The sequence below is a fragment of the Streptosporangium sp. H13245 genome, from assembly GCF_055690525.1.
Genome location: NZ_JBSZKT010000023.1, coordinates 1 through 111,787, shown reverse-complemented (window position 1 = coordinate 111,787; position 111,787 = coordinate 1). Strand labels below are relative to the sequence as shown.

Below are 111,787 nucleotides of genomic sequence, written 5' to 3'. Positions count from 1 at the left end.
TACCCCCTCGGTGGCCGCGCTGCGCGACGCCCTCACGGACCTGCGCCTGGAGGGGGGCGGCCCGGCCCGCCGGTCCCGCGCCCCACGCCCCGTCACCCCTCCCCCGATACCGGCATCAGCACCGGCGTACGCGGCGGAGGTCTCGCACGCGCCGCCGTACGGCACACCTCCGGGACCGGGCGGGGAGGCGGTGCGGTCGCATCTGACGTCGCCGGGTGCGAAGGCGCTCTCCGGCACCCAGCCGCCCTCGGCGGTCCCGGCGCATCCCGCCTCGTCGAACGTGCGGGTCTTCGTCGCGGTGGCCGTGGCCTTCGTGATCCTGCTGATGGCCGGAGTCGGGCTCATGTACATCGAGAACCGCGACCAGACCCCGTCCACCGGGCAGCGGGCCCTCCAAGGCGAGGACGGCGGAGGCACGGCAACGGCGTCCAAGGTCCCGGAGGTCGCCACGGTCACGACCGCCTGCCCCGCCACGGGGGTGGCGGGCGCGGGGGCCGCGTGCGTGGCGGAGGCCGAGTGCTGGGGCGGCCTCGTCTCGATCGCGGGCGACACCACGGCCAAGCGGATCGGCTGCGAGGAGTCCCACTCGTGGGAGACGTTCGCGATCGCCCCGCTGCCTCAGGACTCGCTCACCTACGACCTGGCGGCTCTGGAGAAGCATCCGACGGTGAAGAAGGTCTGCTCGGCGCAGATCATGCTCTCCTCCCGGTACGGCGACGCCCGCGGGGTCGCCAGGACCAGGTGGCGGAGCACGGTCATGCCGCCCTCGAAGGAGCAGTTCCAGGGGGGCGCGCGGACCTACCGCTGCCTGGGCGGGGTCCTGGGCTCCGAGGCTCCCGGGACCCTGTTCCGCCGCTGATCTCCCGGGGCTCCCTCGTGCGCGGGAACCCCGTGGGGACCGGCGGTTCGCGGAACCGTACGGCTCCGGGGCCCTTTCGCCGGTGCCCTCTTCGTACCTTTGATCGGCGGTGGGTGCAGACTGGCATTCTTGGACACGACAAAGGAGTGTCAGAGATGACTCAGGCTCAGATCGGTGTGACAGGACTGGCCGTGATGGGGGCGAACCTCGCCCGCAACCTGGCCAGGCATGGGCACTCGGTAGCGGTACACAACAGGTCCCAGCACAGGACCAAGGCATTGATCGAGGAACACGGGGACGAGGGAACCTTTGTCCCCTGTGAGACCGCCGAGGAGTTCGTCGCGGCGCTGGAGCGCCCCCGGCGCATTCTGATCATGGTCAAGGCGGGTGCGCCGACCGACGCGGTGATCGAGGAGTTCGCCCCCCTGCTGGAGCCGGGCGACATGCTCGTGGACGGCGGGAACGCGCACTTCCTCGACACGCGCAGGCGTGAGGCCGCGCTGCGCGAGCGCGGCCTCCACTTCGTCGGCGCGGGGGTCTCCGGCGGCGAGGAGGGCGCGCTGCTCGGGCCGAGCATCATGCCCGGCGGCTCGAAGGAGTCGTACGAGGCGCTGGGCCCGCTGCTGGAGGACATCGCGGCGAAGGTGGACGGCGTGCCCTGCTGCACGCACATCGGCCCCGACGGCGCCGGGCACTACGTGAAGATGGTGCACAACGGCATCGAGTACGCCGACATGCAGCTCATCGCCGAGGCCTACGACCTGATCAGGCAGGGACTCGGCAAGACCCCGGCGGAGCTCGCGGACATCTTCGCGGAGTGGAACGAGGGTGAGCTGTCCTCGTACCTGATCGAGATCACCGCCGAGGTGCTGCGCCAGGTCGACGCGGCCACGGGCAAGCCGCTCGTCGACGTGATCGCCGACCGGGCGGAGCAGAAGGGCACCGGCCGCTGGACGGTGCAGATCGCGCTGGACCTGGGCGTTCCGGTGAGCGGCATCGCCGAGGCGGTGTTCGCCCGCTCCCTGTCCGGCCACGCGGACCTGCGCGAGGCCGCGCGCGGCCTGCCGGGCCCGTCGGGCGTGCCCGCCGGGGCCGTCGGCGAGGAGTTCGCCGAGGACGTGCGGCGGGCGCTGTACGCCTCGAAGATCGTCGCCTACGCCCAGGGGTTCGACCAGCTCAGGGTCGGCAGCACGGAGTACGGCTGGGATCTCGACCTCGGCGCGCTGGCCACGATCTGGCGGGGCGGCTGCATCATCCGCGCCGTCTTCCTCGACCGCATCCGCGAGGCGTACGCGGCGGAGGACAAGCCGGTCACCCTGCTCGCCGCGCCCTACTTCGCCGAGGCGCTGACCCTGGCCCAGGACTCGTGGCGGCGGGTGGTGGCGAAGGCCGCCGAGCTGGGCATCCCGGCGCCCGGCTTCTCGACCGCGCTGGCCTACTACGACGGGCTGCGCGCCGAGCGCCTGCCCGCGGCCCTGATCCAGGGCCAGCGTGACTTCTTCGGCGCGCACACCTACGAGCGGGTGGACCGCGAGGGCTCCTTCCACACGCTGTGGTCGGCCGACCGCACGGAGGTCGAGGGCTAGTTTTCCCGGGGGCGGCGCCGCCCGCCCCCACCCCGTACCCGGAGAAGCCCGGGAAGGCTCAGGGCAGGTCGGGGAGCAGCGCGAACGCGCGGTCGGCGGCGGCGACGGCCGAGGGGTGGATCTCCTCGGCCGTCGCTCCCTCGACGAGGGCCAGCCAGTTGCGCCGGGCCAGCACCCGCTGCGCGGCGAGGACCTGACCGGCGACGAGCAGCGCGGTGAGCTCGTCGGTGACCTCGGCGAGCGCGCCGGCGAGGGCCTCCTCGTCGAGGGCTATGTAGTGGAGCACCCGGGCCGCGAGGCCGGGTGTGGAGAAGACCATCCGGTGGTAGCGGAGCACCTGGGGATGGTCGTTGAGCCCCGTCACGGGATCGCGCCGCCCAAGCCCGTCCAGGAAGTGCCGGTGCAGCGCCGCCAGCGGCGCCTCGCCCGCCCCGCGCTCGCGGACGACCCTGGCCGCCTCTCCCTGGTGGTCGGAGATGCGGTGCAGGACGAGGTCCTCCTTCGTCGGGAAGTACTTGAAAAGGGTCGGCTTGGAGACCCCGGCCGCCGCCGCCACCTCCGCGACCGGCACCTCGTCGAATCCGCGCTCCAGGAAGAGCGCGATCGCCGCCGCCGAGATCGCCTCGTGGACCTGCTGTCTCTTGCGTTCACGCAGTCCTGTCACGCGTTCCAACCTAACAGAGTCGCAACTCGGTTAATATCTTAACCGAGTTAAGCTTTTTTAGGGGTGAGGTGCGATGACCGACACGGGACTCGACGACGAGCGGGCCTATCTGGCGGAGTGCGAGGCGGCGATGCGCCGGATGATCGAGGGCGCGCGGCTGAACGTCGTCATCGGCGAGCGGGTGGCGGGCGACCGCTACAGCGCGGAGAGGCTGGGCTACCACCTGAAGAGCCTCGCCAAGGAGCTGGAGGAGCAGCCGGAGGGGCCGCCGTTCTTCGGCCGCCTCGACTTCGGCACCGACGCCGGTTCCGACGCCGACACCGACGCCAGCTCAGGCTCAGGCTCCGGTTCGGGCCCGAGCGAGCATCGGGGGCAGCGGTACTACATCGGGCGGCGCCACATCTCCGGCGGCACCGGCCGTCCGCCGATGGTGATCGACTGGCGCGCTCCCGTCTCCATGGCGTTCTACCGGTCGAGCGCCCGCGACCCGCGCGGGGTGTCCGTACGGCGCCGCTTCGGCTGGTCGCGGAAACCGGTCGCGCTGACCGGCTTCGAGGACGAGCGCCTCGACCTCGGCCAGGACCTGGGCACGGCGAGCCGGATCGTGGCCGCCGAGATCGAGCGTCCCCGCGTCGGGCCGATGCGCGACATCGTCGCCACCATCCAGCCCGAGCAGGACGAGCTGGTCCGCGCCGGGCTCGACGAGTCGATCTGCGTCCAGGGGGCGCCCGGTACGGGCAAGACCGCCGTGGGACTGCACCGGGCCGCCTACCTGCTCTACACCCACCGGCAGCGGCTCACCCGCGGGGGCGTGCTGATCCTCGGCCCCAACCGGGCGTTCCTGGGCTACATCTCGGCCGTGCTCCCGGCGCTGGGCGAGGTCGACGTCGAGCAGACGACCGTGGAGGGGCTGCTGGAGCGCGGGCCGCTCCGGGGCGCCGACGGCGAGGAGGCCGCGGCCGTCAAGCACGACGTCCGCATGGCGGAAGTGCTGCGCCGGGCGCTGTACGGGCGGGTGACGGCCCCCGGGGAGCCGGTCGCCGTTCCCGACGGCACCTACCGCTGGCGGGTGGGCCTGGAGGAGTTCCGCGACATCGTGGACGGCGCCCTGCGGGAGGCGACCCCGTACGGTGTGGGCCGTGAGCGGGTGCTGTCGCGTACCGTGGCCGTCCTGCTGCGGCAGGCGGAGGCGCGCGGCCAGGTCACGAACGTCGCCTGGACGCGCCGGATGGCCAGGGCCGTCATCGGGTACGTCGACGCGGTGTGGCCAGCCGTCCGTCCCGAGGAGGTGGTGGCCGAGCTGCTCGGCGACCCCGCGGCGCTGGCCGTGGCCGCGGACGGGATCCTCACCCCCGCCGAGCGGTCGGCGATCCTGTGGGCGAGGCCGCCGCGCTCGTTCAAGAGCGCCCGGTGGTCGGCGGCCGACCTCGTGCTCCTCGACGAGGTCTCGGGGCTGGTGGAGCGTCCGAGGGGGTACGGCCACGTCATCGTCGACGAGGCGCAGGACCTCTCGCCGATGCAGTGCCGCGCCGTCGCCCGCAGGAGCGAGCACGGCTCGATCACCGTGCTCGGCGACCTGGCGCAGGGCACCACGCCGTGGGCGGCCCGGGGCTGGCGGGACCACCTGGCCCACCTGGGCAAGCCGGACGCGGAGCTGATCGCCCTGACCACGGGGTTCCGGGTGCCGGCCGCCGTCGTCGCGATCGCCAACCGCCTGCTGGAGGAGCTGGCCGTGGACGTGCCCAGGACCCGCTCGTTCCGTACGGACGGCCGCCTGCGGGTCCACCGGGCGCCCGACCTCGCCGCCGCCACGGTCACCGCGGTACGCGACGCGCTCGGTCACGACGGCTCGATCGCGGTGATCGCCGCCGACGCGTCCCTCGGCGCGCTGGTGACGGCGCTGAGGGCGGCGGGGATCGAGATCGCCGCCCTGGACGAGGGCGGGGCGGGCGGGGTCCGGGTCACCGCCGTTCCCGCGTCGACGGCCAAGGGCCTGGAGTACGACCACGTGGTGGTGGCCGAACCGGCGGGGATCGCGGGAACGGGAGAGCGGGGCCCCAACGTGCTCTATGTCGCCCTGACCCGGGCGGTGTCGCGGCTGGACGTGCTGCACGCCCTCCCGCTGCCCGCCTGGTTCCCGTCCGGGGCGGGGACCGGCCACGACGGCTGATCCGCGTCCCGCCCGATAGTTTTCGCATTAAATGCGCTTTTCATCCTGTTATTACCATTACACGATCCGGGCTTAATACTGGAATTCGCTGGAATTCAAGGGAGGCTGGTGGAACTCCTGTTACGCTCCGAGCCGTGAGTGATCCACTGGACGCGCTGGAACGGCGAATAGCCGACCTCCGCGCCGAGGTGCGGCGGGCGGTCAAGGCGAGGGAGAACTCGCTCGCCCGGTCGCTGCGCGGGGAGTTACGCAGGGCGGAGCAGGCGTGGGACGCGGCGATAACCTCCGAGGCCCCGGCGCCGCCGCACGAACCGGAGACCTCGCTGCTGCCCATCAGGGAGCAGGTCCACCAGGCGCTGGCCATGCTGGGCGTGCCGACGTCGGCCAAGCTGATCGTCGCGGTGAACGACGCCTTCTTCTCCCGCGAGCTGCGCGGCTCCCAGCTGACCAGCCTGCGGCGCGACGAGGAGCGCTCGTTTCGCGGCGACCCCTACGCCAGGCCGTACTACCTGTGCGCCGCGCTGACCGACCGCCTCTCCCCCGCCCGGGGGCTGCTCGCCGACAGCACGTGGCCGCCCGAGCTGCGGGTGCTGGGGCCGCTGAGCCCGCGCGTCGACTTCCTCACCTCGGCGATGCGCGTCGCCGAGCACCTGACGCGGCTGACGGAGCCGCCTTCGGGAGCGGTGCGGCTGCTGTCGCGGATGGCGCAGAACATCCCGGGCGCCGTCGAGGGCTTCGCCCCGGCCGACCCGGCGACCGCGATCCGCGCCGCACGGGCCGAGCTGGAGGTGCACCTGGCCGCCGACTCGGCGCAGCGGGCCGAGGTGGCGGCGCGGGCGACGAGGCAACTACCGGACGCGGAGCGCCTGTTCGGCGCCACCGCGATGAACACCTTGAGGGGGGCCTGTTGAAGACCAGGCTGGCCGGGGAGACCGGCTCATGAACAAGCTCGGGGAGAGGGCCTTCCTGAACCGGCTCGACGCGCTGCGCGGGCCGATGCCGTCCCACCCGCACGACGCGCGGGCCATCGCGGCGCTGGCCGCCAATCCCGGCTGCACGCGCCGGGCGGTGATGGACGCCGCGGGTGTCGACAAGGACCTCACGGCCCGGCACGTCGGCTTCCCCGCGCCGTTCGGCCAGTCCCAGTTCGCGATCACCCGTGGCAACCTGTTCGAGTCGCTGGTGAAGGAGAACGGCTGCGCCGAGCTGCTGCGGCTCCTGCGCGAGCTGCTCGGCCTGGAGGTCGCCCAGGTCGGCTACCAGGACGTGGAGAGCGTCGGCTCCCACCTGCGCCACTCGCACACCCGGGCGCTGATCGACCGCGCGGCGCGCGAGGACGACGGGACCGCGGTGTTCTACGACCACCCGCTGTTCAGCCTGGAGATCGCCGGGCACACCTCCTACCTGGAGCCCGACGTGGTGGCCTTCCAGATCGGGGGGCGCTTCCACATCGTCGAGATCAAGTCGTTCAGCATGATCGACGGCCAGGCCGAGCCGGACAAGGTCGCGGCGGCGGCGCGGCAAGCGGCGGTCTACGTCATGGCGCTGCGCACGCTCATGGCCGACCTCGGCCACGACCCTGGGCGCGTCTCCCACGACGTGGTCCTCGTCTGCCCGGAGAACTTCGCCAACCGCCCGACGGCGGCACTGGTCGACGTGCGCAAGCACCTCTCGGTCCTCAACCGCCAGCTCACCCGGATGACCAGGGTCGAGCACCTGCTGGAGGGCCTGCCCGGCGACCTCACCTTCGACCTCGCCCCCGGCGAGGACGGCGTGCCGACCCGCTCGGCGGAGGAGCTGGCCCAGGCGCTGCTGCGGGTGCCCGCCCGCTACGCGCCCGACTGCCTGTCGACCTGCGACATGTGCATGTTCTGCCGTGACGAGGCCCGCGCCTGCGGGTCCACCGACCTGCTCGGACGCCAGGTACGCGACCAGCTGGGCGGCGTCTCCGGCATGGACGAGGCGCTCGGCCTGGCCGAGGGCACCCGCGAACCGGCCGAGGGCCAGGAGGAGATCGCCCGCCTGCTCCGGCTGGCGAACCGGCTGCGCGAGGAGTCGCTGCGGTGAGGACGGGAGAACCGGCCGCGCGAGGAGCCGTCGCGGCGGGGGTCGGCGGACCGGCCGCACGGGAGACCACCTCGGCCGGGACCGGCGTACGCGGAACCGCTTCGGCGGCGGGCGGACTCGGCGTGCGCGAGACCGCTTCGGCGGCGGGCGGGCCCGGCGTACGAGGAACCGCTTCAGCGAGGACAGGCGGATCCGGCGTACGAGGAATCGCTTCGGTGACGGCGGGCGGATCCGGCGCACGCGGGACCGCTTCGGTGGTGGCGGGCGGATCCGGTCCGGCCGGGGCCGCGAGGCGGACGGGGGGCGGCGGGTGAGCGCGCTGACGGCGCTGGCGCAGCTGCGGGCCGTCAGGGACGGCGTCGCGCAGCGGATCACCACGGTCCGGCACTGCCACATCTCCGCCCAGCCGCTGGTGCTCATCCCGCTCAAGCTCGCGGGCGAGGCCGCCGCGCCGCTGGCCGCCATGGTCGGCACCGACCCGGGTCACCCCCGGCTGCTCGTCGTTCCCCAGCCCCGCAACCGGGACCTGCGGTTCGCCTTCGCCGCCGAGCTGGCCGAGGTGCTGCTGCCGTACATCGAGGGGTTCGAGAAGAGCACCGAGACGGTCGAGCGCAGGGGCGGCGAACCGTACGAACGGTGTCTGGACGCGCCGCAGATCCTGGTGCCGAACCGGCCTGCGGCCTCGTTCGCCGCGCTGCTGGGCCGGTCCACCCGGTTCCGCCGGGCCGAGGGCCCCTACCCGGTACACCCGTCGGTGCCGCTGCTCGGCCGGTGGCTGACCTACCTCACCGACCGGTCGCGGCAGCCGGGCTCGTCGGTGCTGCTCACGGCCACCGAGGCGCTGAGCCTGCACTGGGCGACCGGGCAGAGCGGCCTGGAGAACGCCAACCTGGCGGCGCTGCTGGGCTGGATCGACCCGCCGCCGGGAATGTCCGGGCGCCGGGCGGCCGAGGAGGCCGAGGACCCGCTGCTCTGGCCCCCTGCGGGTCCCGCCACCGATCCCGGCTTCGACAACGAGGTGCTCGGCCCCGCGATACGCGCCTACGAGGAGGCGCCGACCGATCGCGCCGTCGACCGGATCAGCCAGGCGCTGCGCACCCAGCTCGACCCCACCTGGCGGCTGATGTGGCGGAGCGTGGACCTGCTGCGCTCCCTGCCCGAGGGGTCGCGGGTGAAGGACCGCTGGGAGATCGACCGTGGCTCGTTCACCCGGTTCGTCGAGCGGATCGCCGAGGGCGGGCCGCCCCAGGCGCGCAGGGACGGGGCGGTCGGTGCCGCCGCGCGGCTGGCGGGGATGGAACGGGCTCGGGCGAGCTACGACGTGCAGCGGGCCCACGACGACCCGCTGCTCATGGCCGAGTACCGGCTGAGCGGCGAGGCCTTCGCCGGGACGGTGACGGCCGCCGACCCCGAGCACAGCGAGGGAGAGGGCCGCTCGCGCAAGCTCCGGCCCCTGATCACGGTACGGACCGACGACCCGGTGCGGCTCTCCCCGGGGAGCACGGTCGGCAGCCCCGACCGGCGCGGCCACGCCGCCGAGATCGTCGAGATCGCGGACGGGGAGATCACCCTTAAGATCACCAAGGGGATGGGACGGGGCAGGACACCGGCCCCCGGTTCGGTGCCCGAGCCGGGCGAGCGGGTCTCGTACACCTCGCTGACCGACGACTTCCAGTCGTCGGCGGCGCTGCCCGACCCGGAGCAGACGCCGTGGACCCACGGAGGGCCCCCGCAGGAGTACGAACCCGGCGACGACGACGCGCAGGAGGAATGGCTGTGACAGCCTCGCCCCACTCGCCCTACTCGCCCCATTCGCCTCGAAGGGCGGAGCGTCCGCGCCGTGGGCACCCGGTGAGCGTGCACCGGACCTCGCTCCGCCGTGCGGCGTCCCGTCCCGGCGCGTACGCCTCCCGCGACGGGAACACAACGCGCGCTTTCCACGCAGCGGGCACCGCATGCGCCTCCCGCGCGGCGAGCCGCGACGGAAACGCCGCGCACGCCCCCCACACGACGGACCGCGACAGGAACACCGCGCGCGCTTTCCGCTTCCGCGAAGCGGACACGGCATGCGCTTCCCGCGCGGCGAACCGCGACGGGAACACGACACGCGCCGACCGTGACGGGGACACGGCGCGCGCTTTCCACGAAGCGGATCGCGAAGCGGGCACGGCGCGCGCCGACCGCGCGGCGGATCGCAACGGGGGTGCGGCGTGACCCCGCAGCAGGAGGCGGCGGCCGTGGTGAAGGCCGTGCTGGCCGACCTGCCCCGCCACCGGGGCGTGGTGGTGGACTCGCCGCCGGGCGCGGGCAAGTCCACACTGGTGGTGAGGGCGGCCGGGCACATCGCGGAGACCGGCGAACCACTGATGATCGTCGCCCAGACCAACGAGCAGGTCGACGACCTGGTGGAGCGGCTCGCGGCCGAGCATCCCGACCTGCCGATCGGCCGCCTGTCGGCGAGCGGCTACATCACGCCCGGCCGTATCCTCGCCCACCCCAACGTCTCGGTCGCGGGCAAGCTGCCCGACCTGGGGGACCCGGCCGTGGTGGTCGCCACCGCCGACAAGTGGGCCTGGATCGGCGACCGCACCTGGCCCTGGGCCATCGTCGACGAGGCGTACCAGATGCGCTCGGACAAGCTGCTGCGCATCGCCTCGCTGTTCGAGCGGTCGCTGTTCGTGGGCGACCCCGGCCAGCTCGACCCGTTCTCCATCGTGGACGGCGACCGCTGGGCGGGCCTGTCGTGGGATCCGGTGCAGAGCGCGGTCTCGGTGCTGCTGCGGCACAACCCCGACCTGCCGGTGCACCGGCTGCCGGTCTCCTGGCGGCTGCCCGCCTCGGCGGCGCCGGTGGTCTCCGAGGCGTTCTACCCGTTCACCGGGTTCCGCGCGGGGACGGGCCCCGACGACCGGTCGCTGGAGTTCACCGTGAACGGCATGCGCACCTCCCACGACCGGGCGCTGGAGGAGGCGGCCGTGTCGGGCTGGGCGCTGTACGAGCTGCCGAGCCGCCACACGGTACGCACCGACGCGGAGGCCGTGGCGGCGACCGCGATCCTGGCGACGCGGCTGCTCCAGCGGGGCCCGGTCGCGCACTCCGAACGCGGCAGCCACCCCGTCACGGCCGACCGGATCGCCATCGGCGCCGCGCACCGCGACCAGGTCGCCGCGATCAGGGCCGCCGGGGTGCCGCCGGAGATCACGGTGGACACCGCCAACCGGCTGCAGGGCCGGGAGTACGACGTGACGATCGTGCTCCACCCGCTCTCCGGGCGCCGCGACGCCACCGCGTTCCACCTGGAGTCGGGGCGGCTGTGCGTGCTCACCTCCCGGCACCGCCACGCCTGCGTCGTGGTGGCCAGGGCGGGCATTCCCGAGCTCCTGGACGCCCACCCGTCGTCCGAACCGGTCCAGCTCGGCGTGCCGGTGAAGTTCCCCGACGGCTGGGAGGCCAACCAGGCGGTGCTGGCCCACCTCTCCAAACACCGGGTGACCCCGGACGGATGACCGGCGGCTTTACCGGGTGGGTACGAGGGCACGCGCTGATCCATCGGGTGCCCCGGCCTGCGAGCTCACCGGACGGGCACGGAGACCCTGAGGGTGCGTCCCGATCCATCGGGTGACCCCGGACAGGTGACCCGGCCCGCGGACGCTTCACCGGGCGGGTACGGGGACCCGAGGGCGCGCTGATCCATTGGGCGCCCTCGGACGGGTGATCCCGCCCGCAGGCGCTTCACTGAACGCGTACCGATCCACGGGCACTCATCCCGTGGTGGTCACCGGGTGGGTGTGGGCGACCGCCGGGGCCTCGGGGTGCGCTCTGATCCAGGCGATGCGCTCCCCGCTCTCCTCGTCCACGGGCATGTAGACGACCATCCGCGTCTCCGGCGGCGACGACAGCGCCATGCTGGTCGAGGTGGTACGGATCTGCCCGACGGCGGAGTGGTGGAAGAGCTTCAGCCTGCTTCCGGGCCTGGCCACGTCGTGGGTTGCCCACATGCGCGCGAACTCGGGGCTGGCGGCCGACAGGTCGCGGACGAACTCGGTCCAGGCGGGCTCCCCCAGGTGCCGCCCGAATCCGGCGCGCAGGGTGGCGACCATCTGGGGCAGCTCCTCGGCCCGGTCGACGACCATGCTGCAGCACTCCCGGGTGACGAAGATCTGCCAGAGGGCGTTGCGGGTCGCGACCGGCTGGGTGGCGACGTTGGGGAACAGGGAGGCGTACGCCTCGTTCCAGGCCAGCAGGTCGTAGCGGCCGTTGTAGATTCCTGCGGGAAGCGGGTCGAGCCGGTCGAGGATGACCTGGACCTCGGGTTCGAGGGAGCCGCAGGCGTCGGACTCGGGCACGGCGGGCACGTCGGCGAGCCGGTAGAGGTGCTCGCGTTCGGCCCGGTCCAGCCCGAGGGTGCGGGAGACGGCGTCGAGCACCTGCACGCTGGCGTTGATCGGCCGCCCCTGCTCCAGCCAGGTGTACCAGGTCACGCCGACCCCGGCGAGCAGGGCGACCTCCTCGCGGCGCAGGCCGGGGGTGCGGCGGCGCAGCCCAGGCGGCAGGCCCACGGCCTCGGGGGTGATGCGCTCGCGGCGGCTGCGCAGGAACGCCCCCAGCTCGGCGCGGCGGGTCCCCGGCCCGGTCCTCCGCGTGGCGTCCGGCGCGCTCCACCGCCCGCCGTCCGATGTGCCCGCCGGAACCGCCGAAGGCGCCGGGGTCATGGGAGTCGCCGGGGGCGTCGAGGGCGTCGGAGTCACCGAGGTCATGGGGGTCACCGGGACCGCCGGGACCGCCGGAGGCGTCGAGTTCACCAGGGTCGTTGGAGTCACCGGGGTCATCGGGGTCGCCGTCACCCCTCCATGCTGGCCGACGGGCGCCCGGGCTGCCAGGTGCTGTGGGTACCAGGATCAGCAGGCTCTCGTTACTCGTATCCGCCCGGTCCCACAGTCTTCCCCATGACCGTTACCTCGGCTCCGGCCGTCCGTACCTCCACTCCCTGGTTGCTGGCGGTGATCCTGGCCGGGCAGTTCATGGCCATCCTGGACGTCTCCATCGTCAACGTCGCCTCCCCCGTGATCCGCGCCGACCTCGGCACGTCGGGCTCCGGCCTGCAAATGATCGTTTCCGGGTACACCATCGCCTACGCCATGCTGCTGATCACCGGTGCCCGGCTGGGTGGCCGCCACGGCGGGCGCCGTCTGTTCCTGTACGGCCTGGCGGGCTTCACCGCCGCGTCCCTCGCCTGCGGGCTGGCCGTCTCGGCCGGGCAGCTGATCGCCTTCAGGTTCCTCCAGGGCGCGGGAGCCGCCCTGATGGTGCCTCAGGTGCTCAGCATGATCCAGGCGAACTTCGAGGGGGCCTCCAGGGCCCGCGCGCTCAGCCTGTACGCCACGGTGATCTCGGGGGCCGCCGTGGTGGGGCAGGTGCTGGGCGGCCTGCTGGTCTCCGCGGACCTGTTCGGCACCTCGTGGCGGCCGGTGTTCCTGGTGAACGTGCCGATCGGGCTCGGCCTGCTCGTGCTGGGCGCGCGGCTGCTGCCGCCCGACGGCCCGTCGCGCCACCGCCCCCTGGACCTGCCCGGCCTGGTCACGCTCTCGCTGGCGGTCAGCCTCCTGGTGGTACCGCTGGTGCTGGGACACGAGCAGGACTGGCCGCTGTGGGGATGGGCCGCCATGGCGGCGAGCGCGGCACTGGCGGGGGTCTTCGTACTGGTCGAGCGGAGGGCCGCCGCGCCGCTGGTGCCCGCGCGGGTGCTGCGGGCACCGGGGGTGGTCCCGTCGGCGCTGGCGATCTTCGGGGCGATGGCGACCTACGGCGGGTTCCTGCTCACCGTCGCCCTGCACCTGCAAGGTCGGCTGGGAGACAGCCCGCTCGCGGCGGGCCTGGCGTTCGTCCCCGGCGCGGCGGGTTTCGCCGTCGCCAGCCTCAACTGGCGCCGCGTCCCCGAGCGCCTGCACCGCCGCATGATCGTCGCCTCCTTCGGCATGGCCGGGCTCGGCTACCTGCTCCTGGCGGCGGCGCTGGGCGGCGGAGGACACGGCCAGCCGCTCCTGACGGTGGCGTTCGCGGTGATCGGGCTGGGTCTCGGCGGGGCGTTCAGCCCGGTGCTCGCGGTGGGGCTGGCCCAGGCCGCCCCCGAGGACGCGCCCGACGTCAGCGGGCTGTTCGTGATGGTGACCCAGCTCGGCCAGGTCGTGGGGGTGGCCACGTTCGGCACGCTCTATCTGGACGGGGGGTCGGCGACGGTCACCGGCGTGGCCCTGGCGGTGACGATCGTGCTCACCGGGGTGTGCGCGCTGCCGCTGCTGCGCCGCTGAACCCCCTCGTGCGAACCTTCGCCGTACGAGACCTCCCGTGGTCCCGTACGGCGGAGGTCAGATCGTGCGCCGCCAGACGTCGATGGCCAGCACCTGGCGCATGCCCACCGAGAGGTAGAGGTCGAGGGCGGGCGTGCTGTTGTTGGCGTCGACGTGGAGGTAGGTGCCGACCCGCCCCCGGCGGGCGTCGTCGGCGAACGCGCCGCGCAGCATGAACCGGCCCAGGCCCCGGCCCCTGAAGGCGGGGAGTACGGCCAGCTGGCGCACGTAGCCGGAGTTCTCGTCGCCGAGGAAGGCGTTGGTGCCCAGCAGCATCGCCACGGGCTCGCCGTCGAGGCGGGCGACCGTCAGCTGCGCCCAGTCGGTGTTGACCGAGGAGTCCAGCTCGTCGTACCACTCGTCGTAGTCCTTCGGGGTGAACCCGAAGTGGTCGGCGAAACCGGCCTGCTGCACGGCGTGGCCCTGGCGGCGCACCTCCTCGGTGAGCCCGTCGTGCACCGTCATCCCGGCCGGGAGCTCGGGCCGGGGCACCGTCCCCTCGTGGTCGGCGCGGAGCCGGATGAAGCTGGTGGCGGCGGCGAAGCCACGGGACGCGGCGATGGCGCGCTTGCCGCTGTCCTCCCGGTAGAGGCCGATGTCCACCACGGCCCGGTCGTGGCCGAGCTCGGCGGTGATCTGCCTGGCCCGCTCGGTCACGGTGTCCCAGAGCGGGCCGGTCAGGTCCGGTGCGGCGGGGTGCACGACGACGTCGACGTCGACGTTGTCACTGCCGCCCTTGCGGCAGGCCCAGGCCCAGGCCGCCAGGCGCCCGCTCTCGTCGTGGACGAGCCAGCCGTCGGACTCCGCGTCGAAGGAGGAGTCGTTCAGCTGGTCGGCGACGTCGTCCAGGGTCATGTCGGCCTTGCCGATCACCTGGGTGTCGCAGAGCGAGATCAGCTCGTGGATCTCGGGGGCGTCGCCGGTCGTCGGCCGCCGGGTGACGTACCCGGCGGGGACGGGGATGGTTGTCTTCATGTCCCCAGCGTGGCGGGGGCGGCTTGGGGATCGCTGGGTCGGGACTTGGCGCCGGCCGACCGGCTTACAGACGCGCACCGGGACCACGGCCCAAACCGGTCGGCCCAGCACCGGGACCGGGGTCCAGGTGCTGGGCCGGGCACTCTCCAAGCCGATCGGCCGAGCACCGGGACCGGCGTCCCCGGGTCGGTCGGCCCGGTCAGTCGAGCGCCGGGACCGGGGTCTTGACCTCGGTGTCCTCGGGCGTCTCGGGCCCGCCGCGCAGCGGGATCTCCTTGATGAAGGCCGCCAGCAGCGGCACCACGACGGCGAACAGGATCGCCCACCAGAAGACGCTGGAGATCGACTCGGCCAGCGACTCCAGGAAGCCGACCCGTACGTTGGCGGGCAGCTCGTGCAGCGCGGCCGGGTCGAACTGGGCGCCGCCGGAGGCGAGCTTCTCGCCCGCGGCACCCAGCTTGCTCTCCAGGCTCGAGGTGAGGTGGTTGTTGAAGATCGCGCCGAACAGCGAGACGCCGAACGAGCCGCCGATGGAGCGGAAGAAGGTCGAGGCGCTGCTGGCGACGCCCAGGTCCTTCTGCTCGACGCTGTTCTGGGCGATCAGCATGGTGGTCTGCATCAGGAAGCCCATGCCGAGGCCGAGCACCGCGATGAACACGCCGGTCTGCCAGGCGGGGGTGTTGACGTCCATCAGGGAGAGCAGCCACATGCCGAACGCCATGCCCACGCCGCCGAGGATCGGATAGATCTTGTACTTGCCGGTCTGGGTGATGGCGCGGCCGACGAAGAGCGAGACCACCATGGCGGCGCCCATCATCGGAAGCAGCAGCAGGCCGGAGTTGGTGGCGCTCGCCCCCTGGACGGTCTGCTGGAACAGCGGGAGGAAGTTGATCGCGCCGAACATGGCGAAGCCGAGCAGGAAGCCCACGCCCGAGATCAGGCTGAAGTTGCGGTCGCGGAAGACGTTGAGCGGCATGATGGGCTCGGCCACCCGGCGCTCCACCAGGACGAACAGCACCAGCGTGACGACGGCGAGCCCCGCCAGGCCGAGGATCTGCCACGATCCCCACGCGTACTCGTTGCCGCCCCAGGTGGTGATGAGGACCAGCGCGGTGATGCCGATCGAGAGCAGGGTCGCGCCCAGCCAGTCGATGCGGTGCTCGGTGCGGAGCCTGGGCAGTTTCAGCTTGACCACGAGCAGGGCCAGGGCGACGAACCCGACGGGCAGGTTCACGTAGAAGGCCCAGCGCCAGTCGAGGTGGTCGGTGATGAACCCGCCGACGAGCGGGCCCGCGATCATGGCGAGGGACATCACGGCGGCCATGATGCCCTGGTACTGGCCGCGCTCGCGGGGCGGGACGAGGTCACCGATGATCGCCATGGCGTTCACCATCAGGCCACCGGCCCCCAGGCCCTGGAGCGCGCGGAAGGCGATGAGCTGCGCCATGCCGTTGGAGGGCCCGCCGAGCAGTTCGGAGCCGGCCATGCCGCAGAGCGCGGAGCCGACCATGAAGATGACGATGGAGGCGAGGAAGATGCTCTTCCTGCCGTACAGGTCACCGATCTTGCCCCAGATGGGGGTCGAGACGGTGGTGCCGAGCACGTAGGCGGTCACCACCCAGGACAGGTGGGTCAGCCCGCCGAGGTCCCCGACGATGCGGGGCAGCGCGGTGCTGACGATCATGTTGTCGAGCATGGCCAGGACCATGGCGAGCATCAGGCCCGGCAACACCACCATGACCTCGCGACGCCGCGCCGGCGCGGCCGCGGTCTCCTTCACTTTCTTCCCCCAGTTTTTGTGATCTTACTTACTTGCCGACCGGCTAGTGTCGGATATGCTGGAATTCAAGCCGCTTACCTGCCGGCCGTCAAGTTAATTTCTCGGTAAGGGAACCATGAGGGAACACGCCGACACACGGACGCGCATCCAGGAGATCGCCCTGAAGCTCTTCACCGAGCAGGGCTACGAGGCCACCTCGCTCCGCGAGATCGCGGAGGCCCTCGGCGTGACCAAGGCGGCACTTTACTACCACTTCAAGACGAAGGACGACATCATCGCCAGCCTGGCGGAGGACCGGGTGAGGGTGATCGAGGAGCTGGTCACCTGGGCCCGTTCCCAGCCGCGCACCGACGAGACGCGCGAGGAGCTGATCCGCCGCTACTCCCACGACCTGTACCGGGGCAGGCACCGCGAGGTCATGCGGTTCCTCGAACGCAACCAGACCTCGCTCAAGAACCACCCGACGATGGAGAAGACCCGCGAGCGGATGTTCGAGCTGATCGCCTTCCTCGTCGACCCGGAGGACCCCCTGGCCGCCCGGCTGAGGCACTCGATGGCCCTGTTCGCGCTGCACGCCTCGCTGTTCATGCTCAGGGACGACTCGATCACCGACGAGGAGCGCCAGGCCGCCGCCCTGGAGGTCGCGCTCGACCTCGCCCGGCGGTGAGCGTGCTCATCGACCCGCCCAACTGGCCGGGTCCGCGCGGCCTGCTCTGGTCACACCTGGTCAGCGACAGCTCGGCCGGGGAGCTGCACGCCTTCGCGGAGCTGCTCGGCGTGCCGCGCCGGGCGTTCGACCGTGACCACTACGACGTTCCCGAGACCGTCTACGAGCGGGCCGTCGCGCTGGGCGCCGAGGCCGTGTCCTCGCGCGAGCTCGTCACCCGCCTGATCGCCTCCGGTCTCCGCCGGCGCAAGGTCCGTACCGGAGCCGACGGCTCCCGCATGGATCCCGGCGCTTCGGGCATGGCATCCCGTTGAGGACATCACCGCACGTCAACGGAGGGAACGACATGCTGAACGGCAAGACGATCGCGTTCCTCGTGGCTCCGGAGGGCATCGAGCAGGTCGAGCTCACCGAGCCGTGGAAGGCCGTCACACAGGCGGGAGGCACTCCCCGGCTCGTCTCCACCGAGAGTGGCCGGGTCCAGGCGTTCAACCACCTCGACAGGGCCGACACCTTTCCGGTGGACGCGACGGTCCAGGAGGTCTCGGCCGCCGACTTCGACGGGCTGGTGCTGCCCGGCGGCGTCGCCAACCCCGACCTGCTGCGGACCGTGCCGGAGGCCGTCGGCTTCGCGAAGGGCTTCTTCGACGCGGGCAAGCCGGTCGCGGCCATCTGCCACGCGCCCTGGACGCTGATCGAGGCGGACGTGGTACGCGGCCGCAAGGTCACGTCCTGGCCGAGCCTGCGGACCGACCTGCGCAACGCCGGGGCGACCTGGGAGGACCACGAGGTCGTGATCTGCGCCTCGGGCCCGAACACGCTGATCACCAGCCGCAACCCCGACGACCTCAAGGCCTTCTGCCAGGCCGCGACGGACGCCTTCTCGGGCTAGCGCACCTCGACCACCGAGGCGGGGCGGGGGTTCTTCCGGACCTCCGCCCCGCGGGCGTTCCATGCCTTCGTGCGACCCGAATCCTCCGCATCCCAGGGGACATGTCGCGGAAGCGAGCTTTGCCATGTGTTGCCGGATCCGAGGGACACGATCACCCATCTTCGATTAGGACGGGTCACGCAGGGCAAGGCTTCTCCATCGGCTGTGAAAGGAGGGGACCGTGGAGGCCACGATCGCCTTGCGTCTGCCGCGTGACGCTGCGAGTGTTCCCGTGATCAGGCAACTTCTCGACTCCTCGCTGCAGGCCCTGGGCGTGGTGCCGCAGATTCGCGAGGACATCCAGCTCATGCTCTCGGAGGCGTGCTCCAACGTCATCCAGCACGCCACGCCCAGCGACGACTACATGGTCAGCACCGAGCTGTCCAGGGAGCGTTGCGTGATCAAGGTGGTGGACGCCGGCAACGGCTTCGACTTCTCGGGCGCCACGTCGCCCGCCCCCACCTCCGAGCACGGCCGGGGACTGCTGATCATGCAGGCCCTGGCCGACGACATCCGGTTCGTCAACAGGCACGAGCGGGGGTCGATCGTCTGCCTGGAGAAGATCCTGCGGTTCGTCAAGGACGCCCCCGGGCTGTCACTGCTCCTCAACGAGGAACTTGAGTTCCAGAAGGGCGTCCCTGAGATAGTCGGTGACGGTCCACACGTCGGGAACCATCTCCCGGCAGGCGATCACGCCGACGTCAAGTGAGCCGTCGTAGGAGAAGACCGTGATGTTGACGCCGCCGCTGGCGTCGGTCACCACGGAGACGGGGTGGTACGCGAGAAGCCTGGCGCCGCTCACGTAGAGGGGGAGCTGCGGGCCGGGCACGTTGGAGATCACCACGTTGATCGGGCCCGCGCTGCCGGCGAACAGGTTGAAGGCCGCGCGGGAGGCCAGGCCGGTCAGCGCGGAGGGCATCATGTCGCTGAGCTGCTGGAGCCAGCGCGCCGGGGCGAGCGACGAGCGATCCTTGATCAGCCGCATCGCGTCCCGTACCGCCAGCAGCCGTTCCACCGGGTCGGCGACCTGCGTCGCCAGAGTGGTGATCATGATGCTGACCTGGTTTCCCTCGCTCTGGTCGCCGGGCACGCGGAGCGAGAACGGCACCCCGGCGACGAGGGGCTGCTCGGGCAGCGCGTCGTGCTTGAGCAGCCACTGGCGCAGCGCCCCGGCGCACAGGGCCATCACCACGTCGTTCACCGTGACGCCGAAGGCGTTCTTGACCAGCTTGACGTCGTCCAGCGGCAGGGTGGTGTAGGCGAACCGCCGGTGCGCGCTGATCCTGCCGCTGAAGGGGGTGCGGGGAACGGTCATGCGGGGCATCGCGGGCACCTCGGCGGCCCCGGACCCGGACAGGTAGGTGACCAGGTCCCTGGTGAGCCGCGAGACCAGCCCCGCCCCGGGCACCTGGGAGATCAGCGGGATCTCGTCGAGGTGCGGGACGGCGTTGATCAGGAACCGGATGGTGTTGGCCGGGTTGACGACGGCCTTGGCCAGCCCCCTGACCACCATCTCCCCCGTGTCGATCTCCTCCTCGGGCTCGCCCGCGGGCGCCGGTGCGGCCTCGGCGGGCTCGGGGGAGGTGTCCAGCAGGCCGGCCAGCACGTCGGCGCCGGTGACGCCGTCGACCGCGGCGTGGTGGACCTTCATGTAGAGGGCCGTACGGTCGCCGCGGAGGCCGTGGATCACGTACATCTCCCAGAGCGGGCGGCGCCGGTCGAGGCGGCGGGCGTGCAGCCTGGCCACCTGCTCGCCCAGCTGCTTGTCGCTGCCCGGCTTGGGCAGCGCGATCTCGCGCACGTGGTAGTCGAGGTCGACGTCGGAGTCCTCGGTCCAGTACGGGTGGTCCAGGCCGAGCGGGACGAAGGCGAGCCGCATGCGGAAGGGCGCGGCCAGGTGGAGCCGGCGGGCCAGCAGCGCCACCAGGTCACCGCGCGACAGCCCGCCCGACAGGATGGCGAGCCCGCCGATGTTCGCGACGTTCGTCGAGGTCTCGAAATTCAGGAACTGCGTGTCCACCGCGCTGAGCTGCCGCACCGTCTACCTCCGGGATGTCGTTCTCCCATCCTGCTCCCGTGAGGTCGCCAGGGCCAACGCGGCCAGGACGACGAGAACGACCACGGACACGAGGATTAACGACAGCGGAATGAGCATGAGCACGACGACGACGGTCATGACCTCGCTGATCAACTGCAGCACCGCAGAGCTGTGCCCGGATTACCCGGCCGTTACACCGCATTCCAGCGACCGAGCTTCAGCGCGAGATGGAGTTCTAACCTGTGGGTTCCGTTCTTGAGGTTGCGGCCGGCCAGGTGCTCGATTCTGGTGAGGCGGTAATAGAGGCTGGTGCGGTGCAGGTGCAGCAGCCTGGCGGTCTCCTGGGCGTCTCCCCCGCTGTCCAGGTAGGTCTCCAGGGTGGTGAGGAGCGCCGGGTGCTCGCGCAGCGCGTCGAGCGGGCCGCCCGCGGACCCCGGCTGGCCCGCGACCGGCTCGGTGAGCAGCCGGTAGACGCCCAGGTCCGGCCAGCGGGCGACCGGCCACAGCGCGGGTTCGGCCGCCGCGGCCCTGGCCGCGGCGAGCGCCTCCTCGTGCGCCCGTACGGCCGACTCCAGCCCCGGGTGCGGCGCGCTGATCCCGGCGCCCGCGCGGGTCCTGGCGGCGAGCCGCTCCCCCAGCGCCGCCGCGTCCTCGCCGCGGTTCAGCAGCAGCACGGCGTGGCGGTCGAGGATCGTGAAGGCCGGTGGGCGGCGCGTCCTGGCCAGCTCCGCGCCGACCGCCTCGCGCAGGCCGTCCGGGTCGCCCCGCAGCGCCAGGACGCGCAGCGGTCCCTCGCCGAGCACCCCGGCCGCCCGCCGCACGCCGATCTCCCCGGTGAGCAGCTGGCTCAGGGTGTGGGAGCTGCCGCCGTCGTCGAGCAGGGCGGCGATCGCGGCGGCGTCGCGCACGGCCCTGTCCTGCTCCCGCGGGTCCAGCGGCTCGGGGCCCTCGATGATCCAGAGGTAGCCGACGCGGCGGTCCTGGTGGAGAAGGGGCACGCAGAGCCTGGCCGCCATCCCCAGATCCTGATTTTTCGGGACCCGTACAGGATCGCGGGTCGCGGCCACCCCGTGCGCCTCCTGCCAGGCCCCCACCTCTGCGGGAACCGACCGCGAGAGGATGGCCTGCGCCCTGACCGGATCGACCTCCCCGTGGTGGGCGCTGTGCGCGACGACCCGGCCCTCCAGGTCGTCCACGGACATGCCTCGTCCCACGGCCACGGCCAGCGACTCCAGCAGATCCTGAACATCGTCCGCTATCACGGTCCAATCCTACATATGTAGGAAGTATCTCCGGCGCCGGAACGATGACTCGACCTGGCCCGAGCCGTAGCGTCGCACTTGTTCATTTCGGGGAACCCGCCTCGTGGGAGGCGGGGAGAGTCCGCTTCGTGAGAGTCGTCCGACCGGCCGGTGAGAGGAACCTCGTGGAGGAGCGCAGCCGCGTCGCCCCGTGGGCCCCGCCACGGGCGCAGCCGCGCCTGGCCGAGCTTGAGGCCGAGGTGGACGGGCTGGGTCTCGACGCGGTCTCCCGGCTGGTCGACGCGGTGCTGGCCGAGCATCGCGGCCGCCTCGACGAGGACGGTGTGGTGCTGTACGCGGGCACCAACACGATGAGCGAGCGCGCCAGGGCCGCGCACGAGATCTCCCTGGGCTGCCGCCCGTCGATGGGCTGGCCGGGAGACAAGGACCAGACCGGCCTGGACGAGCTGGACGTGCTGGAGGTGCTCGCCCCGCTCCAGGTCGCGGCGCTGATGGGCGGCGCGTTCGCCGAGGTGCGGCTGCAGAGCGCCACGCTGGCCAACCTCGCCTGCTACAGCGCGTTCGCCAGCCCCGGCGACACGATCGCGGTGCTGCCGCAGGCCGCCGGGGGCCACGCCAGCCACCACGCCCAGGGCGCGGCCGGGATCCGGGGCCTGCGGGTCGCCGACCTGCCCTACGACGCCGGGCGGCTCGACGTCGACCACGCGGCCCTGCCGGCGTTCCTGCGCGAGCACCGGCCCGCGCTGGTGGTGGTCGGCGCGAGCCTGATGCTGTTCCCGTACGACGTCGCGGCGGTGCGGGCGGCGTGCGACGAGGTGGGCGCGCTGCTGGTCTACGACGCCTCGCACGTGGCGGGGCTCATCGCGGGCGGCCGGTTCCAGCGGCCGCTGGACGAGGGCGCGCACCTGGTGACCATGTCCACCTACACGTCCTTCGGCGGCCCGCCGGGCGCGGCCGTGGTGACCCGCGACGAGGATCTCGCCCGCCAGGTGTCGGCGGCCGCCTATCCCGGCCTGACCGCCAACTACGACGCCTCGCGCCTGGCGCCGCTCGCCCTCGCCGCCGCCGAGCACGCCGCGGGCGGTTCCGCGTACGCCGACCGCTGCGTCGCCAATGGCCGGGCGCTGGCGGCGGCGCTGGACGGCGAGGGCTTCGCCGTGGCCGCCGCCGACCGGGGTTGGACCGCCTCGCACCACGTGGCGGTGGACGCCGCCGCGTTCGGCGGCGGGGACGAGGCCGCCCGGCTGCTGGCCGAGGGCGGCGTCTACCTCAGTGGTGTCCGCCTGCCGGGGCAGCCTCCCGGTGAGCCCGCGCGGGGCCTGCGGATCGGTACCCAGGAGGTGACCCGCCGGGGTTTCCGCCCGGAGGCCATGGCCGAGGTCGCGGTCCTGATGCGCAGGCTGCTCGTCGACGGCCAGGCCCCCGCCGCGGTCCACCGGGACGCGGTGGCCCTGCGCCGCGCCATCCCATGATCCCGGACCGGCCCGCTCGACCCCCGGGGGTTCGCCCCCTGGCGGGCCGGTCCGCTCACCGCCACTCCCCCTGACGGGCGGACCGGCCCGCGTCCCCCCTGGCGGACCGGTTCGCCGCCTCCCGCCCCACCCGCGCGCGTCCCCTCATCCGGACGGGTCACCTCCCCGCCCGGCGGAAGGGACGCGCCGGGTGGCGCGTTTCGGACAGCACCGGCTTCAGACGGCGCGGTGGTACTGGTCGGGCCAGCGCGCTCCCTCGGAGCCGAGCTCGCGGGCGGCGAGGTTCGGCCAGTACGGGTTGCGGAGCAGCTCGCGGCCGAGCAGGACGGCGTCGGCCTGCCCCGAGGCGATGATCTCCTCGGCCTGCCGGGGCCGGGTGATCTCACCGACGGTGCCCACCGGCAGGTCGGTCTCGGCCTTCACCCTGGCCGCGTACGGCACCTGGTAGCCGGGTCCGGTGGGGATGCGCGCCCCGGCGACGTTGCCGCCGGTCGAGGTGTCGAGCAGGTCGACGCCGTGGGCGAGCAGGTCCTTGGCGAGGCGGACGGTGTCGTCGGCGCTCCAGCCCTCGCGGTCGTCGACGGGGTCCTCCGCCAGCCAGTCGGTGGCCGAGACGCGGAAGAAGAGGGGAAGCTCGTCCGGCCAGACCGCGCGCACCGCGTCGACGACCCGGAGCGCGAACCGGGTGCGGTTCTCGTACGAGCCGCCGTACGCGTCGGTGCGACGGTTGCTGAAGGGCGACAGGAACTCGGAGATCAGGTAGCCGTGCGCGCCGTGGATCTCGGCCACCTGGAAGCCCGCGGCCAGCGCCCGCCGCGCCGCGGCGGCGAAGTCGCCCACGATCCGGTCGATGTCCCCGGCGCTCAGCTCCGTGGGAACGGGGTGGCCGTCGTTGAAGGGGATCGGGCTCGGCGCGACCGGCTGCCAGCCGTGCTCGCCGGGGCCGGTGGGCGCGCCGCCCTGCCAGGTGCGGCGGGTGGAGGCCTTGCGTCCCGCGTGCGCGAGCTGGATGCCGGGCACGGCGCCGTGCTCCCGCAGGAGGCGGGTGATCCGGGTGAACGCCTCCCGCTGGCGGTCGTTCCAGAGCCCGAGGTCGGCCGGGCTGATGCGGCCCTCCGGCGCCACCGCGGTGGCCTCGGCCAGGATGAGCCCGGCGCCGCCCACCGCGCGGGAGGCCAGGTGGGACAGGTGCCAGTCGGTGGGCACCCCCTGCTCAGGCCCCTCGACCTCCGCGGAGTACTGGCACATCGGGGCCATCCAGACCCGGTTGGGAATCGTGAGGGACCTCAACGTCAGGGGCTCGAACAGGGCGCTCACGGCCGTACTCCTTCTGGGGGAGGGATCTCCGGGGGCGGCGCCCCGGCTTCACGGCTACTACGATAGTTCACGTAATACGAGAGATGTCAAACTACGATTACCTTCGTACAATCAAGTCGACCCACAGGAGGGAGTGGCCGTGTCGACCGCGTCCGTCAGGGCTCTGGAGCATCCCGCGCGCGGGGAGATCCGTCTGGAGGGCGTGCTGCACGCGCTGTCCGACCCGACGCGCCTTCAGATCGTGCGCTTCCTGTCGCGGCTGGACGAGGACGAGGGCGCCCCCTGCTCGGCGATCGACCTGGTGGTCACCAGGTCGACCACCACCCACCACTTCCGGGTGCTGCGCGAGGCGGGCGTGATCAACCAGGTCTACCGAGGCACGGCCAAGATGAACGCGCTGCGCCGGAGTGACCTCGACGCCCTCTTTCCCGGGCTTCTGGGCGCCGTCCTGGGCGCCGACGAGATCCAGTGCGAGCGCGACGGCTGAGCACCGGCGCGACCCGGCGGGCGGCGCCGGGTCCCGGCGCCCCGGTAATCCGGCGGCCCGACGGCCGGACGGGCCTCGGCGGGCGGTCCCGGCGGGGCGGGAGGATCGGGAGGGCCGCGAGACGGAGTACCGTCCTGTCATGTGCCGGAGTATCAAGACCCTTCGTGAGCCCTACGCCAGCGATGTGACCGACGACGACGTGCGAGCCGCCGCGCTCCAGTACGTTCGCAAGGTGTCGGGCTTCCGCTCCCCCTCGACGCGCAACGCGGAGGCCTTCGAGCGGGCCGTCGAGGCGGTGGCCGCCGCGACCCAGACCCTGCTCGACGACCTCCAGCTGAAGCACGTGTCCCGGGACTGACCGGAGACCTCGGGAGAGCGGGAGACGCCCGCCCGTCGGCGGCGCGTGCCGCGCCGCCGGTGGGAGCGGGGACCGGCCGCCCCGGACGTCTCCGGCCGGTCACCGGTCCGCCCACCGGCTCCGTTCAGCGGCCCCGGCGCGTCCTGCCTTCGTTCAGCGGCTCCGGCGCGGCCCGGTTCCGGGCGAACGGCGACGGCCGGACGCCCTCGGCGGCCACCGGTCTCACCGGGGCCGCTTTCGCCGGGCGGCGGTCAGTCGCGCGCGTTCGAGGAGCGGAAGAGCCTGCTCACGAACATGACCACCACGCCCACCAGACCGATGATCAGGGCCCACTTGAGGAGCGTGAAGAGGAGGCCCAGCACCGAGCCCAGCAGAAGGAAGCCGATCACCACGGCCGCCACGATCAGAAGAATTCGTCCCATGCACCCCACGCTAGGCCCCCGCCGGGCCCGGCGGCAGGCCGGAGCCCCGATGTCAGGGACAAGCCAGGGTTCCCCCTCATGACATCCCTGCCTCCCGGAGCGTCTCCCGGAGCGGGTCCCGGGGCGTCTTCCGGGCCGGAGGCGGCGGTTTTCCACGATCTGAGGGGGATCACGCGATTACCAGGCCATCAAATCCCCCTAAATCATGAAAAATCATCCCGACGCCGAGGGCCGTACGCCCGCGCGCCGCGAACGCCCGGGACGGCGGGCGGATTCTGTCGGTCCCCGATGCCAAGATCTTCCCGATCTGTCCGCCGAGAAGAATCGGAACCCCCCGTGAGCGACTACGACTGGATCGACGACGAGGCCTTCTGCGTGACCTTCGTCCGCGACCTCACCCCGCGTGAGGCTCTCGCCCACTTCCGCGTCGAGGTGTTCGACGGCGACGACGAGGAGGGCGAGTACGACGAGGGCCTCGTCTCCGCCCGTCCCGCCGAGGGCGGGACCATCCTCGGCGAGTCGCTCGGCTTCGCGGGGACGCTGCCGGAGATCCTGTCCCGGCTCTCCTCGGGGACGGTGACGGCGAGCGTCTTCCGCAACGTCAACGCGGTCGCGAGCTTCGTCCACTACGCCGACGGGAAGGAGGTCCTCACCTTCGACTGGATGTTCCCCGGCGACGACGACTCCGGCCCGTACCTCGCCGAGCGGACCGAGCTCGGCCTGATGGGCGAGGACTCCGAGGGAGACCTTCCCGAGGCGCTGAGGCTGGCCGAGCGCGTCACCGGCGTGCGGGCGGACGGTTCGAGCGCGACCGTGGCGGCCCACTGCGTGTTCGAGCACTACTGAGCCGACGCGGCCCCCGGCCCTGGAGAGGGCCGGGGGCCGCACCGTGGCGCGAGGGGCGTCAACCGAGCGCGATACGCCCGCCGACGACCGGGAGGGTGACCGAGCTGGATCCCGGCTCGACCGAGACGCCGGTCCCCGGGGGCAGGCGCAGGGTGAAGTCGTGGTCAGTGGAGATGAGCACGACGCCGATCCGGTGACCGGCCTTGACGACGTAGTCGTTGGGCTGGAGGTCGAAGCGGAAGTCGTAGAAGCGGCCCTCGCGCGGGAGCTTGGTCCTGGAGGCGGATTCGCGGTTGCGGACGTCGAGCCAGCCCCTTGTGATGATCTTGTAGGGGGCGGTCACCGTGGCGTGCTCGGCCAGCCGGGCGCAGCCGGTGTCCCCGGCCACGCCCTGGCCGTAGCAGACCTGGGTGTCGCCGTAGACGACGTCGCCGTACGCGCGGGTGTCGGTGCCGTAGTCGACGAGCAGCGCCGTCAGGTACGGCGAGCGCCCGCCCTCGAACGCGGCGCGCACCGAGATCTCGGGGGTGCCGGACAGGCGCGCGTCGCGGGTCAGCGGGCCCGTCAGGTAGGCCAGGCGGTTGGGGTCCGTGGCCTCGGCGTTCTCGGCGAGCTGCTCGGCGGTGCGGTCGCTCTGGTCGACGAAGGACTCGACGGCGCGGCGGTCCCGGGAGCGGTCGTCGCCCAGGGTGCCGTTGCGGCCGTCCCCGCCCGCGGCCAGGTGGAGCCGCGCGTCACGGGTGCCGGGCAGCGGCCACGAGGCGTGCTGGGCCCACTGTCCGGGACCCGACTCCACGTCGGCCTGCGGCTCGTCCATGATGCCGTTGCGCAGGCCGTACAGGTGGAAGTCGAACCAGTGGTGCAGCTGGCGCAGCCACTCGGCGTTGCGCCCGGCGAAGGAGAACGGGTTGAAGTGCGCGCCCTGGTGGAGCCAGATCTTGCGGGGCACGTCCCGCTTCGCGAGGGCGTCCCACCACTGGACGGCCTGCTTGGTCTTGACGTTCCAGTCGTTGAGGCCGTGCACCAGGAAGACGGCGGCGCGGACCTTGCGCACGTCGTTGAGGTAGTTGCGCCGGTCCCAGAAGTCGGAGTAGTCGCCGGTGACCCGGTCCTGGTCCCGCTCGATCCGGTCCATCAGCCCGCCGCAGGCCTGCGTGGCGTTCTCCCGGGTCAGGACGTAGCGGGCGAGCACGTCGGCGTCCTCGCCCTGGTAGCCGCCGGGGGCGAGCACACCACCGTTGGCGCGGTAGTAGTCGTACCAGGAGGAGATGGCCGCGATCGGCACGATCGCCTTGAGACCCTTCACTCCGGTCGCGGCGACGGCGTTGGGCAGCGTGCCGTTGTAGGAGACGCCGATCATACCGACGTTCCCGGTGGACCAGCCGGCCCCGACCTCGTTCCCGGCCGCGTCGAAGCCGCGGGCGCGGCCGTTGAGCCAGTCGATCGCGGCCTTGGGACCGGCGGTCTCGTTGTCCAGACCGGCCGTGGGGCAGCCGGTCGCCCGTCCCGAGCCGAGGTTCTCCACCAGCGCGACCGCGTAGCCGCGCGGCACGAAGTAGTTGTCGTAGTAGCCGCGGAAGGGCGGCGCGGCGGCGCGGTTCACGTCGAGGCCCTCGACGCCGAACATCTCGTCGCGCAGGTCGTTGAACTTGTTGCGCCGGTACTCCAGGCCCGCGGGGTCGGAGCCGTCGAGGTCGACGACGTGGTTGGGCACGTCGTTGCCACCCGCGTAGTAGGGGCTGGCCTCCATGATGACCGGGACCTTCAGCCCCGAGGCGGTCTCCTTGGGGCGCATGATGTCGACGGCGACCCGGTCGGGGCGGCCGTCGGCGTCGCTGTCGACCCCGGCGACCTCGACGAACACGGTCTCGGTGAGCGCGTCGGCGCGTGAGTAGACCGGCTGGGTCTCACCGTTCTCGATCGGGGGGGCCGCGGATCGCGCGGCGGCGGCGGGCAACGCGCCGGAGGGCAGCACACCGGCGGGAAGCGCGGCGGCCGGCAGCACGCCGCTTGGCAGGGTGACCGCCAGCGCGACGATGACCGTCTTCCATCTGTTCATCGAGGAAAGCTCCCAGAGGGTCGCTGAAAAACTGACAACTCCGGTCAATCTCCTGCGAAGCAATCTTGACCTGCAAGATCGAAGATATAACGAATAAGCGGCTATCTCGCGTTACGCGCGAGTTCCAGCGCGTATTCGGGGAACCAGTCGCCGGCGCGGGGCTCCCCCCGGTGGCACTCGCCGTCCGACTCCCCGGGCCGTTTGACCCACAGGAAGGCGTCCACCCGCTGGTGGCCGGTCTTGGTGGTCGGCTCCGCGCCGAGCGCGCGGCCCTTGGGGTTGCACCACGCGTCGTCGCCCTGCGCGTCGCGGACGGGGCCGTTGCCGTTGCGGGAGGTGTCGATGACGTAGTGGGCCCCGTCGATCGCGTCCGAGAGCCGTCCGGCGACGGCGACGCTCTCCTCGACGGTGAAGAAGTTGCTGACGTTGAAGGCGAAGCCGTCCGCCTGGGGCACCCCGGCCCTGCGCATGGGCTCGGCCCACTCGTCCGGGTTCTTGATCCAGCCGGCGTTCCCCGCGTCGACGTAGACCTTGGTGGCGGGCTGTTTCTTCAGCGTCTCCACCGCGCCGCGGAGCAGGTCGAGGCGCTCACCGGCCTGGCCGCCCTGGGTGCAGTTGTCCAGGATGTGGGCGAGCGCGTCGGGCTCGACGACGACCAGGGCGGGCCGGTCGCCGATGCCCTCGGCGAACCGGCCGATCCAGGAGCGGTACTCCTCCGCGCCGGAGGCGCCGCCCGCGGAGAACTGGCCGCAGTCGCGGTTGGGGATGTGGTACGCCACCAGGACGGGGATCCGGCCCGCCTGCCTGGCCTTGGTGGTGATGGCGGCGACCCTGTCCTTCGGGTCCTGGTCACCGATCCAGATCGCGTTGGGCCGGTCGGCGATCCTGCGGATCAGCCCGGCCTCCTCGGTCCTGCCCTCCCCCTCAAGCTTGCGGACCTCCTGGGCGGCGGCGCCGTCGGGGTCGACGTAGAAGCCGCTCGCGGGTCCGGAGGGCGTGCTCCCGGTGCTCCCGGACGCGGCGGGCGGCACGGGGTCGCCGGTGCAGGCCGCCGTCGCGAGAGCGAGAGCCAGCGCGGCTGCGAGGCCGTACCTGTTCATCGAGTACCTCCGGCGTGGGGACCCCGGGCCTGGCCCCGGGGAGCGGAAACGGGCGGGCTGGGAGAGCTGGGAGAGGCCGCGGGGATCATGTCAGCCCTCTCCTCGGACGTGGACCCAGCGAGCCGGGGACGGCGTTCCCCGTTCGGTGATTCCGAAAAGCATGTACCACCCCGGGGGGACCAGGGCCGGATTGGAGGGTATCTCCGCGATGATCCCGGTCTTCACCCGGGTGAAGTCCAGCCTGATCGAGCGCTGCTCCACGTCGGTGACGTGGGTGACGGCGCTCGGGCGCATCAGCCGTACCTGGTGGATGCGCGCGGCGTCGGGGGTCTGGAAACCGGCCCTGCGGCCCAGGAGCACGCTCTCGCGCCCGCCGGTGAACACCGGCGCCTTCTCGCCGTTGTGCAGGTAGGTCGGCGTGTAGATCTCGATGCGCTGGTCGAAGGTGCCGGGGAGCGAGCCCGCCTTGTCGGCGAAGAGCGGGTCGGAGCCCATGCTGAGCACCCGGCCGTCGGGCAGCAGGAGACCCTCGGCGTGGTAGTTGCGGCCGACCGCGGGCGCCGCGGCCTCGTGGAAGCTGTTGCTCTCCGGGCGGTAGACCTCGGCGCGCAGGACGTCGCTGGCGCCGCGTCCCCGGTAGTCGCTGGAGCCGTTGAAGGAGAGCACGGTGTCGTCGGGCAGCAGCACGGCGTTCGGGTAGCGCACCGGGTCGGACAGGTCGGGACCCCTGACGTAGCTCGGGCTGGCCGCGGTGAGGTCGACGATGGCGGTCCTGGCGGTGGCGTTGGGCTGGCCCGGCTGGCGTTCCCCGACCGGTCCGCCGCCCATCACCATGACCCGCTGGTCCTGCGCGGGCGGCAGCAGCACGGAGGCGCCGGTCTCGTTCAGCTCGGGCTGGGGCAGCCCGGGTACGGGGGTGAACGCCTCCATCTCGTCGGGCGCCACACCTCCGACGCCGCCCGGGGTCTTCACCGGCCGGTCGGTGTCGCGGCGGTAGTCCCAGATGCCGGGGGGACGCAGCGAGAGCTGGCCGGGGCCGTACCCGGCGCTCATTCCCGAGAAGAAGAGGGTGTCGTCCTCCAGCAGGAACAGCGCGGGGTAGGTCGGGAAGAACCGCTTGGGGCCGGGCCGCCAGGTCTTCGTCCGGGGGTTGTAGATCTCGTTGTCCCGGGTGATCTGCCCCACGGTGTCGAGTCCGGAGACGGTCATCACCCTGCCGTCGGGCAGGCCGGTCATGGTCGGGTACCAGCGCCCCTCGGCCATGTCCTGGACCTTCTCGTAGCGCTCGGTGACGGGGTCGAACTCGTAGGCGTCCCTGATGCCCTGGAAGTCCTGCTTCTCCAGCGTCATGCTGCCGCCCATGGCGTACAGGTCGCGCTTCTCCCGGCCCTTGAGTCCCTGGATCTCGTACTTGACGGAGCCTGCCGGGGCGGTGAGCAGGCCCGCCGCGCCCTCGGCGACGGCCTCGGCGAAGACCTTGGTCTCGCTGGGCCGGATCCGCACCTTTCCCGGCAGGCCGGTCTCGGCCTTCCTCGCGGGCGGCACGCTGACGTGGCCGACGGTGCGGTAGACCTGCCCGCCGGGGGCGGTCAGCAGCGTGCCGGGGTGGAACTCCCTGGGCTTGGCGTCGGGGTCCTCGTTCTTGATGGTCAGGGCGCCCGCGGCCCGCTTGACCTTGGCCTTCAGCACCTCGAAGCGGCCCGTGCCGCCCGCGATGAGGAGCCTGCCGTCGGGCAACACCACGTGTCCGGCGCAGAAGAAGTCGACGGGGGTGTCGACCAGCTTGAACTCGTCCGGCCTGCCCGGCTTCTCCGGGTCCCACAGCACGGTCTTGAAGGTGCCCTTGTCGAAGTTGGCGGCGTTGTTGCCGGACCCGGCGACGATGAGCACCTTGCCGGTGCGCAGCAGCGCGGCGTGGATGGCGTTGACCTTGAACTCCTCGGGGACGTCGAGGAAGGTCCAGTGGCCGTGGGTGGCCTTGTAGTCGTCGCCGTTGATGCGGTAGTCGTGCCACGTCTCGGTGGCGAAGCCCGCGACGGCGGGCAGGTTGATCGCGATGATGGCGGTCACCACCGCCGCCCCGACCAGGTGCTTGCGCAGGCGGCTCACGACCCGTCACCGGCCGTCCGGAGGCTCGCCCTGGCCGCCCGCAGGTTCCAGGCCCAGGTCGTGAGCGGTCCCAGGCAGATGACCAGGGCGAGGATCCCCCACAGGGTCATGACCAGGTGGATGTGGCCGGTCCAGAAGATGGTGAGCAGCAGGCCGCCGCCGAAGATCGCCGCCCACCACAGGTGGATGCGGAACGTGGCGATCTGGTCGGGGCTGGCCGAGTCGCCCTTGGGGGTGACCACGAACTTGCTGGGCCTGCGTAGCGCGGCGCCGATCAGCGAGGTGACGTAGATGGGCGCCGACAGCGCCGACATGACCATCCCGGCCACCCCCGAGGAGCCCTCGGGCTCGTGCGGGCTGACGTTGTGCCGCCGGTTCCAGGTGTAGAGCATGACCTGCAGCAGCGCCGCGTCGCCGTACAGCATGAGCCACACGTCCATCGGCACGGTCACGCCGGAGCCGCCGACGGCCATGAACAGGGTCGCGCTGAGCCCGGCCAGCAGCCAGTTGAGCGCGGACATCGGGTAGAAGGTCACCATCAGGGTGTAGTTGAAGAACCGTCCCGGCGAGAGCTTCGGCGCGGCCCTCCAGAACTGGGTGAGCAGCGTCTCGTAGGTGCCCCGGCTCCAGCGCAGCTGCTGGGTGAAGAAGTCGGTCCACGACGACGGCCCCTCCCCCACGGCCAGCACGTCGGGGGTGTAGACCGACATCCAGCGCTGCCCGGTCTCCGGGTCGCGGGAGCGGTGGAACTCGATGCCGGTGGCCATGTCCTCGGTGATCGAGTCGTACAGGCCGCCGATCTGCTTGAGCGCGCGGATGCGTACGGCGTTGTTGGTCCCGACGAACATCGGCGCGCCGTACAGGTTGCCCGCGCGCTGGATCAGCGAGTGGAACAGGAACTGCTGGCTCTCGGCGGCCTTGGTGACCCCGGCGTCGTAGTTGCCGTAGACCTGGGGACCGACGACGAAGGCCACCCTCGGGTCGCGGAAGTAGCCGAGCATGCGCTCGCAGAACTCCGGGAGCGGCACGTGGTCGGTGTCGACCGAGACGAAGAAGTCGTAGTCGTCGCCGTGCGCGTCCAGCCAGCTGTTGTAGTTGCCGTGCTTGGTCTTGGCCCGGAAGCTTCCCTTGGGCTGGTTCCACTCGGGCACGCCCTTGCGGGTGAAGTGGCGGGCGCCCAGCCAGTCGCACAGCTCGTGGATGTCGGGGTCGTCGCCCTCGTCCAGCAGCCAGACGTCGAGCACGCCGTCGTGGCGGATCTTCAGCGCGGCGGCCAGGGTCTCCCTGACCATCTCCAGCGGCTCCTTGCCGGGTACGCAGGTGGTGATGAAGGCCACCCGGGTGCCGGGTTCGGGCGCGACCGGGACCGGATCCCTCGCCGCCAGCATCGCGTGCACGTTGGAGACCACGCTGACCAGCCGGAAGACCTCGATCAGGGCGATCGCGACGAGCATGATCCGGTCGGCCACCGGCAGGTACCACGGGATCGTGCCATAGGGGTCGGGCCGGACGGTCCAGTGCTCGGGCAGCAGCAGCCAGACCATCAGGGTGAACTCCACGAGAAGCGCCGCGACCATCAGCAGCACCGCCCGCACCCGGTGTGGCTCGGTGGCCAGCAGGGAGCGATAGCTCACGCGGTAGGGCACCCCGGGTTCCGGTTCGGTCACCGGCCCGGCGAGCCTGCTGAACCTCTCGTAGTCGTAGGGAGCGATCTTCGCGGCGTCGGAGGGGGCGCTCATCGATCCAGCGGCCTCGGAGCACACGAAAGCAAGCCCAGCACTGTGTTCCCCCAGGTAGATCGCATAGGCCGCTCCCCGTCACGACGAGGTCACCCGCAGCCCGCATAGTGATAAATCGTCACACATCATATTCCGGTCGGTAAGCAAGATCTCCCCAACCCGGAGATGTGCGGAACATTTCACGAGGCTTGTTAGTTTAAGATTCAACAACCGAAGTGAGAGGACCACCAGGCATGAACATCGACATCCGCAGGTCCGGCGAGCGCCCCGCCACCAGGATCCAGTGGCTGGACTCGAAACACTCCTTCTCCTTCGGCCGCCACCAGGACCCGGCCAACAGCCACCACGGCGTGCTGCTCGTCAACAACGACGACATCGTCAAGCCCGGCACCGGCTTCGACACCCACCCCCACCGGGACATGGAGATCGTCACCTGGGTGCTGCGCGGATCCCTCGTCCACCAGGACTCCGAGGGCCACTCCGGGGTGATCTATCCGGGACTGGCCCAGCGGATGAGCGCGGGGACGGGCATCCTGCACTCGGAGAAGAACGACTCGTGGCGGCTCCAGGGTGAGCAGCATACCGACCCGGTGCACTTCGTCCAGATGTGGGTGGTTCCCGACGAGGACGGGCTCACCCCCGGGTACGAGCAGCTGGAGATCGACTCCGAGCTGCTCGGCGGCTCCCTCGTCCCGGTCGTGTCCGGCATGGCCAGGGACGAGGGCCGCAGCGCCATCCGGATCAACAACAGGTACGCCGCGCTGCACGTGGCCAGGCTCCGGCCGGGCCAGAGCGTGCAGCTGCCCGAGGCCCCGTTCCTGCACCTGTTCGTCCCTCGCGGAAGCGTCGACCTGGAGGGGGCCGGGCACCTCGCCGAGGGCGACGCCGTCCGCTTCACCGCCACCGGCGGCCAGCGCGTCACCGCGACCGACCCGGCCGAGATCCTGGTCTGGGAGATGCACGCGACCCTCGCCGCCTGACGGGAGGGCCTCGCGCACGCGCCGGAAAACCCGTACCGGCGGCCGGAGCGGGCCTGGCAGGCTGTGCGGATGGAGGTACGGTACGTCCCGGATCACTCGGTGCTGTCGGTGGTGGTCGGCTCGCGGGCATACGGGCTGGAGACCGAGGGGTCCGACGTCGACCGGCGCGGGGTCTTCGTGGCGCCGACGCGGCTGTTCTGGCGGCTGGCCAAGCCGCCCACGCACGTCGAAGGGCCGCTGCCCGAGCAGTTCTCGTGGGAGGTCGAGCGGTTCTGCGGTCTCGCGCTGGAGGCCAACCCGACGGTCCTGGAATGCCTGTGGTCGCCGATCGTCGAGCACACCACCTCGGCGGGCGAGGACCTCCTCGCCATCCGGGACGCCTTCCTGTCCGAACGGGCCAGCCAGACCTTCGCCGGGTACGCCGACGCCCAGTTCCGCCGCCTGGACCCCGCGCGTCCCAGGTGGAAGCAGGCCATGCACATGATCCGCCTGCTGCTCAGCGGCCTGCACCTGGTCCGCCACGGCGAGCCCCTGGTCCGGATGGACGCCCACCGCGACCGGCTACTCGCCGTACGGCGGGGGGAGCTCTCCTGGGAGGAGGTCGACCGCTGGCGCTCCGAGCTGACGGCGAGGTTCGGCGGTACGGGCGCGCTGCCCGCCAGGCCCGACCTGCGGCGCGTGGAGGAGTATCTCGCGAGCACGAGGGAGGCGGCGCTGTAACCGCCCAGCGGTCGCCGGGCGGGCCTCGGCTTTCGCGTGGATGACCTCGCGGGCCTGCCCCGTGGCGCGGACGAGACGTCTGACGATCTCCGCGCGGGCGAGGCCGTCGGCCGGTCACAGCACGATCCGCGGGCGAGTCCGCCGCCGTATCCCCCGGCGGGATTACCGTCCCGGACGGCGAGCAGCATGTGTGACCCAGACGTGGACTCGAACCCCTGCCGGGCCCGGTGTGGTCCGGGCCCGGCAGGCGATCACTCCACGATGCCCCACTGCGCCGGGTAGTCCGGCGGCCAGGGCTTGGTGAAGTCGAACAACCACTCACGATCGGCCGGTGGGTACTCCGTCTCGCGCCAGGCCGGCTGGCCGCCGACGACGAAGCTGCCTCCGTACCGCTCGATCATCCACGTCCACCGCTCCGAGTCCGCCTCAAGACCGTGCCGCTCGCGCAGCTCGGCGAACTCGGCCGCCGAGGCACGCCGGATGTGTAGCCCGTCCTGGTAGATGGGCTTGAGCAACATCAGCTCGACGTGGCCGATGTACACCTCGACCACCGTGGTGGTCCGGTCAACCGCCACGGCGTCGCTGCGCAACAACAACTGCCGGTGCGACGGGTCGAAGCGGACCACGCGGAAGAGCCGTCCCTCCCTGGTGAACTCCATCTCACGACCCCGGAGCCGGCGGCGGCTTCGGGGACACCCTCGTAGCCTTCCCGCCCTGGGTCATGTAGAACTCGATCGAATCCCACGTGCGCTTCTCCAGCCGGTACGCCCGGCGCAACTCGGTCATCTCCCACGCGGTCCCGAGGCCGCTGTTCGGCGTCGCCACCATCTGCCAGTTCCCCGGGGGCACCGTGTCGCCGTGCGCCAGCAGGGCCGTCAGCGCCTCGTCGGCGGTCGTGGCACCGGGAACCCCGTCCAGGCTGACGCTCACCCGGATGGAGGAATTGCTCGCCGCCTCGGTGACGGCGACCATCCAGATGGGCCGTCCGTCGCCGTTCGGGTACGGCGCGCCGAGCGCCCGGTTGTTGAAGGTGAACGAGCCCGCCAGGCCCTTGGCCAGGTTGTCGGAGTGGGGGTTGATGCCCAGGACGGCGTGGTCGCCGGCCTTGACGATGTCGGTGAGGCAGTCGTTGTGCACCAGGATCGGGGTCGAACCCGCGTACACGTAGTACGTGTGGTCGGTCTCGACCTCGAAGTTGTACACGTCGACCGGCCCGTCGTCGGCCGACACCGCCCGGACGAGGTTGGCCCGGCCGGACGGATCCTGGAGCGCGTCGCCGGGCCGGAGGTCCTGCGACTCCGTCCAGCCCTTGCCCTGGACCCAGAACCGGTGGCCCTGGCTGGCCGACAACGTGCCGCTGTCCGCGGTGATCCGCACCAGCGCGTCCACCGACCGGTGGAAGAGCTGGACGACCTTACGCAGGGTGCGTCCGCCCGTCGAGGGGTCGGCGGACCAGACCCGGTCGCCGACCCGGATGTCCTCGATCTTGCGCGGGCCGTGCTCGGTGTCGACGAGCGTGCCGGCCGGGAAGCAGCGTCCGGCCGCCAGCGCGTTGCCCGCGGCCTGCTCCAGGCCGGAGATCACCTCCGCCGGCAGTGCCGAGTACCGCAGCCGGAACAGCGCCCCGCTGAAGCCCACCCCGCTGCGCATGGCGGTACGCAGGGACAGCGCGTACGTGTACCCGGTCTTGATCACCGGCGGGATGACGATCGAGCCGATGGCCCAGGCGCAACTGGTGGTCGATCCGCCGTCCTGGCCCGACACCTTGCGCCAGCAGCTGACGTAGTCGTGCACCAGCGCCCTGCCCAGCGCCGCCAGGAAGTTGGTGACCAAGTCCTTCCCGTTGAAGTGGGTGCGCTTGGTGTAGCGGACGTCGAGCGGGCCGCTGCCGAGGTAGTCGAGCACCAGCGGCCCGGTGCAGTCGGCGATGTCCCTGTCGGGCTGGGAGCAGGTCTCCAGGTAGTAGTCCTGCGTCCCGTAGAGGTGGTACTCCAGGTTGATGTCGCACCCGTTCGTACCGGTGCAGAGATCCTCCAGGGGGGTGATGTCGTACCGGGCGTCGTCGCTCGGCAGGCTGATCAGGTTGGGTATGCCGGTCGGGCCCGCCCCCGAGGCCCGGTCGGCCTCGCGTTGCTGCTCCGCAGCCGCCTCGGCGCGTTCGGCGGCCGCTCGGGCCTCCTCGGCGAGCTCGCGGGCGCGGGCCGCGGCGGCCTCGGCGGCACTGGCGTCCGCCTCGGCCCGGGTGGCGACGTCGCGTGCGGTGGCGGCGTCGTTCTCGGCCGCGGTGGCGGCGGCACGGGCGGAGGCGGCGTCCCGCTCGGCCGCGTCGGCCGAGTCGTGGGCGTCCCTGGCGTGCCCCTCGGCGGTGTCGGCCGCCGAAGCCGCGGCAGCCGCGTCCTCGGTGGCCTGGCGGTCGTACTCGACGGTGTCGGTCTCGGCCTGCACCGCCGCCTTGGCCGCCGTCTTCGCCTCGGCCGCCGAGGTCTGGGCCCTGGCGAGCGAGGCCGCGGCCTTGGCCGCGGAGTCGGCCGCCTGGGCCGCCGCGGTGGCGGCGGCCTTGGCGTCCGCGGAGGCTCGGGCGGCCAGCGCCGCGGCCTCGGCGGCGGCCTTGGCCGCCTGTGTCGCCTTGGCCTGGGCGACGGCGGCCTGCTGGGCGGCGAGCGTCTTGGACGACTGGCCGGTCAGCACCGCCAGGCCCGCCGAGGCGTCGGTCTCCTTGTACGGGGAGCCGAGCTCGATCGCGTCGTTGGCCGGTTTGATCACCTGGGCCGCGGAGTCACGGGCGGCGACCGCCGCCTGGGCGGTGGAGTAGGCGAACCCGGCGGTGCGCACGGCACTGACGTGGGCCGCGTCGGCCTCCTTTCGCGCGGCGACGGCGTCCGCCCTGGCCGTGGCCGCCTTGGCCTTGGCGGTGTCGGCGTAGATCTTGGCCAGGCGGACGTTCTCGGCCGCGGCCTCGGAGGCGTCGATGGCGTCGGCCGCCGCCGCGTGGGCCTTCTTGACGGCCGCGTTGGTGATCGCCACGTCACGCTGGGCCGCGTCGGACGCGGCCCGGGATCGGGAGGCTGCGGCGTCGGCGCGGGTGGCCGCCTCGCGGGCGGCGGTCGCGGCCGAGGTGGCCTGGTTGGCGGCGGCGCGGGCCTCGGTGGCCGCGGCGGTCGCCCGGTCGGCCGCGGCCCGCGCCTGGGTGGCGGCGGCCCGCGCGCCCTGCGCGGCGTCGGTGCCCTCGACGGCGGCGGCGTGCGCCTCGCGAGCGGCTGCCTTGGCCGTCAGGGCGTCCCGCTCGCTCTCGGCCTGCACGGCCCTGTCGCGCGCGTTCTTCGCCTTGCTCTCGGCCTCCAGCGCCTCGTTTTTCCTCTGCGCCGCCGTACCGCCCGCCGTCTCGGCGTCGCCGAGCGCGGCGGCCGCGGCCCTTCGCTGGTCCTGGGCCCTGGTCTCCGCGGCCGCGGCGTTGGCCCGCTCCCTGGCGGCGACGTCCTTCTGCGTCTTGGCGTTGTCGCGCTCGGCCTCCGCGGTCGCCCGCTTGGCCCTGGCGTCGGCGGCGGCGTTCTTCGCCGTCAGCTCGGCGGCCTCCGCCCTGGCCTGGGCCTCCTTGGCCTTGGTGGCGTTGGTCGCGGCCTGGGCGGCCTGCGCGGCGGCCCCGTCGGCGGCGGCCTTGGCCTGCGCCGCGGCCTCCTCGGCGGCGATACGCCGGAACTCGGCCTGCGAGGCGTGCGCCTGCGTCTCGGCGAGCGCCATCAGCGTCTTGCTGTTGGCGGCCGAGGCGCGGGTGGCGTCGGAGGCGGTCTCGGTGGCCTTGGCCACGGCCTGCGCGGCGGCGGCCGAGGCCCGGGTGATCTGGACGGCCTGCTGGCCGTAGAGCAGGCCACGGCCCCGGGGCAGCCCGGCGCCGTCGGCGATGGCGTACGCGGCCTGCTGGGCCGCCACGGCCGTGGCGGCGTGCGCCTTCGCGGACTGGGCGGCCCTGGAGGCGACGAACACCCGGCCGAGCGCCATCGCCTGCGCCTTGACGATGTCGTTCTTGACCTTGGTGAACTCCGCCGCGTCCGGGAGGTCCGTCGTCTGCTTCAGCCAGTACGCCTGCCAGTCGGCGAGCCGGACCGCGACGATCGACTGGCCGAGCGCCTCGCCCAGGGCCTGGGTGGCCACCTGGAGGTCGGTGTTGGCCAGTGCCTCCTCCCTCAGGATGGTGTCACGCTGGGCGCGCTGGCCGTCGACCTCCTGCTGCCACTCCGCCGAGGCCGTGGCGAACTCGGCCGTGAGAACGTTGCGCGGGTCCTGCGGGTTGTCGGTGCTGCAGGAGGCGTAGCGCGCCTTCAGGTTCTCGACGTCGATCCGGAACTCCATGCTGTCCGGGTCGGGCGCGCTGGCCGGGAACCCCCCGGCGGACAGGAAGGCCCGCGCGTCGTCGGCGTACATGGGGTGCATGAAGGTCATGTCCAGCCAGGCGTTCCTCCCTTCGTAGTCGGGGTACGGGAAGGTGTCGGGGTAGCGGACCGAGGCGATCGCGTTGACCGCGTCCGCGGACTCCTTGCTGGCCAGCGGGGTCTGGTCCTGGTAGAAGTCGCTTTCGCTCTGCCAGAACTGGTTGGCGATCCAGCCGGACAGGCCCACCTTTCTGAACGGGCTGTCCTCCCGATCGACCCACTGGAACCCGGTGTAGGTGTAGCCGCTCGGGGGCGTGACGTCGAGGGACTCCTGCCACACGTTGCGGCGGCCGTCCAGCTCGTCCATCTTGACCGAGGCCCGGTCGCGGTCCGTCTCGTAGGCGGCGCTCAGCGGCGTCCCCTCCCAGTAATCGGGAGCGGCGGCCCGCAGCAGGTCGGCGTCGGTGCCGCCGAGCCCGCTGCGGGCGACGGCCTTCAGGTCCTGGCCGCCCTTGCGCTGTACGACGGTGAGCAGGCACAGGGCTTCGCGCACCTTGACGGCGTGGGCGAGGTCGTACTCGGCGGTGCCTGCTCCGGCATCGGCGAAGGCGGCGGCCGGGCTGATTCCCGGCAGGGGTGCGAACTGCGCGCCGGAGACGACGACGGCGGCGGAGGTTAGGGCCGCGACGGTTGCCCGAAGCCGCCCTGGAAGGGTCATATGGGAAGGCATGTCAGCCATTTCTCTGCGGCGGGGGTCGCGAGGGGGTCAGAAGAAGGCATTGAAGGCGTTCCAGCCGGAGGTGCCGATCTGGACCCGGGCGGCGAACGGGGCGGAGGAGACGCCGGTGCCCTTGAAGAGCCACAGCGCGCCGGCGGAGTCGCGGGCGATCAGGTCGGCCTTGCCGTCCCCGTTGTTGTCCCCGGTGGAGACGAGCGCGGTGTAGGCCTCCCAGCCCGCGCTCACGCTGACGCGGGTGCCCAGGATCTGGTTGGCGACGATGCTGCCCGTCCCCGGATAGAGGTAGAGGGTGCCAGTGGTGGTCCTGGCCAGCAGGTCGTTCTTGCCGTCGCCGGTGTAGTCCCCGTACCCGGCCAGGGCGTTCATGCTGTTCCAGCCCGTGCCAACCTGGGCGCGGGTCGACAGGCCCCCGTCGGAGCGTCCAGGGATGAGCCAGAGGACACCGGCCGCATCCCGCGTGATGATCTCGGGTGCGGCACTGCTGCCCATGTTGCCCGGGGTCATGATCAGGTTGTAGATGTCCATGTTCGAGGCGACGGGCATGGTCGAGGCGCCGCGCTCGGCGGTGTAGTAGAGCCAGCCGCCCATCCGGAAGAACAGGTCGTTGCGGGTACCGCTCTCGGAGGTGGTGGCGCGCAGGATCGCGGTCGCCGTGGAGAAGCCGCCGCCCAGGTCTACGGCGGGCTGCAGTCCGCCGCTGGTTCCCTTGGGCTCGTACGACAGTAGGTGGCCGTCACTGCTCCTGCGTACGAACAGGGGCAACATCGGCGCGGCGGCCGCCTGGACGGCCTGCCCTGAGGTGGCCGCCGCGGGCGCGGGCGCGAGGACCGGGCCGGCCACCGACGAGACCCCTAACAGGGCCGCCGCCAGCAGGACTCGATGGATGGAGGTGATGAACGCACTCGTCATTCGACGTAGACCTCACAGGAGCCGGGTCTTTCTTCGGCAGAAAGACGCGAACGATGATGGGAAATGTGACACCCCGTGGCCGGTAGGCCATCCCGCGAGCTCGACACTCTCCAGGTCGGCGCGGCCCTCACCTGGGGTCGCACCCGACATGAGGTCGCGCGACCGGGTGAGGTCGCGCTCGACGGAAGATCAACTTTAGGGCACCCCGTCGACACTTCTCACAGGGGGTGTGAAGGTGACAATCCCCTCAGAAGCAGCGGGTGTGTCGCATCCGGTTCCAGCGTCACCGAGCGTTCGCCGATGGAGCCAGCGCGTTCCCGCCCGCACCGGCCAGGAGGACCACGGGATCCCCCTGGGCGGGCCCGGCCCGGTGGACCCGCACGCTGCCAGCGCGGGTCTCGACGTCGATGGCGTCCACCGGCACCGGCCGCAGCTCGCCGAGCACCCGGTCGTAGACGGCGTAGTACCTGTCGCGGGCGGAGTCGCCGGTGAAAGCCGACGGCCGGTCAGGTATGCGCACGATGACCCCGTCTCCTGAATGGACGCAGTCGTATCCCAACGACGCCGAGGGCCGATCGCGAGGGCGGGGTGCGGGCCGGTCGCCCGGCCGGATCGACCGCGAAGAAGCCGTCCGGAGCACCGGCCGACCGGACAGGGCTTCGGTGTCGACCGCCGTCCGCCGATGACGCGCGGACCGGCCGGTCCCGCGGCCGAGGTGCCGGAACCGGTGGCCCGCCCCGGCCACCCGCGGCAGGTCCTTACTGGATAAGACACACATGAGGCCTCGTGAGCCAGGACAATCAGGTCACGCCCGGTGGGCGTCGCACCACTCTAAGTTTCATGACCATCCGCGGCCGCGCCCGAACCGGATGGGACTGACCTCGAACCCAAGGAGCATCACCGATGACCGATGACGATGGGCTGGGCCCGGCACGTGAGCGCACGGAAGACCTGCTGGCCGCCCTGGATCGCGGCGACATCGACGGACCCGTCGGGGTGCGCGCCATGCTCACCTACCTGGGTCGGCGCGGGGAGATCAGCGTCATGCTGGTGACGTGGGCGCAGCTGCTGGCCCTGTGCGGCCGTACCGGAGCCGAGCCCTTCGCCGACGTCGCCGCCGCCCCGTGGGTGGCGCACGCCCGCGCCATGGTGGCCGCCGCCCGCGACGCCGACGGTGACGGGGAAGAGCGGCTGCGCCCCCTCGCCGCCTCGCTCCAGAGCGTGATGACCGAGCTGGACGACGACCAGATCTGGGATCTGGCCTGGCACTCCCTGATCGAGGTCTACGCCATGCTGCAGCACGTCGGCGGCGGCGCGACCGGGCTGCGCAGGCTGCGCGCGGTGGCCCACGCCCATCAGCCGTTCGCGTCCGGGGCCCAGGGCGCGGTGCTGGCCGTGATCGTCGCCGCGCTGATGAGCGGACAGACCACCGCCGCCCACCACACGCTGACCGGGGTGCTGGAGGATCCGGTCGACGGCCCGCGCGTCGCGTCCGAGGCGGTCGACGCCTGGGTGGCGCTGGCCGCCGAGACGATGATCTCCCCCGGCTCCACCCTGATGCTGCTGGATGACGGCGTGCCCCAGGCCATGCTCGACACCCGGACGCTCACCGGGGACGAGCTCAGTGCCGAGACCGACGAGGTCAGCCGCGGCGCGGCCCTGATGGCGATCGCGGCGCGGGCGATCGCCGCCCTGCGGGCCGGTGACGCGGACCCGCTGCGCGAGCTCACCAAGGTGTCCGAGGCCGACCGGATGCTGCTGGCCTGGCACCTGGCCGGCACCGTGGCCACGCTGCTGAGCCGGACGGAGCGATAGCCGCCGGTACGGCGTTCGGTTCGACGACGACCTCGCCCAGGGCGTACCCGAGGGCCTGGGCGACGACGTCGGCCAGGCCCTCGGGTACGCCGGTTCGGTACTCGGCGGGCGGCGCGGTGCCGGACATCACGGCGAACGGCGGGCCGGGGCGGGCGGCGCTTTCCCTCAGGGGTGGCCGACGATGAGGCGCAGCGAGCCGACGAACTCCGGCTGGTCGCGTAGCGCGCCGTACCTGGCGTCCCAGGCGCCGGAGGCGAGGTCGTCCCCGAGGCGCTGGATGCCGCGGGCCTCGGCGTCGGCGTCGACGAAGCCCCACGCCGACTGCGAGGCTCGGACCCTCGGGTCCAGGAAGCGTTCCGGGCGGGCGTAGTAGGCCTCGGTGAAGCCGTCGACGCAGTCGATCGGGATCGGCACCGCGAGGACCTCGCCGTCGCGGCCGATCAGGGAGCGGACGGTCTCGACCGGCGGGTATCTGCGCCGTTCGGCGGCGATGAGCTCGGGGACGTACTCGGCCAGCCACAGCAGGTCCAGGGCGTCGCCGTCGAAGGTCAGCACCACCACCGGGCCCCTGGCCACCCGCCGCAGCTCGCCCAGTCCTCGTACGGTGTCCGACCACTGGTGGACGGTGACGGTGGCCATCGCGGCGTCGAAGGAGTCGTCGTCGAACGGCAGCCGTTCGGCGACCGCGTCGAGCGCCGGGACCGCGGTCGCGGGACGTTGCGCCCGCATGGCGGCCGAGGGCTCGACGGCCACCACGTAGCGGTCGTCGGGTTCGTAGGAGCCCGCCCCGGCGCCGACGTTGACGACGCTACGGGCGTCGCCCAGCGCGGCGTGGACGAGGGCGGCGATGCGCGGGTCGGTACGGCGCTGGACGGCGTATCCGTGGCCGTGGGTGTCGTAGTCGAAGTCTCCGGCGGGAGCGGTGGTCATCGAGGTCGTCCCTTCGGTGTTCTCGTGCCGGGCACGCGTTCGGGTCCGGCGCGCTCGGCCGATCACGCGTGCTCTTCTGGAGCCCGTCCGGAGTCCGGAGCTCAGGAACCGATGTAGACCCAGGCGTGCACGCCCGAGGCCAGCCTCACCGGCACCCGGCGGTAGTCGGCCACCTCGTAGTCGTCGGCGGCGGCCAGTTCGGCGTCGGTGATCGCGAACACCGTTCCCTCGACGGCGTCGGAGGGGTCGCCCGTCGCGCGCACGATCGGGTGACGGGCGGCGCCGCTGACCGCGACGACGCCGGGGTCGGTGATCTCCACCGTCGTCAGCGTGTAGCCGGGCAACAGGTCCGGGCTGCCGTCCAGCTCGCGGCCGAAGGTGGACAGCTGCACCTCGCGCTGGCGCAGCGTCCCGTAGGAGAACAGGTACGTGCGACCCTGTGCGCTTTCTGACAACGGACGCCCCCTTTTTTTCCCGTGCTGGGATGAACCCCTTTTTCCGTGCCGGGGTGAGCCCCCGCCCGCCGAAGTCTAGAACGCGGCCGATCACCACCCGGCGGCCGGACCGGCCCCCTCCGCGTTCCTCCACGAAGCCGCCCGCGGACGGACCGGCCTCCACCCGATGCGCACCGGGGAGCCGGAGGCCGACCTCGCCCCGCTCCCCGGCGGCCCGCCGTATCTCGCGCGAGGCGCTCCGCCGGAACACGGCCCGGGAATCAGAGCCTGGGGTCGGAGCCCCGGGGCGGGGAGATCGGGACCGGCGTCGGCACCTGCCGGGGCGGGCTGGACGTCTCGCCGCCGTACGGCATCTCCCACCAGCTCTCCAGCATGGGCACGTCGACGGTGTCGAGGCGCTCGCCCGGCCGGGGAACGGCGATGCGGACGCCGCGGGCCTTCGCCTCGCGCCACAGGCGGTCGACCGGCTCGGCCCACGGGTGCGTGGCGAGGGCGAAGGTCGCCCAGTGGACCGGGAGGAGCAACCCGCCGCCCAGGTCGAGGTGGGCGTTGACCGCCTCCTCGGGATCCATGTGGATGTCGGGCCAGGCCGCGTTGTAGGCGCCGATCGGCATGAGCGTGAGGTCGAACGGGCCGTGCGCGGCGCCGATCCTCGCGTAGCCGTCGAAGTATCCGGAGTCGCCCGCGTAGAAGACCCTCTTCTCTCCGGCCGCGATCACCCAGGAGCCCCACAGGGTGTCGTTCCGGTTGAAGGTGCGGCCGGAGAAGTGGCGGGCGGCGGTGGCGACGAACCGCAGTCCCGCGACGATCGCCTCCTCCTCCCAGTCGAGCTCGATGATCCGCGCGGCGGGCACGCCCCACCGCTCCAGGTGGGCGCCGATGCCCAGCGGCACCAGGAACGGGGCGGCCTGCAGCGCGGTGAGCCCGCGGACCGTCGCGCGGTCGAGGTGGTCGTAGTGGTCGTGCGAGATGACGATCGCGTCGAGCGGCGGAAGGCCCGCCAGCGGCCCCGGCACCGGGTGCAGGCGCCGCGGGCCGACCAGCTGGGAGGGCGAGGCGCGCCTGCTCCACACCGGATCGACGAGCACGCGGCGGCCCTCGATCTCCAGCAGCGCGGTCGCGTGGCCGTACCAGATGACGCTCAGCCCCGCCGGGGACGGCCCTCCGGCCGGGGAGGTCACCACCGGGATAGGCACGGCCGGGCGGCGCTCCTCGCGGTTACGGAACATGTTCCAGGCGATCTCCCGCGCGCTCTGCGGGGAGGGGACGAAGCCGCCGGGCATGGAGTTGCGGAAGACGCCGTCGTGGAACTGCGGCGAGCGGCGCATCCGCTCCAGCCGCTCCCCCTCCGCCTTGCCCCCGAGCTCCGCGGGGATGTCCTTCAGCACCCACCCGGCGGCGGCCAGCGCCAGCCCACCCGCGAGGAGACGCCCGATCGATCTGCTGCCCGCCATGCGGTTCACGCTCCTGAAGTCGCCCGTGCCTGCAGAACGATCTCGGCTCCGCCGGTGTTCCCGTTACGCTCTGGGCGAGAGCGGTCATCCGGACCACGAGGACACACGGGTACGGAAGCCCCCTTCACGGAGCGAAACACCGCCTGAAACCGTGCCGCCACCCGCGTCGCGTGACACGAACCGTGAAGGGCGTCGCGTGCGCGTCTCCCGGCCGCGAAGAGCGTCGCGGGGCGCCGGGGAGCGGGCACCGGCGGATAACGCGGTCACACGTCTAACACGATCACGCGTCACGCGTTACCGGAAGCGGAGGGCCTCACGGGGCGAGATGCCGCTCGACGGTGGCGACCTTGGTCTCCAGGCGGCCACCCGGCCCCTCGCGGATGTCCGCCTTGAGGACGAGGCTGACCCGCCCGGCGCGGGCCTCGACCGCCGCGACGGCGTCCTTGACGACGGTCATGACCTCGTCCCAGGTCTCGCCCTCGACCGTGGTGAACATGGCGTCGGTCCTGTTGGGCAGGCCGGAGGCGCGGACGACGCGCACCGCCTCGGAGACGAGCTCGCCGACATCCTCCCCCGCTCCGATGGGGGTCACGCTGAACGCCACGAGCACCGACATGTATCACCCTTTCCCCGAATCCCCGCGTCTCTCCCCACGCACCCTAGTTTCCGGCCGGACCGGCGGGCAATCCGGCCGTACGGGGACCTGTGACGCCGTACCGGACGGGGTGAGGTGGGCAGAGCGGCGGTGGCGCGAGAACCGATGGGACGTCGCCGGGGGCGCGGTCTCCGGAACGGGCGTGGAGGCGGGCGGAGCGACGGTGAGGGCCGGAGGTCGCCGGGGGCATGGAGACGCGGAGGCCGGTGGGAGGTCAGAGGTCGCCGGGGATGACGGTGGCGCGGTCTCCGAGGCGGGCGGTGCCGGGACGGGTGACCCGCATGATCACGCCGAACTTGTTCTCGTGCTCGCCGATCAGCCATCTCTGCAGGTCAGGCCAGCGCTCGCGCCCCTCGGGGTCCCAGCTGGGCACGACGCACCTGATGCAGGGTCCCGCGTAGTCGCCGGTGACGGTGAGTTCGGCCTCGCCCGCGGTGACCGTGGTGCCGGGCGCCCAGCCCTCCTCGTCGAACGCGGGCATGTCGGTCGCGAGATGCAGGTTGGGCCGGAACCTGAGCAGGTCCACCGGCCTGCCGAGCTCGTCGCCCAGGGCCGCCAGGGACGCCTCGAAGGTGACCAGCACGGTCGGGCCCCGGTCCTGCTGCCCGTCGGCGGCGCGCAGGCTCAGCGGCTGGCCCAGCGACTCCGCCAGCGCGTCCACCAGACCGGGGGTGTCCCAGTCCCACATGACGCCGTCCGGTCCGGTCAGCGTCGGCGCGTCGCCGTCCCTCCCGGAGCCGCCCCCGGAGGAACCGCTCTCCGGGGGGCGGTAGGCGGCGTGCCAGTGCAGCATCTCCGCCCGTCGTCGTACGGTCAGCACCCGGCCCTCGTGGTTCGCCCGCTCGTCGACGAGCGAGTAGGCCCGGTCTCCGGCCAGTCCGCGATCGTCGAAGCGCGCCTCACGGAGTTCCTCGCCCCGCAGCGACTTCACCGGCCACCGGAGGATCCGATGAACCATACCGAAATATGACGTCATACTATAAAAGTAGCGATCATGGAGTCATGAAGGTACAAATGCCGCGCACTGTCACGGAGGCCGAGGCCGTCCAGGACGAGCTGAGGGCCCTGCTCGACCTGACCGGTCCCGGACCCCTCCGGCCCGCCAGGATCGCGGGAGTGGACGTCGCCTACGACAGGGACCGGCTGGCGGCGGCGGTGACCGTCCTGGACGGGACGACGCTGGAGACGGTCGAAGAGGTCACCGTGGCCGGGAGGGTGACCTTCGAGTACGTCCCCGGACTGCTCGCCTTCCGCGAGGTCCCCGCGCTGCTGGACGCCCTTGGACGGCTGTCCACGGCCCCCGACCTGGTCGTCTGCGACGGGTACGGCCTGGCGCACCCGCGCCGCTTCGGCCTGGCCTGCCACCTCGGCGTGCTCACGGGACTGCCCACGATCGGGGTCGGCAAGACCGCCTTCGTCGGCACCTACCCCGAACCCGCGCCCGAACGGGGCTCCTGGACCGACCTGACGCTGGACGGCGACGTCGTCGGCCGCGTGCTGCGCACCCGGGACGGGGTCAAACCCGTCTTCGTCTCCACCGGTCACCGCGTCGACCTCGACACCGCCTGCCACAACGTGCTGAACCTGACGCCCCGCTACCGCCTCCCCGAGACCACCCGCGCCGCCGACCGTCTCTCACGACGAGCCCTGGCCGAGAACTGTCGTACGGACCTGGTTGGATCCGCTCAGCACGACAAGATGGGATAAAAGTGGGCGAAGACGAGTGGGCCGAGGACGCCGACGCGTGGCGCGACACCAACCTGGCGCAGATTCGCCAGCGGCTGGCGAACGGGTTCGACCCCGGACGGCGGCTGCCGTGGCTGCGCACGACCCCCCTGCACCAGGCCGCCCAGGAGGGCGCCACCCAGGTGATCGAGCTGCTGCTGGCGTCGGGCGTGGAGGTCGATCCCGTCGACGCCGACGGCGCCACTCCGCTGTGGGAGGCCGTCCGCCACGGCTGGGACGACGCCGTACGCGTCCTGCTCGCCGCGGGCGCCGACCCCTGGCGGCCGTGCATCGCGGGCCGCTCCCCCGGCGGCCAGGCCCTTTTCACCGAGATGGCCGGACTGTTCGACCACCTGCCGGGGGCTCCCAGCGTCAGCCCCAGGTTCCGCGAGCTCCAGGAGACCGTCGACGCGATGATGTTCTCGTACGAGGACTACAACGAGGAGCTGTGCGTGGCCTTCGTCGGCGAGGTGCCGGAGGACGAGGTCATCCGGCGTCTGGGCGCCGCGCCGGAGTCGTGCCCGCCGATGGGGACCGGTGAGCTGCGGGACGCGGAGCAGTCCTCCGCCGTGGAGGTCCTGCGCGTGGCCAGCCCGCCGGGGGGCGGGGTGGCGCTCTTCCAGTCCGGCGGCATCCTGCCGGTGCGCGACGGGGTCGGCCGGGCGGTCACCTCGGGCGGCGGGGTGCTGGCCGGGGCGTTCCCGTCCACCAGCCCGTCGGTCGACATCTGGCGGGACGGGCTCCCCGCGGGACGGCCCTCGGTCCACGAGCAGCTCTCCGACGACAGCATGGTCGAGCTGTGGATGTGCCGTTTCGGCGACTGCGGCGCCCACCCCTCCACCGCCACCGAACGCGCCCTGGGCCTGATGACCCTGCTGACTTCCACCTACATCACCGAGGAGTGGCTGTGGAGCGCTCCGATGAGGCTGGTCCCGGTCATGCTGCGGTGACAGGACCGGGCGGGTCCACGGGAGGTTCGCGACGGGTCCGCTGTGGTCCGCACTGACTCCACGACGGATCTGTGGTGATTCCGCCGTGGGTCCACACTGGCTCCGCAACGGGTCCGTGGTGACTCCGCGGGGCCCCCGTTGTAGGTCCGCTGTTGGTCCGGAGTGGGTAGAGTCGCACGACGATGAGAAAGCACACGATCACCGCCCTGTGGGAAGAGGTCCCCGACGACGCCGACGACCTCGTCCTGGTGCGCGGTGGGTTCCGGGTCTATCTGTGCGTGTGCGGCAGGCAGCTGGCCGACCGGGCGGCGGCGGAGTCGCACGCGTCGGAGACCGACCAGTGCACCACCTGCTTGGGCACCTCCGTCGAGGACATCGTGCCCGGCTTCTCCCAGCAGTGCACCGCCTGCGCCGGGACCGGCCGACGCAGGGCTCAGCTGACCTGGCAGCTCGCCCAGCTCGAGGCCGAGTCCGTGATCACCATTGAGATCGTCCGCGGCCTGATCGCCGGTCTCACCGGGCCGTTCCGGCTCTCCCAGGTGGCCGACCTGGTCCGCGAGACCCTCCATCTCCCGGTGGGCCGCCTGCCGGTCGGCCCACGCGTCCGCGACATCCTGCGCGGCCTGGAGGCGAAGGGCGAGCTCGTGCTGATCTCCGCCCCCGACGAACTACTCCGCGGCACCTCCGTCATGCTCTACCGCGACCCCTACTGGGAACACGCCACCGGCTGAACCCGGCCGGGAGGAGTCGTTCACCGGTCGGCCCGTCACGGCCCCGGCGGCACTGTTCAGAAGCCGACGATGCTCAGGCACGCCAGCAGGGGGTGTTCCGCCCCGCTGCCGAAGCACGCGGCGAGCGCGTAGCCGACGGCGGCCTCCTCCGGGCTCGGCGGGGCGACCCACTCGGCCCTGACCTCGCCGTCGGCGATGGTGGTGAGGTTTCCGAGGTGGTGCTCGCCACGGAAGAGGGAGCTGGACTCCTCGGAGGTGGGTATCAGGGTGTAGACGATCCCCTCGTGGTCCACCTCGGCCCGGTAGGAGTGGCGCGTGACGCGCCCCGGCCCCGGGCGCAGCGGGACCTCGGTGCCGTCGAGGGTCATGGTCAGGTGTTCGGGGCCCCGGGTGCCGATGGGAATGTGCCGCTGCGCGGCGGCCTCGGCCGATCGGCGCACGACGACCGTGGGAATCGCGTCACCCTCGACCCTCACGCTGCCGCCGTCCCGATCCAGCGTGAGCGTCAGCTCTCCCACGGCCGCGTCGGTGATCTGTGTCTCCATGACTGCCAGTATGCGAGCTTTTCGCGCCGCCCTGCCGCGGAACCCTCGCCCTGCCCCTCCCGCGTGGCCTCAGGCCGCGTGGCCCGCGTACTCGTCGAAGCGCCGGAGCATCGCGGCCAGCATCAGCGGGAACATCGCCACGTGGGCGATCGTCATGAGCGCCCCGGCGTCGATGAGGCCCAGCCAGAGCAGCGGGAAGAGCGGCACGACGGGGACGAACATGGCGGCGCACATCTCCAGGGTGGGAGCCCAGCCGTGGCCCCGGTACCGCATCCAGGCGGCCATGCCGACGGACATGTCGAACGCCATGAGCAGGTAGGCGAGCTCGGGCTGCCGGTCGTGGGAGAAACCGAGCCCGGCGGCCGACAGGAGCATCCCGAGAACGATCATCCCGGCGAACATCGCGACGACCATCTCGACGTAGTGCCGGGCGAAGCGGCCCCACCGGCGGCGGGCGGTCGGTGCTGTCTGTGTCATGGCCCAACTGTGTCGCCGTACCGGTCACGTGCCAAGGAGGGCGGTCACGCGGGTCCGGAAACCTGGGATCCCTGTCCTTTCCCGCATGGTCGCCTCACGATTGGACGCCGCGTCGCCGCCGTTCGTCCGGGGGATCGCCCGGCGGTCAGGAACTGGAACTGGAGGCGGACACGTAGGTGACCATCGAGGGGTGGTCGACCTGGGTGGTGCCGTTGTAGCAGGTGACGTACCGGATGTTCACGGAGACGGGGAAGGTGGGGTAGGACTCCCAGGGGGTGTACAGGTTGCAGAACTCGGGCCCGTAGCCGAAGGCGGTGACCTGGACGTTGTCCCGGTATCCGCCGGTGACGTCGCCGAAGACCACGTTCGCGCGGCCGATCCCCACGTGGTCGATCCGGATGCCCCCTCCCCGGGAGTTGTGACTGACGGCCGCCGGTGTCGGCCGGTAGCTGCCCACCCTGTCGGGCTCGTTGTTGAAGGTGTAGGCGAAGCGGTAGTACGGGAGGGTCGCGACGACGGAACGCTCGCGGTGGTAGGTCAGGCTCCACCCGGTGTCGAGCGGCACGTCGGCCGCGTCGTGACATTTCACCGTGATTCTCTGCTCGGCGGCCGAGGGGCCCCACCCGCCCAGCTTGCAGCGGGCGGGAACCGCCGGATCGACCGCCGTGACCTGGATGTTCCCGGCGTAGCCCGCCGAGCCGAGCCCCGGCAGGGTGACCTGCCATATTCCGGGGGACGAGGAGACCCGGACGGAGTTCGCCGCGCCCGGTGCCGATGAGTTGAACTGCCCGGCCACCGCGGAGCCGTTCCAGTGCACGTAGCCGAACGCCGCGGGCGCGCGCAGCACCTCGGTGCTGCGCCCGAAGGCGACGGAGAACGGGGTGAAGACCGGGGTCCCGCCGTAGCGGTAGCACTGCACCGCCACGATCTCGTCGGCGCCCGACTGCCGCCACTCCTGGACCTGGCACCAGTCGGCGGATCGGGATATCGCCGTGACGTGGGCGACTCCCCCGGAGGCGAGGCCGATCTGCGGGAATTTCACGAACACCTGGCCGGGTCCTCCCGGGGACGCCTCGGCCTTGAGCCCGGCCGGCCACGAGCCTCCCTGGTGGGCTCCGTCCACCACGGAGGAGCTCCTGACGTACGCGTACCCCCACTGCCAGGGGAGGGCCGCCTCGGCGCTCGCGACGGCGGTGGAGACGACGGCGGGGGGAAGCCCGGCCGCGAACATGACGGCGAGCACGACGGCGACGCGGAGAACTCGTGGGATCACTTGCCGGAACTGGCGCATGTCGTCCTTGATCGACGTGGGGCGGATGGCCGCGAGCAGCCGGGACAGAGTGGTGGATCGCGGAGGGTCCACGGGGGCTTGGAAGGCGAGCGACGACCGGGGACCGGTGAGCGCGTCACGGAGAGTCCGACGAAGGGTGGAAGGCGGGCGACGGCCGGGGGGCCGGTGCGGAGGGGCTGACGGGTGGTGGAGGTGGTGGGGCGCACGTGCCCCACGGCTCTTGATAACCCGCGGCCGGGCCCTTGAGAAGACCCAATCTTGCGGGAATTCCCGACTCTGGTAATCCCGCCGAGTCATGAATCATTGGGCCCGATCCCGCCCGCCCGAGGACGCTCCCGCGCAGGTGAGAGCCCTGTTCGAGGGTCCACACCGGTACGCGTACCAGCCCATATCACGACGTTATGGAACTTTGCGAGGTACTCACCCGCCCTTCCCGGTGCCAACTTTATGGAGCCCGGACTTCTTAGGGCTCCTTGCATCCCTCCTACCCCCCAAGGGACATCGAGAGGAGTCACCCCGCGTGAATCCGAAGGTCAAGCTTGGCGCCGTGGCCGTACTGGCCGTCGCCGCCATGACCACCCCCACGGCGGTGAACGCCGCCACCCCGGCGGACGCCGCCGCAGCCCGTACCGTCTCCGCCGAGCCGCCGGTGTTCGCGCCGCCGGACGCGGAGTCGCGTGCCCGCGCGGTCACCACCGCCAACACGACCCTCGCCGCCAGGTCCGAAGCCCTCCTCAAGGGGCAGAACGAGAAGTTCACCCTGTCCAGGAACATCTCCGGCGCCCACGGCCTGCAGTACCTGACCTACGCGCGCACCTACCGCGGGCTGCCGGTCTACGGCGGTGAGGTGGTCGTCTCCACCGACAGGGCCGGAGAGCTCGTCGGGACCGTGAGCTCGGGCCAGCAGGCCAGGATCACGATCGACGTCACGAGCAAGGTGGACGCCGCCACCGCGGCCGCCACCGCCCGCGCGCAGCTGCCCACCGTGGAGAGCGTGGCCGCGCCCAAGCTGCTCGTGCACGCGACCACCACGACGCCCAAACTGGCCTGGGAGGTGGTCGTCACCGGCGCCACCGCCGAGGCTCCGAGCGTCCTGCACGTCTTCGTGGACGCCCTCGACGGGTCGATCGTCGACTCCTACGACGACGTGCACGCCGGGACCGGCAACAGCTACTACAACGGCAACCCGGTGACCATCCAGACCTCGGGCTCCAGCGGCTCGTACTCGATGACCGACACCACCCGCCCCGGCCTGCGCTGCGGCGGCCAGAACGGCTCGGCCTACACCGGGACCGACGACTCCTGGGGCACCGGCTCGGGCACCAACCTGGAGACCGCCTGCGTCGACGCGCTCTACGCGGCCCAGACGGAGTGGAACATGCTCAGCGCCTGGCTGGGCCGCAACGGGTTCACCGGCTCGGGCGGCGCCTTCCCGGCCCGGGTCGGCCTGAGCGCCGTCAACGCCTACTGGAACGGCAGCTACACCAGCTTCGGGCGTAACAGCGCGAACACCAGGCAGGCCACCCCGATGGACGTCGTCGGCCACGAGTACGGCCACGGCATCTTCCAGTACTCCGGCGGCAGCGGGGGCAGCGGCAACGAGTCCGGCGGCCTGAACGAGTCGACCGGTGACATCTTCGGCGCGCTGACCGAGCACTACGCCAACCAGCCCGCGTCCCTCGACCCGCCGGACTACCTGGTGGGCGAGGAGGTCAACCTGAGCGGCTCGGGCGAGATCCGCAACATGTACAACCCCTCGGCCAAGGGACACCCGAACTGCTACAGCGCGTCCATCCCCTCCACCGCGGTGCACGCGGCGGCCGGACCGCAGAACCACTGGTTCTACCTGCTCGCCGAGGGCACCAACCCGGTGGGCAAGCCGGCCAGCTCCGTCTGCTCGGGGCCGACGAGCCTGACCGGTATCGGCATCCAGAAGGCGGGCCGGATCTTCCAGGCCGGGCTGAACACCAAGACGGCGCCGTGGACGCACGCGAAGGCGCGGAGGGCCACCGTGGCCGCCGCCAGGTCGCTCTTCCCGAGCGGCTGCGTCGAGGTGAACGCGGTCAAGGCCGCCTGGAGCGCGGTGAACGTCCCGGCCGCGAGCGGCGAGGTGACGTGCCCGTAACGCAGGGCGGTTCCCCGCGCTGACGGTGACACACCGTCCGGGGGACTAACCGGCCATACCCGGACGGACCGGTGCGGCGGGCGGCGACGAGGCCGCCCGCCGCACTCATGTCCTCCCGTACGCGGCACACCCTTCCGGTCCCGCACTCCCGCTTCCGCCCCTCCGATCCCGCCCGCGAGGGACCGGGTCGCGAGGGGCGGATGGGCGAATTGTGATTGGGAAGTCTGAAAGGGGTACATACGCGCTGCTGAAAGGTGGAAAGCTCAACCGGAGACGGGGAACGAGGCGGTCATGACGATCCTCAACCGGCCACGGGCCGGGGCACCGCTCCCCCACGCGGCCGGATGAGCACCGGACCGGGCAGGGTGACCTCCCCCCAGGATCACGGAGGAGCGGATCCGCGCCGCTGGAAGGCACTGACCGTCTGTCTCGTCGCCGGTTTCATGACCCTGCTGGACGTCAGCATCGTCAACGTGGCGCTGCCCTCCATCCGCACCGGGCTGGACGCCCCGCAGAGCGCCCTGCAGTGGGTGATCTCCGGGTACGCGCTCACCTTCGGGCTGGTGCTGGTCCCCGCCGGGCGGTTCGGCGACATGTACGGCCGACGCAACGCGTTCGTCTTCGGCGTCGTACTGTTCACCGTGGCCAGCGCGGCGGCCGGGCTGGCCCAGAACCCGACCCTGCTGGTCATCGCGAGACTCGTGCAGGGACTGGCGGGCGGAGTGATCAACCCGCAGGTCAGCGGGCTGATCCAGCAGCTCTTCCGGGGAGCGGAGCGGGGCAGGGCGTTCGGGATGCTGGGCACCGTGATCGGCGTCTCGACCGCGATCGGCCCGCTGATCGGCGGGGTGCTCATCAACCTCGGCGGCGGCATCGACGGGTGGCGCCTCGTCTTCTACGTCAACGTGCCGATCGGCATCCTGGCCGTGGTCCTGGCGTACCGCTACATCCGGCCCACCGCGAAGGAGCCGCGTCCGAGGGAGACCATGGACCCCGTGGGGGTGCTGCTGCTCGCCACCGGTGTCGTCCTGGTCCTCCTGCCGCTCGTCGAGGGGCACGAGTGGGGAGCCTCGGCGAGGTGGCCGGCCCTGCTCGGCGGGCTCGCCGTGCTCACCGCCTTCGCGGCCTGGGAGCGCCGGTACGGGCGGCGCCACCAGCCGGTGGTCGACCTGTCCCTGTTCCGCAGGCGCTCGTACGCGCTCGGCGCCCTGCTCGGGGCGCTCTACTTCGCGGGCTTCACCGCGGTCTTCTTCATCCTCACCCTGTACCTGCAGAACGGCCTGGGCTACTCGCCCCTGGAGGCGGGGCTGGCGACCACGCCGTTCGCGGCGGGGTCGGCCGTGACCTCCCTGTTCGGCGGCCGGATCGTCACCCGGCTGGGCCGCCCCCTGGTGGTGGCCGGGCTGGTGCTGGTCGCGGTCTCCCTCGCCGTCACGGCGCTCGCCGTGCAGCTGGTCCCCGGCCCGCACGTGGCCTGGGCCACCGCGGTGCCGCTGCTCCTCGCCGGTCTGGGCAGCGGCCTGGTGATCTCCCCGAACCAGACGCTGACCCTGTCCGAGGTGCCGGTCGCCGGGGCGGGCTCCGCGGGGGGCGTGCTCCAGACGGGACAGCGCATCGGCACCGCCGTGGGCATCGCGGCGATCGGCTCGGTCTTCTTCTCCGAGGTCGCCTCCTCGCACGGCGACTACGCGACGGCGTTCCGGCACTCGCTGCTGGTCACCATCGCCTTCGTACTGGTCGCGCTGGTCGTGGCCGTCACCGACGTGATCACCTCCCGCCGTACCGCCCGGCCCTGAGCGCCCGGCCCGAGCGGCCGATCCTGAGCAGCCGGTCCGTTCCCGGGATCCGGGACATCGTTCGGCCGCGCGCGGCAAGCCGTCACGGTGTTCGATCACCATGACGGCTTCGGTGTCTTCGACCGGCGGCGAGCCCGTCGCTCCGGTCCGGGCCGCGCCGGTGTCAGGCGGGCGCGTAGGTGAGGCAGTCGATGTCGTGCTGCGCGTAGCCGACGACGATGCCGGAGGCCTGGCACTCGTACTGGACGTTGTGCTGGCAGTTCGCCATCTTGCAGGCGCCGACGCGGCCGGTGGTGGCCGGGTCGCCCCCCTTCGACGGGACCTTGAAGAAGGTCTCGCACTCCGCGTGGCTGCTGTTGCCGACCGTGATGGCCAGGGCGTGGCAGGTGTGTTCCGTGTTGTACGCGCACGCCTCGACCTGGCACTCGTTGACCGCGGGCATTTGCATGGCTGAACTCTCCTAGGGCTCGGGCCGGTCCCGGGCTCGGCGAGCCTCGTCGGGGCCTGTCGCCCATTGGTTTGTCGGTGTCGCCCGTGGTGGTACCGGTGTCCCGGTCGATGTCCGGGGCGTCGGCCCGCCTCGCGCCGCGCCACGTCCGGTCGCCGATGCTCGCGACCGGACGTGGCGCGGCCCGTGCCCGCGTACGGGCGCCGGGACTACTTCGTCTCCTACCGCGCCCGGATCGCCTTCACGCTCATACCGGCCCCAAGGCTTCTCCAAGAGAGCCTGGGCGTTCGTTGGACGCCCGGCCGCGACGCGGGGAAGATCCACCGGTTCGCGTGCCGGACAGCGGGAACGGACCTCCGCCGTCCCCGGGGCGGCGGAGGCCCGGCGGTCACCGGCCGAGCAGGTGGGCGTAGCCCGGCTCCAGGCCCGCCCGCGCGACGACGTCCGCCGTACGGGCCTCGAAGTCCTTCTCGTCGGTCAGCGTCGCGTTGTCCTCCAGGGTGACGCCCTCCGGCGGGTCGTCCCAGCCCACGGGATCGGCGTCCCAGACGTTGCCGCGGAGGACGACGTTCTCCAGCGGCGGCCAAACTTGCAGGGTGGCGGTGTTGTCCGCGCGCTGGACGGCGTTGCCCTCGACGGTGACCCAGGCGGCACCGTAGTCGGTGTAGAGCGCGAAGTTGTACGGCGTGATCGTGTCGCGCACGACGTTGCCCCGGATCACCGCGCCGTTGTCGTGGGAGTCGCCCTGCGGGCCCGACAGGTAGATACCGCCGCCGTCGGCGAGCACCTTGAGGGTGTCGAAGGTGAGGTTGCGCAGGACCCGGGTGCTCTTGCCGGGGCCGAGCACGATGCCGCAGTGCGGGACGTCGTTCACCTGGTTGTGCGCGACCGTGGAGTCCTCGCTCGCGGTCACCGCGATGCCCGGTGAGCCCGAGTACTCCAGGCCGATGTCGTGGACCCAGTTGTTCTCGACCGTGACGCCACGGCTCCCGCCGATCGAGACGCCGCCGCCGCTGACGTCCTGGAACACGTTGCCCCGCACCGTGATTCCGGCGCCGCCGTCGGAGAACCGCAGGGCGGTGGCGCCCAGCCTGGTGAAACGGCAGCCTTCTATCGCGACCCGCTCGGCGCCCTCGAACACGACGTTCGCGGGGATCGTCAGCGACTCCCCGGGGACCGTCACCCACGCCCCCTCGGCGAACGACACCTTCTCGATGGGGCCGCCGTCGTAGTAACCGGCGCCGTGGTAGTGCAGGAAGCCCTCGGGGCTGCTCGGCCGCATCCAGGTGGCGTCGGCGAAGGTGATGCCCAGGAAGGCGACGTCGCGGGCGCCGGTGACCCTGACCAGTTCCTCAAGCACGGGGGCGACGACCTCCGTACGCCCGGGATCCTCGCCGGGGCGCGGCCGGTAGCGCAGGACGTGGTGGCCGGGGCGGGACCTGTCGAGGACGAAGGTGCCCGGCTCGGTCAGGAAGCCCGAGCCGTTCTCCACCCGGGTCGGTAGGCCGGGGCCGTAGGACTCGCCGCCGCCCTCCCACGGGACGACCGAGTTGTAGAGCTTGATCGCCCAGCCGAAGGCGGGCTGGGCCATGGTGACGGTGGTCGAGTGCTCGTCACCCTCGACGGCGGCGACGCCGAAGCGGGCCTCCGTCCACGGGTAGACGCCGCGCAGGACGAACTCGACGTCGCCGGGGTTGCCCCAGCTCTGCGGGGCCGTGCTGTCGGTGACGTAACCCGTGTCGGTTCTGGTGGCGTTCCCGGGAAGGGCGTCGATCGCGGCCCGCCCGGCCCTGCGGCCGTCGACGTAGAGCTGGCGGGTGTCGAGGTCGCCGACCTCGGCCAGCCAGACGCCGTCCCGCTCGCGCCAGCCGGTGATCCTCCGGCCACCGCTGACGACCACCTCGCCGGTCTCGCCCGTCTCGTCGGCCTCGGCTGCGGCCCGGTAGGTCACGCCGGAGTCGGCCTCGGTGAGCCGGAGGGTTTCGGTGAGCCGGTGGATGCCTGCCAGCAGGTTGACCACGGTGCCGGTACCGGTGCCTTGGGCCAGGTCGCGGGCGTGGGCGAGGGTCGCGAAGGGTTGTTCCCGGGTGCCGGGCCAGGCGTCGTCACCGGTGGGAGAGACATAGAGCTCACTCAAGGAGCACTCCTCGTTTATAATGTAAACGCTGCTATACAGCATAAACAGATATTGGAGCTGGGCGTCAAGCCGAAGGAGGACGGGTGGCCGTCGAGGAGGATCCGAACCGGACGGTCGAGCTGCTGTGGCGGGAGCCGTGGGACGCCGCGCCGCGACAGGGGCTGAGCGTCGGCGCGATCGTGCGCGCCGCCGTCGAGATCGCCGACGCCGACGGGATCGAGGGGCTGTCCATGCGCCGGGTCGGCGAACGGCTCGGCTTCACCAGCATGTCGCTGTACCGGCACATACCGGGCAAGGCACAGCTCGTCGACCTGATGTGCGACGCGGTGATGGGCGGCGTTGTGACAGACGGCGTCGCGACAGACGGCCCGGCAGACGTCACGCCCGGCACCGGGACAGAAACCGGAACAGGGGCCGGGGCCGAGGCCACGACAGGAGCCGGGACAAGGGCAGGGACAGGGCCGGGGGGCGAGGCAGGGGCCGGGGCGGGGGGCTCGGCGGGTGACGCGGCGGCGGGCGTGGCGCGGGACGAGGTGGGCGGTGACGTCCCGGCGGACACGGCGGGCATCTCGGCGGGCGCGTCGCACGGGTGGCGCGAGGCGCTTGAGGGGTGGGCGCGGCGCGGCTGGGCCCTGTGCCGCCGCCATCCCTGGCTGGCCGGGGTACGCGGCACCCGGCACGTTCCCGGCCCGAACTCCATCGCCCACTTCGAGTACGCGCTCAGCACCCTGGAGGGGACCGGCCTGAGACCCTCCGAGATGGTCGCGGTGGTGGGCCTCGTCGGCCGGTTCGTGGACAGTGAGGCGGCCAGAGTCGCGGAGATCGCCAGGATCGAGCGGCACACCGGGGTCTCCGAGGAGGAGTGGTGGGGCGCCAGGGGCTCCCTGTACGAGAACCTCCACCTCTACCCCACCCTGACCCGCGTCTGGGAGGCGGGCGGCTACGACGAGCCGGAGGACTCCTTCGGGTTCGGCCTGCGGCGCGTACTGGACGGTGTCGAGGCGCTGGTCCGCGAGCGTGATGTAAGGCGTGATGAAAGCGCCTCGTGTGTGACGTGCGGTAAGAGCCTGGAGCGGGCGGAGGCGGGCCGCCCCCGCGCCTACTGCTCACGGGCCTGCCAGCAGCGCGCCTACCGCAGGCGTCACCGCTCCACACCGCGACCGGGTGACCCCCCTGACCAGGCGTGACCCGCAAGGGACCCACGGTGGTCGCGACGACCCTGGACCGCCTCGCGATCTCCGCCAGGGAGGCGGGGTCGGTCACGTCGGCGTGGGCAGACCGATCCGCTCCCTGACCGCTTCGAGCCTGGCCCGGTCGCGCCCGGCCAGGGCCCACCGGAGAGAGGGACCGATGTTGCGCGCGAGGTACTCCGCGGTGAGCGCCCCGGTGAACCCGGTCGCGTCGAACAACACGATGTCGTACGGGCGGTCGTCGTGCATGGGTCGAGACTCCTCCCCGGCGGGACCACACGCAACACATAGCGTGATGGCGGGCGCGGCGACCGCGAGGCGGGCACGGCCCGTGCCCGTCGTGACCGCGCTCACCTCCGGGCGGCCGGGGCTCCCGCTGCGGCCGCCCGCGTGCTCACCGTGGCACGGGCGCGGCGGCGAGCCGGGGAAGCACGTTCTCGCCGAACCAGTACGACTCCTCCAGGTGGGGGTAGCCGGACAGGACGAACTCCTCGATGCCGAGCGAGGCGTACTCCTCGATCCGCTCGGCGACCTGGGAGTGGCTGCCGACCAGGGCGGTTCCGGCGCCTCCCCTGACGAGGCCGACCCCGGCCCAGAGGTTCGGGTGGATCTCCAGGTCGCGGGCGGTGCCTCCGGCGAAGCCCTCGTGCAGTTCCAGCATGCGCTTCTGGCCGACCGACTCGCTGCGGCTCAGCAGTTTCCTGGCCGAGACGATGTCGGCCGGGTCGATGGCGGCCAGCAGCCGCTCCGCCTCCGCCCAGGCGTCGCGCTCGGTGTCGCGGGTGATCACGTGCAGCCGGATGCCGAAGCGGAGCTTGCGGCCCTGTTCCTCGGCCAGCTCGCGGACCCACTCGATCTTCCTCGCCACCTGCTCGGGGGGCTCGCCCCAGGTGAGGTAGACGTCCACGTGCTTGGCCGCGACCGGTCCCGCCGCCCGCGAGGAGCCGCCGAAGTAGATCTCCGGGACGGGGTCGGGCGCCTCGGAGACCATCGCGCCGTCGACGCGGTAGTGCGTGCCGTCGAAGTCGTACGGGGTGCCGCTCCACGCGCCGCGCACGATCGAGAGGAACTCGTCGGTGCGCTCGTAGCGTTCGTCCTTGGACAGGTGGTCGCCGAACCTGGCCTGTTCGACGGTCTCCCCGCCGGTCACCACGTTGAGCAGGAGCCTGCCGCGCGAGAGCCGCTGGTAGGTGGCGGCCATCTGCGCGGCCAGTGTCGGGGACATGAAGCCCGGCCGGAACGCGACGAGAAACTTCAGCCGTTCGGTCTCGCGGGTCAGCGCGGCGGTGACCAGCCAGGCGTCCTCGCACCAGGTGCCGGTCGGGGTGAGGACCGCCTCGAACCCGAGCTGCTCGGCGGACCGGGCGACCTGCGCCAGGTACTCGATGTCCGGCGCGCGGAACGCCGCCGCCTCGGAGCGGCCGTGCCCCCTGGCGAGGCCGTGGCCGCCCCCGGTGAGGACCCGGCTGTCACCGGCGGTGGGCAGGAACCAGTGGAACTTCATCGGGTGCCTCCGGTCCTCGAAAGGGACGTCGAAAGAAACGTCACGAGGGGTTCTCCAGGGTGGCGTCGAACCGGGTGTCGACGACGTCGGCGAACTTCACGGGTACGGGGATGAGCTTGGCCTCGTTGAAGGCGTCGGCCACGAGCTGCTCGCGCTCGACGACGTCCCCGGCGAGCTTGAGATCCCTGAACGAGCTGCGCTTGATCGCCGTGCCGACGATCCCCGGGTCCAGCCCGGTGAGCTCGGAGAAGACCTTGGTCCACTCGTCCTGGTGGTCGTTGGCCCACTGGTGCGCCCTGCGGATCCGCCCCACCCAGTCGCCCAGCGCCGCCGTGCGGGCCGGGTCGGCGAGGGAGTCCTTGCCCGCGATCTGGAACTCGAAGCCGTTGGCGTAGCCCTCGCCGTCGACCAGGACGCGCGCCTTGGTCTGGGCCTCGGCCTGGGCGGTGTAGGGGTCCCAGATGGCCCAGGCGTCGATCTTGCCGGAGGAGAGCGCGGCCAGGGCGTCCGGCGGCTGGAGGTACTGGGGCTGGATGTCGTCGAAGCTCAGGCCCTCCTTCTTCAGCACGGCCAGCAGGTGGAAGTTCGCGGAGCTGCCCTTGGCGACGGCGACGCGCTTGCCGCGCAGGTCGGCCGGGGTCTTGATGGGCGAGTCGGCCGGGACGACGACGGCCTGGCCGCCGACCCCCTTCTCCGCGACCGCGACGACGGCGATCTTCGCCCCGGCGGCGGCGGCGAAGACCGGCGGGGCGTTGCCGACCGCGCCGAAGTCCAGGGAACCGGCGTTGATCGCCTCCAGGATCGGCGGCCCCGAGGTGAACTGGGACCACGTCACCTTGTACTTGACGTCGTCGAGCTGTCCGGCCGCCGTCAGCAGCGCCTGGAGACCCGTGCCCTTCTGGTCGCCGACGCGCAGCGTCACCTGGGACAGGTCGACCGAGCCGTCGGCGCGGACGCCCTGTTCCTTCTCCGCCCCGCAGGCGGCGGTGACGGTGAGGAGCAGTGCCGCGGCGATCAGGGCGGTGACACGACGTTTCATGCGGTTCCTTCCGGGGTGACGCCCAGCCGGTTGAGCAGGGTGGAGCGCAGTGCGATGAGATCGGGGTGGTCGCGGTGCCGGGGCCGGGGCAGTTCGACCCTGGACTCGTGGGCGATGGCGCCCCCGTCGAGCACCAGGACGCGGTCGGCGAGCAGCATGGCCTCGTCCACGTCGTGGGTGACGAGCAGGATGCCGGGGCGGTGCCTCGCCCACAGGTCGAGCACGAGCCGGTGGATGGTGATGCGGGTCAGCGCGTCCAGGGCGCTGAACGGCTCGTCCAGCAGGAGCAGGCCGGGTTCGCGGACCAGCGCCCTGGCCAGGGAGGCCCGCTGGGCCTCGCCGCCCGACAGGGTGAGCGGCCAGGCGTCGCGCAGCCCGCCGAGGCCGACCTCCTCCAGCGCGGCGAGCGCGGCGGCGCGCGGGTCGGGGGCGCGCAGGCCGAGGGCGACGTTGGCCAGGACCCGCCTCCACGGCACGAGCCGGGGTTCCTGGAAGGCCACGGCGACGGTGCCGCCGACCTCGACCTCGCCCCTGGCGCCGGGGTCGAGGTCGGCGAGCACCCGCAGGAGGGTGGACTTGCCCGAGCCGCTACGGCCGAGCAGGGCGACGAACTCGCCCTGGCCGATCTCCAGGTCGACCCCGTCGAGGACCCGTCGTTCCCCGAAGTCCCGGGTGAGTCCCCTGACGGCCGCCACCGGAGCCTCCGTGCGGGACACTCCCTCCGAAGGAACCGGGGCCTCCGGGGAGGAGCGCCGGGTCTCCGTACGCGAAGGTGCCTCCGTGGAGGACCGAGGATCGGTGCGCGAAGGCGTCTCCGTACGAGTCTCCGTACGGGATCGGGACGAGGTCAGCGTGACAGGAAGTTCTGGCGCCATGACAGGGCCCTCCTCTCCAGCAGGCGTACCAGCGCGTCCGTCAGCAGGCCGAGGATCGCGTAGACGATCAGGCCGACGACGATCACGTCGGTGCGCAGGAACTCCCGGGCGTTGTTGATCATGTATCCCAGTCCGGCGTCCGCGTTGATCTGCTCGGCCACGATCAGCGCCAGCCAGGCCACGCCCAGGCTCTGCCGCAGGCCGACGAGGGTCTGGGCCAGCGCGCCCGGCAGGACGATCTGGGTGACCGTCTCCGTACGGCTCAGCCGCAGCACCCGGGCCACCTCGGCGAGCTTGCCGTCGACGCCGCGGATCCCGGAGAAGGTGTTGAGGTAGAGCGGGAAGACCACGCCGAGGGCGACCAGGGCCACCTTGGGGGTCTCCCCGATGCCGAACCAGAGGATGAACAGCGGGATCAGGCCGAACAGCGGGAGGGCCCGCAGCATCTGCAGCGGCGGGTCGACGGCGTTCTCCCCCACCCGGCTGAGCCCGGCGACCAGGGCCAGGCCGATTCCGGCGACCGCGCCGAGGGCGAAGCCGATCACGGCCCGCTGGAGCGAGACGGCGATCGCCTCGGGCAGGACTCCTTCCTGGACGAGCCCGGCGGCGGTGGTGAGGATCTTGAGGGGTGAGGCGAGGAGCCGTTCCGGGAGGAGTCCGGTGGCACTGGCGACCTGCCAGACGACGACGATGACCAGGGGACTGGCGAGGCGCTGCCAGGCGGTGGCGGAGAGCAGGGGGACGCGTGACCGTGTTCGCACGGCTCGTTGTCGCATCCCCGCGTCGACGGCGGGAGCGGACACGGAAGACCTCATTCACGGCTGGAGGCTGGGGGATCCCGCCAATCGTCTGACAAATAACCCACAAAGTCAATCGGAAATAAGGGTTATAGTCGGCGACGCGGTGCCGAACCCGGGTTGGTAGGTTTTCCGTAAAGGACGTACACACGCGGAGGAGCGGCACCGTGGAGGTCGAGCAGACGGCACTGCCCGGTATAGGACTGCGACACGAGTTCACCACTCGGTCCGGCAGGCGCATCGGGATCGTCTCTCACCGCACCGGCCGCCGCGACCTGGTGATATACGACCCCGACGATCCCGACCGCGCGTGCGAGACCGTCAAGCTGAACGACGAGGAGGCCGACGCGCTCGCCGAGCTGCTCGGCGCCCCGCGCATCGTGCAGCGCCTCAACGCCCTGCACCGCGAGGTCGAGGGCCTGGTCAGCCTGCAGCTGCCGATCCTGTCCGGCTCCCCGTACGCCGGGCGGCCGATGGGTGACGCGCGCGTCCGCACCCGCACCGGCGCGTCCATCGTGGCCGTGGTGCGCGAGGGTCAGGTGTTCGCCAGCCCCGCCCCCGACTTCACCCTGCTCGAGGGTGACGTGGTGGTCGTGGTGGGCAGCCCGGAGAGCACCTCCGCCGTCTCCGACATCCTTTCCGGCGGGTAGGGCACGGGTGCACACCGCGATTCTTTTCCTTGAGCTCGGTGCTGTCCTTCTCGGGCTCGGCATACTCGGAGCACTCGCCCTGAGGGTGGGCATCTCGCCCATCCCCCTCTATCTCATCGCCGGTCTGGCCTTCGGCACCGGCGGCATCCTGCCCCTCGCCACCAGCGAGGAGTTCATCGCGGTCGGCGCCGAACTCGGCGTGATCCTGCTGTTGCTCACCCTCGGCCTGGAGTACAACGCCGACGAGCTCGTGACGAGCCTGAAGGGCAACGCGCGCGCGGGCGTCGTCGACCTGGTGCTCAACGCGGCGCCGGGCGCGATCGCCGCGCTGCTGCTGGGCTGGGGTCCGGTGGCCGCCATCGCCATGGCCGGTGTCACGTACGCGACCTCCTCGGGCATCACCGCGAAGGTCCTGTCCGACCTGGGGTGGATCGGTAACCGCGAGACGCCGGTGGTGCTGTCGCTGCTGGTCTTCGAGGACCTCACGATGGCGATCTACCTGCCGATCCTCACCGCGGTGCTGGCCGGGCTGAGCCTCGCCAGCGGCGCGGTCACCGTGGCGATCGCGCTGGCCGCGGTCAGCGTCGTGCTACTGGTCGCGCTCCGCTACGGCAGGTTCATCGAGGCCTTCGTCTCCAGCCCCAACTCCGAGGTGCTGCTGCTGAAGGTCATCGGGCTCGCGCTGCTCGTCGCCGGGGTGGCGCAGCAGTTGCAGGTCTCGGCCGCGGTCGGCGCCTTCCTGGTCGGCATCGCGCTCTCGGGCGAGCTGGCCGAGGACGCGCAGGCGCTGCTCACCCCGATCCGCGACCTGTTCGCCGCGGTGTTCTTCGTCTTCTTCGGTCTGCAGACCGACCCGGGCAAGATCCTGCCGGTCGCCGGGCTGGCCGCGCTACTCGCCCTGGTCAGCATGATCACGAAGCTGCTCACCGGCGCCTACGCCGCCCGCCGGGCGGGCATCGCCAGGGCCGGGCGGGCGCGGGCCGGTATCGCGCTCATCCCCCGGGGTGAGTTCAACATCGTGATCGCCGGGCTCGCCGTGGCCGCCGGGGTGCACCCCGACCTGGGCCCGCTGGCCGCCGCGTACGTCCTCATCCTGGCCGCGTTCGGCCCGCTGGCCGCGCGGCTCGTCCAGCCCTTCATCACCGCCATCGCCAAGCGCGCCTGAGTCCCGCCCGGCCCGCCGGAACGGGCGGGCCTGGCGGGACCGTCACCCCTCCTGGAGCACGGACAGGACGTTGCCCGCGGGGTCCTTGAACCACGCGATGTGGGGACCCCCCTCCCGCATGACGCCCCTGTCGTCCTGCGGGAGGCCGTCGTACCGCTCGAAGACCACCCCGCGCCCGACCAGCCCGTCGACGGCGGCGTCGATGTCGTCCACCGGGAAGTTGAGGATGGTGTACGAGGCCGGGACGTGGTCGTGCTTCGGGTAGACCAGCACGTTCCCGCCCCCGGCGAGGTGCAGGGTCAGCATGCCGTTCCGCTCGGACACCTCCAGCCCGAGGGTCTCGGTGTAGAACCTTCTCGCCGTGTCGACGTCGTCCACCGCGAATCCACTGAACGCCCTGGTCTGCCGGAACACGTCCTTCTCCTTCCGCTCGTCCTGTCGTTCCCCGGACAGGTCATCGCCTCTGGGCGGCGAGATACTCCTCAGTGAGCTCGATGATCTGGATGTAGTTGCCGTCCGGGTCGACCAGCGTGCCGAACAGCCCGACCTCTCGCCGCTCGACCTCGACCAGCCAGGTCACCCCCAGGCCGTCGAGATGGTCGGCCGTGGCACGGGCGTCCTCCACGTGGAAGTTGAAGATCACCCGTCCGGGCTCGGCGGTCGCCGGGGCGACGTCGGCACGGTCTTCGAAGAGCACCCGGACGTCGCCGAAGTCGATGAAGGTGTCCCCGAAGTGCTTGGGTTCCAGGGCGGCGAGATACCAGGCGTGCAGCCGGGCCGGGTTGGCGCTGCCGAGCAGGATGCTGCCGAGGCCGGAGTTTTTCACAGAACGGTCCTTTCCCATATCCGACCGCCACCGGATCCCTTCCGGTGGCGGATCGCGGACGCCCCGTCGCGAGGCGTCTCACCCGGGACGTCGGAGCCCTCGGCGCGTTCTCGACATCCTGCCGGATCTTCCGGGAAAAAACGTCCGGCACCCGGCGGCCGTAGCCACCGGGTGCCGGACGGGTGAAGTCAGCGGATCACGCGGCAGAGCAGCGCCTCGTACGGGCCGGGCAGGGCGCTCATCACCACGTCGGTGGTCAGATACTTACACGCCAGGTACGGGTCTCCCTGCCCCAGGAAGCCCGATCCGTGGCAACTGATGCTGTTGTTCCGGTAGAAGCCGATGTAGGCGGACGAGTTCACCTTGGCCCTGCAGTAGTCGCCGACGTACAGCGGGCTGAAGACCAGGTCGACCGTGACGAGCGCCGCGGCGCTCCGGGCGGGAGCGGCGGCCTGTGCCGGGGAGCCGAGGGTGAGCACGGCGGCACCGGCCAGCACGGCGCAGGCGGCCGTCGCGAGGACGCGTCGAAGCATGGGGACCTCCTTGGAGCGGGGACGGCTGTGGCATGTCTCGATGCGAGAGCCCTCCTCGCGGCGGTCCGGCCGGGACGGGGGTCACCGGGGGGCGACCGGTCCGGCGCGGCGGCTCACCGGGCGGTGTACCGAGGGGCGCGAGGGGTGAGATCGGGGGGATTGGCCTGCTCATCGCAGTATTCAATAGGAAAGTTTCCTATGCAATCCCTGACGGCCCGGTTCCGCGCGACGGCGCGTCCGTACGCCTCGGAGGCCCGGTTCCGGACCGGCCGGAAGGACAAACCGGACAGGCACCGGTGAAGCCCTGTCGGCGCCACCGGATCCGGTGGCGCCGACAGGGCGTGACGGGGGCTCAACGTCCGGTGGCGGGTCCCTCCCACTCCTCGGCGAGCAGCTCGTAGGAGCGGACCCGGTCGGCGTGGTCGTGGGTCATGGTGGTGACGAGCAGCTCGTCGGCGCCGGTGACGTCGCGCAGCACGCGCAGCCTCTCCGCGACGGTCTCCGGGGAGCCGACGAACTGGGTGGCCAGCCGGTCGGCGACCAGCTCACGGTCCTCCTCCGTCCACTCGTGCGCCGCGGCCTCGGCCGGTGTCGGGAACGGCATCGCCCCGGCGCCGGTGCGGATGCTGCGGACCCAGAGCCCGTACGGGGAGGCGAGCTCCCTGGCCGTCTCGTCGTCCTCCGCCACGACGACGTCGGCCGAGACGACGAGGTAGGGCTCGGCGAGGACCTCCGAGGGCTTGAACGCCTCCCGGTACGCCTCCGCGGCGTCCAGCACCCCGGACGGGCTGACGTGGTAGTTCGCCGCGAACGGCAGTCCACGCTCCCCCGCCACCTGCGCGCTCTGCCCGCCGCTGCTGCCCAGGATCCACAGTGCCAGGTCCGCGCCCTCGCCCGGCGTGGCGTGCGCGGCCACCCCCTCGGGGGAACGGTAGGTCCCGGCCAGCAGCGCCACGATGTCGTCGACTTGGTCGGCGAAGTCGGGGCTCTCCGCGCCCGGCTGCTGCAGCAGCGCGCCGTACAGGGAGAACAGCGGTGACTTCGCCAGCGTGGCGAAGGAGAAGGCCTCCGGGATGAGCAGCCCGTCCACGACCCTGGCGGGCCTCGGCGGGGGCGGGGCCTTCTTGGCCAGCTCCGCGAACTCGGCCTTGCGCTGGCCCGACCGGCCCAGGCCGAGGTCGATGCGGCCCGGGTAGAGCGCGTCGACGAGGCCGAACTGCTCGACCACCGACAGCGCGGTCTGGTGGCCGACCTGGACGGCCCCCGAGCCGACCCTGATCGTGCTGGTCGCGGCGGCCACCAGGGCGATGAGCACGGCGGGGGCGGCGCTGGCGACGCCGGGCGCGAGGTGGTGCTCGGCCACCCAGTAGCGGCGGTAGCCGAACTCCTCGGCCCGCCGGGCCAGGTCCAGGGTGTTGCGCAGCGCGTCGCCGGGGGTGCCGCCGGAGGGGATGGGGGCCAGGTCGAGGATCGACAGGGAGGTCATGCCCGTCCCCCGTCCCGCGCGTCCCCGCGCTGTGAACTGTCGCGCGGTGAGTTCTCCCGCTGTGGACTCTCGCGCTGTGTAGTCTCCGGGCCCGGGGCCCCTGGTTCGGCGTCCTCGTGCCGGGGGAACGGCCTGCTGGGGATCTCCGCGCGCAGCACGGGGGCGATGTCGCTCTGGAAGAGTTCCAGGGCCGTCCGGTGCTGCTTGTCGGTGAGGCCGTCCGCGTCGGCGTGCAGGTGCATGACCTCGTGCCCGAGCCGCCCGTGGTAGCGGTGGACCTTGTCGATGATCTGCTGCGGGCTGCCGACCAGGATGGAGCTGCGCTCGATCGCGTCCTCCAGGGTGTGGAAGACCGGGGTCACCCCGACCTTCTTGAACAGCTCCAGCCGGGCGTTGAAGATCGGCCGGTAGGTCTCGATCGCGTCCTGGGAGTTCCTGGTCGCGTAGTAACCGGCGGTGCCCGCGCCCACCAGGGCGTCGGCGGGGTCGTGGCCGTGGAACTCCCAGCGTTCCCGGTAGTGGCGGACCAGTTCCTCGTACGGCTCGACGGGGTTGCTGACGTTGGCGGAGAAGAGCGGGTCGCCGTACAGGGCGGCGAGTTCGACCGACTCCTCGCTGGTGGCGCTGCCGTGCCAGACGCGGATGGGCCTCTGCAGCGGGCGGGGCCAGGTCTCCGCGTCGGTCAGGGACGGCCTGAACTTCCCCGACCAGGTCACCCTGTCCTCCCGCCACAGGCGGCGGAACAGCTCGTAGCCCTCCCGGTTGCGGTCCCACTGGTCCTCGCCGGTCACGTGGAACAGCTGGGCCTGCGCGGCGCCGTTGCCCTTGCCGATGATGAGCTCCAGGCGCCCCCCGGAGAGGTGGTCGAGGGTGGCGTAGTCCTCGTAGGCGCGTACGGGGTCCAGCAGGCTCAGCGTGGTGACCGCGGTGAACAGCCTGATCGCCGACGTCCTGGCCGCGATGTGGCTGAGCACGACCGGCGGGGACGAGGAGATGAACGGGCGCTCGTGCCGCTCCCCGACGCCGAAGCCGTCGAAGCCGAGCTCCTCGGCGAGGACGGCGTTCTCGACGACCTCGCGCAGGCGCGCGTTGGTCGACTTGAGCTCGCCGGTGATGGGGTCGGGGCCATGGACGATCAGGGTGATGGCCAGAAATTTCATCGTTCGTTCTCCAGCCCCAGGTGACCCCGCAGCGTGGTGGTCTCGTACTCGGCGCGGAAGACACCGCGCTCCTGCAGCAGCGGCACGACCCTGTCGACGAAGTCGTCCAGGCCGCCGGGGGTGAGGTGCGGCACCAGGATGAAGCCGTCGGAGGCGTCGCCCTGCACGAACTCGTTGATCTCCTCGGCGACGCGCGAGGGCGAGCCGATGAAGGACTGCCTGCCGGTCACCTCGATGATCAGGTCGCGGATGCCGAGCTTCTTGGACTCGGCCAGGGCCCGCCACTCCGCCGCCGTCGCGAGCGGGTCGCGGTACATCCGGGTCCGGCCCTTGATGATCGAGTCGTCCGAGACGTCGGGGTCGATCTCGGGCAGCGGGCCCTCGGGGTCGTAGGCCGACAGGTCGCGGTTCCACAGCTGCTCCAGCAGCAGGATCGCGGTCTGCGGGCTGACCTGCTGGCGGCGGATGTGGTCGGCGTTCTCCTGGGCCTCGGCGTCGGTGTCGCCGAGCGCGAACGTGACGCCGGGCAGGATCTTCAGGGAGTCGGGGGACCGGCCGTGCGCGGCCAGCCTCGACTTGATGTCGCGGTAGAAGACCTGCCCCTCCTGGAGCCTGCTGTGCCGGGAGAAGATGGCGTCGGCGGTGGCCGCCGCGAAGGCCCGGCCCCCCTCGGAGTCTCCGGCCTGGATGGTGAGCGGGCGGCCCTGCGGGCTGCGCGGCACGGTGAAGTGGCCGCCGATGTCGAACTGGGTGCCCCGGTGCGCGAACTCCCCCGCCTCCGGCCTGGCGAACGTGCCCGCGCCCGGGTCCGCGACGAGGTCCTCGGCGGCCCACGAGTCCCAGAGCTCGTTGACGGTCCGCACGAACTCCTCGGCCCGCTCGTAACGTAGCGCGTGCTCCAGGAAGCCGCCCCGGCGGAAGTTCTCCCCGGTGAACGCGTCGGAGGAGGTGACGACGTTCCACCCGGCCCGGCCGCCGGACAGGTGGTCGAGGGTGGCGAGCTTGCGGGCGAGCTCGTACGGCTCGTTGAAGGTGGCGTTGATCGTCCCGGCCAGCCCCAGGTGGTCGGTGACCGCGGCGAGGCCGGAGAGCACGGTGAGCGAGTCGGGGCGGCCGACCACGTCGAGGTCGTGGATCCTGCCGCGCTGCTCACGCAGCCGCTGCCCGTCCGCGAGGAAGAAGAAGTCGAACCTCCCCCGCTCGGCGGTCCGCGCCAGATGGGCGAAGGAGGCGAAGTCGATCTGGCTGCCCGAGGCGGGATCGCTCCAGACCGTGTGGTTGTTCACGCCCGGGAAGTGGGCGGCGAGGATGACCTGCTTCATCGTCGGCTCCCTGCGTAGCGGCTGGCGGGTCGGGGCAGGCGGAGGTGGCCGCGCAGCGTGTCGGCCTCGTACGCGCGGCGGAAGGCGCCGCGTGCCCGCAGCTCGGGCACCAGGCCGCGCGTGATCGCGTTCAGGTCGGTCGGCAGCACGGCGGGCCGGAGCCTGAAGCCCTCCAGACCGGCCGCGCGCCACTCCAGGAGCAGGTCGGCCAGCTCGCCGGGCGTGCCCGTGAAGATCGCGGCGTCGGAGGTGTACGCGGCGCCGTCGAGCTCGTCGAGCCGGGCCCTGCGCTCGCGGGCGCCGTCCCCGTCCTCTCCCAGGAACACGACGAGGTCCGCGAAGACCTTCAGCGCTCCGGCCTCCGGGGCGCGCACCTCGCCCTCGATCTCGCGCACCTCGCCCACGATGGCCCGTACCCGCTCGGTGTCGTGCGGCGTGACGTAGACGACGTCGGCACCACGCGCGGCGAACTCGTACGGCAGCCGGGAGTGTGCCAGCGCGGTGACCAGCGGCTGCCCCTGGGGCGGCCGCGGCACGATGGAGGGGCCCTTGACGGTGAAGTGCTCGCCCTCGAAGTCGACGTAGTGGAGCCTGTCGCGGTCGACGAACCGGCCGGTGGCCACGTCGCGGATGACCGCGTCGTCCTCCCAGCTGTCCCAGAGCCGCCGCACCGCCTCGACGGCGTCGGCGGCGTCGCCGAACAGCTCCCGGACCAGGGGGGACCCGTCGATGTCGCCGAGGTCCTCCGGCCTCAGCTCGGGGACCTCCCTGCGGCCGAAGTGGGCGGCCTCGGTGTGGCGCCCGGAGATCTGGGCGCGCCATCCGGCCCGCCCGGAGCTGACGTAGTCGAGGGTGGCGACGGAGCTGGCGACGTGGAAGGGCTCGGTGTGCGTGGTGGTGACCGTGGGCACCAGCCCGACCCTGCTCGTCAGCGGGGCGATCCTGGAGGCCACGAGGACGGCGTCGAGGCGCCCGCGCACCTGGTCGGTGCGGCCGTCGTGGCCGTCCAGGCGCGTGGTCTGCAGGGCGAGGGAGTCCTCGATGGTGACGAAGTCGAGGAGGCCGTGCTCGGCCTCGGCCGCCAGGGCGGCCCAGTAGGCGGCGGTGAACAGGGCTTTCGGGGAGGCGGCGGGGTCACGCCAGGCCGCGGGATGCCATCCGGCGCCGTCGAGCGCGACGGCGAGATGCAAGGGAACTGCCGACATATGACGACAATAACACCAAAACCCTTAATCTCTACATGTTTAGTTGGTTATATCGCGAGAGTTTGCCCGCCGGGCCGGGGAGGGGCGGGGAGGGGCGGGCGTCCGGAAGGTTCGGGAAGTCCCGGGAGCCCGGGAAGTCCAGGAAGCCTGGGAAGTCCGGGGAGCCCGGGAAGGGCGTCTTCCTGACGTCGGCGCCGGGATCTGATAGGCATTCGTCCCGTGACGCGTTTTCTGGTAGCCCTCGCAACAGTTCTTCCGCTTATCGCGGCCACCACTCCGGCCTCGGCCGCCGCCCCCGGCAAGCCGAACGTCCCGGCGGGAGTGACAGCCGGGTACGTGGTCTTCGACCGGCAGGCGGCGAAGGTGACCGAGTACCGCAACGCGCACCGGAGGTTCCGGTCGGCGTCGGTGGTGAAGATCCTCATCGCGATCGACTACCTGGAGTCGCGCAAGAGCGTTCCCAAGGGGGATCTGACGCTGCTCAAGGCCATGCTGCGGGTCAGCGACGACGGCGCCGCGACGTCCTTCTGGACCCGGGGCGGCCAGGGAAGGATCATCCAGCGGATGGCGCGCAGGCTGCGGCTCACCGACACCGCTCCCCCACCGGCCGACAAGCCGGGCTTCTGGGGATACACCTCGCTCAGCGCGATGGACGTCGTCAGGACCTACCGCTATCTGCTCGACCAGGCCGACCCCGGGGTCAGCGGCCTGATCCTGGGTCACCTGCGCAGGTCGGGGCAGTGCGGCTCCGACGGCTTCGACCAGTACTTCGGCATCCCCCGCGCGGTGCGCGGCCCGTGGGCGGTCAAGCAGGGCTGGTCGGGGTACGGCTCCACGCCCCCGGTCCGCTGCCGCCCCACGACCTCCCCCGCCTCCACCACTCCTTCGGCCTCCACCGCGCCCGCGACCGGTGGAGACGTCCCGCTCGTCGCTCGCCCCGCGTCCGCCGCCGACGCCACGCTCACCGCGCAGGTCGTGCCCGTCCAGGCCGGGCCGGTGCCCGATCTGGGACGTCCGGTTCTGCACACCACCGGGCTCGTCGGCCCCAAGGAGCGCTGGATCATGGTCCTGCTGACCGCCCATCCCGCGGGGACCACCTGGCAGCGCTCCACCGCCCAGACGACGAAACTGGCCAGGGAGGTCCATCTCAGCGGGACCTCCTGATCACCGGCTCTCCGAGATGGGCGGCCGCGAGCCTCTTGGGCGCGACCATCCGCCACGCCTCCTCGACGAGCTCGCGCATCTCGTCCCCGTCGATCGTCGCGAGCCACACCCGTACCCAGTTGTAGCGCTCGTCGGAGGGCCGGGGCATGTGGAACCTCTCCGGCTCGGCCGCGACCAGCGCGGCCCGTTCCTCCTTGGGGAAGGCGAAGCCCATCGAGGTCTCGTCCGGCGAGATCGCGACGTAGACGATCCGGCCCACCCGGAACGTCACCCGGTCCCTGACGATCCTCTCCTCGGTCCTGGGCAGCGCCATGGCGACACGGCGTACGTCGTCAGCCGTGATCATCGCGCCGACCCGTCGAGGGAGGCGATGACGCGGCGCAGGGTGTGCTGCAGGTCGAGGACCTCGGCGGGGGCGAGACCGGCCGCCTCGAAGATCTGGGCGGGGACGTCGCACGCGCGCTCCCCCAGCTGGACGCCCTTGGACGTGAGCCGTACCAGCACGGACCGCTCGTCGTCGGCACTGCGCTCGCGGCGTACCAGGCTCGCGGCCTCCAGCCGCTTCAGCAGCGGGGACAGGGTGCCCGAGTCGAGCCGCAGCCTGACGCCGAGCTCCTTGACCGTCACCGGCTCCCGCTCCCAGAGCACCATCATGACCAGATACTGCGGGTAGGTCAGGCCCAGCTCGGCCAGCACCCTGCGATAGACGGCGTCCAGCGCGCGGGACGCCGCGTGCACGTCGAAGCAGACCAGATTCTCGACGGAGATCTTCACGTCGCGATTATACCGAGCTTGACTGTTATCAACTAAATTGTGCACAATTAAGTTGTCCAAAACCGAGAGGGGATCCCGATGAGTACGCTCTACACCGCCATCGCCACCGCCAACGGCAGGGAAGGACGGGCGGTCTCGTCCGACAAGCGCCTCGACGTGGCCCTCACGCCGCCGAAGGAGATGGGCGGCTCCGGCGAGGGCACCAATCCCGAGCAGCTATTCGCGGCCGGATACGCCGCCTGCTTCGCCAGCGCGCTCCAGCTGGTCGGCCGGAAGCGGAAGGCCGACGTCTCCGAGGCCTCGGTGACCGCCGAGGTGAGCCTCGCCCCCGAGGGCAAGGGCTTCGCGCTCGCCGTGACGCTGCGCGTCGAGCTGCCCGACGAGCTGCACGGGGAGGCGGGGACCGCCCTCGTGGAGGCCGCCCACCAGGTCTGCCCCTACTCCAACGCCACCCGGGGCAACATCCCGGTCAACCTGGTGATCGAGTAGTCAGGGGACTCCGGGAAACGTGGTCAGGGAAGGGGCCTGCGACCGGCGAAGCCGAGCTCGTCTCGGTGGTACCACACCAGCTCGCGGTCCCCTTCGAGCCAGCACAGCCGCACCCGTACCCCTCCGAGCGTCGAGGGGAAGTCGACCAGCAGGGGCGCGACGCCCTTGACCTCGATGCCCCGCTCCTCGAACCAGCCGAGGATCTCCTCCAGCCTGGCCTCGTAGGCCTTCGCCTCCGCCAGCCCCCCGGCCTCGGAGGTCCCGGTGCTGCGGAGTTCGTACGCGAGCTCGGCCAGCTCCCCCCGCATCTCCACGAACGCGGCGGCCCGCTCCAGCAGCACGGGCATGAGCGCCCGCGCCTCCTCGACGGTGAAGATCCTGTCCACCCCTGCACGCTAGCGTGTCCCCGCCCGGAACGCGGCGAGCACAGGAATGACGTCAGCAAATGCTGACAAAAGCGAGCCTGTCAGCTTATGCTGACAGCATGGGATCGCTGAACGAGTTCGCCGACGCCGTCGACGGCAAGGATCCGGTGGTGGCGCTGGCGGCCGTGGCGGCGCTGCGCAGGCTCCTGGAGGAGCTTGAGGCCGCGCACGTCATCGAGGCCAGGAACCGGGGCTCCTCCTGGGAGGTCATCGCCGCGGCGCTCGGCGTCAGGCGGCAGACGGCACACCGCAAGCACGCACACCGGACCACCGAGGGCGGGAGCTGACGATGTTCGCGAGATTCACCCCCGAAGCCCGGCGGACCACGGTCCGCGCCGGACTGCTGGCGCTCGACCACGGCCGCACCGGGCTCGACGAGGACATGTTCCTGCTCGCCCTGGCCGGGTCGTGGCCGGTGGCGGGCCTCGCGGTCACCCCGGAGGCGGTCGGCGCGGAGATCCGGAGCCGCGAGGCCGCGAGGGGCCGGGCGGGCGACCGCGAGCTGCTCGCCGCCATCGGCGTCGACCTGGACGAGATCAGGCGGCGCCTCCCGGCCCGGCGCGAGGACCCCCTGGCGTGGCGGCTGACCCGCTCCCGGCTCCGCCCGCTGAACGTGACGCTCAGCGGCCCGGCCGGTGACCTGCTCCTCACAGCCAGGGCGAGGAAGGTCGTCGAGGTCGCCCTGCACACCTCGGGCAGCGGCTCCGGGGTGACCGGCGAGGATCTGCTCAAGGGCCTGCTGGCCGACGGCTCGAACGCCTCGGTCTCCATCCTGCACGCCCTCGGCGCCGACATCCGCGGCCTCGCCGCGAGCATCGGCTTCCTGCGCGAATCAGCCTGAGAACACGAACTCACCTGAGAACGCGGACCAGCCTGTCGGACACGGACGCGGTCTCGGTCTCGGCCTGAGGACGCGGGTCGGCCTCACGGCGCGGACCGGCCCGCGAGCAGGAACGGGCGGGGTCAGTCCTCGATGCCGTAGAAGCGCGCGGCGGTGCCGCCGAGAACCGCGTCCCTTCCGGCCCCGTCGAGACCCGACAGCAGCACCCCGGTCTCCGCCCAGACCTTGGCGTAGTCGCCCGCGAGGACGGCCACGGGCCAGTCGCTGCCGAACATCAGCCGCTCGGGGCCGAACACCTCAAGCGCGTGGCCGACGTAGGGGCGGAGGTCCTCTGCGGTCCAGGTCTCGGGGTCGGCGGCGGTGTTGAGGCCGGACACCTTGCCGTACACGTTGGGGTGCTCGGCGGCGCGGGCGATCAGCGACGCCCACGGCTCCCAGCCCTTCTCCCTGATCGGCGGCTTGGCCAGGTGGTCGATGACGAGCCGCAGCCCGGGGACGCGCTCGGCGAGGAACGGCACGTGCTCCAGGTGCCTGGGCAGCACCGCGACCACGTCGAACGGCAACCCCGCCGCGGCGAGCAGGCCCAGGCTCTCGACCACCGTGTCCTGGACGACCCAGTCGGGGTCGGGGTCGTCGTGGATGAGATGCCTGACCCCGGCGAACCTCGGATGCCTGCCGTAGCGCTCCAGCGCCTCGGCCGCCTCGTCGGGCCGGTTCAGCGGCACCCATCCCACCACGGCGGCGACGAAGTCGTGGGCGTCGGCCTGCGCCAGCATCGCGTCGGTGTCGGCGTAGGTGTCGGCGGCCTGGACCAGCACGGTCCGCTCCACACCGGCGGCGGCGAGCTGTGGGATGAGCTCCTCGGGGGCGAAGGTGCGGTAGAGCGGTCCCGCCTCCGGCGTGAGCCAGGAGTAGGAGCCCGTCTCCAGGTTCCAGAAGTGCTGGTGGGCATCGATGACGGCCATCCACCGCTCCCCTTCGATTCCTCGATCAATCGTCTGAGCCTGCACAAACTAGGGCGCCGCGACAGGGGTGTCAACGCCACCGGCCCGCGGGAACCGGCCGGTGAACCGGTGGCCGTACGGGCCGCGGGTCCGCTCCCGGCCGAGAGGGGGCGACCGCTCACAGGCCCGCCGTGGACGCTCTCCCGCTGGTAGCGGGTGAGTGCGCCCCCGCGCGTACGAACCGGTGGCGGGCGCTCTGCCCACCACCGGTTCGCCATCCCGGTTACGCCGGGGACAGGGCCGGGTCGTCCGACCGCGCGGCGGGCGGCGGGGGCGGCGGGGTGTCGTCGCCGTCGTTGTCGTCGTCCCCGTCCTCGTCGAGGAGGGTCGTCTCGTCGAACGGCGCCCTGCCCGCCAGGACCTCGACCGCGCGGTCCCGGTCGAACTCGCCGGTCCAGGTGCCGACCAGGACGGTGGCGACCGCGTTGCCCGCGAAGTTGGTCAGCGCGCGCGCCTCGGACATGAAGCGGTCGATGCCGACGATGAGGCCGACGCCGTCGACCAGGTCGGGGCGGTGGGACTGCAGGCCGCCCGCGAGGGTGGCCAGGCCCGCGCCGGTGACCCCGGCGGCGCCCTTGGACGCGATCATCATGAAGACCAGCAGGGAGAGCTGCTCGCCGAAGGAGAGCGGGGCGCCCGTGGCACTCGCGATGAACAGCGTGGCCATGGTGAGGTAGATGGCGGTGCCGTCAAGGTTGAAGGAGTAGCCGGTCGGCACGGTGATGCCGACGACCGGCTTGCTCACGCCGAGGTGCTCCATCTTGGCGATCAGGCGGGGCAGGGCCGACTCCGACGACGAGGTCGACAGGATCAGCAGGAATTCCCGGCCGAGATAGCGGAGCAGCGAGAACAGGCCGACCCGCGCCACCACCCAGAGCATCGGGCCGAGGATGACGAACACGAAGAGCAGGCAGGTCAGGTAGAAGGCGAGCATGATGACGCCGAGGCTCCTGAGCGCGTCCACGCCGGTGGCCCCGACGACTGCGGCTATCGCGCCGAAGGCGCCGACCGGGGCGGCCCACATGATCATGGCGAGGATCCGGAAGACGAGCCGCTGGATGTGCGTGATGCCGTTCAGGATGGGCTTGGCGCGCCCGCCCATCGCCTGCAGGGCGAACCCGGTGAACAGCGCGACGAGGAGGGTCTGCAGCACCTGGCCCTCGGTGAACGCCGAGACCAGGGTGGTGGGGATGATCCCGAGCAGGAACGTGACCGTGTCGCTCTCGCCGCCCTTGGCCGCCTCCGCCTCGGCGGCCTTGCGCAGCTCGTCGGTGAGCTGGAGGCCCTGCCCGGGGTCGATCAGGTTGCCCACGAGCAGGCCGATGCCCAGCGCGACGGTCGACATGACGAGGAAGTAGCCGAGCGCGAGGCCGCCGACCCGGCCGACCTTGGCGGCCTTGGTGACCGATCCGACGCCGAGCACGATGGTGCAGAAGATGATCGGGCTGATCATCATCTTGATCAGGGCGACAAAGGCGGTACCGAGCGGCTTCAGCGCCAGGCCGACGTCGGGGGCCGCGAAGCCGACCGCGATACCGGCGATCACGGCGATGATGACGGCTATGTACAGGTAATGTGTTTTGTCTCGGGCCGCGCTCATGCGTGCTCCACGCGCTAGAAGAAAAATCCGGTCGAGTGACTATGCTCCGGCCCTGTGATCTAAGTCACCATTGCGTACATTTCGTTCGTGAACTTGCGGAAACTTCCCAGACGTATCCGCGACTGGAGCCTCGCCAGGCAGATGCTGGTGCTCCAGATCGTCGTCGTCGGCGTCACCGTGACCGGTGGCGCCCTGCTGGCGTTCCTGCAGATGCGTGACCTGCTCGTCGAGGAGGCCGTCGGCACCGCCAGGGCGGTGACCGTCAGCGTGGCCGACTCCCCCTCCGTCCTCGCCTCGCTGGGCGACTCCGCCACCCTGCAGCCGTACGCGGAACGGGTGCGGCGGGAGACCGGGGTCGACTTCGTCACGATCATGAGCCTCGACGGCGTGCGCTACACGCATCCCAACCCGGCCCAGATCGGCCACCGGTTCCTCGGCAACACCGCGCCCGCCCTGGCGGGGCAGATCTTCACCGAGACCTACACCGGCACGCTCGGCCCCTCGGTCCGCGCCGTCGCCCCGGTCCGCGACGCCCGCGGCGAGGTGAAGGCCCTGGTCAGCGCGGGCATCACGATCAGCAAGATCAGTGTCAGGCTCCGCGGGCAGATCACCGGCGCCGTGCTGATCGGCCTGCTCGGCCTGTCCGTCGGCGGGGTGGGCACCTACCTGGTCGGGGCCAGGCTGCGCCGCCAGACACACGGGATGGGCCCCACCGAGCTGAGCCGGATGTACGAGTACCACGACGCGATCCTGCACGCCGTGCGGGAGGGGCTGCTGCTCGTCGACAACGCGGGTACGGTGACGCTCTGCAACGACGGCGCCAGGGAACTCCTGGGCCTGTCGGGCGAGGTGAACGGCAGGCACGTCGGCCTGCTTGGCCTTCCCTCCTCGCTGAGCGAGCGGCTCTCGGCCGGGGAGAACCGTACCGACGAGATCCACATGACCGGGGAGCGGACGCTGGTGGTGAACGTGGCGGTGGTGCGCTCAGGCAGCCGCTCGCTCGGCACCGTGGTCACCCTTCGCGACCACACGGAGCTGCAGTCCCTGACCGGGCAGCTCAACGCCGAGCGCGGCTTCGCCGACTCCCTGCGGGCCGCCGCGCACGAGTCGGCCAACCGGCTGCACACGGTCATCACCCTCGTCGAGCTGGGCCGTACCGAGCAGGCGGTGGCGTTCGCGACCGAGGAGATCAAGGCCGCGCAGCAGCTCACCGACCGGGTGGTGGGCGCCGTCCGCGAACCCGTGCTCGCCGCGCTGCTGCTGGGCAAGAGCGCCGAGGCCGGGGAGCGGGGGTGGGAGCTGGCGATCACCCCGGACAGCGAGCTCGACGACCTCGGCCTGGACACCCGCGACCTGGTGACGATCGTCGGCAACCTGATCGACAACGCGGCGGACGCGGCCATGTCGGGCACCCGGCCCGCGCGGGTGGAGGTGCGGCTGCGCGCCGACGAGACGACCTTCATGATCAGCGTGACCGACAGCGGCGACGGGCTCGACCCGGCGACGGCGGACGATGCCTTCCGACGGGGATGGACCACCAAGGGCGACGGCCGCGGCCTCGGCCTGGCCATGGTCGGCCAGGCGGTCCGCCGCATGGGCGGGACGGTCGAGGTCGGCGGGGAGAGCGAGCCGGGCCAGGTCGCCGGGAGGAACCGGATCGCGGAGACCGCCCACGCGGGCGCGGGACGGACGAGAGAGAGCGAGACGGGCGCGGTGTTCACCGTACGGCTGCCGCTGCGGGGGAAGGGCGCCTCATGATCTCGGTACTGGTCGTCGAGGACGAGGAGATCACCGCCGAGGCGAACCGGGTCTTCGTGGAGCGGGTGCCCGGCTTCCGGGTGGAGGGGGTGGTCAGGTCCGGCGGCGACGCGCTGCGCTTCCTGCGTCGGCATCCCGTCGACCTGATCCTGCTCGACCTCTACCTGCCGGACATGCACGGGCTGGAGGTGTGCCGGGCGCTGCGGGCGGCGGGCGTGATGTCGGACGTCATCGCGGTCACCTCCGCGCGGGACCTGTCGGTGGTCAGGTCGGCGGTCTCCGTCGGCGTGGCCCAGTACCTGCTCAAGCCGTTCACCTTCGCCTCGCTGAACGAGAAGCTCACCCGCTACGCCGAGTTCCGGTCGTCGGTGGAGGGCGTACGGGAGGCGAGCGGCCAGGGCGAGGTGGACCGCGCGCTGGCGGCACTGCGGGGCCCGGCGCAGAGCCTCCTGCCGAAGGGGATGACGCAGGCCACCCTCGACGCCGTACTGGCGGAGCTGCGCGGGACCCCCGGCGGCATGTCGGCGCAGACCGCCGGGGCGGCGATCGGCGTCTCCCGGGTGACCGCCCGCCGCTACCTGGAACATCTGACGGAGAGCGGGATCACCCGCCGGGTGCCCCAGTACGGTGGACTCGGACGGCCCGAGCTGTTCTACCGGATCATTTGAGGCTCCGTCGGGGCACGGTGGCCTCGGAACTGGTAGGAAAAAGGCAGCCCGCCCTGCCACCCGCGGGCAAAGGAGCACAGTATGGCCTTTTTCACGGTCTCATCGAGCCTGCTCGGGACGGGGTTCGTCGTCCGGGCGCTCGGCGAGCTCGACTATCGGCACTCCCCCGCTCTGCGCGCGGAGATGGACAAGGCGTGGGCCGCCGACGCGCCCTCCGTCGTCGTGGCCGACGTCACGGGCCTCACCTTCTGCGACTCCACCGGGGTCGCGGAGCTGATCCTGGCGCTCCGGCAGAGCCGCACCCTGGGCGTCCGGCTCGCCCTCGTCGGCGTGCACGGCACCCTGGAGCGGATCCTCACCATCACCGGCCTGCGCACCTCCTTCGAGGTCTTCGGCTCCGTCGAGGAGGCGCTGCAGGAGGCTTGATCAGCTGTTGCCCTGGTCCATCGGCACGCGGGGCGCGTCGATGATGACGTCCGAGAAGATGTCGACCACCAGGGCGATCACGCCGCCGACCGCGACGATCCCGGCGCCCACCCAGAAGAACAACCAGTTGGGGCCGAGGCACAGGGCGACGCCCCCCACGGTGAACCCCAGCAGGATGACGATCACCGCGAGCCAAGACTTGGGGCTTCCCCCGTGACTTCCGGCCATGAGCCTTTCCTCTCCCTGTCCTCTGATTCTCCGCGAATCAGTGATGCGCGCCGTCCGCCGCGGCGATCACCTGTGTCAGCGACCGGTGGAGCTCCTGGAGCTCCTCCAGGTTCATACCCAGGCGCTTGACGATCGCCGGCGGCACCTTCTCCGCCTCGTCCCGCAGCCCGCGGCCCTCCGGGGTGAGCGAGACGGCCAGGACACGCTGGTCCTGGCTGTCACGCCGCCTCCGGACGTAGCCGACGGCCTCAAGACGCTTCAGCAGCGGGGACAGCGTACCGGGGTCGAGTCTCAGTAGCTTGCTCAGCTCCTTGACCGACAGCGGTGCCCGCTCCCAGAGGGCGAGCATGACCAGATACTGGGGGTGGGTGAGCCCCATCGGCTCCAGCAGGGGCCGGTAGAGCCCGATGACGTTGCGCGAGGCGATCGCCAGGGCGAAACACACCTGGCGTTCCAGGCTCAGGGGATCGGCCATGTCACTCACGCGCGCCTCCAACCGACATAGTACGATAATTAGTACACAAACTATTATCGCCCCAATCATCGGCGAGCAAAGGATCCCCATGTTTCACAGCAGGCCGATCGAGGAGCGGATCGCCGAGCGGCAGGCCAAGCGCCCCACCCTCAAGGAGGGCCGGCACTTCGAGCACGGCCCGGCGAAGTTCGTCTTCGTCTTCGTGATCGTCTTCGTGGTCGTGGGCCACCTGGCCGGTCTGCTGCTGATGATGGCCCTGGGCATGCACTGACCTGCGCTGATACGCACTGACTCGTACGTCGGCGGGGCTCGCGGCACGCGTCCGTTTCGCCCCTTCCTCTCAGGGCCGAAGCGGGGGGCCTGCACGCCGGAAGGGTCCAGATGAGAGGATGATGATCCTGTTGGTCGGGGTTGGACCGCCCGATAGATCAGGAGGTCTGTAATGTCTGACGTCACGCCGGAGCCCGAAGGTTCCGAAAGTTCCGACGACGAGCTGAAGCGCAAGTTCCGCGAGGCCCTGGAGCGCAAGAAGCTCGCCCAGGCGGACGCGAGCGCCGGGGGCAAGGGGAAGAACTCCTCGAAGATCCACGGTGCTCACGGCCCGGCTGCGGCCAAGCGCTCCTTCCGCCGTAAGAGCGGCGGCTGAGCCGTCTCCGCACCAGAAGTTCCGGGCAGGGCTCCCGCCCGTCCGGACCTCGGCCGCCCTGCTGGCACCCGCCAGCGGGCGGCGCGCCTCCTCCGCGCCGCTTCCTCTCCCTCCACGCCGCTTCCGTGCCCTCCCGTGGACGGCACCCGGGCCCTGCAATAGGCTGTACGCGTGCGTGATCTTGGCGAGGACCCCCGACCGGCCCGAGGCGCGGTCAGCGAGGTCTACCGCGTCGACCGAACCGCGACCCTGAGTTACTCCCCCGACCTCGACGGGCTCGCCGACCCCGGCGAGATCGTCTGGGCCTGGGTCCCCTACGAGGAGGACCCCGACCGGGGCAAGGACCGGCCGCTGCTGGTCGTCGGCCGCCACGGGCGCAAGCTGCTCGCGCTGATGCTGTCCAGCCGGGCCGGTGGCGGCGACCCCGGCGACTGGCTGGAGATCGGCCCCGGCCAGTGGGACCGGGAGAACCGGGTCTCCTACCTGCGCCTGGACCGGGTCTTCGCCCTCGGCGAGGGGGACATCCGGCGCGAGGGCTCCGTCCTCGACGGCGCGCGCTTCGCCCGTGTGGCCGCCGTCCTCAAGCGCACCCATGGCTGGGCCGCCGACGGCTGAGCCGTACCATCCGAGGCGTCCGGATGGGCGGCCCGGCCGGGGCACCGGGCGTGAATCCGGTGGAAAACGGCGGTGCGAGTCACCATCCTGGTGTCCCATGGACGACAGACGGCTCGTTCGAGTCTCCAAATATCTCTCCAGGCACCTCAGGCACCAGCCCGAGCGCATCGGCCTGGTGCTGGGCCCGCAGGGCTGGGCGGACATCGACGTCCTGCTGGCCGCCGCCGCGCGGCACGGCTTCGCGATCACCCGTGACGAGCTCGCGCGGGTGGTCGCGGGCAACGACAAGCGGCGCTTCACCGTCGAGGGCGGCCGGATCCGCGCCAACCAGGGTCACACGGTCGACGTCGACCTGGGCCTCCCCCCGGTCGAGCCGCCCGAGATCCTGTTCCACGGGACGGTGAACGCGTACGTGGGCGCCATCCGTGAGGAGGGTCTGCGGCCGATGGACCGGCACGCCGTGCACCTGTCCCCCGACAGGGAGACCGCGACCCGCGTGGGCGCGCGCCGGGGCAGGCCGGTCGTGCTGGTCGTCCGCTCGGGGGAGATGCACCGGGCGGGTCACGAGTTCCGGGTCAGCGCCAACGGCGTCTGGCTGGCCGCCCACGTGCCGCCCGCCCACATCTCGTTCCCCGGCTGAGGGAATCCCCCAGCGGGGAGCGCGCCGAAGAACCCCTCCGCGCGGGGAGAACCCGCGATCCCCCGCGCCCGGAGTCACAGGAATTCCAACGCATTCCAAAGTCCGGGCCAACCGAGGCCCCGCTCCCACCCGGACCCTCACCCCCCAGGCAGGCACCTGGGGTTTTTTCATGTTCGGGCCGGTTTGATGGGAAGTCAACCCATTGACCTTCCAACACATTCGGGTGTAAATAAAGCTGAAACAACACTGAAACGGTGGTGAATCAACAGCATGTACGCCGAGGAGCGGCAGCAGGAGATTCTGCGGCGGGCCCGGACCGTCGGACGGGTGGACGTGGTGACACTGGCGGAGGAGTTCGCCGTCACCACGGAGACCATCCGCCGCGATCTGACCGCGCTGGAGCGCTCCGGGATGCTGCGGCGCGTGCACGGCGGCGCGATCCCGGTCGAGCGGCTCGGGTTCGAACCCGAGCTGGCCGCCCGCGACGAGGTGCTGATCCCGGAGAAGGAGCGCATCGCCAAGGCGGCGCTCGCCGAGCTCCCCGAGGACGGCGCGATCATCATCGACGCCGGGTCGACGACCGGCAGGCTGGTGCAGGCGCTCCCGGTCGACCGGGAGCTGACCGTGATCGTGAACTCCCCGCCGCTGGCGACGGCGATGGCCACCCGTCTCAACCTGACGGTGATCATGCTGGGCGGGCGGGTGCGCGGGCGGACCCTGGCCACCGTCGACGACTGGGCGCTGCGCCCCCTCGCCGACCTGCACGTGGACGTGGCGTTCATGGCGGCCAACGGGTGCTCGGTGGCCAAGGGACTGACGACCCCCGACCCGGCCGAGGCCGCCATCAAGCGGGCGATGATCGGCGCGGCGCAGCGGTGCGTGCTGCTCGCCGACCACACCAAGTTCGCCAACACCTACCTGGCGCGCTTCGCCTCGATCCAGGAGATCGACGTGGTGATCAGTGACACCGGGCTCGACACCGGCGTCGCGGCCGAGATGGCCGCCGCCGGGCCGGAGGTGGTCCGGGCGTGATCCCCTCCTCCCCCCGGGCCTGCACGGCCGCCCCCCTGCCCTCCGACCCCAGCCGGAACCGTACGAGCGAGGCGATTCCGGCCCCCGGCCCCCGCCGGGACCGTACGAGCGAGGCCCCGGCATGATCGTCACCCTCACCCTCAACCCCAGCCTGGACCGTACGATCGAGGTCGGGGCGCTGACCCGCGGGGCCGTCATCCGCGCCGCCGCCACCCACCTCGACCCCGGCGGCAAGGGCGTCAACGTCTCGCGGGCGCTGCTGGCCAACCGGGTCCGCTCGTGCGCGGTCGTCCCCTTCGGCGGCGACGAGGGACGGCGGCTGGTGAGCCTGCTCTCCGCCGAGGGCATCGAGATGATCACTGTTCCGGTCGCCGGGACCACCCGGTCCAACGTCGCGCTCGCCGAGCCCGACGGCACGGTCACCAAGATCAACGAGCCGGGTACGGCCCTGTCCCCGGCCGAGCTCGACACCATCGCCGAGGCCGTGCTCGGCGCGGCCAGCTCCGCGGACTGGGTGGTCGCCTCGGGCAGCCTCCCGCCGGAGGTGCCCGCCGACGTCTACGCCCGCCTGTGCGAGCGGTTCAGCGAGGCGGGCATCAACGTCGCGGTCGACACCAGCGGCCCCGCGCTCGTCGCGGCGCTCGCCGAGGCCCCGGCCCTGATCAAGCCCAACCGGGAGGAGCTGGGCGAGGCCACGGGGATCGACATCTCGTCCCTGGGCGACGCCATCGAGGCCGCGGAGAAGCTGCGGGCGCGAGGCGCGGGCACCGTCCTGGCCAGCCTGGGCGCCGACGGCGCGATCCTCCTGCAGGACGACCGGATCTGGCACGGCCAGTGCCCGGTGGCCGAGCCGCGCAGCACCGTCGGCGCCGGGGACGCCATGCTCGCCGGGTTCCTCGCGGGCGGGGCGCGCGGCGAGAGCGCGCTGGTCGAGGCGCTGGCCTGGGCGACCGCCGCGGTCGGGCTGCCGGGAAGCCGGATGCCCTCCCCCCACCACATCCACCGTGACGACGTGCGCGTCACCGGAGCCGATCCCACCCTGCCGCTGCGGTCCGGGGGCTGACAGCGACGGAGATCCACCCCCAGGCCCGGCCCAGCCGGTCCGCCCCGGAAGGAGCAGAATCACATGAGCGAGTACACCCCGACTGTCACAGGGACCGGGGCGAGAGCGCACATCCAGCGTTTCGGCGGGTATCTCGCCGGGATGATCATGCCGAACATCGGCGCGTTCATCGCCTGGGGCCTGATCACCGCTCTGTTCATCCCCACCGGCTGGCTTCCCAACGCGGAGTTCGCCGTCCTGGTCGACCCGATCGTCAAGGTGCTGCTGCCCGTCCTGATCGGCTACACCGGCGGGCGGATGGTCCACGGCCAGCGCGGTGCCGTGGTCGGCGCGGTCGCCACCATGGGCGTCGTCGCCGGCGCGGAGAGCCCGATGTTCCTCGGCGCGATGATCATAGGGCCGCTCACCGCGTACCTCCTGAAGCTGTTCGACGGGCTCGTCGCCGACCGCGTCAAGTCCGGCTTCGAGATGCTGGTGGACAACTTCAGCGCCGGTATCATCGGCGGCGCGATGGCCCTGGTGGGACTCAAGGCCATCGGCCCCATCGTCGCCGCGATCACCGACGTCGCGAGCGACGCGGTCGCCTGGCTGATCGGCAACAATCTGCTGCCGCTCGCCTCGGTCGTGATCGAGCCCGCCAAGGTGCTGTTCCTCAACAACGCCATCAACCACGGCGTGATGGGCCCGCTGGGCGTGGCGCAGGCGGCCGAGGCGGGCAAGTCGATCCTGTTCATGCTGGAGTCGAACCCCGGCCCCGGCCTCGGCCTGCTCCTGGCCTTCATGTTCTTCGGCCCCCGCGCGCTGCGTCCCAGCACCCCCGCCGCGATCATCATCCAGTTCTTCGGCGGCATCCACGAGATCTACTTCCCGTACGTGCTCATGAAGCCCCGGCTGATCCTCGCGGTCATCGCCGGTGGCGCCACGGGCGTCCTGGTCTTCCTCGTGACCGGGGCCGGGCTGGTGGCCACGCCGTCGCCCGGCAGCATCTTCGCCTTCCTCGCGGTGACGCCCAGGGGCGGATGGCTCGGCACCCTCGCCGGTGTCCTCGCCGCGACCGTCGTCTCCTTCGCCGTCGCGTCGGCGCTCCTCGGCTTCGGCAGGGGTAAGGACGAGAGCGAGGAGATTCCCGAGGAGACCGCCGAGGAGTCGCCGAGCACACCCACCGTCAAGGAGGCCTGACCGATGCCCAGCATTGAGAGCAAGGACATCCACAAGATCGTCGTCGCCTGCGACGCGGGCATGGGCAGCAGCGTCATGCTCGCCAGCCAGCTCCGCAAGCAGCTGAAGGCCCACAACGTCCAGGTGGAGCACACCCCGGTCAACTCGATCCCCGCCGACGCCGACGTGGTGGTCTGCCACGCCGGGCTGGCGAACCGGGCCAAGGCCGGGGCCCCGGACAAGGTGCTGATCTCGTTCCAGGTCTTCATCGGGGACCCCGCGGTGACCAAGCTGGTCAGCACGATCAAGAACGGCGGCACCGTCGATGCCTGAGACGGCGGCCCTGCCGCTGGACCCGCGCGCCATCCTGCTGGCGGCCTCGGCCACCGACCGCGACGACGCGATCCGGCAGTGCGGGGAGGCCCTGCTCGCCGTCGGCGCGGTGGAGAGCCCCTACATCGACACCATGCTCGAACGGGAGCGCTCGATCTCCACCTACGTCGGCGAGGGGGTCGCCATCCCGCACGGCACCCTGGCCGCCAAGGACGCCGTCCGGCACGACGCCATCAGCGTCGTGCGCTTTCCCGACGGCGTCGACTGGGACGGCGACCGGGTGACGGTGTGCATCGGCATCGCCGCCAAGGGCGACGGCCACGTACGGCTGCTCGCCGAACTCGCCCAGATCCTGATGGATCCCGACCAGGCCAGGACCCTTCGCGAGGCGACGGAGGTCGCCGAGGTGGTCCGGCTGCTGCAACCAAACGAAGAGGACGAAACATAGTGAAGGTCGCCCGTTTCTACGCCCCTGGCGACATCCGCGTCGAGGAGGCGCCGGAACCCGTCACCGGGCCAGGCGAGATCAAGATACGCGTGCGCAACTGTTCGACCTGCGGCACCGACGCCAAGATCCTCAAGCACGGCCACCACCACATCAAGCCGCCCAGGGTCATGGGGCACGAGATCGCCGGTGAGGTGGTCGAGGCCGTCGACGCGGGCGAGTGGACGCCGGGCGACCGGGTGCAGGTGATCGCCGCGATCCCCTGCGGGACGTGCCAGGAGTGCCGCCGGGGCCGGATGACCGTCTGCCCGAACCAGGAGTCGATGGGCTACCACTACGACGGCGGCTTCGCCGAGTACATGATCATCCCGGCGAAGGTCCTCGCGGTCGACGGCGTCAACCGCGTCCCGGACGGGATCGGCTTCGCCGAGGCGTCGGTGGCCGAGCCGCTGGCCTGCGTGCTCAACGGCCAGGAGCTGGCCCGCGTGGGCGAGGGCGACGACGTGGTGATCATGGGCTCGGGCCCGATCGGCTGCCTGCACGTACGGCTGGCGCGGGCTCGGGGCGCGGCGCGGGTCTTCCTCGTCGACATCAACGCCGGGCGGCTGGAGATGGCCGCCGGGCTGGTCCACCCGGACGCGGTCGTCCACGGCGAGGACGTCGTCGAGCAGGTGCTCAAGCTGACCGACGGCAGGGGGGCCGACGTCGTCATCACCGCCGCCGCCTCCGGCGCCGCCCAGGAGCAGGCGCTGCGGATGGCGGCCCGTCAGGGACGGATCAGCTTCTTCGGCGGACTGCCCAAGGACAACCCGATCATCCAGTGCGACTCCAACCTGGTCCACTACCGGGAGCTGACCATCGTCGGCGCCAACGGGTCCAGCCCGGCGCACAACGCACGGGCCCTGCGGCTGATCGCCGACGGCTCGGTACCGGTCGCCGACCTGATCACGCACCGGTTGCCGCTCTCGGAGGTCCTGGAGGGCATCGACATCGTCAGCAGGGGCGAGGCCATCAAGGTGACCATCGAACCCTGACCCGTCCCCTCCCGCCGGACCAGGCGGGAGGGCCCGTACGGGTCCTGTGCGGATGCCCGTATGCGCCCCGCCAAGCTCGCCCCCCACTCGCAGAACGCGCAGAAGGAGAACCGGAGATGCCGGAGAGGACAGTGGTCGTCGCCTCAAGCACGGGCCTTCACGCCCGGCCCGCGAAGATCTTCGTGCAGGCCGCGGCCAAGCAGGGGATGCCGGTCCGCATCCGCGTCGGGGACGGCAAGCCCGTACCGGCCAACAGCATGCTCGCCGTGCTGGCGCTGGGTGCCACGCACGGCACGGAGGTCACGATCGAGGCGGAGGGGCCGGGGGCCGACGAGGCGCTCGACACCCTCGCCGAACTGCTCGCCCGCGACCTCGACGCCGAAGAGACCTCCCGTGGCTGAGACGCTCGCCGGCCTGGGCGTGAGCTCGGGCCGGGCCGCCGGACGGGTCTGCCGGATGGCGGGCCCGCCCGAGCTGCCCGGCCCCTCCCCCGTCACCGACGCCGACGCCGAGCTCAGCCGGGCGATGGACGCGCTGCGCGCCACGGTCTCCGAGCTGGCGGCACGGGCGGAGCGGGCGCCCGACGCCGACGCGAAGGCGATCCTGGAGGCGCAGTCCTTCATCGCCGACGACCCCAGCCTGCACGAGTCCGTGGAGACGAGCGTCAGGTCGGGCAAGGGCGCGGCGCACGCCATCGACGAGGCCTGTGCCCACCACCGGCGCGCGCTGCTGGCGGCGGGCGGCTACTTCGCCGAGCGTGCCGCGGACCTCGACGACATCCGCAACCGGGCCGTGGCGGCGGTGCTGGGCCTGCCCGTCCCCGGGATACCCGACCCCGGTCACCCGTTCGTCCTGGTCGCCGGGGACCTCTCCCCCGCCGACACGGTGAACCTGGACCCCGGGTCCGTGCTCGCCCTCGTCACCGAGAAGGGCGGCCCGACCAGCCACACGGCCATCCTGGCCCGCGCCCGCGGCCTGCCCGCCGTGGTCGCCTGCCGGGGGGCGGGCGACATCGGCGAGGGGACGTGGGTGTCGGTCGACGGCCTGCGGGGCGAGGTGGAGGTCGGCATCGGCGAGGGGGCCGCCGCCGAGATCCAGCGCCGGGCCGAGGCCGACCGCCGCCGTACGGGCACCGTCAGGGGCCCCGGCCGGACCTCCGACGGCCACCCGGTCAAGCTGCTGCTCAACATCGGCTCGGCGGCCGACCTCACCGCGTCTCCCGGCCGCGTTCCCCCGGCCGAGGACGCCGAGGGGGTGGGACTGTTCCGTACGGAGTTCCTCTTCCTGGACCGGCGCGAGGAGCCCGGCTACGAGGAGCAGGTCGCCGCCTACGCCGCGGTCTTCCGCGCCGCCCCCGGCGGGCACGTCGTGGTCCGCACCCTCGACGCGGGCACGGACAAGCCGCTGCCCTTCCTCGGGCTGGCCGAGGAGACCAACCCGGCGCTGGGCGTACGGGGGCTGCGGGTCTCCCGGGTCAGGCCCGAGGTGCTCGACACCCAGCTCGACGCCATCGCCGAGGCGGCCCGCGCGACCGGGGCCGAGCCGTGGGTGATGGCGCCCATGGTGACGACGGTGGGCGAGGCCGCCGACTTCGCCGGACGGGCCCGCGCCCGGGGGATCGCGCACGTCGGGGCGATGGTGGAGGTCCCCGCCGCCGCGCTGCGCGCCGGGCGCCTGCTCAAGGAGCTCGACTTCCTGAGCATCGGCACCAACGACCTGAGCCAGTACACCTTCGCCTCCGACCGGCAGCACGGGGAACTCGCCGACCTGCTCGACCCCTGGCAGGCCGCGCTGCTCCAGCTGATCGCCGACTGCGGGGCGGCCGGGCGGGCGGCGGGCAAACCCGTCGGCGTGTGCGGCGAGGCGGCGGCCGACCCGCTTCTGGCGACCGTCCTGGTCGGGCTGGGCGTCACGAGCCTGTCGATGTCCGCGCCCGGCATCCCCGCGGTACGGGAGAGCCTCGCCGCCCACTCCCTGGAGAGGTGCCGCGACAACGCCCGGCTCGCCCTGGCCGCCGACGATCCGGGAGAGGCCAGAAAGATGATCGTCCCGGACCGGTGACCACTCCTGGCCGGGCCGGAACCCCCTCTCCGGCCCGGCCGCCTCCCCCTCGTCCTTTATTCCTGAGCCCCCGCGATGTCCGTTTGGCGCCCGCTTGACGCTCGCTCCAATCCGTCTGGGTCCGTCCGGATCCGTTCCGTGGCCGCTCGATGTCCGCTCGGATCCCCTTGGCGCGCATCGGTGAAATCACCGGTCTTTCCGGGGGTGCCGGTATACCGGTGCAGGCCAGCGGAGGCCGGTGGAGAACCCCGTCACCCGCTCTTTCCAGGCACGACACACGCGCGTAACACTGAGGCATGTCCTCCCCCTCCGCCGCCTCCAGGTCACCGGCGCCGCACGGCCGCGACACGGAGCGGGACGCGCTGCTGCGACTACTCGACGCCGCCCGAGGCGGCTCCGGGGGCGCGGCGATCCTGCGCGGGGCGCGGGGAACGGGAAAGACCGCGATGCTCGACCTCGCGGCGGACCACGCGAGCGGCACAGGCGACAAAGGCGGTACGAGCGGCTCCGGTGACTTCGTCGTGCTCAGGGTGCGCGGCACCGAGGCGGAGTCGCACCTGCCGTACGCCGGGCTGCACGGGCTGCTCCGGCCGGTCGCCGACCGGCTGCCCGCGCTCCCCCCGGCGCAGGCCGAGGCGCTGACGCGGGCGCTGGAGCTGGGTACGGCGGACGGCGGGCTGGCGCTTCCCGCGGCGGTGCTCAACCTCCTGGTGGCCGCCGGTGACCCGGTCCTGGCCTGCGTCGACGACGTCCACCACCTCGACGCGCCCAGCCGCGAGGCGCTCTTCTTCGCGGCCAGGCGGCTGGCGGGAGAACCGGTCGTACTGCTGTTCGGGGCCGACGACAGCGGCGACGGCGACACCGCCGTCCCCGACGACATACCGGCGTTCGAGCTGGGCGCCCTGGACGAGGAGGCGGCCAGGCGGCTGGCCGACGACCTGCTCCCGGGGCTGGCCGACGACGTACGGGCGTCGCTGCTGGAGCTCGCCCACGGCAACCCGCTGGCGCTCGGGGAGCTCGCCGGGTCGCTCAGCCCCGAACAGATCTCCGGGGCCGCCGCCCCGCCCGGAACCCTGCCGAGGGGCGGGCGGCTCTGGCGCGCGTACACCGACCGGCTGGCGCGGCTGCCCGCCGACACCGCCGACATGCTCCTGCTGCTCGCGGCGGATCCCGACCTGGAGACGGTCACCCTGGTCGGCGCCGAGGAGCCGGAGCGCGCGCTGACCGCGCTCGAACCGGCGGAGAGGGCGGGGGTGATCGTCCACGTCGCCGGAACCGGAGCCGGAACCGACGGCGGCGGTGGCGGTGGCGGGGACCGCTACGACTTCCGCGAGCCGTCGATGCGGACGGTGGTCTACGCCGCCGCCTCCCTCGCCCGGCGCCGCGCCGCGCACCGCCTGCTCGCGGGCATGCTGCGCCACGACCACCAGCGGCTGCGCCGGGCCTGGCACCGGGCCGCCGCGATGGACGGCCCCGCCGCGTCGCTCGCCGACGAGCTGGCCTCGGCCGCGGCGGCGACGGGCTCCCACGGCGGCCACCCCGCGACCTTTCTCGCCTTCGAGCGGGCGGCCGAGCTGACCGAGCACGGCGACGTCAAGGCCGCGCGGCTGGCCGCCGCCGCCAACCGCGCGTGGCACGCGGGCCTGCCCCGGCGCGCCAGGGCGCTGCTCACCCGCCTGCGGTCGCTGACGATCTCCGAGGAGGTACGCAGCCAGGCCGAACTGATCCGCGGCAGCCTGGAGCTGCGCAGCGGGAAGACCGGCAGCGCCGGGGACGACCTGATGGCGGCGGCCGAGTCGCTGATGGACAGGGACCGGGGGCAGGCCGTCCGGGTGCTCATCCGCGCGGGCGAGGCGAGCTACCTGGCCGGTGACAACCCTCGCTACCTGGACATCGCGCGGTGGGCCGCCACCCTGCGCCGCCCGGACGACCCGGCGGCCACCCAGCTGATGTTCGAGTATCTGGCCGGTACGGCGGCGACCTTCGACGGCCGTCACCGGGAGGCGGCCGATCCGCTCCGCCGGGTGCTGGAGCTCGCGCCCTCGGTGCGTACCCCGTCGGTGCTGGTGTGGGCGGGTGTGGCCAGTCTGCTGCTCGGCGACGACGCGCAGGCGGTGCGGCTGTGCGGGCGGGCGGTGGAGACGGCGCGCGCCCGCGGGGCGGTCTCCACGGTGCCGCAGGTCCTGGAGTTCATGATCAATGCCGAGCTGTGGATGGGCCGCTACGCCTCCATCACCGCCAGCGCCGTCGAGGGGCTCCGGCTGGCCCAGGAGCGCGGGCGGCCCAACAGCGCGGGCCAGCACCTGGGATGGCTCGCCCTCACCGCGGCCGTCGAGGGGGACGAGGAGACCTGCGCGATCAGGGCGGCGAGCGCCATCGAGCTGGCGGGCGCGCACGGCGTGTGCGTGGCGGGAGCGCTCGGCAACTGGGCGCTGGCCCACCTCGACCTCGCGGCGGGCCGCCACGCCGACGCCGCCAAGCGGCTGCGGGCCACGACCAGGGCCGACGGGACCAGCGGCCACCTCGTCGTACGGGTCATGTCGACCCCCCTGTTCGTCGAGGCGAGCGCCCGTACGGGTGACCGGGAGCGGGCCGGGGAGGCGCTGCGGGTGCTCGACCGCTGGGTGGGCAGCACCCGCAGTCCCGACCGGCGCGCGCTGGCCACGCGCTGTCACGCGCTGCTGGCCGCCCCCGCCGACGCCGAGGAGTACTTCAGGGCCGCGCTCGACCTGCACCACCAGGGGTTCTCCGAGTTCGAGACGGCCCGCACCCAGCTGCTCTTCGGCAGCGCGCTGCGCAGGAACCGGCGTCCGGGCGCGGCCAGGGAGCACCTGCACAGCGCGCTGGAGACGTTCGAGCGCTTCGGCGCGCGGCTCTGGGCCGAGCAGGCCCGCACCGAGCTGCGCGGGGCGGGAGAGGCCGTCCGGTCGCACCGCCCCGGTGCCACGGAGAAGCTCACCGCGCAGCAGTACCAGATCGCGCGCATCGTCGCGGACGGCGCCACCAACCGGGAGGTCGCGGCCCGTCTCTTCCTGAGCCCGAGGACCGTCGAGCACCACCTCAGGAACATCTTCGCCAAGCTCGACATCCGCTCACGGGTGGAACTGGTACGCCTGATGTCCTGATTTATCGGCTTATACCAGTATTCATCACGCTCACCAGCGCGGTGGAGTACGGGTGATTTCACCGATGCACTCCGGGCCTGACAACGAGAAAGTGGCGACTGTCAGAAACCCGAGGGGTCACCCCGGTGCGCTGACCGTACCGCCGCCGTTCCCGGTGGCGGGCCGACGCGCGACGAACGGCCGTCGACGCCGACCGCCGTATCGCCGTGGTTCCCCCCACAGGAACGGAGTACAGCAACGTGCAGCCGTACGGCACCACCCCCCAGGCCCCCGCGCCCAGGCGTTCCCGCCGGGCGACGACGGTCGCCACGCTGACCCTCGCACTCGCTCTGCTCGGCACCGGCGGGACCCTCGCGCCCGCCGCGCAGGCCGTCGCGGCGCCCGCCGCGCAGGCCACCTCCGCCGGTCCCTACGACCGTGGCCCCGACCCGACCGTCTCCCTCATCGAGGCGGCCAGGGGACCGTTCTCGATCTCGGAGACCAACGTCTCCTCGCTCCAGGTGAGCGGCTTCGGCGGCGGGACGATCTACTACCCGACGTCCACCGCCGAGGGGACGTTCGGCGGGATCGCCATCGCCCCCGGCTACACCGCGAGCAGGTCGACCATGGCCTGGCTCGCCTCGCGGCTGGCCTCCCACGGTTTCGTGGTCTTCAACATCGACACCCTCACCCGCTCCGACCAGCCCGCCAGCCGAGGGCGGCAGCTGCTGGCCGCGCTCGACTACCTCGTGGAGGACAGCTCGGCCGCGAACCGGGTCGACGGAAGCAGGCTCGGCGTCGCCGGGCACTCGATGGGCGGCGGCGGCACGCTGGCGGCCGTCAACAGCCGTCCGCAGCTGCAGGCGGCCATCCCGCTGACCCCGTGGCACACGACCAAGAGCTGGTCGGGCGTGCGCGTCCCGACGATGATCATCGGTGCGGAGAACGACTCGGTCGCCTCGGTGAGCTCGCACGCCAAGCCGTTCTACAACAGCGTCCCCGCCTCCTCGGAGAAGGCGTACCTGGAGCTCAACGGCGCCAGCCACTTCGCGCCCAACTCCTCCAACACCACGATCGCCAAGTACAGCGTCTCGTGGATGAAGCGGTTCGTCGACAACGACACCCGGTACGAGCAGTTCCTGTGCCCCGTGCCCCGGGTCGACCTGAACATCTCCGAGTACCAGGGCACCTGCCCGCACTCGTAGGGCCGTGTGAGCGGCACCGGCAGCGGTTCCCAGCCACATATGACTACAAACCATCTGTTAAACCCACAAAAACCCTGAACCCCTCTGAACCAACGGCGGCCGCTTGCGGCCGCCGTTGGCATACCCGCCCAAAGTGCCCCTGACCTGCCGCCATATGATGGGTTTTCTTCCGGTTTGATGAGTTACCGCCGGAGGGCAATAAGGTTTACGGTCTATGTCCAGGAACGAAATGAGACGTGATCCTAAGACCGTTCTGTGGCTTCTCGCGCTGAGCATCGTGGTCACGTTCACGGCCGGTGGAGCCACGGTGCTGAGCGGTCACCTCGACCCCGTTCCCGACAGGCCCGCGCCCCCCGACGCCGCCCCGCCCGGGATACCCGCCGTGCCCGGGACGCCGACCCCGCCGCCGCAGCCGCAGGACACGGCCGCGCCCGCCGACTCCGCGGGTCCCACGACCCCGGCACCGGCCAAGGAGCCGCTCCTGCTCGCCAACGGCCGTCAGCAGCCGCTGAAGGTGAAGGTGCCCCGGTCGGCCAGGGGCCGCTACACCGTCGCCCCCGGCGAGGCCGGTCCTCCCAAGGGGAGGAAGGGCAAGGTGGTCCGGTACATGGTGGAGGTCGAGCGGGGCCTGCCGTTCGAGGTGGGGGAGTTCGCCGCCGAGGTGCACCGGATCCTCAACGACCGGCGCGGCTGGGGGTACCGGTTCAAGCGGGTGGCCCGAGGCCCGGTGGAGATCAAAGTCTCGCTGACCAGCCCCGAGACGGCCGACAAGCGGTGCCTGCCGATGCGCACCAACGGCGTACTCTCCTGCTGGAACGGCGAGCGCGCGGTCATCAACGCGGCCCGCTGGAACGGCGGGGCGGCGGGCTACGGCCGTGACGTGGCCTCCTACCGCGAATACGTCATCAGCCACGAGGTCGGCCACGGTCTCGGCCACGGCCACGTGTCCTGCCCGGGGCGCGGGCGGCGGGCGCCGGTGATGCTCCAGCAGACCAAGTCCCTGTACGGCTGCCGCCCCAACCCCTGGCCGTCCCCCCGGCGCTGACCCCCGCCCTTCCCCGCGCCCGGACGCGGCCCCTCACCCGGCCTGGCCGTACGACCGGGGCGGGCCGGGCCGACGTACGGCGGAGACCCCGCCTGGCGTGACCGGTGCCGGGGGTCAGCTCGTGATCGGGGTGGTCTGCGCGGAGACGATGCGCCACGCGTCCCGTTCCTTCGCCATCACGTAGGTGATCCATCCCGACGACGAGGGAAGGGCCTCGCCGGGGGCGTCTCTCACCGACGCCTCCCGCTCGTCGGACACGCGTTTGATCCCGGCCACGATCGCGACGTCGGGGCGGACGAAGCGGACGTCCTCCACCTCGACCGTCGTGACCACGTTCGCCAGCGGTGTCTCCAGGGCCGCCTTCATCGCCTGCCGGAGGGCTTCCCGGCCGCGCACCCGGCGTCCCCCGAAGTTGACGACGCTCGTGTCGGCCGCGTGGAGGGAGGTGAACCCTTCGAGATCGTTCTGGTACCTCTGGACGTCCTCGACGACCCGCCTGACGGCGGCGGTCTCCAGCTCGTGATCCGTTCTTTCCATGTCGATCGGCTCCTCGGTGCCTCGTACGCGAACCAAACCGGAGCGATTCACTCCGATTGCCTGGATCGTACGTCCGGAGCGAATCGCTCCGCAAGTCGGCGCCGGACGGCGAAGCGGTCCCGGCGAGAGGGGTTCACCGGCCCCTCCCCGGGCACCCGGTAGGCATGGGCCGGGACGGACATGTCAGGGAGGACGTGGAAATGGGCAGGATCCTCGTGGGCACGGCCTCGTGGACCCACCGGTCACTGCTGGAGTCGGGCTGGTATCCCGAGGACGCCTCCACCCCGGCGAAACGCCTCGCCCACTACGCGACGAGGTTCCCGATCGCCGAAGTGGACGCCACCTACTACCACCCGCCGTCGCGAAGCACCGTGGAGGCGTGGCGCGACCGCACCCCCGCCGACTTCACCTTCGACGTCAAGGCCTTCTCCCTGCTCACCGGGCACCCCACCAAGCCCGCCTCGCTCTACAAAGACGTACGGGAGAGCCTCGGCGCGCCGCCGGAGCGCAACCTCTATCCGAAGGACGTGCCGCCGGAGATCGCCGACGAGGTCTGGCGGCGGTTCCTCGACGCGCTGGAGCCACTGCACGAGGCGGGCAAGCTGGGGGCGGTGCTCTTCCAGTTCCCGCCGTGGTTCCCGATCGGGGAGGGAAACAGGCGCTACATCCTGGAGTGCGCCCGGCGCTGCGCGCCGATGCGCGTCAGCGTCGAGTTCCGCGACCACACCTGGATGGACGAGGAGAACCGCGAGGACACCCTCGCCTTCCTCTCCGGGCACGACCTCGCGTACGTGGGGGTCGACATGCCCCAGGGGCACACCTCGTCGATCCCGCCGGTCCTGGCCGCGACCTCCGACCTCGCCGTGGTGCGGATGCACGGGCACTCCGGCAAGTGGACCAGCAAGAACGTCGACGAGCGCTTCGCGTACATGTACTCGGAGGCGGAGCTCTCCCGGTGGGCGGCCAGGGTCGGGGAGCTCGCGGCGGGCGCCGAGGTCACCCACGTGCTCTTCAACAACTGCTGCGCGGACAACTCCCAGCGCAACGCCACCCGGTTCCGCGCCCTCGTCGGCGAGTCCCGCGAACCCGGATAACCGTCCGGGGCCGGGCCGGTGGTCAGGACGAAGCAGGCAGGCCGGACGAGAGCCGGACAGCCGGTTGAACCAAGTTGGCCCAATGCCCGCGAAAGGCCGCTATCTGACCTGCTGCCTCGCCCTGGTCATGGTGGCCCTGCGCTCCTCCGGGGTGGTTCCTCCCCACACGCCGTACATCTGCTGGGTGTTCAACGCGTACTCCAGGCAGCGCCCGCGCACCGGGCACCGGCGGCACACCGCCCTGGCGCGCTCGTACTGCTCGCGGCCCGGTCCCTCGTACGACACGGGGAAGAACAGCTCGGGGTCCTCGCTGAGGCAGGACGAGCGGCGGGACCAGTGGATGATCGGAATGACGTTGCTCTTAACAGGCATGGCGATCCAATTGGGAGTGGGAACGGCTCAGGTACTGGCGGCTCAGGTTGAGGATCGCGTGCCCGCTGTAATGGCATTCATACCTTTTAAGCGGAAAAATCGGGCCAGCTTGACCGAGGATTTCTCCCTGTTCCGAAGATCCTGGTCAGCGGGCTCCCGAGGCGGGTGGATCATCTCTCCGCACCGCCGATACGCCGTCCCGGCGCGGTGCTCCCCCCGCTCACGCCTCCCACCCCGCCGGGCCGGAGCACGGCTCGCTCCGGCCCGGCGGCGGTTCCTACCGCTCCATACGCACCCTCTCGTCGGGTACGCAGTGGGTCATCCTCATACCGTCCACGGAACGGGACCCGTTCTTGCCCAGCCTGGACATCCGCTCGCGGTCCTCGTCGCTCAGGTCCTGGGTGGCCAGCGGCTCCAGGTGGGAGATGTCGTCGGGGCTGATCCCGAGTCCCTCCCCGACCCTGAGGCCGAGATCGTCCTCGGCCATCAGGAAGTGCCAGACCATGCGCTCCTGGACGGGACGCGAGGCCTGGGACAGCATGTCGACGAAGTTCAGCACGAGGTCGTCGCGCTCCCACTCCTCCATCAGCAGGTAGCGCTGGCCCGCCTGCGTGTAGTCGTCGGTACGCGGGATGCGCTTGCGGGTCAGCCGCCCCGAGACGACCGGGCCCTGCTCGTCGTGGGTGGGATATCGCCCCTCCCGCAGCCCCCCGGTGATGGACGGCTCGTAGTTGACGTGCGGGTTCTCGCCCTCCCCGTCGACGTGGTAGGTCATCAGGCCGTCACGCTGGTTGGTGCGCACCTCGGCGTGCTTGGCCCGGTTGACCGGCAGCTGCAGGTAGTTGGGACCCACCCGGTGGCGCTGGGTGTCGCTGTAGGAGAACGTACGGCCCGTCAGCATCTTGTCGTCGGAGAAGTCCAGACCGTCGACCAGGACGCCGGTGCCGAAGGAGATCTGCTCGTTCTCGGCGAAATTATTGGCCACGTTGCGGTTCAGGACCATCCTGCCGACCGGCATGGGCGGGAACCGGTCCTCCGGCCACACCTTGGTGTCGTCCAGCGGGTCGAACTCCAGCTCGGGGTGCTCGTCGTCGCTCATGATCTGCACCAGCAGCTCCCACTCGGGGAAGTCTCCCCGGTCGATCGCCTCGTGCAGGTCCTTGGTGGCGTGCCCGAGCTCTTGCCCCTGGACGACGGCGGCGTCCTCGGCGGTCATGCTGCGCACGCCCTGCCTGGGCATCCAGTGGTACTTGACCAGGTGGGTCTCTCCCCGGGCGTTCACCCACTTGTAGGTGTTGACCCCGAATCCCTGCATGTGCCGGTAGTCGGCGGGGATGCCGCGCGGGCTGAACAGGTTGACGATCATGTGCATGCTCTCCGGCGTCTGCGACATGAAGTCGAAGATCCGGCCGGGCTCCTGCCTGAACGTCACCGGGTCCGGCTTGAGCGAGTGGATCACGTCGGGGAACTTGATGGCGTCCCTGATGAAGAAGACCGCCAGGTTGTTGCCGACGAGGTCCCAGTTGCCGTCCTCGGTGTAGAACTTCACCGCGAACCCGCGCGGGTCGCGGGCGGCCTCCGAGGAGTCCCTGCCGCCGATCACCGTGGAGAACCGCACGGCGACGTCGGTCCGCTTCCCGGCCTCCTGGAAGAGTTTCGCCCGCGTGTAGCGCCCGATCGGCTCGTCGCCGAGCCTGCCGTAGGCCTCGAAGTAGCCGTAGGTGGTCACCCCCCGGGCGTGGACCACCCGCTCGGGGATGCGTTCGCGGTCGAAGTGGCTGATCTTCTCCAGGAACTGGTAGTTCTCCAGCGTGGCCGGACCCCTCGCGCCGACCGTGCGCTGGTTCTGGTTGTCGTAGACCTGGTGCCCCTGACGATTGGTCAGGACCGGGCGTTCGTCACCCGGCTGGGGGCCCGCGCTCGACACATCCGTCATGACGACGCTTCCTTTCCCTGCCGCGGTCGCTTCGGCGTGCCGCTCTACATATCGACACACGGCCCCCTTCTCCGGCATAAGGGGATTTATAGCGATAAGGAAGAGAATTTCCCCAAAAAGGGACGGCGTTTTACGGACGGCGACACCCGCCCGGGAACGCGTTTCCCGGACGGGACGGGCGAGCCCACGCAACATCGAGAAACAACGTAGCCCTCGCGCTCCTCGCGTTCGTAGCGTCTGGGGCATGCCATCCGGACAGACAACGACAGGGTCCCGCGGCGAGGGTCACGAGAACGGCGAGGTGACCGACGCGACCGCGGAGAGTCACGACAGGTCCCTGACCGTCGTACGGCGACTGCTGGAGGCGCGCGGGATCCGGGCCAGGTCCGTGCACACGATCACCCTGAAGCTGTCCGACGACGGCAGGCCGCTTCCCCTGGGAGAACGCAGGCGCCACACCCCCGAGCTGATCGCCTACAGCGGCGAGGGATGGATGGCCGCCACGGTGATCGTCGGGCGGCGTTCCGGTTGTTACCTGGTCTCCCTGCCCTCCATGGGCGTCGCGGCCCGGGTGGTGAACGCCGACCAGCCGCACGCGGTGGCCGACATGGTCCTCACCGCGGCCCGGGGAGGCGGCCGTCTCCTCGCGTGACCGGCCCCCTTGGGCCGTTCCCGCCCGCGGGTCAGACCCCGGAGCCCACCCGGGACGCCTGGGGCTCCCCGGCCGCGTCGTCGGTCCACAGGTGGCCGAAGCTCATCCGCTTGACCGGCGGCAGGGTGTCGCACAGGCGGAACCAGGCCCTCGCGCCGCCCCGGACGAGAGGATTCCCGGAGATCATGAAATCCGCGAGCCTCGCGGAGGTGCGGACGGCGCCGAAGCCGTACTCGCGCATCCGGCTCTCGTAGCCGCCGACGGCCTCCGTTAAGGTGCCCCGGCCCCGCTGGTACGCCACCAGCCTGCTCGCCAGCAGGGCCGCGTCACGCAGCGCCGTGTTGGCGCCGAAGCCCATCGCGGGCGTCATGTTGTGGATGGCGTCCCCGAGCAGCGTCACCGCCGTCGCGGGCCACCGGCCGACGGGCACGGAGGTCTTGAACGGCATCAACTGGACGCTGGCCGGGTCGGCCTCGGCGACCAGGCGGCACAGGGCGGGGTGCCAGCCGGAGGTCATCGTCCCGGCCAGATCCCTGAGCCCGTCACCGCCGAGGTCCGCGGCCCCGGCCGGGTAGGTCCCGCGAGGGGCGACGAAGGCCCACAGCACGTAGTCCTGGAGATCGTCGGCCAGGGATCTCAGGTCGAGCCCGAACCCCGCGAGGCCGGTCTCCAGCCCGGCGAGATCCCCTTCAAGCGCGGCGGATTCGAGGCCGTTCCCCCGGGTGAGGCCGTTCCCCTGGGCGAGAAGGCTCTCCGCCCTGCGCCTGCCGTTGAAGGCCGCGGTGAACATGGCGCTCCCGCTCGGCGGCAGGATGAGGTTGAGCCCGTCGGCGAGGTTGCGGGGCAGCCACCCGCGAACCCGGTCGTCCAGCGGCACCCGGGCACCGATCGCGAGCGCTCCGGTGTCGACGCGGCGGGCCCGTGGCAGATACTGCCCGCGTACGCGTGAGTTGGCGCCGTCCGCGCCGACCAGCACGTCCCCGGTGGCCGTGGTGCCGTCGGCGAAGAAGGCGACGATCCTGCCGTCCGGCCTCACCTCGTAGCGCTGGAACGTCCTGCCGTGGTGGACGACGTCCTCCAGCCCGGCCAGGAGAAGCCTGCGCAGGGTGGTGCGGCTGACCGCGTACTGTCCGCCGGTGGGGTCTGCGGCCCCGCCGGTCATCACGTTCTCCTCCACGAACACGAGTTCGCGCAGCTGGTGGGTGTGGAAGCCGAAGCCGGGCCCCGGGTGGCCGGAGGTGGCGAGGAACGCCTCCCACAGCGGGCGCGGCAGGCACCGGTGCAGCGCCCGGCTGCCGACCTGGTTCATGTGGATGCGGTAGCCCCGCACCCAGTCGGCGGGGTCGCGCTCGCGCTCGTAGACCCGCACGTTCACACCGGAGGGCAGCAGTGCCTGGGCCAGCGCCAGGCCTCCTATGCCGCCTCCGACGACGAGCACGTCGAGTGGCTTCGCGGGCATGTCAGGCTCCTTCATCTTCGTTTTCGTCGCTGCCGTTGTCGCCGAGGAGCCTGGGCAGTTCCTCAAGCAGCGTCTCGTGCCAGGTGATCTCCGCCCGCAGGCGGACGAGGGTGTGGTCGAAGCCGAGCGGTTCGAGGCCGCGCAGGTGGGGGGTGGCCACCTCTCTCAGCCGCTGCCAGGTCTGGAGCTCGGCGGTGAGCTTGCGGTGCCGGTCCTCGACGACGGCCCGCAGCTCCCGCTCGCCCATGTCGGAACTGAGCTGAAGGGCGAGGTCCACGGGATCGGGCCGCAGCCGGGTGTCGCGCAGGGCCGCCTCGCGCAGTGACTCCAGCTCCAGCCCGCCGTCCTCGGTGATCGCGTAGACGGTCCGTGCCGGGAGGTTGCCCTGCTGCTCGGTGCGGACCGTCTCGATCACGCCTTCGGCCTCCATGCGGTGCAGTGCCCCGTACAGGGAGCCGACCTTGATGTCGGTCCACAGCTCGGTCCGGTCCGTCTGCGCGCTCTGCCGGATCTGATGACCGTGCATCGGCCCCCGGCGCGCCAGCGCCCCCAGGATGAACAGTCGCGTGCTACTCATGCGACTACTCAAACACGAGTAGGTGGATATAGTCAAACATGAGTACTCGCAAACGAGTACCAGGGCAGAAGGAATCCACACGATGAGGCCCGCGGGCTCCTTACGGACCTTCCCCGGCGGGAAGAATCCGCGCGATCCCCCAGCGCGGAAGCCCACGGCTCACGACGGGCGTTCCCGGCAGGAAAGATCCCCGCGATCCCTCAGCCCGGACGCCCACCGGCTCACCCCGAGATCGACGGCCGGATACGCGGTATTTCCGATATCCGGCCCGGGTGCCCCTAGATGGGCTCGCCCTCGTTCTCGTCGCCCCGCTCCGGGCCGGGCGTGCCGGTCCCGCTCTGGCTCGGCGACGGCGACGGGGTGGGCTGGCCGGGCTCGGGGGTCGTCGGGACCGGCGGCGGGGTCGGGACGAACACCGTGGGCGGCAGCGGCCTCGGCGACGGCTCGGAATCGTCCTCCTTGCGCAGCAGCAGCCAGACCGTCACGGCCAGCAGCACGAGCAGCACGGTCAGCGCGACCCCGGCGATGATCACGGACCGGCGGGTCTCGGTCGGCGGCGGGGCGCCCTTGGGCGGCGCGGGCAGCGCGGGCGAGCGGTCGCCCACCCAGTGCGGCGCGAAGTCGGGACCGTGCTGCTCACCGATCAGCGTGCCACTGACCAGCACCGGTTCGAGGAACCGCTCCGCCCCGGCCCTGTCCGGCTCGTACGGCGTGGCCACCCACGGGGCGCTCCCGCCGTCCATGGCCAGCACCTGCGGGACCGTGTCGGCCACGGCGGTGCGCGCGCGCGTCGCCCGGGCCATCCAGCCCCGTACGCCGGAACGGCTGGCCGTCGCGTCGCGGACCCCGGTGACGAAGCGGTCGCGGGCCGCCGGGTCGAGCGCCGCCCCCTTGGTCAGCACCGCGACCGAGACGGCCCGGCCGTCGGGCGCCAGCCCGAGGTAGACCAGCCCGGCGGGTCCCACGCGCAGGCGGGCCTGCACGACGAAGGGCCCCAGCTGGGGCGGGTCACCGTACTGGAGTGGAGTGGCCACGTCTGACATGAAAGCACACCCGGCCGATCACCCGGCGCCCCGCGAGGGACCGTGATCGGGTACCCGGCGGACCTGCGGCGGGCGGGCACCGGGTCCCTGGCGGGCACTGTCAGGAAATACGGAGCGGGCCCGCCGTGCGAGCAGCCACTTCATTTGATGGAATACCGACATGACCGTCGCCGAAGAACTGCCGAGCGAGACCGACACCGGACTGCTGCGCGACGCCCTGACCGAAGTCCGGCGGGTCATCGTCGGGCAGGAGCACATGGTGGAGCGGTTGCTCGTGGCACTCCTCGCCCGGGGCCACTGCCTGCTGGAGGGCGTGCCGGGGGTGGCCAAGACGCTGGCGGCCTCGACCCTGGCCACGGTGGTCGGCGGGGAGTTCGCCCGCATCCAGTTCACTCCCGACCTGGTCCCGAGCGACATCGTGGGGACCCGGGTGTACCACCCCTCCCGCGAGGCCTTCGACGTCGAGCTCGGCCCGGTGTTCGTCAACTTCCTGCTCGCCGACGAGATCAACCGGGCCCCGGCCAAGGTGCAGTCGGCGCTCCTTGAGGTCATGGCCGAGCGGCAGGTGACCCTGGCCGGGGAGACCCACCCGCTGCCGAAGCCGTTCATCGTGCTGGCCACCCAGAACCCGATCGAGTCGGAGGGCGTCTACCCCCTCCCCGAGGTCCAGCGCGACCGGTTCCTGTTCAAGGTCCGCGTCACCCATCCCAGCGCCCACGAGGAGCTGGAGATCCTGCACCGGATGAGCGTGACCCCGCCGACCGCCAGGCCGGTGCTCGACCCCGCCCGGCTGGCCGCGCTGCAGGCCATGGCCGACCAGGTCTCGGTCCACCAGCTCGTCGCCGACTACGTGGTCAGGCTCGTGATGGCCACCCGCTCCCCCGCCGAGTACGGCCTGGCCGAGCTGCAGGAGAACATCGAGATCGGCGTCAGCCCCCGGGCCACCCTCGGCCTGGTCGCCGCGGGACGCGGCCTGGCGCTGCTGCGCGGCCGTGACTACCTGCTCCCCGACGACGTGCGCGACGTGGCGGTGGACGTGATGTCCCACCGGCTGATGCTCACCTTCGACGCCCTGGCCGACGGGATCGACCCCGAGGACGTGATCCGCCAGATCCTCGCCGCGGTGCCGCCCCCGCTGGTCGTCTGGAACCAGGGCCCCCGGTGACCGGCCTCGAAAGCGGTGGCGATCTTGACCTGAGCACGGCGGAACAGGCGCTGCGGCGGCTGGAGCTCACGATCGTCCGGCGCCTGGACGGGCTGCTCCAGGGCGCGCACCAGGGGCTCCTGCCCGGTCCCGGCAGCGAGTTCGGCGACAGCCGGGTCTACGTGCCCGGCGAGGACGACATCCGGCGGATGGACTGGGCGGTGACCGCCCGCACGACCGTCCCGCACGTGCGCGACCTGATCGCCGACCGGGAGCTGGAGACCTGGGCCCTGGCCGACCTGTCGCCCAGCATGGACTTCGGCACCGCGGGCATGGAGAAGCGGGACCTGGTCGTGGCCGCCGTCGGGGCGATCGGCTTCCTGTCGGGCCGGATCGGCAACCGCTTCGGCGCGTACGTCCTGCACGACGAGTACGTCCACCGGATGCCCGCCAGAAACGGCCGCCCGGCCCTGTACGGCCTGCTGCACTCGCTGATGGACGCCCCCAGGGGCCGCGTCGTCGCCGACGCCCCCGACCTGGCGGAGGCGATCGAGATCCTCGCCTCGGCGCGGCGGCGGCGCGGCCTGCGCGTGATCGTCTCCGACTTCCTCGACCCCGAGCCCACCCTCGACCCCGGCCTGGAGCTGCCCTGGGAGCGCCCGCTCCGCCGCCTGGCCGCCCACCACCAGGTGCTCGCCGTCGAGGTAATCGACCCTCGCGAGCTGGAGCTGCCGCCGGTGGGCCTGGTCAGCATGACCGACCCCGAGACGGGGCGAAACCGCCAGATCCAGCTCACCCCCAAGGTCCGCCAGGCGTACGCGGAGGCCGCCGCCGCGCAGCGGACGACCAACCAGATGGCGCTGCGCCGCTGCGGGGTGGCCCACCTGGTGTTGCGCACCGACCGCGACTGGGTGTTCGACATCGCCCAGTTCGTGCTGCGGCAGCGTCGCATGGCACACCTGACCCATCGGACCCCGAGGTCGGGAGCGACACGGTGACCTTCCTCTCTCCGGTCTGGCTGTGGCTGTTCGCCGCGCTGGCGCTGCTCGTGGCGGGCTACGTGGCCGCCCAGTTCGCCCGGCGCCGCTACGCGCTGCGCTTCACCAACCTGCCCCTGCTGGCGCTGGTGGCCCCCTCGGGGCCCGGCTGGCGGCGGCACGTGGCCCCGCTGCTGTTCTTCGCCATGATGAGCCTGCTGATCGTGGGCGCGGCCCGTCCCGCCGACTCGGTCCGCATCCCCCGCGACCGCGCGACGATCATCATCGCGCTGGACGTCTCGCTGTCGATGGAGGCCGACGACGTCCAGCCGAACCGGATCACCGCGGCCAGGGAGGCCGCCCAGAAGTTCGTCTCGGACCTGCCGGAACGCTTCAACGTCGGGCTGGTCGCCTTCGCCCGCTCCGCCTCGGTCGTGATCTCGCCCACCACCGACCACCAGGCGGTCGGCACCTCCCTCGGCAACCTCAGCACCCGGGCGGGCACCGCGATCGGCGAGGCGGTCTTCAGCTCCCTGGAGTCGCTGCGCTCCTTCGACCAGCAGGCGGTGACCGACCCGCCCCCGGCCGCGATCGTGCTGCTGTCCGACGGCGACAACACCTCGGGCCGCTCGGTGGCGGAGGCGATCGAGACGGCGATGAACGCGCGGGTACCGGTCTCCACGATCGCCTACGGCACCCAGGAGGGGACCGTCTCGATCGACGGCCGCGACGTGAACGTGCCGGTGAACAAGGCCACCCTGCAGACCCTGTCGGACGGCACCGGCGGCCGCGCCTACGAGGCGGAGTCGGGCAGCCAGCTGCGGGAGGTGTACGAGCAGATCGGCACCTCGCTGGGCTACCGGACGGTCAACCAGGAGATCACCCAGTGGTTCGTGGTGGCGGCGATCCTGACCGGGCTGGTGACCGCCGGAACGGCCCTGCTGCTGGGGTCACGGATCCCCTGACCCCGTACGGCGAAGGCGGAAACGGGGGCCGGGGATCACCGGAGGCGGGGCGCGGGCATGCGAGGTGATCCCGCCTCGTACCGGCCGGAGACGGGGTGGGCGTACGCATGATCCCGCCTCGTACCGGCCGGAGGCGAGGTGGGCGTACACGTGGTCCCACCTCGTACCGGCTGGAGGCGAGGGCCGGGGGGCCACCGGAGGTGGAGCGTAAGGGGTCCCGCCTCTCACCTGCCGGAGGCGGGGCGGGTGTTCGGGCGGTCCCGCCGGTGTCGTGACCGCCCTGAGCCGGTCTCCGCCGTTGGTAACGTTCTACGACGTGGCACATTACTTCGAGGAGCGTCCTGAGACCGCGGGCCGTCCCGGGTCGGTCACGCTCGTGCTCCCCGACCTCCATCTGAAGCTGGAGACCGACAGCGGGGTGTTCTCCGCCGAGCGCGTCGACCAGGGCACCAGGATCCTGCTGGAGAGCGTTCCCCCTCCGCCGCCGGACGGCGACCTGCTGGACCTGGGCTGCGGCTACGGGCCGATCGCGCTGACGATGGCCTCGCGTGCCCCGGAGGCGACGGTCTGGGCGGTGGACGTCAACCGCAGGTCGGTCGAGCTGTGCGCGAGAAACGCCAGGGCCGCCTCCCTTGACAAAGTAAGGTCGATGCATGTCGACGAGGTCCCGCCGGAGGTGCGGTTCTCCGCCATCTGGTCCAATCCGGCGATCCGCATCGGCAAGGCCGCGATGCACGAGATGCTGACCCGCTGGCTGTCGCGCCTCGCCCCGGACGGCGTCGCCCACCTGGTCGTCCAGAAGCACCTCGGCTCCGACTCCCTGCAGCGCTGGCTGAACGAGCGGGGCTGGCCCACCGAGCGCGTGGCCTCCCGCTCCTCGTACCGGATCCTCCGGGTGGAGGCGCGCCCGGACGAACGCGTACCGAACGAAGGACGACGAGGAACGGTGAACGACCGATGACGGCGAACCCGCGCAGGCAGCTGCGCCCGACCGATGTCAAACGCCTCAACCGCACCTGGCGGAGGAACACCGAGGGGCGGCTGGCGCTGATCCTGGAGTCGGTGACCGGCCCGTTCAACATCGGTTCCATCTTCCGCACGGCCGCCGCCTTCGGCGTGGAGCGGATCTGGCTGGCGGGCAACGCCACCCCGCCGACCAACCCCAAGGCGCAGAAGACCGCCCTGGGCACCGACAGGCTGGTGGCCTGGGAGGAGCCGGTCCCCGTCCTGGAGGCCGTACGGGCGGCCAAGGAGGACGGGTTCGCGGTGGTCGCGGTGGAGCTCACCGGCGACGCGGTCCCCCTGTCCGAGGCCAAGCTGGGCGGGGACGTGTGCCTGGTGGTGGGCAGCGAGGACCACGGGTGCTCCCCCGCGCTGCTGGAGGCCGCCGACGGCGTCTGCTACATCCCGCAGGTCGGCCGGGTCGGCTCGTTCAACGTCGCGGTGGCGGCGGCGATCGCGGTGGCGGAGGCCCGCCGCCAGGAGTGGTCGGGCAAGGTGCCGCCCGAGGAGTGATGCCATGCCCCCGGCCCTCGCGGACGGCGAGGCCGGGAGCCGGGGCAAGGCCGGGCAAGGTGCCGCCCGAGGAGTGATGCCATGCCCCCGGCCCTCGCGGACGGCGAGGCCGGGAGCCGGGGCAAGGCCGGGCGAGGTGCCGCCCGAGGAGTGACGGCCCCGGCCGGTCACCCCGGCCTGTTCTCGTCCGTTCCCCGGCCGACGGCCGCGCGCCCCTCGCGCCCGGCCCGGCCGTCGTGGTCGCCGTGGCCGTTGTGGTCCCGGCCCTCGTCGAGCGGGACCTTCTCACCGCCGTACGCCCTGCTCATCGCGGCGCGGAGCTTGCGGAACGGGTGGTGTTTCCCGTTGTCCGGCGGAACCGGACCGCCGTCCCCGGCCGTCCCCTCGATGGTCGGGACCGGCTCCTTGCCCCGTACCTGGGCCTCGATGGACTCCAGGGGCGGGACGTGGACCTCGATGTACTCCCCCGTGGGCCGGCGCCTGATCACACCGGTCTCCACGCCGTGCCCGAGGGCGTCGGCGTCGCGGCGCTGCAGGCCCAGGCAGATCCGGTAGGCGATGAAGTACGCCAGGGCCGGGCCAAGGAAGATCAGGAACCGGCCGGTGACGATCATCACGTTTATCGAGAGATGGAAGAACGCGGCGATCAGGTCGTTGGAGGCCATCAGCCACAGGACACCGTAGAACGTGATCGCCGACACGCCGATCGCGGTGCGGTGCGGGTTGTTGCGGGGACGGTCCACGACGTGGTGCTCGCGGCGGTCCCCGGTGATCCACTGCTCGATGAACGGATACAGGATCAGGCCCGTCAGGATGATCCCTATCGGCACCAGCGCCGGGACCAGCACGCTCATCGGCAGCGTGTGGCCCAGGACGTTGATCTCCCAGGAGGGCATCAGGCGCAGCGAGCCGTCCAGGAACGCCAGGTAGAAGTCGGGCTGGGTGCCCGCCGAGATGTCGGACGGGCTGTAGGGGCCGTACAGCCAGATCGGGTTCATCTGGGCGAAGGTGCCCAGCAGCGCGACGACACCGAAGGTGAACATGAAGTAGGCGCCCGACTTGGCCATGAAGGACGGGTAGGTCGGCGCGCCCACCACGTTGTCGTTGGTACGGCCCTTGCCCGGCATCTGCGTGTGCTTCAGCACCCACGTCAGGATCAGGTGGGCGGTGATGAGCGCGAGCAGGATGCCCGGGATGAGCAGGATGTGCATCGCGTAGAACCTCGGGATGATGTCCTCGCCCGGATACTCGCCGCCCACCAGGAGGAAGGAGAGCCAGGTGCCGACCACCGGCAGCGAGAGCAGCACGCTCGCGGTGATCCGCAGACCTGCGCCGGAGAGCAGGTCGTCGGGAAGGGAGTAGCCGGTCAGGCCCTCCAGCAGCGCCAGGGCCAGCAGCAGCACGCCGATCACCCAGTTCAGCTCGCGCGGCTTGCGGTAGGCGCCGTTGAAGAACACCCGGAGCATGTGGATCATCATGCCGCCGATGAACAGCAGGGCGGCCCAGTGGTGCATCTGCCGCATCAGCAGGCCGCCGCGCACGGCGAAGTTGATGTCCAGCGACGAGGCGTACGCCTCGGACATCATGACGCCCTTGAGCGGCGAGTAGGGGCCGTTGTAGGGCACCTCCTCCATGCTGGGGTTGAAGAAGAAGGTCAGGAACGTGCCGGTCAGCAGAAGGATGACGAACGAGTAGAGCGCGATCTCGCCCAGCAGGAACGTCCAGTGGTCGGGGAAGATCTTCCGCATGTTCCGTTTGAGGAACTTCGCCGCGCCGAGGCGCTCGTCGAGGAAGACGCCCGTACTCGCCAGGCGTCCGCGAGTGCTTCCCGTGCTCATGCGCGGCCTCCGTTCCCACGGACCTCGGCCTCGACGTCACCACGCCCCCGGAAACCGGAAACCGGACGGAACGGCGGGGTACGCCGTGGACGACCAGGTATTTTCCATCATCCACGGCGACGGACATGTCAGGGCAAAGTCCTGCCCCCGGTACCGTTGACGGCCCGTCCCACGGACGTCCGGGGCCTTGTGATCCAAACGTTCACCTGCCCGCGATGACGCGCCCGGTCCGCAGGGGGCATACTCCTGCACGTGCAACGCCGTTACGCCTTCCTCGACCACCCCGGCCCCCTGCCCTTCGCACACCGGGGTGGCGCGGCCGAGGGCAGGGAGAACACCTTCCCGGCCTTCGAGCGGGCCGTCGAGCTCGGCTACACGTATCTGGAGACCGACGCGCACGCCACCGCCGACGGGGTGCTGCTGGCCTTCCACGACCACACCCTGGACCGGGTGACCGACCGCAGGGGCCGGATCGCCGAGCTGCCGTACCGGACGGTGCGTGAGGCGCGGATCGGCGGCGTGGACGAGATCCCGCTGATGGAGGACCTGCTGGGCTCGTGGCCCGGGGCGCGCTTCAACATCGACGTCAAGGAGTCGGCGGCCATCGCACCGCTCGCCGAGGCGGTCAGGCGGACCGCCGCCCACGACCGGATCTGCCTCACCTCCTTCTCCGAGGAGCGGCTCGCCAGGGCCCGCGCCACGATCGGCCGCGAGGTGTGCTCCTCGCTCGGCCCGCGCGGGGTGGCGACCCTGCGCGCCGCCGCCACCACCTCCGGGTACGGCCGCCTGCTCGCCCGCCTGGTCCGCGCCGGGGTGCCGTGCGCGCAGGTGCCGGTCGGCTTCCGCGGCCTGCGGATCACCACGCCCGCGCTGATCCGCACGGCGCACGCGCTCGGCATGCAGATCCACGTGTGGACCGTCAACGACACCGGGGTGATGGAGCGCCTGCTCGACCTCGGCGTGGACGGCCTGATGACCGACAACATCTCGGGGCTGCGCGACGTGCTGGAGTCCCGCGGCCAGTGGTATCCGGGCCGTCTCGCCGCATGAACCGCGCGCCCGCCGGGTGAACCGGGCGAGCGCGAACCCCATCCCCCGCGTCCAGGCGGGCGGTGAGACGCTCGCGCTCGGCCTGCCAGCCCGTACGGCGGGCGTGGCCCTCGGCGAGCCGACGGGCGATCTCCGCGGC

General features: G+C 71.8%; 110 protein-coding genes (1 of these 110 cut by a window edge). 57 read left to right on the top strand and 53 right to left on the bottom strand.

Features of this window, described 5'->3' with window-relative positions; genetic code table 11:
• Positions 1-859, top strand: the 3' portion of a protein-coding gene (locus ACW9TB_RS26825; protein WP_472750831.1) for a serine/threonine-protein kinase. The gene continues 770 nt to the left of window position 1, outside the view; 859 of the gene's 1,629 nt are visible here — the last part of the coding sequence; the start codon falls outside the window, past its left edge; the stop codon is at positions 857-859.
• A gap of 155 nt (positions 860-1,014) precedes the next feature.
• Complete coding sequence (gene gndA, locus ACW9TB_RS26820; RefSeq protein ID WP_472750830.1) at positions 1,015-2,445, top strand: NADP-dependent phosphogluconate dehydrogenase; 1,431 nt, start codon at positions 1,015-1,017, stop codon at positions 2,443-2,445.
• A 58-nt stretch (positions 2,446-2,503) separates the two neighbouring features.
• Here gndA and ACW9TB_RS26815 read toward each other — a convergent pair whose 3' ends face one another.
• The gene (locus ACW9TB_RS26815; protein ID WP_472750829.1) at positions 2,504-3,109 is read right to left on the bottom strand and encodes a TetR family transcriptional regulator; all 606 of its coding nucleotides are present in this window, start codon (positions 3,107-3,109) and stop codon (positions 2,504-2,506) included.
• A 73-nt stretch (positions 3,110-3,182) separates the two neighbouring features.
• Between ACW9TB_RS26815 and ACW9TB_RS26810 the strand changes: the two genes are divergently transcribed.
• The 5 genes from ACW9TB_RS26810 to ACW9TB_RS26790 all read left to right on the top strand — a co-directional run bounded on the left by ACW9TB_RS26810 (position 3,183) and on the right by ACW9TB_RS26790 (position 10,852).
• Positions 3,183-5,279, top strand: a complete 2,097-nt coding sequence (locus ACW9TB_RS26810) for a HelD family protein (RefSeq protein WP_472750828.1) — start codon at positions 3,183-3,185, stop codon at positions 5,277-5,279.
• Positions 5,280-5,413: 134 nt separating this feature from the next.
• Positions 5,414-6,190, top strand: a complete 777-nt coding sequence (locus ACW9TB_RS26805) for a hypothetical protein (protein ID WP_472750827.1) — start codon at positions 5,414-5,416, stop codon at positions 6,188-6,190.
• Between the two features lie 28 nt (positions 6,191-6,218).
• Positions 6,219-7,346, top strand: coding sequence for a hypothetical protein (locus ACW9TB_RS26800; RefSeq protein WP_472750826.1), 1,128 nt, complete (start codon positions 6,219-6,221; stop codon positions 7,344-7,346).
• A 310-nt stretch (positions 7,347-7,656) separates the two neighbouring features.
• Positions 7,657-9,126 carry a hypothetical protein gene (locus ACW9TB_RS26795; protein WP_472750825.1) on the top strand — a complete coding sequence of 490 codons (1,470 nt, stop codon included), beginning with the start codon at positions 7,657-7,659 and terminating at the stop codon, positions 9,124-9,126.
• A 430-nt stretch (positions 9,127-9,556) separates the two neighbouring features.
• A complete protein-coding gene (locus tag ACW9TB_RS26790) occupies positions 9,557-10,852 on the top strand; it encodes an AAA family ATPase (protein WP_472750824.1) in 1,296 nt (431 codons plus the stop codon).
• 255 nt (positions 10,853-11,107) lie between these two features.
• Here the strand turns inward: ACW9TB_RS26790 and ACW9TB_RS26785 are convergent, their stop codons facing one another.
• Positions 11,108-12,166, bottom strand: coding sequence for a helix-turn-helix transcriptional regulator (locus tag ACW9TB_RS26785; RefSeq protein WP_472750823.1), 1,059 nt, complete (start codon positions 12,164-12,166; stop codon positions 11,108-11,110).
• A 126-nt stretch (positions 12,167-12,292) separates the two neighbouring features.
• Between ACW9TB_RS26785 and ACW9TB_RS26780 the strand changes: the two genes are divergently transcribed.
• On the top strand, positions 12,293-13,654 hold the full coding sequence (locus ACW9TB_RS26780) for an MFS transporter (RefSeq protein ID WP_472750822.1): 1,362 nt from the start codon (positions 12,293-12,295) through the stop codon (positions 13,652-13,654).
• 57 nt (positions 13,655-13,711) lie between these two features.
• Here the strand turns inward: ACW9TB_RS26780 and ACW9TB_RS26775 are convergent, their stop codons facing one another.
• Together ACW9TB_RS26775 and ACW9TB_RS26770 are read right to left on the bottom strand one after the other, a co-directional pair.
• Entirely contained in the window at positions 13,712-14,668 is a 957-nt protein-coding gene (locus tag ACW9TB_RS26775) for a GNAT family N-acetyltransferase (protein ID WP_472750821.1), read from the bottom strand.
• 199 nt (positions 14,669-14,867) lie between these two features.
• Positions 14,868-16,448: an MDR family MFS transporter gene (locus ACW9TB_RS26770; protein WP_472750820.1), complete on the bottom strand. Its 1,581-nt coding sequence runs from the start codon at positions 16,446-16,448 to the stop codon at positions 14,868-14,870.
• A gap of 115 nt (positions 16,449-16,563) precedes the next feature.
• On the opposite strand from ACW9TB_RS26770, the gene ACW9TB_RS26765 reads away from it, so the two are divergent.
• From ACW9TB_RS26765 to ACW9TB_RS26750, 4 genes are all read left to right on the top strand, one after another.
• Complete coding sequence (locus ACW9TB_RS26765; RefSeq protein WP_472750819.1) at positions 16,564-17,115, top strand: TetR/AcrR family transcriptional regulator; 552 nt, start codon at positions 16,564-16,566, stop codon at positions 17,113-17,115.
• Positions 17,112-17,429: a DUF4031 domain-containing protein gene (locus ACW9TB_RS26760; RefSeq protein ID WP_472750818.1), complete on the top strand. Its 318-nt coding sequence runs from the start codon at positions 17,112-17,114 to the stop codon at positions 17,427-17,429. Before ACW9TB_RS26765 ends, ACW9TB_RS26760 begins: the two co-directional genes overlap by 4 nt.
• A 32-nt stretch (positions 17,430-17,461) precedes the next feature.
• On the top strand, positions 17,462-18,007 hold the full coding sequence (locus tag ACW9TB_RS26755) for a type 1 glutamine amidotransferase domain-containing protein (protein ID WP_472750817.1): 546 nt from the start codon (positions 17,462-17,464) through the stop codon (positions 18,005-18,007).
• Positions 18,008-18,227: 220 nt separating this feature from the next.
• A complete protein-coding gene (locus ACW9TB_RS26750) occupies positions 18,228-18,755 on the top strand; it encodes an ATP-binding protein (RefSeq protein WP_472750816.1) in 528 nt (175 codons plus the stop codon).
• On the opposite strand, the gene ACW9TB_RS26745 is transcribed toward ACW9TB_RS26750, so the two are convergent.
• The 3 genes from ACW9TB_RS26745 to ACW9TB_RS26735 are packed head-to-tail and all read right to left on the bottom strand — an operon-like array spanning position 18,642 to position 21,346.
• Positions 18,642-20,084, bottom strand: a complete 1,443-nt coding sequence (locus ACW9TB_RS26745; protein ID WP_472750815.1) for a WS/DGAT/MGAT family O-acyltransferase — start codon at positions 20,082-20,084, stop codon at positions 18,642-18,644. The two genes, ACW9TB_RS26750 and ACW9TB_RS26745, sit on opposite strands and share 114 nt — an antisense overlap.
• A 3-nt stretch (positions 20,085-20,087) precedes the next feature.
• Positions 20,088-20,246 (bottom strand): hypothetical protein, encoded by a 159-nt coding sequence (locus ACW9TB_RS26740; RefSeq protein ID WP_472750814.1) that lies wholly within the window; start codon positions 20,244-20,246, stop codon positions 20,088-20,090.
• 29 nt (positions 20,247-20,275) lie between these two features.
• Entirely contained in the window at positions 20,276-21,346 is a 1,071-nt protein-coding gene (locus ACW9TB_RS26735) for a PucR family transcriptional regulator (protein WP_472750813.1), read from the bottom strand.
• 128 nt (positions 21,347-21,474) lie between these two features.
• On the opposite strand from ACW9TB_RS26735, the gene ACW9TB_RS26730 reads away from it, so the two are divergent.
• Complete coding sequence (locus tag ACW9TB_RS26730; protein ID WP_472750812.1) at positions 21,475-22,818, top strand: serine hydroxymethyltransferase; 1,344 nt, start codon at positions 21,475-21,477, stop codon at positions 22,816-22,818.
• Between the two features lie 216 nt (positions 22,819-23,034).
• Here ACW9TB_RS26730 and ACW9TB_RS26725 read toward each other — a convergent pair whose 3' ends face one another.
• Positions 23,035-24,135 (bottom strand): NADH:flavin oxidoreductase/NADH oxidase, encoded by a 1,101-nt coding sequence (locus ACW9TB_RS26725; RefSeq protein WP_472750811.1) that lies wholly within the window; start codon positions 24,133-24,135, stop codon positions 23,035-23,037.
• Positions 24,136-24,274: 139 nt separating this feature from the next.
• On the opposite strand from ACW9TB_RS26725, the gene ACW9TB_RS26720 reads away from it, so the two are divergent.
• Both ACW9TB_RS26720 and ACW9TB_RS26715 read left to right on the top strand, forming a co-directional pair.
• Positions 24,275-24,622: an ArsR/SmtB family transcription factor gene (locus tag ACW9TB_RS26720; RefSeq protein ID WP_472750810.1), complete on the top strand. Its 348-nt coding sequence runs from the start codon at positions 24,275-24,277 to the stop codon at positions 24,620-24,622.
• 139 nt (positions 24,623-24,761) lie between these two features.
• Positions 24,762-24,980, top strand: coding sequence for a DUF2277 domain-containing protein (locus tag ACW9TB_RS26715; protein WP_472750809.1), 219 nt, complete (start codon positions 24,762-24,764; stop codon positions 24,978-24,980).
• Positions 24,981-25,231: 251 nt separating this feature from the next.
• On the opposite strand, the gene ACW9TB_RS26710 is transcribed toward ACW9TB_RS26715, so the two are convergent.
• Positions 25,232-25,402, bottom strand: coding sequence for a hypothetical protein (locus ACW9TB_RS26710; protein ID WP_362868115.1), 171 nt, complete (start codon positions 25,400-25,402; stop codon positions 25,232-25,234).
• 336 nt (positions 25,403-25,738) lie between these two features.
• Here ACW9TB_RS26710 and ACW9TB_RS26705 point away from each other — a divergent pair, with 336 nt between their 5' ends.
• Positions 25,739-26,248: a DUF6461 domain-containing protein gene (locus tag ACW9TB_RS26705; RefSeq protein ID WP_472750808.1), complete on the top strand. Its 510-nt coding sequence runs from the start codon at positions 25,739-25,741 to the stop codon at positions 26,246-26,248.
• 58 nt (positions 26,249-26,306) lie between these two features.
• Here the strand turns inward: ACW9TB_RS26705 and ACW9TB_RS26700 are convergent, their stop codons facing one another.
• From ACW9TB_RS26700 to ACW9TB_RS26685, 4 genes are all read right to left on the bottom strand, one after another.
• Complete coding sequence (locus ACW9TB_RS26700; RefSeq protein ID WP_472750807.1) at positions 26,307-28,307, bottom strand: Xaa-Pro dipeptidyl-peptidase; 2,001 nt, start codon at positions 28,305-28,307, stop codon at positions 26,307-26,309.
• Between the two features lie 101 nt (positions 28,308-28,408).
• Complete coding sequence (locus tag ACW9TB_RS26695) at positions 28,409-29,407, bottom strand: glycoside hydrolase family 6 protein (RefSeq protein WP_472750806.1); 999 nt, start codon at positions 29,405-29,407, stop codon at positions 28,409-28,411.
• Positions 29,408-29,497: 90 nt separating this feature from the next.
• Positions 29,498-31,516: a radical copper oxidase GlxA gene (glxA, locus tag ACW9TB_RS26690; RefSeq protein ID WP_472750805.1), complete on the bottom strand. Its 2,019-nt coding sequence runs from the start codon at positions 31,514-31,516 to the stop codon at positions 29,498-29,500.
• Complete coding sequence (locus ACW9TB_RS26685; RefSeq protein ID WP_472750804.1) at positions 31,513-33,255, bottom strand: glycosyltransferase family 2 protein; 1,743 nt, start codon at positions 33,253-33,255, stop codon at positions 31,513-31,515. Before ACW9TB_RS26685 ends, glxA begins: the two co-directional genes overlap by 4 nt.
• 233 nt (positions 33,256-33,488) lie before the next feature.
• On the opposite strand from ACW9TB_RS26685, the gene ACW9TB_RS26680 reads away from it, so the two are divergent.
• Both ACW9TB_RS26680 and ACW9TB_RS26675 read left to right on the top strand, forming a co-directional pair.
• Positions 33,489-34,235, top strand: a complete 747-nt coding sequence (locus ACW9TB_RS26680; protein ID WP_472750803.1) for a pirin family protein — start codon at positions 33,489-33,491, stop codon at positions 34,233-34,235.
• Between the two features lie 69 nt (positions 34,236-34,304).
• Positions 34,305-34,955, top strand: a complete 651-nt coding sequence (locus ACW9TB_RS26675; protein ID WP_472750802.1) for a nucleotidyltransferase domain-containing protein — start codon at positions 34,305-34,307, stop codon at positions 34,953-34,955.
• A gap of 251 nt (positions 34,956-35,206) precedes the next feature.
• Here ACW9TB_RS26675 and ACW9TB_RS26670 read toward each other — a convergent pair whose 3' ends face one another.
• The 4 genes from ACW9TB_RS26670 to ACW9TB_RS26655 all read right to left on the bottom strand — a co-directional run bounded on the left by ACW9TB_RS26670 (position 35,207) and on the right by ACW9TB_RS26655 (position 41,490).
• On the bottom strand, positions 35,207-35,614 hold the full coding sequence (locus tag ACW9TB_RS26670) for a hypothetical protein (protein ID WP_472750801.1): 408 nt from the start codon (positions 35,612-35,614) through the stop codon (positions 35,207-35,209).
• Between the two features lies 1 nt (position 35,615).
• Positions 35,616-40,040, bottom strand: coding sequence for a polymorphic toxin type 27 domain-containing protein (locus ACW9TB_RS26665; protein WP_472750800.1), 4,425 nt, complete (start codon positions 40,038-40,040; stop codon positions 35,616-35,618).
• Positions 40,041-40,088: 48 nt separating this feature from the next.
• Complete coding sequence (locus ACW9TB_RS26660) at positions 40,089-40,970, bottom strand: FG-GAP-like repeat-containing protein (RefSeq protein WP_472750799.1); 882 nt, start codon at positions 40,968-40,970, stop codon at positions 40,089-40,091.
• A gap of 283 nt (positions 40,971-41,253) precedes the next feature.
• Positions 41,254-41,490 carry a hypothetical protein gene (locus ACW9TB_RS26655; RefSeq protein ID WP_472750798.1) on the bottom strand — a complete coding sequence of 79 codons (237 nt, stop codon included), beginning with the start codon at positions 41,488-41,490 and terminating at the stop codon, positions 41,254-41,256.
• 383 nt (positions 41,491-41,873) lie between these two features.
• Here ACW9TB_RS26655 and ACW9TB_RS26650 point away from each other — a divergent pair, with 383 nt between their 5' ends.
• Positions 41,874-42,785, top strand: coding sequence for a hypothetical protein (locus tag ACW9TB_RS26650; RefSeq protein ID WP_472750797.1), 912 nt, complete (start codon positions 41,874-41,876; stop codon positions 42,783-42,785).
• Between the two features lie 165 nt (positions 42,786-42,950).
• Here the strand turns inward: ACW9TB_RS26650 and ACW9TB_RS26645 are convergent, their stop codons facing one another.
• From ACW9TB_RS26645 to ACW9TB_RS26625, 5 genes are all read right to left on the bottom strand, one after another.
• Positions 42,951-43,715: a class I SAM-dependent methyltransferase gene (locus ACW9TB_RS26645; protein WP_472750796.1), complete on the bottom strand. Its 765-nt coding sequence runs from the start codon at positions 43,713-43,715 to the stop codon at positions 42,951-42,953.
• A gap of 101 nt (positions 43,716-43,816) precedes the next feature.
• The gene (locus ACW9TB_RS26640; RefSeq protein WP_472750795.1) at positions 43,817-44,170 is read right to left on the bottom strand and encodes a gamma-glutamylcyclotransferase family protein; all 354 of its coding nucleotides are present in this window, start codon (positions 44,168-44,170) and stop codon (positions 43,817-43,819) included.
• Positions 44,171-44,430: 260 nt separating this feature from the next.
• Entirely contained in the window at positions 44,431-45,624 is a 1,194-nt protein-coding gene (locus tag ACW9TB_RS26635; RefSeq protein WP_472750794.1) for an MBL fold metallo-hydrolase, read from the bottom strand.
• Between the two features lie 313 nt (positions 45,625-45,937).
• Complete coding sequence (locus ACW9TB_RS26630) at positions 45,938-46,240, bottom strand: thiamine-binding protein (protein ID WP_472750793.1); 303 nt, start codon at positions 46,238-46,240, stop codon at positions 45,938-45,940.
• 253 nt (positions 46,241-46,493) lie between these two features.
• Entirely contained in the window at positions 46,494-47,237 is a 744-nt protein-coding gene (locus ACW9TB_RS26625; protein WP_472750792.1) for an MOSC domain-containing protein, read from the bottom strand.
• 56 nt (positions 47,238-47,293) lie between these two features.
• Here ACW9TB_RS26625 and ACW9TB_RS26620 point away from each other — a divergent pair, with 56 nt between their 5' ends.
• The 3 genes from ACW9TB_RS26620 (at position 47,294) to ACW9TB_RS26610 (ending at position 49,685) form a co-directional block, all read left to right on the top strand.
• Entirely contained in the window at positions 47,294-47,986 is a 693-nt protein-coding gene (locus ACW9TB_RS26620) for an endonuclease V (RefSeq protein WP_472750791.1), read from the top strand.
• 2 nt (positions 47,987-47,988) lie between these two features.
• Entirely contained in the window at positions 47,989-48,954 is a 966-nt protein-coding gene (locus ACW9TB_RS26615) for an ankyrin repeat domain-containing protein (protein ID WP_472750790.1), read from the top strand.
• Between the two features lie 182 nt (positions 48,955-49,136).
• A complete protein-coding gene (locus ACW9TB_RS26610) occupies positions 49,137-49,685 on the top strand; it encodes a hypothetical protein (protein ID WP_472750789.1) in 549 nt (182 codons plus the stop codon).
• A gap of 56 nt (positions 49,686-49,741) precedes the next feature.
• Here the strand turns inward: ACW9TB_RS26610 and ACW9TB_RS26605 are convergent, their stop codons facing one another.
• The 3 genes from ACW9TB_RS26605 to ACW9TB_RS26595 form a co-directional block, all read right to left on the bottom strand.
• The gene (locus ACW9TB_RS26605) at positions 49,742-50,230 is read right to left on the bottom strand and encodes a hypothetical protein (protein ID WP_472750788.1); all 489 of its coding nucleotides are present in this window, start codon (positions 50,228-50,230) and stop codon (positions 49,742-49,744) included.
• 69 nt (positions 50,231-50,299) lie between these two features.
• Positions 50,300-50,707, bottom strand: coding sequence for a hypothetical protein (locus tag ACW9TB_RS26600; RefSeq protein WP_472750787.1), 408 nt, complete (start codon positions 50,705-50,707; stop codon positions 50,300-50,302).
• Positions 50,708-50,852: 145 nt separating this feature from the next.
• The gene (locus tag ACW9TB_RS26595; protein WP_472750786.1) at positions 50,853-52,070 is read right to left on the bottom strand and encodes a hypothetical protein; all 1,218 of its coding nucleotides are present in this window, start codon (positions 52,068-52,070) and stop codon (positions 50,853-50,855) included.
• A 448-nt stretch (positions 52,071-52,518) separates the two neighbouring features.
• On the opposite strand from ACW9TB_RS26595, the gene ACW9TB_RS26590 reads away from it, so the two are divergent.
• Positions 52,519-54,123: a M4 family metallopeptidase gene (locus tag ACW9TB_RS26590; RefSeq protein ID WP_472750785.1), complete on the top strand. Its 1,605-nt coding sequence runs from the start codon at positions 52,519-52,521 to the stop codon at positions 54,121-54,123.
• Positions 54,124-54,467: 344 nt separating this feature from the next.
• A complete protein-coding gene (locus tag ACW9TB_RS26585; protein ID WP_472750784.1) occupies positions 54,468-55,919 on the top strand; it encodes an MFS transporter in 1,452 nt (483 codons plus the stop codon).
• A 163-nt stretch (positions 55,920-56,082) separates the two neighbouring features.
• Here ACW9TB_RS26585 and ACW9TB_RS26580 read toward each other — a convergent pair whose 3' ends face one another.
• Both ACW9TB_RS26580 and ACW9TB_RS26575 read right to left on the bottom strand, forming a co-directional pair.
• Positions 56,083-56,367 (bottom strand): DUF1540 domain-containing protein, encoded by a 285-nt coding sequence (locus tag ACW9TB_RS26580; RefSeq protein ID WP_472750783.1) that lies wholly within the window; start codon positions 56,365-56,367, stop codon positions 56,083-56,085.
• Between the two features lie 388 nt (positions 56,368-56,755).
• On the bottom strand, positions 56,756-58,504 hold the full coding sequence (locus tag ACW9TB_RS26575; RefSeq protein ID WP_472750782.1) for a right-handed parallel beta-helix repeat-containing protein: 1,749 nt from the start codon (positions 58,502-58,504) through the stop codon (positions 56,756-56,758).
• A gap of 83 nt (positions 58,505-58,587) precedes the next feature.
• Here ACW9TB_RS26575 and ACW9TB_RS26570 point away from each other — a divergent pair, with 83 nt between their 5' ends.
• Complete coding sequence (locus ACW9TB_RS26570; protein WP_472750781.1) at positions 58,588-59,691, top strand: TetR/AcrR family transcriptional regulator; 1,104 nt, start codon at positions 58,588-58,590, stop codon at positions 59,689-59,691.
• A gap of 72 nt (positions 59,692-59,763) precedes the next feature.
• On the opposite strand, the gene ACW9TB_RS26565 is transcribed toward ACW9TB_RS26570, so the two are convergent.
• The 5 genes from ACW9TB_RS26565 to ACW9TB_RS26545 all read right to left on the bottom strand — a co-directional run bounded on the left by ACW9TB_RS26565 (position 59,764) and on the right by ACW9TB_RS26545 (position 63,915).
• Positions 59,764-59,943, bottom strand: a complete 180-nt coding sequence (locus ACW9TB_RS26565) for a hypothetical protein (RefSeq protein ID WP_472750780.1) — start codon at positions 59,941-59,943, stop codon at positions 59,764-59,766.
• A 145-nt stretch (positions 59,944-60,088) separates the two neighbouring features.
• Positions 60,089-61,198 (bottom strand): LLM class flavin-dependent oxidoreductase, encoded by a 1,110-nt coding sequence (locus tag ACW9TB_RS26560; RefSeq protein ID WP_472750779.1) that lies wholly within the window; start codon positions 61,196-61,198, stop codon positions 60,089-60,091.
• 40 nt (positions 61,199-61,238) lie between these two features.
• The gene (locus ACW9TB_RS26555) at positions 61,239-62,237 is read right to left on the bottom strand and encodes an ABC transporter substrate-binding protein (protein WP_472750778.1); all 999 of its coding nucleotides are present in this window, start codon (positions 62,235-62,237) and stop codon (positions 61,239-61,241) included.
• Positions 62,234-62,932 (bottom strand): ABC transporter ATP-binding protein, encoded by a 699-nt coding sequence (locus ACW9TB_RS26550; RefSeq protein ID WP_472750777.1) that lies wholly within the window; start codon positions 62,930-62,932, stop codon positions 62,234-62,236. Before ACW9TB_RS26550 ends, ACW9TB_RS26555 begins: the two co-directional genes overlap by 4 nt.
• Positions 62,933-63,084: 152 nt before the next feature.
• Positions 63,085-63,915: an ABC transporter permease gene (locus ACW9TB_RS26545; RefSeq protein ID WP_472750776.1), complete on the bottom strand. Its 831-nt coding sequence runs from the start codon at positions 63,913-63,915 to the stop codon at positions 63,085-63,087.
• A 161-nt stretch (positions 63,916-64,076) separates the two neighbouring features.
• On the opposite strand from ACW9TB_RS26545, the gene ACW9TB_RS26540 reads away from it, so the two are divergent.
• Positions 64,077-64,559 carry a cation:proton antiporter regulatory subunit gene (locus tag ACW9TB_RS26540; RefSeq protein ID WP_472750775.1) on the top strand — a complete coding sequence of 161 codons (483 nt, stop codon included), beginning with the start codon at positions 64,077-64,079 and terminating at the stop codon, positions 64,557-64,559.
• Positions 64,560-64,566: 7 nt separating this feature from the next.
• Positions 64,567-65,724 (top strand): cation:proton antiporter, encoded by a 1,158-nt coding sequence (locus tag ACW9TB_RS26535; protein WP_472750774.1) that lies wholly within the window; start codon positions 64,567-64,569, stop codon positions 65,722-65,724.
• A gap of 42 nt (positions 65,725-65,766) precedes the next feature.
• On the opposite strand, the gene ACW9TB_RS26530 is transcribed toward ACW9TB_RS26535, so the two are convergent.
• The 7 genes from ACW9TB_RS26530 to ACW9TB_RS26500 form a co-directional block, all read right to left on the bottom strand.
• Positions 65,767-66,138 (bottom strand): VOC family protein, encoded by a 372-nt coding sequence (locus ACW9TB_RS26530; protein ID WP_472750773.1) that lies wholly within the window; start codon positions 66,136-66,138, stop codon positions 65,767-65,769.
• Positions 66,139-66,178: 40 nt separating this feature from the next.
• A complete protein-coding gene (locus tag ACW9TB_RS26525; protein ID WP_472750772.1) occupies positions 66,179-66,550 on the bottom strand; it encodes a VOC family protein in 372 nt (123 codons plus the stop codon).
• A gap of 188 nt (positions 66,551-66,738) precedes the next feature.
• On the bottom strand, positions 66,739-67,083 hold the full coding sequence (locus ACW9TB_RS26520; RefSeq protein ID WP_472750771.1) for a hypothetical protein: 345 nt from the start codon (positions 67,081-67,083) through the stop codon (positions 66,739-66,741).
• 352 nt (positions 67,084-67,435) lie between these two features.
• The gene (locus ACW9TB_RS26515; RefSeq protein WP_472750770.1) at positions 67,436-68,569 is read right to left on the bottom strand and encodes an MsnO8 family LLM class oxidoreductase; all 1,134 of its coding nucleotides are present in this window, start codon (positions 68,567-68,569) and stop codon (positions 67,436-67,438) included.
• On the bottom strand, positions 68,566-69,729 hold the full coding sequence (locus tag ACW9TB_RS26510; RefSeq protein ID WP_472750769.1) for an LLM class flavin-dependent oxidoreductase: 1,164 nt from the start codon (positions 69,727-69,729) through the stop codon (positions 68,566-68,568). The genes ACW9TB_RS26515 and ACW9TB_RS26510 overlap by 4 nt, the downstream gene beginning before the upstream one ends.
• Positions 69,726-71,051, bottom strand: a complete 1,326-nt coding sequence (locus tag ACW9TB_RS26505; protein WP_472750768.1) for an NtaA/DmoA family FMN-dependent monooxygenase — start codon at positions 71,049-71,051, stop codon at positions 69,726-69,728. The genes ACW9TB_RS26510 and ACW9TB_RS26505 overlap by 4 nt, the downstream gene beginning before the upstream one ends.
• Positions 71,048-72,256 (bottom strand): LLM class flavin-dependent oxidoreductase, encoded by a 1,209-nt coding sequence (locus ACW9TB_RS26500; protein ID WP_472750767.1) that lies wholly within the window; start codon positions 72,254-72,256, stop codon positions 71,048-71,050. The genes ACW9TB_RS26505 and ACW9TB_RS26500 overlap by 4 nt, the downstream gene beginning before the upstream one ends.
• A 219-nt stretch (positions 72,257-72,475) precedes the next feature.
• On the opposite strand from ACW9TB_RS26500, the gene ACW9TB_RS26495 reads away from it, so the two are divergent.
• Positions 72,476-73,420 carry a serine hydrolase gene (locus ACW9TB_RS26495; RefSeq protein WP_472750766.1) on the top strand — a complete coding sequence of 315 codons (945 nt, stop codon included), beginning with the start codon at positions 72,476-72,478 and terminating at the stop codon, positions 73,418-73,420.
• On the opposite strand, the gene ACW9TB_RS26490 is transcribed toward ACW9TB_RS26495, so the two are convergent.
• Together ACW9TB_RS26490 and ACW9TB_RS26485 are read right to left on the bottom strand one after the other, a co-directional pair.
• Complete coding sequence (locus ACW9TB_RS26490; protein WP_472750765.1) at positions 73,404-73,766, bottom strand: MmcQ/YjbR family DNA-binding protein; 363 nt, start codon at positions 73,764-73,766, stop codon at positions 73,404-73,406. The two genes, ACW9TB_RS26495 and ACW9TB_RS26490, sit on opposite strands and share 17 nt — an antisense overlap.
• Complete coding sequence (locus ACW9TB_RS26485; RefSeq protein WP_472750835.1) at positions 73,763-74,188, bottom strand: MarR family winged helix-turn-helix transcriptional regulator; 426 nt, start codon at positions 74,186-74,188, stop codon at positions 73,763-73,765. The genes ACW9TB_RS26490 and ACW9TB_RS26485 overlap by 4 nt, the downstream gene beginning before the upstream one ends.
• 84 nt (positions 74,189-74,272) lie before the next feature.
• Here ACW9TB_RS26485 and ACW9TB_RS26480 point away from each other — a divergent pair, with 84 nt between their 5' ends.
• Positions 74,273-74,683 carry an organic hydroperoxide resistance protein gene (locus tag ACW9TB_RS26480; protein WP_472750764.1) on the top strand — a complete coding sequence of 137 codons (411 nt, stop codon included), beginning with the start codon at positions 74,273-74,275 and terminating at the stop codon, positions 74,681-74,683.
• 23 nt (positions 74,684-74,706) lie between these two features.
• Here the strand turns inward: ACW9TB_RS26480 and ACW9TB_RS26475 are convergent, their stop codons facing one another.
• Positions 74,707-75,069: a DUF2203 family protein gene (locus tag ACW9TB_RS26475; RefSeq protein WP_472750763.1), complete on the bottom strand. Its 363-nt coding sequence runs from the start codon at positions 75,067-75,069 to the stop codon at positions 74,707-74,709.
• 98 nt (positions 75,070-75,167) lie between these two features.
• Here ACW9TB_RS26475 and ACW9TB_RS26470 point away from each other — a divergent pair, with 98 nt between their 5' ends.
• Both ACW9TB_RS26470 and ACW9TB_RS26465 read left to right on the top strand, forming a co-directional pair.
• On the top strand, positions 75,168-75,395 hold the full coding sequence (locus ACW9TB_RS26470; RefSeq protein ID WP_472750762.1) for an RNA polymerase subunit sigma-70: 228 nt from the start codon (positions 75,168-75,170) through the stop codon (positions 75,393-75,395).
• A 2-nt stretch (positions 75,396-75,397) separates the two neighbouring features.
• Entirely contained in the window at positions 75,398-75,949 is a 552-nt protein-coding gene (locus ACW9TB_RS26465) for a hypothetical protein (RefSeq protein WP_472750761.1), read from the top strand.
• Between the two features lie 122 nt (positions 75,950-76,071).
• Here ACW9TB_RS26465 and ACW9TB_RS26460 read toward each other — a convergent pair whose 3' ends face one another.
• Positions 76,072-76,914: an amidohydrolase family protein gene (locus tag ACW9TB_RS26460; RefSeq protein ID WP_472750760.1), complete on the bottom strand. Its 843-nt coding sequence runs from the start codon at positions 76,912-76,914 to the stop codon at positions 76,072-76,074.
• A 262-nt stretch (positions 76,915-77,176) separates the two neighbouring features.
• A complete protein-coding gene (locus tag ACW9TB_RS26455; RefSeq protein WP_472750759.1) occupies positions 77,177-78,553 on the bottom strand; it encodes a cation:dicarboxylate symporter family transporter in 1,377 nt (458 codons plus the stop codon).
• A gap of 87 nt (positions 78,554-78,640) precedes the next feature.
• On the opposite strand from ACW9TB_RS26455, the gene ACW9TB_RS26450 reads away from it, so the two are divergent.
• The 3 genes from ACW9TB_RS26450 (at position 78,641) to ACW9TB_RS26440 (ending at position 81,405) form a co-directional block, all read left to right on the top strand.
• Positions 78,641-80,311, top strand: a complete 1,671-nt coding sequence (locus ACW9TB_RS26450; protein ID WP_472750758.1) for an ATP-binding protein — start codon at positions 78,641-78,643, stop codon at positions 80,309-80,311.
• The gene (locus tag ACW9TB_RS26445; RefSeq protein WP_472750757.1) at positions 80,308-80,979 is read left to right on the top strand and encodes a response regulator; all 672 of its coding nucleotides are present in this window, start codon (positions 80,308-80,310) and stop codon (positions 80,977-80,979) included. The genes ACW9TB_RS26450 and ACW9TB_RS26445 overlap by 4 nt, the downstream gene beginning before the upstream one ends.
• Positions 80,980-81,060: 81 nt before the next feature.
• Positions 81,061-81,405, top strand: a complete 345-nt coding sequence (locus ACW9TB_RS26440; protein WP_472750756.1) for an anti-sigma factor antagonist — start codon at positions 81,061-81,063, stop codon at positions 81,403-81,405.
• On the opposite strand, the gene ACW9TB_RS26435 is transcribed toward ACW9TB_RS26440, so the two are convergent.
• Both ACW9TB_RS26435 and ACW9TB_RS26430 read right to left on the bottom strand, forming a co-directional pair.
• On the bottom strand, positions 81,406-81,633 hold the full coding sequence (locus ACW9TB_RS26435) for an HGxxPAAW family protein (protein WP_472750755.1): 228 nt from the start codon (positions 81,631-81,633) through the stop codon (positions 81,406-81,408).
• Between the two features lie 37 nt (positions 81,634-81,670).
• Positions 81,671-82,117: a MarR family winged helix-turn-helix transcriptional regulator gene (locus ACW9TB_RS26430; RefSeq protein WP_472750754.1), complete on the bottom strand. Its 447-nt coding sequence runs from the start codon at positions 82,115-82,117 to the stop codon at positions 81,671-81,673.
• 79 nt (positions 82,118-82,196) lie between these two features.
• Between ACW9TB_RS26430 and ACW9TB_RS26425 the strand changes: the two genes are divergently transcribed.
• The 15 genes from ACW9TB_RS26425 to ACW9TB_RS26355 all read left to right on the top strand — a co-directional run bounded on the left by ACW9TB_RS26425 (position 82,197) and on the right by ACW9TB_RS26355 (position 96,489).
• Positions 82,197-82,379, top strand: a complete 183-nt coding sequence (locus tag ACW9TB_RS26425) for a hypothetical protein (protein ID WP_350948368.1) — start codon at positions 82,197-82,199, stop codon at positions 82,377-82,379.
• A 171-nt stretch (positions 82,380-82,550) separates the two neighbouring features.
• A complete protein-coding gene (locus ACW9TB_RS26420; RefSeq protein ID WP_472750753.1) occupies positions 82,551-82,754 on the top strand; it encodes a DUF5302 domain-containing protein in 204 nt (67 codons plus the stop codon).
• A gap of 171 nt (positions 82,755-82,925) precedes the next feature.
• On the top strand, positions 82,926-83,369 hold the full coding sequence (locus ACW9TB_RS26415) for a type II toxin-antitoxin system PemK/MazF family toxin (protein WP_329079478.1): 444 nt from the start codon (positions 82,926-82,928) through the stop codon (positions 83,367-83,369).
• Positions 83,370-83,466: 97 nt separating this feature from the next.
• A complete protein-coding gene (locus ACW9TB_RS26410) occupies positions 83,467-84,009 on the top strand; it encodes an RNA 2'-phosphotransferase (RefSeq protein WP_472750752.1) in 543 nt (180 codons plus the stop codon).
• A 270-nt stretch (positions 84,010-84,279) separates the two neighbouring features.
• Positions 84,280-85,041: a DeoR/GlpR family DNA-binding transcription regulator gene (locus ACW9TB_RS26405; protein WP_472750751.1), complete on the top strand. Its 762-nt coding sequence runs from the start codon at positions 84,280-84,282 to the stop codon at positions 85,039-85,041.
• Positions 85,042-85,162: 121 nt separating this feature from the next.
• The gene (gene pfkB, locus ACW9TB_RS26400; RefSeq protein ID WP_472750750.1) at positions 85,163-86,104 is read left to right on the top strand and encodes a 1-phosphofructokinase; all 942 of its coding nucleotides are present in this window, start codon (positions 85,163-85,165) and stop codon (positions 86,102-86,104) included.
• 63 nt (positions 86,105-86,167) lie between these two features.
• Positions 86,168-87,283 (top strand): mannitol-specific PTS transporter subunit IIC, encoded by a 1,116-nt coding sequence (gene mtlA / locus ACW9TB_RS26395; protein WP_472750749.1) that lies wholly within the window; start codon positions 86,168-86,170, stop codon positions 87,281-87,283.
• 3 nt (positions 87,284-87,286) lie between these two features.
• A complete protein-coding gene (locus ACW9TB_RS26390) occupies positions 87,287-87,595 on the top strand; it encodes a PTS lactose transporter subunit IIB (protein ID WP_472750748.1) in 309 nt (102 codons plus the stop codon).
• Entirely contained in the window at positions 87,588-88,043 is a 456-nt protein-coding gene (locus ACW9TB_RS26385) for a PTS mannitol transporter subunit IIA (RefSeq protein WP_472750747.1), read from the top strand. The genes ACW9TB_RS26390 and ACW9TB_RS26385 overlap by 8 nt, the downstream gene beginning before the upstream one ends.
• Positions 88,043-89,074, top strand: a complete 1,032-nt coding sequence (locus ACW9TB_RS26380) for a zinc-dependent dehydrogenase (protein ID WP_472750746.1) — start codon at positions 88,043-88,045, stop codon at positions 89,072-89,074. The genes ACW9TB_RS26385 and ACW9TB_RS26380 overlap by 1 nt, the downstream gene beginning before the upstream one ends.
• A gap of 116 nt (positions 89,075-89,190) precedes the next feature.
• Entirely contained in the window at positions 89,191-89,475 is a 285-nt protein-coding gene (locus tag ACW9TB_RS26375) for an HPr family phosphocarrier protein (RefSeq protein ID WP_472750745.1), read from the top strand.
• Complete coding sequence (gene ptsP, locus ACW9TB_RS26370; protein ID WP_472750744.1) at positions 89,468-91,135, top strand: phosphoenolpyruvate--protein phosphotransferase; 1,668 nt, start codon at positions 89,468-89,470, stop codon at positions 91,133-91,135. The genes ACW9TB_RS26375 and ptsP overlap by 8 nt, the downstream gene beginning before the upstream one ends.
• Before the next feature lie 296 nt (positions 91,136-91,431).
• The gene (locus ACW9TB_RS26365; protein WP_472750743.1) at positions 91,432-94,260 is read left to right on the top strand and encodes a helix-turn-helix transcriptional regulator; all 2,829 of its coding nucleotides are present in this window, start codon (positions 91,432-91,434) and stop codon (positions 94,258-94,260) included.
• A 239-nt stretch (positions 94,261-94,499) separates the two neighbouring features.
• Complete coding sequence (gene bdeA, locus ACW9TB_RS26360; RefSeq protein ID WP_472750834.1) at positions 94,500-95,444, top strand: bis(hydroxyethyl) terephthalate hydrolase; 945 nt, start codon at positions 94,500-94,502, stop codon at positions 95,442-95,444.
• A gap of 229 nt (positions 95,445-95,673) precedes the next feature.
• Positions 95,674-96,489: a DUF3152 domain-containing protein gene (locus tag ACW9TB_RS26355; RefSeq protein WP_472750742.1), complete on the top strand. Its 816-nt coding sequence runs from the start codon at positions 95,674-95,676 to the stop codon at positions 96,487-96,489.
• Positions 96,490-96,603: 114 nt separating this feature from the next.
• Here the strand turns inward: ACW9TB_RS26355 and ACW9TB_RS26350 are convergent, their stop codons facing one another.
• Positions 96,604-97,026, bottom strand: coding sequence for an SgcJ/EcaC family oxidoreductase (locus ACW9TB_RS26350; RefSeq protein ID WP_472750741.1), 423 nt, complete (start codon positions 97,024-97,026; stop codon positions 96,604-96,606).
• Between the two features lie 200 nt (positions 97,027-97,226).
• On the opposite strand from ACW9TB_RS26350, the gene ACW9TB_RS26345 reads away from it, so the two are divergent.
• On the top strand, positions 97,227-98,120 hold the full coding sequence (locus ACW9TB_RS26345; RefSeq protein WP_472750740.1) for a DUF72 domain-containing protein: 894 nt from the start codon (positions 97,227-97,229) through the stop codon (positions 98,118-98,120).
• A gap of 99 nt (positions 98,121-98,219) precedes the next feature.
• Here the strand turns inward: ACW9TB_RS26345 and ACW9TB_RS26340 are convergent, their stop codons facing one another.
• Together ACW9TB_RS26340 and ACW9TB_RS26335 are read right to left on the bottom strand one after the other, a co-directional pair.
• Positions 98,220-98,492 (bottom strand): WhiB family transcriptional regulator, encoded by a 273-nt coding sequence (locus ACW9TB_RS26340; RefSeq protein WP_329079449.1) that lies wholly within the window; start codon positions 98,490-98,492, stop codon positions 98,220-98,222.
• Positions 98,493-98,769: 277 nt separating this feature from the next.
• Complete coding sequence (locus tag ACW9TB_RS26335; RefSeq protein ID WP_472750739.1) at positions 98,770-100,428, bottom strand: catalase; 1,659 nt, start codon at positions 100,426-100,428, stop codon at positions 98,770-98,772.
• A gap of 244 nt (positions 100,429-100,672) precedes the next feature.
• Between ACW9TB_RS26335 and ACW9TB_RS26330 the strand changes: the two genes are divergently transcribed.
• On the top strand, positions 100,673-101,080 hold the full coding sequence (locus ACW9TB_RS26330) for a hypothetical protein (RefSeq protein ID WP_472750738.1): 408 nt from the start codon (positions 100,673-100,675) through the stop codon (positions 101,078-101,080).
• 31 nt (positions 101,081-101,111) lie between these two features.
• On the opposite strand, the gene ACW9TB_RS26325 is transcribed toward ACW9TB_RS26330, so the two are convergent.
• The 3 genes from ACW9TB_RS26325 to ACW9TB_RS26315 form a co-directional block, all read right to left on the bottom strand.
• Positions 101,112-102,539: an FAD-dependent oxidoreductase gene (locus ACW9TB_RS26325; protein ID WP_472750737.1), complete on the bottom strand. Its 1,428-nt coding sequence runs from the start codon at positions 102,537-102,539 to the stop codon at positions 101,112-101,114.
• Position 102,540: 1 nt separating this feature from the next.
• Positions 102,541-103,116, bottom strand: coding sequence for a PadR family transcriptional regulator (locus ACW9TB_RS26320; protein WP_472750736.1), 576 nt, complete (start codon positions 103,114-103,116; stop codon positions 102,541-102,543).
• 278 nt (positions 103,117-103,394) lie between these two features.
• A complete protein-coding gene (locus ACW9TB_RS26315; RefSeq protein WP_472750735.1) occupies positions 103,395-104,159 on the bottom strand; it encodes a hypothetical protein in 765 nt (254 codons plus the stop codon).
• Between the two features lie 160 nt (positions 104,160-104,319).
• On the opposite strand from ACW9TB_RS26315, the gene ACW9TB_RS26310 reads away from it, so the two are divergent.
• The 5 genes from ACW9TB_RS26310 to ACW9TB_RS26290 all read left to right on the top strand — a co-directional run bounded on the left by ACW9TB_RS26310 (position 104,320) and on the right by ACW9TB_RS26290 (position 108,760).
• Positions 104,320-105,324: an AAA family ATPase gene (locus tag ACW9TB_RS26310; RefSeq protein ID WP_472750734.1), complete on the top strand. Its 1,005-nt coding sequence runs from the start codon at positions 104,320-104,322 to the stop codon at positions 105,322-105,324.
• Positions 105,321-106,301, top strand: coding sequence for a DUF58 domain-containing protein (locus ACW9TB_RS26305; RefSeq protein WP_472750733.1), 981 nt, complete (start codon positions 105,321-105,323; stop codon positions 106,299-106,301). Before ACW9TB_RS26310 ends, ACW9TB_RS26305 begins: the two co-directional genes overlap by 4 nt.
• A complete protein-coding gene (locus tag ACW9TB_RS26300) occupies positions 106,298-107,245 on the top strand; it encodes a VWA domain-containing protein (protein WP_472750732.1) in 948 nt (315 codons plus the stop codon). Before ACW9TB_RS26305 ends, ACW9TB_RS26300 begins: the two co-directional genes overlap by 4 nt.
• 316 nt (positions 107,246-107,561) lie before the next feature.
• Positions 107,562-108,206 carry a class I SAM-dependent methyltransferase gene (locus tag ACW9TB_RS26295; RefSeq protein ID WP_472750731.1) on the top strand — a complete coding sequence of 215 codons (645 nt, stop codon included), beginning with the start codon at positions 107,562-107,564 and terminating at the stop codon, positions 108,204-108,206.
• The gene (locus ACW9TB_RS26290; protein ID WP_350967714.1) at positions 108,203-108,760 is read left to right on the top strand and encodes a TrmH family RNA methyltransferase; all 558 of its coding nucleotides are present in this window, start codon (positions 108,203-108,205) and stop codon (positions 108,758-108,760) included. The genes ACW9TB_RS26295 and ACW9TB_RS26290 overlap by 4 nt, the downstream gene beginning before the upstream one ends.
• Before the next feature lie 167 nt (positions 108,761-108,927).
• Here the strand turns inward: ACW9TB_RS26290 and qcrB are convergent, their stop codons facing one another.
• Complete coding sequence (qcrB, locus tag ACW9TB_RS26285) at positions 108,928-110,598, bottom strand: cytochrome bc1 complex cytochrome b subunit (RefSeq protein ID WP_472750730.1); 1,671 nt, start codon at positions 110,596-110,598, stop codon at positions 108,928-108,930.
• Between the two features lie 252 nt (positions 110,599-110,850).
• On the opposite strand from qcrB, the gene ACW9TB_RS26280 reads away from it, so the two are divergent.
• Positions 110,851-111,648 carry a glycerophosphodiester phosphodiesterase gene (locus tag ACW9TB_RS26280; protein WP_472750729.1) on the top strand — a complete coding sequence of 266 codons (798 nt, stop codon included), beginning with the start codon at positions 110,851-110,853 and terminating at the stop codon, positions 111,646-111,648.
• The last annotated feature ends 139 nt before the right edge of the window (positions 111,649-111,787 follow it).

Coding starts and splice junctions, on each gene's coding strand:
- gndA (WP_472750830.1), top strand. CDS start 1,015: ATGACTCAGGCTCAGATCGGTGTGACAGGACTGGCCGTGATGGGGGCG.
- ACW9TB_RS26810 (WP_472750828.1), top strand. CDS start 3,183: ATGACCGACACGGGACTCGACGACGAGCGGGCCTATCTGGCGGAGTGC.
- ACW9TB_RS26800 (WP_472750826.1), top strand. CDS start 6,219: ATGAACAAGCTCGGGGAGAGGGCCTTCCTGAACCGGCTCGACGCGCTG.
- ACW9TB_RS26780 (WP_472750822.1), top strand. CDS start 12,293: ATGACCGTTACCTCGGCTCCGGCCGTCCGTACCTCCACTCCCTGGTTG.
- ACW9TB_RS26775 (WP_472750821.1), bottom strand. CDS start 14,668: ATGAAGACAACCATCCCCGTCCCCGCCGGGTACGTCACCCGGCGGCCG.
- ACW9TB_RS26765 (WP_472750819.1), top strand. CDS start 16,564: ATGAGGGAACACGCCGACACACGGACGCGCATCCAGGAGATCGCCCTG.
- ACW9TB_RS26755 (WP_472750817.1), top strand. CDS start 17,462: ATGCTGAACGGCAAGACGATCGCGTTCCTCGTGGCTCCGGAGGGCATC.
- ACW9TB_RS26715 (WP_472750809.1), top strand. CDS start 24,762: ATGTGCCGGAGTATCAAGACCCTTCGTGAGCCCTACGCCAGCGATGTG.
- ACW9TB_RS26710 (WP_362868115.1), bottom strand. CDS start 25,402: ATGGGACGAATTCTTCTGATCGTGGCGGCCGTGGTGATCGGCTTCCTT.
- ACW9TB_RS26700 (WP_472750807.1), bottom strand. CDS start 28,307: ATGAACAGATGGAAGACGGTCATCGTCGCGCTGGCGGTCACCCTGCCA.
- ACW9TB_RS26695 (WP_472750806.1), bottom strand. CDS start 29,407: ATGAACAGGTACGGCCTCGCAGCCGCGCTGGCTCTCGCTCTCGCGACG.
- ACW9TB_RS26685 (WP_472750804.1), bottom strand. CDS start 33,255: ATGAGCGCCCCCTCCGACGCCGCGAAGATCGCTCCCTACGACTACGAG.
- ACW9TB_RS26680 (WP_472750803.1), top strand. CDS start 33,489: ATGAACATCGACATCCGCAGGTCCGGCGAGCGCCCCGCCACCAGGATC.
- ACW9TB_RS26675 (WP_472750802.1), top strand. CDS start 34,305: ATGGAGGTACGGTACGTCCCGGATCACTCGGTGCTGTCGGTGGTGGTC.
- ACW9TB_RS26670 (WP_472750801.1), bottom strand. CDS start 35,614: ATGGAGTTCACCAGGGAGGGACGGCTCTTCCGCGTGGTCCGCTTCGAC.
- ACW9TB_RS26665 (WP_472750800.1), bottom strand. CDS start 40,040: ATGACCCTTCCAGGGCGGCTTCGGGCAACCGTCGCGGCCCTAACCTCC.
- ACW9TB_RS26660 (WP_472750799.1), bottom strand. CDS start 40,970: ATGACGAGTGCGTTCATCACCTCCATCCATCGAGTCCTGCTGGCGGCG.
- ACW9TB_RS26650 (WP_472750797.1), top strand. CDS start 41,874: ATGACCGATGACGATGGGCTGGGCCCGGCACGTGAGCGCACGGAAGAC.
- ACW9TB_RS26645 (WP_472750796.1), bottom strand. CDS start 43,715: ATGACCACCGCTCCCGCCGGAGACTTCGACTACGACACCCACGGCCAC.
- ACW9TB_RS26635 (WP_472750794.1), bottom strand. CDS start 45,624: ATGGCGGGCAGCAGATCGATCGGGCGTCTCCTCGCGGGTGGGCTGGCG.
- ACW9TB_RS26630 (WP_472750793.1), bottom strand. CDS start 46,240: ATGTCGGTGCTCGTGGCGTTCAGCGTGACCCCCATCGGAGCGGGGGAG.
- ACW9TB_RS26625 (WP_472750792.1), bottom strand. CDS start 47,237: ATGGTTCATCGGATCCTCCGGTGGCCGGTGAAGTCGCTGCGGGGCGAG.
- ACW9TB_RS26620 (WP_472750791.1), top strand. CDS start 47,294: ATGCCGCGCACTGTCACGGAGGCCGAGGCCGTCCAGGACGAGCTGAGG.
- ACW9TB_RS26610 (WP_472750789.1), top strand. CDS start 49,137: ATGAGAAAGCACACGATCACCGCCCTGTGGGAAGAGGTCCCCGACGAC.
- ACW9TB_RS26605 (WP_472750788.1), bottom strand. CDS start 50,230: ATGGAGACACAGATCACCGACGCGGCCGTGGGAGAGCTGACGCTCACG.
- ACW9TB_RS26600 (WP_472750787.1), bottom strand. CDS start 50,707: ATGACACAGACAGCACCGACCGCCCGCCGCCGGTGGGGCCGCTTCGCC.
- ACW9TB_RS26585 (WP_472750784.1), top strand. CDS start 54,468: ATGAGCACCGGACCGGGCAGGGTGACCTCCCCCCAGGATCACGGAGGA.
- ACW9TB_RS26580 (WP_472750783.1), bottom strand. CDS start 56,367: ATGCAAATGCCCGCGGTCAACGAGTGCCAGGTCGAGGCGTGCGCGTAC.
- ACW9TB_RS26565 (WP_472750780.1), bottom strand. CDS start 59,943: ATGCACGACGACCGCCCGTACGACATCGTGTTGTTCGACGCGACCGGG.
- ACW9TB_RS26560 (WP_472750779.1), bottom strand. CDS start 61,198: ATGAAGTTCCACTGGTTCCTGCCCACCGCCGGTGACAGCCGGGTCCTC.
- ACW9TB_RS26555 (WP_472750778.1), bottom strand. CDS start 62,237: ATGAAACGTCGTGTCACCGCCCTGATCGCCGCGGCACTGCTCCTCACC.
- ACW9TB_RS26520 (WP_472750771.1), bottom strand. CDS start 67,083: ATGCTTCGACGCGTCCTCGCGACGGCCGCCTGCGCCGTGCTGGCCGGT.
- ACW9TB_RS26515 (WP_472750770.1), bottom strand. CDS start 68,569: ATGACCTCCCTGTCGATCCTCGACCTGGCCCCCATCCCCTCCGGCGGC.
- ACW9TB_RS26510 (WP_472750769.1), bottom strand. CDS start 69,729: ATGAAATTTCTGGCCATCACCCTGATCGTCCATGGCCCCGACCCCATC.
- ACW9TB_RS26505 (WP_472750768.1), bottom strand. CDS start 71,051: ATGAAGCAGGTCATCCTCGCCGCCCACTTCCCGGGCGTGAACAACCAC.
- ACW9TB_RS26500 (WP_472750767.1), bottom strand. CDS start 72,256: ATGTCGGCAGTTCCCTTGCATCTCGCCGTCGCGCTCGACGGCGCCGGA.
- ACW9TB_RS26490 (WP_472750765.1), bottom strand. CDS start 73,766: ATGATCACGGCTGACGACGTACGCCGTGTCGCCATGGCGCTGCCCAGG.
- ACW9TB_RS26480 (WP_472750764.1), top strand. CDS start 74,273: ATGAGTACGCTCTACACCGCCATCGCCACCGCCAACGGCAGGGAAGGA.
- ACW9TB_RS26470 (WP_472750762.1), top strand. CDS start 75,168: ATGGGATCGCTGAACGAGTTCGCCGACGCCGTCGACGGCAAGGATCCG.
- ACW9TB_RS26465 (WP_472750761.1), top strand. CDS start 75,398: ATGTTCGCGAGATTCACCCCCGAAGCCCGGCGGACCACGGTCCGCGCC.
- ACW9TB_RS26460 (WP_472750760.1), bottom strand. CDS start 76,914: ATGGCCGTCATCGATGCCCACCAGCACTTCTGGAACCTGGAGACGGGC.
- ACW9TB_RS26455 (WP_472750759.1), bottom strand. CDS start 78,553: ATGAGCGCGGCCCGAGACAAAACACATTACCTGTACATAGCCGTCATC.
- ACW9TB_RS26445 (WP_472750757.1), top strand. CDS start 80,308: ATGATCTCGGTACTGGTCGTCGAGGACGAGGAGATCACCGCCGAGGCG.
- ACW9TB_RS26440 (WP_472750756.1), top strand. CDS start 81,061: ATGGCCTTTTTCACGGTCTCATCGAGCCTGCTCGGGACGGGGTTCGTC.
- ACW9TB_RS26435 (WP_472750755.1), bottom strand. CDS start 81,633: ATGGCCGGAAGTCACGGGGGAAGCCCCAAGTCTTGGCTCGCGGTGATC.
- ACW9TB_RS26425 (WP_350948368.1), top strand. CDS start 82,197: ATGTTTCACAGCAGGCCGATCGAGGAGCGGATCGCCGAGCGGCAGGCC.
- ACW9TB_RS26420 (WP_472750753.1), top strand. CDS start 82,551: ATGTCTGACGTCACGCCGGAGCCCGAAGGTTCCGAAAGTTCCGACGAC.
- ACW9TB_RS26410 (WP_472750752.1), top strand. CDS start 83,467: ATGGACGACAGACGGCTCGTTCGAGTCTCCAAATATCTCTCCAGGCAC.
- ACW9TB_RS26405 (WP_472750751.1), top strand. CDS start 84,280: ATGTACGCCGAGGAGCGGCAGCAGGAGATTCTGCGGCGGGCCCGGACC.
- pfkB (WP_472750750.1), top strand. CDS start 85,163: ATGATCGTCACCCTCACCCTCAACCCCAGCCTGGACCGTACGATCGAG.
- mtlA (WP_472750749.1), top strand. CDS start 86,168: ATGAGCGAGTACACCCCGACTGTCACAGGGACCGGGGCGAGAGCGCAC.
- ACW9TB_RS26390 (WP_472750748.1), top strand. CDS start 87,287: ATGCCCAGCATTGAGAGCAAGGACATCCACAAGATCGTCGTCGCCTGC.
- ACW9TB_RS26385 (WP_472750747.1), top strand. CDS start 87,588: ATGCCTGAGACGGCGGCCCTGCCGCTGGACCCGCGCGCCATCCTGCTG.
- ACW9TB_RS26375 (WP_472750745.1), top strand. CDS start 89,191: ATGCCGGAGAGGACAGTGGTCGTCGCCTCAAGCACGGGCCTTCACGCC.
- ACW9TB_RS26365 (WP_472750743.1), top strand. CDS start 91,432: ATGTCCTCCCCCTCCGCCGCCTCCAGGTCACCGGCGCCGCACGGCCGC.
- ACW9TB_RS26355 (WP_472750742.1), top strand. CDS start 95,674: ATGAGACGTGATCCTAAGACCGTTCTGTGGCTTCTCGCGCTGAGCATC.
- ACW9TB_RS26350 (WP_472750741.1), bottom strand. CDS start 97,026: ATGGAAAGAACGGATCACGAGCTGGAGACCGCCGCCGTCAGGCGGGTC.
- ACW9TB_RS26345 (WP_472750740.1), top strand. CDS start 97,227: ATGGGCAGGATCCTCGTGGGCACGGCCTCGTGGACCCACCGGTCACTG.
- ACW9TB_RS26340 (WP_329079449.1), bottom strand. CDS start 98,492: ATGCCTGTTAAGAGCAACGTCATTCCGATCATCCACTGGTCCCGCCGC.
- ACW9TB_RS26335 (WP_472750739.1), bottom strand. CDS start 100,428: ATGACGGATGTGTCGAGCGCGGGCCCCCAGCCGGGTGACGAACGCCCG.
- ACW9TB_RS26330 (WP_472750738.1), top strand. CDS start 100,673: ATGCCATCCGGACAGACAACGACAGGGTCCCGCGGCGAGGGTCACGAG.
- ACW9TB_RS26325 (WP_472750737.1), bottom strand. CDS start 102,539: ATGCCCGCGAAGCCACTCGACGTGCTCGTCGTCGGAGGCGGCATAGGA.
- ACW9TB_RS26320 (WP_472750736.1), bottom strand. CDS start 103,116: ATGAGTAGCACGCGACTGTTCATCCTGGGGGCGCTGGCGCGCCGGGGG.
- ACW9TB_RS26315 (WP_472750735.1), bottom strand. CDS start 104,159: ATGTCAGACGTGGCCACTCCACTCCAGTACGGTGACCCGCCCCAGCTG.
- ACW9TB_RS26310 (WP_472750734.1), top strand. CDS start 104,320: ATGACCGTCGCCGAAGAACTGCCGAGCGAGACCGACACCGGACTGCTG.
- ACW9TB_RS26290 (WP_350967714.1), top strand. CDS start 108,203: ATGACGGCGAACCCGCGCAGGCAGCTGCGCCCGACCGATGTCAAACGC.
- qcrB (WP_472750730.1), bottom strand. CDS start 110,598: ATGAGCACGGGAAGCACTCGCGGACGCCTGGCGAGTACGGGCGTCTTC.